Source organism: Carnobacterium inhibens subsp. inhibens DSM 13024, assembly GCF_000746825.1.
GTDB lineage: Bacteria > Bacillota > Bacilli > Lactobacillales > Carnobacteriaceae > Carnobacterium_B > Carnobacterium_B inhibens.
Genome location: NZ_JQIV01000006.1, coordinates 1,728,825 through 1,844,167, shown reverse-complemented (window position 1 = coordinate 1,844,167; position 115,343 = coordinate 1,728,825). Strand labels below are relative to the sequence as shown.

The following is a 115,343-nucleotide window of genomic DNA, read 5'->3' as shown; positions in this document are numbered from 1 at the left end:
AATTTATCACCTCTTTATTACTAAATACGTCACCCTTTTCTAAAAAACTAGATTTTCATTTTCAGTCCAATAAAAAACGAAATTTTTCACTTAATTAAATCATCCATTGTTAAAATATAACCCATAAAGTATAGTCAACCGTCTTTACTTTCGGTATGATAGAGAAAAGCAAGGTTTCAAGGAGGAGTAAACATGGCATTAGGCGAGCGCCTAAAAGAAAGTAGGGTCAATAAAGGGTTTTCCCAAGGAGATGTGGCGGAATATTTAAATATTTCAAGACAATCGATTTCAAAATGGGAAAATAATAATAGTTATCCTGACTTAGACAATTTAGTAAAGTTAAGTACATATTATGAAGTTTCAATTGATGAATTGCTGAAAGAAAATCAAAACCTTAAGAAAAAAATTGAAATAAATGAACTTGAAATTGAAGAATCTAACAAAAAGATAGATTCTATTTGGAGGAATACTGAAAAAGATGAAGGACTCATACTTCTAATCCTTGCTTTTATGGGTTGCTTAATTGCTCCATTCGGTTTATTTGTAGCGCCAATTGTAATGAAACGAAATAAAAAAACAAATACACTGCATAAATTTGTTTACTTTGCGTGTGCTTGTAGTTTATTAGTTAATGCATTTGTTATTTATAGTATTACTGGGGACTATTTAGGCTGGGGAACTACAACTGTTGAGTATCTTGGCGAATAAACTCTATGTAAAAACTAGTAACATAAGCACTCTAAATAAAAAAGAGATCGAGACAAATTAAACTGTCTCGATCTTTTTTTAGCCATATCACAGTATCTATAAATACTTGCCAACAATTTGTTACTTTAACAAACATCCTTTTACACCGATGCAAATTACCATCTTTACCTTTTCACTTTAATAGTAAAAGTTAAAACCAACAACAATATATACTTTTCACAAACCAGGTCACAGAAAAACGGAACCGCAAGTGATTTGCTGAACAATATCAAGTATAATATAAATTTGAACGAATGTAAAAACAATCACTAGTTAAAAGGAGATACTCCAATGAAAAGAAGTTTACTTGCTACGGTAAAGATTTTCTATATAAGTGTCGTTTTAATATTTTTGATTTATTTACTAGCTATTTTTACAAGTCTTAGTTTTAACAAAACAATTCATTATTCTTCTGTTGGTTTGACTGTCCTTGCAATAATACTTTCTGGAGCTTTCGTTAGCGGTGATAGACAACGCTGTAATTATTATTCAAATCCGGTAAACACAACAAAATCTATTTTTTATAGTTGGAAAATATTAATTTTCGCCCTACCCTTTTATTTAGTTTTGCTCGTTGACTATCTTTCTTAATTGCTTCTGGTAGTAACCTCATAGCTTTGTTCATGATTCAGTTATCCATGCTGCGTTAATTTATAACGCTGCAATTTATTCATTCTCATTTTCAAGCTTTTCATTACTAGTAAAGGATTTTTTTGTCCCGTCACTATAAGTATAGTTAACTTCTATTTTTATTTCATCGCCCGTTCTAAAATGACTACTATCAATAATAAAACCTGTGTTCTCTTCGATCTTATCAGTATCCCTAAAGAAATCAACATTTTGCGCAAACGAATAGATTAGTTTACTTTCTTTATCATAAATACCAAAATTAATACTCTTTATGTTTTCATCCTGAAATTTCAAATAATAGTTGTCTTCAATATATATTTGGCCTTTAGTACTGATGATATTAAAATTTTTCACGGAAACTTCTCCATTAGATATGGGAATGGAAAATACTTCTAATTGTTCTTTTTTTTGAGTACAAGACGCTAGAAATAAAAGTACAGTTAACATAAAAACACCTTTTTTATGTCTGTTATTCAAAAATATACCTCCCTTTTTTATAAGAAGCAATTGTCTGCTCCTAATTTTTATTCTGAGCTGTAATGTACTAAAAATGAAGACCATTACATTTAATCATTAGTTGTTCCTGGCTATAACTATTATCAACTATTTTTACTAACTTTTATAGAACCTAGTCGTTTACACAATAGCAACTATTTGTTGCACGAGTAGTTTTATTGATTTTATCCCCTAATGTAAACCAATGCGTGCTAAACGCAACCACTGGCTTATAGCCAAAGGTGCTTACTTTCAGGTACGATAAAGAAAAATAAGATACGAGGAGGAAAAGTTGTGGCATTAGGAGAACGTTTAAAAGAAAGCAGAATCAATAAAGGTTTTTCCCAAGGAAATGTGGCGGAATATTTAAGCATTTCCAGACAGTCAATTTCAAAATGGGAAAATGGCAATAGCTATCCTGATTTGGATAATCTAGTAAAACTGAGTGTTTACTATGAAGTATCCATAGACGAATTGCTGAAAGAAAACCAAGTGCTTAAAAAAAAAATCGAAACAAATGAACTTAAGATCCAAGAAAATTATCGAAAATTAGATTTTATTCGTGGAACAAGTGAAAACGATGAAGGTTTAATGTTATTGGTTCTTTCTATTCTCAGTTTCTTAATCGCACCTTTAGGTTTAATTGTCTCCCCTCTTCTCATCATTAGAAATAAAAAAACAAACACACTATATAAGGTAGTCTACATAGCGTGTATTTGTTGTATAGCATTTAATTTGTTCATTGGATACGGTATTTTAAGCGATATTTTCGGCTGGGGGACGGTTACTGTTGAGTACCTTGGCGAGTAATGACTAATACGTTATCGAAATACTGCTTCCTGCCAACTTAGCTCTTAAGTTTATAGAGGTCTCTGCAAGTAATATTGTTCGCTTTAAATAATAAGTGGCTTGTGTAGAACTATCTACTTTCAATAATAAACTTTTAAAGCTTCCAGTGAAGGCTGTTGCTGAAGCAGAGTGTGCTCGTGTAATTTTATTATTACTTACATCAATTTTGTAACTAGCTTTCCATTGTAATGCTTTTTCTTTTGTAATTTTATATGTACCACTCTTAACAGCACTTGCCATAATAAAAAATTGAGGCTCTTCTTCAATGGTAATGGTATAGGTCTCTCCTAGATCATTCTCAACTTCAAACTGCTGTAGTCCACCTTGATTTAAATCATAGAAAACACTACTCTCTGGTGATGGAAAAGATTCTTCAGCTTGTACCTTTGTTGCAGTAAAAAAACTAAAAAAAGCAAGACTACTTAAAAGAAAGATTAATTTTTTCAAATGAATTCCTCCAACTATTTTTTTAGTAACATATAAAATATAGCAGATAAAGTTGTATTAATAACTATTTATTTCATTTAAAAGAATATTTAGTAACTATTACCGTCACAAATTAGTTATAAAAAATAATATGAATTGAAGGGATATAGAAATGAGAGAGAACCTTACATTAAAAAAAATTATCATGTTATTTATCATCTCATTTGCAGTGCTTTTTATAGAGATCTATTTCTTTACAAACAGCAATGGTCTATCAGGTGCAATAATCAGAACAATCGCTATGCAGTCTTTAGTTTTTGTTCCTATATTTATTTTAAAGATAGTAAAAAAATATAATAATTATTAAGGTGTAATCAATGAGTAGTTATACATAAAAAGATTCTACTCCCTACGACACTTGAATTTTCAGAGTAATCTGAATTAACGACATTTGTAATTTTATTGCACATCAAACCTAATAAAAGTTGTTGAATTTATATTGAATAGACATTGCAGCTCATTTAAAAGTCTTTTCTTCTAATAAAAGCGACACATGATTTTGTTTATCATACCTCGAAATCATGCATTAGATCCCTATACAAAAAAGAACCCTATTAGAACAGTATTCTTGATACCTGATTTTATCCAATTTCATGTATCGTGCTTATCTTAATTTTAAAATAAGCACGATAAAAGAAAGTCAGACATAGAATGATGAGTTTGATATAATCTAAACAATACAATTCAACTATTAAAAGAAAGGTTGTTTTTTATCAAAAAGAAATAGTATTTTTTACTGTTAGCATTTTATTATTGATATTATTAATCTTACCGAAAGTTATAAAGCCTGATAAAACATTACAGGTTTGAAGCCAAATGAGTGAATCAAGCTATGAATTTTCTGAAGAAATAAAAGATAAAGAAAAAATAGCAGAATTTGAAAATTGGTTTGATAAAATTAATTTTACAGAGGAAATAGACAAGCCAGATGGGTATGCAGATATCATATTGCAAATACGTCATTACAAAGAAGGCACATCTACACATCCTATTAGTATATGGTTGGATGGAAATGAATCGACCGTAATAAATGGGATAGGCTCAGAAGATAGAGTAGGTAAAATATCTAGTTCTCAATTAGATGATTTGCGAGATATCATAGATTTAAAATGATTAGATTGTCTATTTTCAGCTGCCATTGGTCTCGTTATCGTTGGTTGGAGTTGGTCTAAAATGGGCGGTATTGCCGATTATTGGGTTGTTCAAGGAAAAAAAGAAGCAATTCTTTCTTAAAATATATAAATATTCTTCTCTTTCTTTCCAAACTTATCTTATGTTTGATAAGAGTCTACTCTTGTCAGACAGTTACCAAGTATTTATTTTATTAAATTTATGCTGTTGTTTATAACTATCTGTTAAGTAATTTAGAAATAAGATAAAAAAGAAGTATCAAAATAATAAAATTAATTTGAAAGGAGTTTGTTTTCGTGAAAAATTATTTCTTTGGAGTTTGTGCGTTAATTTTGTTTTTTATAGCGGGATGCTCCAATACTTCTCAAGAAGAAGCAGAACAAACAATTATCGATCAAAATAGTACTATTATGGGAACGGCTAAAATTATCTCTACAGAAAAAAAAGATGGCGAGTATTATATTGATTGGTTAAATGAAAAAGATGGTTCTAAAGGTATAAGTAAAGTTTCTGCAGACGGTGAAATTACAGTTATCGAAGCAGAAGTTCAGTAACTAAAAATTAGAAACGATAATGAATCTTACATAGATAAAACAATTTTAAGAATGTATGTTTAAAATATTGTGATAAATTTAATGTTGTTTAGATAAAGAAAAGAGGCGGTATTCTTGTTCGCAATGCAACCATTTTACGCTATCGTAGTTGGAATCGTTTATATTGGAAGTATTTATTTATTGGTCAGAAAAGAAAAGAAATATATTTCTTTTAGCATTACTATTTTTTCATCTCTTTTACAACTCTCATTTCTCTTTCTTTGGTTTGAAAAATTGGTTTTTTTAATGACTACCCAAAATGTAGGGTTTCAGGCATATGAGAAATTTTCCACATTTGTTACTACTTCCTATTTTGTGTTGTTTATACCTCAATTAGTTATTTTTGCATGGTATGGAATAAAAAAAATAGGAGCACAAGATCAATTTCCCTTATTGAAAGTAATCTTCATAATTTTTTATGTAGGTGCATTAGCTGGAATTTTAATACTGGGACAGCCTATTTTTGAAATTTTATATTATGGATTTGCTCCTTGAGATAGGTATAAGTAAAAAAAAGCACTTAAAAATTAAATATAATTCAACAAAATTTTGATAGACTTTTAAGCAATTTCAGATATTTATTTGAGATATAATTTAAATAGGCAATTAGGAAAAGAGAAATGGAGGGGTTATAATTGCTTAAGAAAAACACAAAGTTTTTTTCAACATTAAGTATCATTTTTGTATCAACTTATATTGTTCTATTCTCATCAAATAGCTTAACCATAATAGGGGCATATAATATATGGTTTGCATTTTCAATATGTGTTTTTCTATCCGCTGGGGGGCTTATTTTATCTATTTTATCAATTATTGCAAAGAGAAAACATATTGCTCTTTACTTTGTAGTATTATTCTCGTTTCTATTAATTCTTTTTACAATTTTCTTATATCTTCTACCTGAAGCCGGGATACCGCCTGCTATACCACTGTTTTCCGATTAAGTATTGAATATATTTGTAGAACAAAAAAGACTAACAACTTGTACCTGAGTTGATGATTACTCTTTTTTTACTTTTAGTTTTTGGCTTATTTAAATGTATCTCAATCCTACATTTCACCATATTGATTCAAGCTCTCTTTAGTAGAATTGGTTAACATCAGTGAGGTTATTACATCGTTTTTTTGCACTATACTATCCACTAATTAAGTCGCTTTTGATACTTACTTAAACAACTTACAATTTTGCTAGTTATACTTCAGTAAGTTACAGATAAAGATATTCCTATAAAAAAATAATTTACGCATCTAACCACTTTTATGTGTTTACTAAAAGTTATAATTTGTTATACTTTTGTTTATGCAAAATATATATGGACACAGCAATTATCAGTTTATATTTTTTTGTTTTCAAGTTTGGTTTTTAGGAGGGTCTTTGTGAATTATTTTTTTGAATGGATTGAACGAAGAAGTAAAGAAAAGGGAAAAGAATCACGAGCTGCTTTCGGTACAGTAGCTGGGCAGATAGGCTTATTATCTAATTTCCTATTATTTGGAATGAAATTGTTAATTGGCTTATTTTCAGGAAGTGTTTCTATTATAGCGGATGCGATGAACAACTTGTCGGATTCAGCTTCTTCGGTTTTAACATTGATTGGCTTTCGGATAGCTGCTAAGCCAGCAGATAAAGAACATCCCTATGGTCATCAGCGTTCAGAATACATCACAGGCATGATCATTTCTTTAATCATTCTGTTTGTCGGTGGTCAATTTTTAAGAACATCGATTGAACGTATTTTGCAGCCAGAAAGTTTACAAACCTCTCCCTTGATGTTTATTATTTTAGTGTCATCAATAGGTATCAAAGTTGTTCAAGGTTACTTTTACCAGGAAACCGCGCGACATATCGGATCAAAAACATTGTTAGCTAGCGCAAAAGACAGCTTTAATGATGTTTACACAACAGTTGCTGTATTAGTCTCGGCTGCAGTTGAACACCTAACAGGCTGGCAGATTGATGGTTATACAGGACTGCTAATTGCTTTTTATATTATCTTTAGTGGTATTCAAATGCTCAGCGAATTTATTAATGATTTACTTGGAAAACGTCCAAGCGAGGAAGAACTCACAAAAATGATTGCTTATCTAGATAATCACCAATCCATCATTGGCTACCACGACTTGTTGATCCATAGTTATGGTCCTGAGAAAACATTTGCAACTATCCATATTGAGATTGATGACAGTTGGAGTCTTACTCAAGCCCATGTAGTGATCAATGCCATTGAAAAAGAATTCAAAGCAGAACTGGGAATTAACTTAGTCTGCCATTTGGATCCCATTGATATCCATAGTGAAGAACAAACAAATGTATACAGACTCGTCAAACAATTATTGAAATCCTACAACTTAAATCTGCAATTCCATGATTTTCGTATTGAAAAAAAAGGGACTCGCCCGATTATTCAATTCGACGTGGTCGTCCCAGAAGACATTAAACTAACAAATGAACAGCTTCTAGACAAAATCGAAAAAGATATTAACAAACATATAGGGTTATATGAGATTGACCTTATTTTCGATAGGAACTATTTATTGAAAAAGTAGATGATACAAATAAAGGAGAGAAATGAAAAATATGGTTAATTTCATTTTAAAAATTACATTATTAGCAATCCTATTTTGCACAAACACATTTTCAACTATTATAAATTTAATTTCAAAAGAGTTTGGAACAGATGAGAAATAACGAGATTCTAAATAAAACAACCTGACGATTAATAATATCATCAGGTTGTTTTATTTTTAGCAATGTATATGCTTTTTATATCTTGAAACATTGGATTAGCTATGCCATTTTTCGACCTATTAATTCCTGTCTAACAGTTGAGAAATGATCTCAGAACTGCCTGGCATAAATAGCACTAACGAAATGAAAATAAAGACAATACCAAGAATAAACAACATCACTACAATCTTAACCGAACGTGAAACATCATTCTTAGCCGCACCTGCTCCAATAAGAGCTATACCTGCAAAGAGTATGAGAAAATACCAAAAGCCCATTTTGATTCCTGCTTTCTTTAAATTATTTGCCATCATAGATTATGCTTATTTATTATTACGTTTAAACGTGAAATAAATTTGGATTAAAAAGACTACTCCTGAATAAAAGGATAAGACGAGCAGCATATTATCTGTTGCTAGGTTAAATTGATCGTATAAAACTCCCGAAAAAAAGTTAGCTGAAACCATAAGCAATAGTAGGCCTAGCGAAAGGATCAAATCGATTACCCTTAGCATTAAAGAAGACTCTTTTCTAAAACCGATTACTTTTACTAGATTTAAGGTTATTAAAATACTTGCTATGACGAATACGCCTGAAAACATCCACCAGTATGAATCAAAAAAATGTGTCATCATTACATTATCCTCCTCTTTATCTTTTATATGTTTACAATTCCTATTGAACCAATATACTGAGTTCATTGCAACAGAAAACCTTAATATATAAGCAATCTTAAACAATATTTAAGATAATACAACGGTCGTTCTATAATAGTCGGCCAAGGCGAGAATCTTTTGTATCGATTGAAAATTTTATAGATTTTTTAAAACAAGATTGACAAATTGTCTTCACTTCATCTATACTAATGACAATCTCATAACAACTTACAATGAAAGAGCATAGTAACATTTGGTCCCTGTTCAATAGAAAGCCTGTGGTTGATGAAAATAGGCACAAACCAATTTGTGAAGTACACTCCGGAGTAACTTGATTAACCTCAAGCGTATTACTACGTTAACAGTAAATGAGTGGCAGCGTGTTTTGCGTTAAAAACAGACTGCAATTTGGGTGGTAACACGGAAAATTTCGTCCCGATAAAAAGATAGCTTCTTTTTATCGGGCTTTTTTTATGCAAAAAATACAGTTTATAAGGAGCGAGAAAAATGAATATTATTGATGAATTAGAATGGCGCGATGCCATTAATCAACAAACAGATGAAACAGGTTTAAAAAAATTGATTGACCAAAAAGAAGTAGGTCTATACTGTGGAGTTGATCCAACTGGAGATAGCATGCATATTGGCCATTTGATTCCTTTTATGATTTTAAAAAGATTTCAGTTAGCTGGCCACCGTCCCGTCATCGTTATTGGTGGAGCAACTGGTTCAATTGGTGACCCAAGTGGGAAATCTGAAGAACGTGTTTTACAGACTAGCGAACAAGTTCAAAATAATGTCGATAAATTAACACATCAAATGGAAAAACTATTTGATGCTGGTAAAAATGAAAAATCTATTCGTATGGTTAACAATTTGGATTGGACAAAAGAAATATCTTTATTAGATTTCTTGCGTAATATCGGAAAAAGTTTTAACGTAAATACTATGTTGTCTAAAGACATCGTTGCCAGTCGTTTGGAAACGGGTATTTCATTTACTGAATTTACTTATCAAATTTTGCAATCTATCGATTTCTTACACTTGTACCAACATGAAGATGTTCAATTACAAATTGGTGGCGCAGATCAATGGGGCAATATTACAGCTGGTTTAGAATACATCCGTAAACAAGAAGGTTCTGACGCTGAAGCTTATGGGCTGACCATCCCGTTGATGTTAAAAGCGGATGGAACTAAATTTGGGAAAACTGCTGGTGGTGCTATCTGGTTAGATGCAGAGAAAACCACTCCTTATGAATTTTACCAATTCTGGTTAAATCAAGACGACCGTGATGTGGTCAAATACTTGAAGTATTTTACTTTCTTAACAAAAGAAGAAATTGAGGCTTTAGCTGAAAAGATAGCAATAGAGCCGCACAAACGCGAAGCACAAAAAACATTAGCCAGCGAAATGACTCTATTCGTTCATGGCGAACAAGCTTTGAAAGATGCTGAAAAGATTACTGCAGCTCTATTTTCCGGGGACGTAAAAAGTTTGACCGCTAATCAAATCGAAGAAGGTTTTAAAAATATGCCTACTTTTGAAGCTTCAAAAGAAGAGCGAAACATTGTTGAATGGTTAGTTGATGTAGTCGGCATCGAACCTTCTAGACGCCAAGCTCGTGAAGACATCAAAAATGGTGCTTTATCCATGAATGGTGAAAAAATTACCGATGTTGAAACTATTGTGACACCTGAAAACTCATTTGACGAACGCTTTATCCTTATTCGTAAAGGCAAGAAAAAATATTTCTTAATCAAGTTAGTTTAGAAGAAAAGAGTTTTGTTTGCTGAAAGTGGCAAATAAAACTCTTTTTTCATCTTCTTCACTAGTTGCAGTAAGCGTTATTATTTTACTATCTTTATTTGTAATGCTAAAATTCACCTTATAAATACAAATAAAAGGAGCGATTTTATGCGTGCAGTAACATGGCAAGGAAATGAAAAAATGGAAGTCCGAAATGTTCCAGATCCAACGATTCAAGAACCTACTGATATGATTGTCCGCATTACAGCAACAGCGATTTGCGGATCTGATTTACATTTGTATCATAATGGAAAACCTGTAATGGAAGAAGATTATGTAGTGGGTCATGAACCAATGGGAATTGTTGAAGAAGTTGGTCCTGGTGTTAAAAAGGTCAAAAAAGGCGATCGAGTCGTTATTCCGTTTAACATTGGATGTGGCGAATGTCATTTTTGTACTCACGAAATGGAAAGCCAATGCGACAACTCTAACCCAAATCCTGCTTTTGATAATGGCGGCTTGTTTGGATTTGGTAAGATGCATGGGAATTATCCTGGAGGCCAAGCAGAGTTCTTACGCGTGCCGTTCGCTGATTTTACTTCTTTCGTAGTCCCAGAAAATGACTTGCCAGATGAAAAAGTTCTTTTCTTATCTGATATTGTCCCTACTGCTTACTGGAGTGTAGAAAGCAGCGGTGTTAAAGAAGGCGATACTGTTATTATTCTTGGTTCTGGTCCAGTAGGTCTTTTCGCTCAAAAATTCGCTAAGATGAAAGGTGCTAAACGTGTTATCGCGGTTGATAATGTGAAACACCGTTTAGACCATGCACACAAAACAAATAATGTCGAAACCGTTAATTTTAAAGATGTTACGGAAGTTGGGAAATTCCTTTATGATACGACTAATGGTGGAGCAGATGTAGTCATTGACTGCGTAGGTATGGATGGTGTAGCTCCTGCTAAAGAGAAAGCTAAAACTCTTCTCAGCGTCCAAAGCGGAACCATTAGCCCACTTGTTACAGCTTCTGAAAGTGTTAAAAAGTTCGGAACGGTTCAAGTTACGGGAGTCTACATGACACCATCTGCTAGTTTCCCTATCAATGATTTCTTTAATCGAAATGTTATTTTAAAAACAGGGCAAGCTCCTGTTATTCACCTAATGCCAAAATTGTATGATATGATCGAAAAAAATCTCTTCGATCCAACAGATATCATTACGCATACGATGCCGCTTGAGCAAGCAGCACAAGCTTATGATATTTTTGACAAAAAAGCAGATCAAAATATTAAAGTTATCTTAAAACCAGGTATGGTATAGAAATAAGAGGCTGGGGACAATTGTCCCCAGCCTCTTATTTTGTATTCTAGTCCTCTTTCTACCCCACGTATTCAAAGTGAAAAGAACTTTCATTTAGGATTATTGATTAAATGAGCAGCAAATACACTTCCGTTTGACTAATAAACCAGAGTTATAGATTTTTTAAAGCTTCATCAATCGGTGAATCTCCATTTAAAAGATCAAACTCTTTATTAAAAGTCGTTTCGTTATCTAAACTAGCAACAGCCACTTCTGCTACGTCTTCACGAGAAATAGCTCCGCCTGGCAAGTTTTCAGCAACTTCAATTTTCCCTGTAGCAGGATCATTTTTCAATGCTCCTGGTCGCAAAATAGTATACGTCAATCCGCTTTGTTTCAAACAACGATCTGCATAATATTTGGCAATGTTGTAAGGTTTCATTTCTTCATTATCCCAAGCTGCACGATCATCTGAATTCATTGCACTAACAATAATAAAACGATTTACGCCAACTTCTTTTGCTGCATCCATTACTTTTACTGCTCCATCTAAGTCAATCGACATTGTTTTGTCATAACCTGTTTTTCCGCCTGAACCAGCAGAGAAAATGACAGCATCCATACCTTCAAGAGCATTTTGAATCGCTTCAATTGGTCCTTCTAAATCTGTTAAGCATGCTTCCACACCATTCATATCTAGTGCATTGGCTTGTTCTGGTTTTCGAACCATCGCCCGTACTGAGTGTTTGTCGCTTTCGTGCAGTTTATCTACGATCATTTTACCGATTTGTCCATTTGCACCTACTACTAATACTTTCATCATTTCTTGCTCCTTTCGTTTCAGTTTACTTATTAAGTGTAACAAAGAAACTTACGGATACAAACTATTTGCATTTACTCAAAAGAACTAATAAAACACAACTTTTTTTTCAGCGACAAAAAAAAAGACCCTTTACAGGATCTTTTAAAATTTGCTTAACGGTCACCATTAAAAATTGAATTTTTAACGATCACGTAATCCACTTTGCGAATCGATTCTACATCGTTTCCACCCGCATATGAGATAGAAGATTGTAGATCTTGTTTCATTTCCAATAATGTCTCAGCGATGTCACCTTTGTATTCTACAAGGATCTTTTTGCCTTCGACATTTTTGTGTTCGCCTTTTTGGTATTCAGAAGCACTACCAAAATATTCTTTGTACATTTTACCGTCTTTTTCGATCGTTTTTCCTGGAGATTGGTCATGTCCTGAGAACAATGAACCCATCATCACCATAGATGCTCCAAAACGGATCGATTTAGCGATATCTCCATGATCACGAACTCCGCCATCAGCAATCAATGGTTTTCTTGCAGCCTTAGCACACAAACGCAAAGCTGCTAATTGCCAGCCACCAGTACCAAATCCGGTTTTTAATTTTGTGATACATACTTTTCCTGGTCCAATACCCACTTTAGTTGCATCCGCTCCAGCGTTCTCTAACTCGCGAACAGCTTCCGGAGTACCAACATTTCCTGCAATCAAAAATGTTCCTGGTAAGAATTTTTTGATATGGTGAATCATGTTGATCACTAGATCAGAATGCCCATGAGCAATATCGATTGTAATATATTCTGGTACTAAGTTTTCTTTTACTAGTGTTTCAATAAAGTCATATTCTGCGTCTTTTACACCAACACTGATTGAAGAGTATAAGCCTTTTTCTGTCATACGTTGAATAAAAGGTATTCTATCTTCTTCATCAAAACGGTGCATAACATAGAAAAAATTATTTTCGGCTAACCAAACAGCTAATGTTTCATCAATAACCGTCTGCATATTGGCAGGTACAACCGGTAAATTAAATCTTCTACCGCCAAATTCAATTGTTGTATCACATTCAGTTCTACTTTTTACGATACTTTTATTAGGGATTAGTTGGACATCTTCATAGTCAAAAACTTTCATCTTTTCCTTAACCTCTTTCTGTTATGGCTCTAATTTTTAGGCTATTTTCGATTGTTTATATAAGGAGTCAAAAACACGAACATTATTTCTTTATGATTTATTCATATTTCGTCCCTAAGACAATTTACACTATATTAAGTCGTTTGTCAAAGTTATTAGATTCTTTTTTAATAAATATTCAGAAAACAGAAAAATTTCTTTAATTGGATAAAACTAACTTAATCCAACAAAATAGGCTGACAAATTAACTTAAATTTGTCAGCCTATAACACTTATTTTTTAACTGTTTTAACTTCTCTATTTCTTCTTAACGTAAACTGATTCGGGACAGGATCATATCCTCCCTTAATGAAAGGATGGCACCTTAAAATACGAGCTGTTCCCATTATAGTTCCTTTGAGGGCCCCATGTTTTTCAATAGCCTCAATAGCATAATGCGAACAAGTTGGATAATACCGACAACTTGGCTGAAACAGAGGAGAAATGCCTTTTTGATAGCCTTTAATACTAGCAATAATTACTTTTTTCATGGTCTACCTCCTACCGACTTACAGTATAGCTATCGGTCTGGATTTTGTAAAGTAATCTTGTTCGTTTATTCGATTGCTTTACGAAATTCAATAAAATGAATCGCATTAGTTGTCAATAAAGAATAAAAAGACCATTCTTCATTTAAATACTCATCTTTGATATCCAGTGCTGGACTAAGAGATTGAACAATGTGATCCATCATTTCATGATCAATGCCATACTTGCTATTCAAGTTCCACCATTTAGAGTACAACCCTCCATTATTCCGATCGAACTTCAATGTACGAATCTGATAATTTCCTGGTTTGATTCCTCTAAGATGAATATGCAATTCTTTGCTTCTATTTTTTACAAATAGTTCATCGATTGAATAACGTGGACTAAATTGTCGCTCATTAAAAATAATGAGTTGGTAGCCATCTTCGTTTTCAGTCATAATATAATCCATTCCTCGAGCAATGACCTTTCCTCTTAACTTTTCTTTAAAGCGCATTGTATAAAAAGTAGGTCTTTTTTCATTAAAGAAATGAAACAAATCTAAACTGTCAATTAAATTATTAGAACAATCTTGTAAACGTTCATGAATTTCACTATTGATCCAGAAACCAATTCCTGCTACTTCACTCTCTAATTCTAAGATTTTTTTTAGAATCAACGCTCCCCTAAAAAAATTCCCATTGATATGGTGAGTATTTCCAGATAAGATATTCCAATTAATAAGGAACATCGGTCTGTCCATTTGGTTTTGTTCTATAAAAGATTTAATTTTACGCGTTTTATTGGTAATGTAACGATGACTCTTAGAAAATTCTTCCACATTGATATCATTAAAATTAATAACTTCATTTTGATCTGCTTCATACCCGATAAATTCAATTTTATCTGCGTGTTTGATTTGCCATTGTTGGTTTTCTGGAAGCTCAACTTTTTGTTCATCAAATGGGAAAAAAGTTCCGACTTTCATTTTCTCAGATTTATTTTTGATTACTTGCCAAACTCTTAAATAGACTCGCTCTAACTCTGCTGCCTCTATCGAGCACTCTTCTTTACTATAAAATAGTATTTGCCATTTTTCTACAAAATCACGTCCAAAGACTTGAAGAGCATGTTGAATGAATTGATCGAGTTTCTTAATAGAATACTCTTCATTTTGACAAATTTGCTTGTATTCTAACTTCAAGAATATATAGATACCTTGTTCTTTTAAAAATTGTAAAACAATGTCAGAATTAGCGTATATAGGCGAACTAATAGAGACATCTACTGCATCCGATTCAGTTAAGGATATGGTATCTTCAAAGAGTTTTTGAATACCTACAAAGTCTACGCGCATTTGTTGCTTGGCTAAAATCAATTGCCGTTTTACATTTTCATTTAACAGTTCCTTTAATTCACCAATAAATATGATGTGTTTTTCATGTTTTAGTTCTTGATTATCCTCACTGTTCAACACAATTCTGCGTTCTTCAAGGTGTTCCTCGTCTATAGTGTAGCTTTGATCAATTCCTTCATCTAAATAACTGGCTAGTCGGTCTAAAATAGCTGGAGAATCCAGAACCGTATGTGCTTCAACTTTATTTATTATCGCTTCATGCTGTTCCAACTGTTCATGTTGGTGTTCTTTTCGATATTGAGCTGGGGTTTGAGTATAAATTGATTTAAAAACAACTGTATAGTTTTTGGCGGTTGAAAAACCGTTTTTCATAGCTATTTGAAACAAGTTGTCTGACGTATACAACAAATCGTCCAAACTATGCTTTAACCGGACTTGATTTAAATAATTTAAAAACCCCATACCTGTCATTTGTTTGAAATAGCGTGATAAATAGGAAGAAGATAAGTTTTCATGTTCTGCTAATTCAGACAACGTTAGAGGTTCTGCGTATCGCTGTTCAATTAATTGAATGATTCGTGCAATTCGTTCATCACTGGTATCTACGCCTTTCCAATGGGGCGCTTCTTTTTTGAAAAAACGAGTCATCAGCAACATAATTTGATACAAATTGCTTCGGATTTCTAATGTATTGCCTTCTTCTTTTCTAGAATCTGCAATCATGATTTCAGCTACCCAACGTCTGAGTTGTGCTATCATACCTTCACGTCCAGGATCTAATTCTTTAGAAAAACAAACAAAATTATAATGAAAGTATTCTTTATAATGAGTCACAAAAAATTGACTGGAAATACTAAACGTGATGATGCAATTATCTTCACTTCCCATAACCGAATAATTGTTTGTACGATTCACAACTAAAATATCGCTCTCTTCCATTTCAAAATTGCGTCCTCCAAATGAAATAGTCGCAGATCCTCTGATAACAAATAAAATTCTTGTACCATAGTACCGTTGAGGAGCGGAGTAACGAACATTCTCCATTTTGATGTCATAGTCTGCTGTACTTTCCCTTTTCATCTTCTCTACTTCTCCTTTTTCGTACTATCCCTATTTAAGTTCTAAACGAATGCCAAATTCCATATTCTTTAATAGTTTATATTTTATTCATTTCACGAGACGGTAGGAAATAGTTTTGCTTTAGCAACTTCCCTTCTACTTTCTTTACTAGTGTATATGGGTATCCTACTTTTATCAATTGTAATTAATAGACAATTTAACTCATTCTTTTACTAAACGAACTTTTATAGTATACTACAATTAATATCTGATTAGAATCAGAGGAGGTGAAAAGATGTTAATTACTGGTTGGAACGTGATAACAAACAAAGAAACAGCTTTTTTATATGTTATCCGTGCCGAATTTTCCGCTGTTTAGTTGAAATTGGTGAAGTGTGCCCTTTTTTAACTAAATTTAGAATGGAAAAACCAGAAAAGCATCTTTTCACAACACGTTGAGCTTCTTAAGGAGGCTTTTTATACGCAGTTGTTTTGAAAGAGAGGTCTTTTCCTCTCTTTTTTGCTGTTTCCGGTAGACGGAGGAACTAAAATGAGTATTTTTAATATGAAAAACGTAACGCAAACTTATGGTGCTGATACTATCTTTAGTGATTTAAGCTTAGATATCAACACTCCTAAAAAAATTGGCTTGATTGGACAAAATGGCGAAGGAAAAACGACTCTGCTTAAGCTTATAGCTGGTATTGAACAGCCAAGCACTGGTGCAATTTCTTGGCAAAAAAACTTAACAATCGGATTACTTGCTCAACTTCCTAAACAAGATGATCACCTGTTAGTTTATAAAATTTTAGCAAAAAGTTTTTCAGACGTTTTTCTTTTGGAAAATAAAATGGAACAAATCAGTTTACAAATGTCAGATCCTACTGCAAATTTAGAAAAACTTTTAAATCAATATGGCCAATTGCAACAGGATTTTGAAGAATTAGGCGGATACGAAGTAGATGCTTCTATTCGTCGGGTAGCAAGCGGCTTGCAGCTCGATTCTCTTCTTGAAAAAGAATGGGTCAATTTGAGCGGTGGAGAACGGACAAAAGTCGGATTAGCAAAAATTTTATTGGAACAACCCAACTTACTTTTGCTTGATGAACCAACGAACCATCTAGATATTCTAGCTATCGAATGGTTAACTCATTTTGTGAACACCTATGATGGGACTGTTATCATCGTTTCGCATGACCGCTATTTTTTAGATGAGGTTGCACAAGAAATCATTGAGATTGAACAAGGAGAGCTGCATTACTATCCTGGCAATTACTCTAACTATGTTAAAGAACGAGAAAACCGGATACTAAATGAGTTTCAAAGCTATCAAGATCAACAGAAAAAAATTAAAAAAATGAAAGAAGCGATTAAACGCTTAAAAGAGTGGGCCAATCGTTCTAATCCTCCAAGTGATGCAATGCACCGTCGTGCAAAAAATATGGAAAAAGCTTTAGCTAGAATTGAATTAGTAAAAAAACCACTGCTTGAGCAAAATAAAATAGCTGTTCAACTAACTACCAAACAGCGATCTAGTAAAGATATTTTCAAACTGACCGGAGTTAGTAAACACTATGAAGAGAAAGTATTATTTGAAAATCTTGCTCTGCATGTTCATTATCAAGATCGAATTGCCATTGTTGGCGCAAACGGAACTGGGAAAAGCACTTTATTAAACCTACTGTTAGGAAAAATCGAACCTGATACGGGAATAGTTGAAGCAGGTTCTTCCATTTCAATTGGCTATCTTTCCCAACATGCTTTTGAAATGGATACAAACGTTAAAGTGATAGAAGAGTTTCGCGATAAAATTCACGTTTCAGAAGGTGAAGCTCGTCATATTTTAGCTGAATTTTTATTTTATGGTCAAGATGTCTTTAAAAAAATAAATCAGCTGTCTGGTGGAGAAAAAATGCGTCTTCGATGGGCGCAGCTCGTTCACTTAAATCACAATGTTCTTATTTTGGATGAGCCTACGAATCACTTAGATATTGATTCAAAAGAAATGATTGAAGAAGCATTAAGCCTATTCAAAGGAACCATTATTACGGTTTCACATGACCGCTACTTTTTAGATAAGTTTTTTGATAAAACCTATCTTTTACAAAATAGGCAACTTATAGAATATTTCGGGAATTATTCTTATGCCCGCTCAAAAGCTGACCAATTTTTTAGATACCCCCATAGTTAAAGTTCTGGAAAATAGACTACAAGAATACACGCTCACTTACGGATTACTATTCCATAAGTGAGCGTGTATTTTTAATCCATAAACTATCATTAAAATTTGCAGAATATGCGAACATGGCTCCTATATCAAAAACTACTAATACACTTTTGTAATGGCTATACTAGTTCAAAGCTTATTTTACTCACTCCAGTTTCGTGGACTCCATAAGGTTCCATCCAATTCGCCTTCCATCTGACGAATCCTTTCAACTTGCTCGTTGATTAAATCTCTGACAGCTTTTAATAGCGCTTTTTGCTTATAATCCCGACTCGTTTGAATGACTCGTTCAAGTTCTTGAAGCAACCACTCTTTTTGTTCCAATTCATTCGCCTACCTTCGTTCTTTTAATTAGCCTAATTCATTTGATCTAAGACTATTTTCAATTCGTCGATTGTGTCTCGACTTTCTTCAATAAACTCTATCGTTTGCTCTAAAATAAATTGGTCTCCTTCATTTAACTTGCTTAAATCTGTCGATTTTAGTTCTTGTAGGAACCACTTTTCTCGTGCTTCTAGACTGTCGTCTTTTTCTTGAGTCAAATATTGTTGATAGCGAATCAATAGAGTCATCTTTTGGTCTTCCGTCAAATAACTGAATTGAAAAATCGGCAATGTTTTAAGGAATGTCATTTTTGTCTTAAGAGCTAGGGCTTGATAAGGTTTGGTTAATTCATCAATACTGAAGCCTTCACGCCCTCCAGGTTGATATTCTTCTTTTTTTACACCAATCGTTACTATTAAGCCAAATTCTTTTCCTGTTAAAGCTTTCCCATTTTTCCCATAAGCAAATCCATCTGTTAGTACATCATCTTGCCACTTTTTTAATAGTGCTGGAGAACTATACCAATAGAAGGGAAACTGAAAGATAATACGATCGTGTTCCTTTAGCAGTGCCTGTTCTTTTTCTACATCTATCTTGAAATCCGGGTAAAGAGATTCCAAATGATGAACCGTTATGTCCTTATTATCAGGAATTGAACTCAATAAATATTGTTGGCTTCCTGATTCCATTATGTCGGGATGAGATATAATCACTAAAGTTTTCACTATTTACCTCCATCTTTTATATTGATGTGTCTTTGATCAAATTAGTCTTTAAAGTATTCTAGCATGTCTTCTTTCACCACAGATAGTAAAGGCAGCTTCTGAACGGGAACCAGTTCTATGTCTAAAGTGGTCAATAAATTTTCTAAGCAACTAGCAATTTTAACATAACGATTAGCATTTACGACAATCTTGGGTGGTTTACCATTCTGTGCCAAGATCAATTGAATGATGATACGCTGAATTTTTTCAGCTTCTATTGGGTTAACAAATTCACTGCAGATCACTTCACTATTTTTTGTATCTGCTACAATTAACAAACTGGGAAATATAGGACGTCCACCGTTTGGAGGAACAACCGGTACTCCAATAAAATCAATGTCTAATTCCCATATCGTATGTTTCATTTTTTGATTGTTTACTCGTTTCATTTCAAAGTCAGTTAATTTGATTGAGGCATATTCCACTTCATTATCTAATACTCCTTCTAAAATAGCTTCAGGTACAACATAAAAGCCATCTTCGTAAGAACCGTCTCTCTTATAAGTGCGCATTAAAATTTCATAGGTTTCTTGTTCTTTTTCATAAAATTGTAAAGATGCTCGAAAATCAGTTGCTGTTTCAATTAACTTTTCAAATACAGCTATCAGGAAAGACACATCTTTTTCATTTATCGCAAATGGATAATAGCCTGGTTTATAATCAGTAAATACCGGCCAAGCTTTTTTGCCTCTAAATGTTACACCGCTAGCTTTTATCTTTTCATACTCTTCTTTTGGAATTTCTTTGCGGTCCTCAAAATTTAAAGAAATACATTTGTGCGTTTGAAGCATTTCTATTGCTGAATTAAACTCACTAAACTCAGCCTGTTTACGCATTTCAAAATAATAAGACAGTTCTTCTAAATTTCGATAAATCAAAAAGCCAAAATTTTGTTCCGCTTTTCCTAGTATTGAAATAAAAACAGGGTCTTTATGGTCTGGCAATTGAATGCCTATAATATCATTGTCCCAATAATCTTCCCAAAAGTTTGCTTGATAAAGTTTCTTTACAAGTGAATACAACTGTACTTGATTATTCATTCTATGTTCTCCTTCATCTTTAATTTCTTTTTTCACTTTTTAGTACGATAGAGGATACAATTTATTCACATTTGTCTTATATACTAACAGTATACCAAAACAATATACAACCAACCTTTTATTTTTTCACTTTTACTCCTCCAAAGTAAATTTTGAATATCCTTTCCTCTTCCATTTTTGAATGGAAGAGTTTTTTTGTACCCTCTATTCAATTGTTATATTTGTCCTCTATCTTAAAAACGGTTACAATAGTAGTGAAACCATTTTTAAATTACTTTAGGGGGTCTGGAAAATAATGAAAAAAATTATCAATGATCCATCAAATATATTAGATGAAATGTTAAATGGCTTAGTCTTTGCTTATGAAGATTTAGTTGAACGCTTGCCAGAAACATCTGTCATCCATCGTAAAGGCGAAAAAACTGGAAAAGTTGGATTAGTAAGTGGTGGTGGAAGTGGACATGAACCATCTCATGCAGGGTTCGTTGGAAAAGGAATGCTATCAGCCGCCGTTTGTGGTGAAGTATTTACATCCCCTACTCCTGATCAAATTTTAGAAGGTATCAAAGCTAGCGATGAAGGTAAAGGTGTCTTTTTAATCATTAAAAATTATTCTGGAGACGTTATGAACTTTGATATGGCTAAAGAATTAGCGGAAATGGAAGATATTGAAGTTGATTATATTGTAGTAGATGACGATATAGCCGTTGAAGACAGTACGTATACTGCTGGAAAACGTGGTATTGCTGGTACTGTTTTGGTTCATAAAATTTTAGGTGCTGCTGCCGAAAAAGGCTTGTCACTAAAAGAAATTAAAGAATTAGCAGATAAACTTATCCCAGAGGTCAAATCATTGGGTGTAGCTTTAAACCCTGCTACTGTACCAGAAGTTGGTAAACCAGGATTTGAATTAATGGATGACGAAATTGAATTTGGCGTAGGTATCCATGGTGAACCTGGTTACAGTAGAGAAAAACTTCAACCTTCTGCTGCCTTAGCTAAAGAACTTGTAAACCAGTTGAAAAAAGAATTCCAATGGCAAAAAGGAGATTCATTTGCAGTTCTAGTGAATGGTATGGGTGGTACTCCATTGATGGAACAATTTATTTTTATGAATGATGTAAAACAATTATTAGCAGACGAAGGAATAACTTTATCGTTCAGAAAAGTCGGCGATTATATGACTTCCATCGATATGGAAGGTCTATCTTTAACTTTAGTTAAGCTAGAAGACTCTAGCTGGTTAGAGTACTTAAACGCCCCTGTAACAACTATTGCTTGGTAAAGAAAGGATGACAAAAATTTATGTTAACTACAGAAACGACAAAAAAATGGCTAGAACTTTTTATTGAACAAATTTTAGAAAATAAAGCTTATCTTAGTGATTTAGATACAGCTATTGGTGATGGAGATCACGGGAACAACCTTGCCCGTGGAGCTAATGCATTAACGGAAGCTTTAGAAGCCAAAAATCCAGAAACATTAACAGACTTATTAAAAACAACTGGGATGACTTTAGTCAGTAAAGTAGGAGGTGCTTCTGGCCCTCTACTTGGTTCTGCATTTATCAGCATGGCTAAAGCTAGTCAAGACAGTGATGATTTAGGAACAGTTTTAGAAGCCGGATTAGAAGGTATTCAAAAACGTGGTAAGGCTGTAGCTGGCGAGAAAACAATGGTCGATGAATGGATTCCAGTTATCGAAGCTGTAAAAGCTAAGAATCTAACTGCCGCTTTGATTGAAGAATCCGTTGAAAAAACAAAGGACATGAAAGCAACTAAAGGACGTGCCTCTTATTTAGGCGAACGTTCTATAGGGCATGCCGATCCAGGCGCTATGTCTAGCAGCTATCTATTTAAAACGATGATGGAAGCAGGTGTGTATGATGAGTAAAGAATATGGTGTATTGCTGGTTTCTCACGTATCAGAAATTGCAGACGGTTTAGCTAAATTGATTAGTGAAGTGGCTAAAGATGTTACAGTCAAAAGCTCTGGCGGAACTCCTGAAGGTGGAATTGGAACTAGTTTTGACAGAATTGAAGAAGCTTTATCTTCATTTGAAGAAGAAACAGTTCTAGCTTTCTATGATTTAGGTAGTGCTAAAATGAATTTAGAATTAGCTATTGAAACTTCTGATAAGACAGTCCATTTATACGATACTGCTTTGATTGAGAGTGCTTATACAGCAGCTGCTCTATTGCAAGCAGAAGCTCCATTTGATGCTATTGAAGAACAATTAGCATCATTAAAAATTAAATAGATTTTAATACAAATAACTCGCTTTTTTTATTAAAAGCGGGTTATTTTTGTTGAAAAGACAACACAATTAACGCTTTCATGTAATTTTCATGAAAATCTAACTTACGCAATAGCTATAGTTTCTGATACACTCCTAAGAGATACATTGAAAAGGAGTTTTTTACTATCAAAGAAATTAAAGAAAACAGATTGCCCCACAATGCTAAAGAAGGAATGTTATACGGTCTTATTATTTGTACGATAACTGTTATTATTATGAGCACAGTAAACATTGGACTAGAATTTGGTAAGCTTGATACAGAAGTATTCCTGATTATTCTCAAGTCTTTTCCTATTATCTTGATCATTGCCATGTTGCTAGAAGTACTCGTTATTGGGCGTATTGCAGAAAAATTAGTGCACACTTTTTCCGATGATACCGATGGATTTAATGCAAAAATATTATTCACCATCTTTTTTACTGTTATTGGGATGTCATTGATTATGACAGTAATTGGCGGTATGCTTGGTAAGGGTATTAGCCTAGATTCATTTGGATCATTATCACATTGGCCTAGAAATTTTTCAATTGCTTTGTTCTGTGAGCTTTTGATTGCTCAACCGCCTGCACGATTTGTTATGAAAAAATTACATTTACGCCAAGAGGATAAATTAGATTACGATTTTGATTAAAATCTGGTAATCTAATCACTTTATTTAATGGTTTATTGAACAAAAAACAGAGGATTCCGTTTAAAATGGAGTCCTCTGTTTTTTATTTAGCTAGATCTGAAAGTTTTGCTTCAGCAAAATTTAGTGCCTTAATCATTTTTCTTTGAAGGTCTATATTTAAATGCTTTGGTCGCTTCAACAGCTGATTGCCAGCCTGCATATAAATCTTCTCGAACAGATTCTTCCATGTCGGGCTCATATGTTGCTTCTTTTTCCCAAGTCCTTTTAACGTTAGTTTCATCTTTCCAAAATCCAGTTGCTAATCCTGCCAAGTAAGCAGCTCCTAAGTTTGCTGTTTCAGTTTCGTTTTGGCGTTCGATCCGTTTGTTCAAAATATCAGCTTGAAATTGCATCAAAAAGTCATTCTGAGCTGCTCCACCGTCTACACGTAAAACTTCTATTGGAATACCTGATTCATCATTCATCGTGTCTACAACAGTTTTTATTTGGTAAGCCAGTGATTCTAAAGTTGCACGCACAAAATGTTCTTTAGTCGTTCCTCGCGTTAACCCTACAACAGATCCTCTCGCGTCTTGATCCCAATAAGGCGCAGCTAAACCAGTAAAAGCAGGGACAACATATACATTGTCTGTTGAATTTACTTTTTTAGCGTACTCTTCAGATTCAGGAGTTGTTCTAAACATTCTTAGACCATCTCTTAACCATTGAAGTGCTGATCCGGCTACAAAAATACTACCTTCAAGTGTATAAGTAACTTCTCCATTAATACCATAAGCAATAGAGGTTAGTAACCCTTTATCTGATTTAATGGGTTCTGTACCCGTATTCATAATAATAAATGCGCCCGTACCATATGTTGCTTTGACCATACCTTTTTCATGCCCTTCATGCCCTAGTAAAGCAGCTTGTTGGTCAATAGCCATACCCGCGATTGGGACTTCTCCACCATAAAAATGTTCTGGTACTGTATTTCCATAAACTTCAGAAGATGATTTCACTTCTGGTAACATTTCTTTTGGAATATCCAATAAAGCCAAAATATCTTCATCCCATTTAAGATCATAAATATTAAATAACATGGTACGACTTGCATTTGAATAGTCTGTTACGTGAGCTTTTCCACCTGTTAATTTCCACACTATCCAAGTATCAATCGTTCCACATACTAATTCACCTTTACTAGCCCGTTCTCTTGCTCCATCTACATGATCTAAGATCCATTTAATTTTAGTTGCTGAGAAATAAGAATCCACAACTAAGCCGGTTTTATTATGGATAGATTCTTCATGACCATCTTCTCTTAATTGTTGTGCGAGTGCATTTGTTTGTTTTGACTGCCAGCCAATTGCTTGATAGATAGGCCTGCTTGTCTCTTTATCCCAAACTACAACTGTTTCGCGTTGATTCGTAATCCCAATACTGTCAATATCTACTGGTTTCACTCCAGATTCAATCAAAACACCTGCGATGACAGATAAAACGGATAACCAAATCTCATTGGCGTCTTGCTCTACCCAACCTGGTTTAGGAAAGTTTTGAGTGATTTCTTTTTGTGAACTCCATTTTTGGTTCCCTTTTTTATCAAATAAAATAGCTTTTGTCAGATCCGTTCCTTGGCTAATCGACATGATATATTTTTTACTCATATGCTGCCTCCTAAATAATAATAACAGCGCTTTTAGACTGCCTTAATTTTTTTTATTTGTCCTTAATGGATGGAATGAAAAAGAACACCCCAAATAAAGGATGCACTTTTTCATTCTATTCCTAAGATAAGTATTAATCAAAAAATACGTATCTTATTTATTTTCTCTGATAGGTTTGTGTTTGAAAATACGTGTAGCTTCAACAGCTGATTGCCAACCTGCGTATAAGTCTTCGCGCTCTTCTTCTCCCATATTCGGAGTGAATGAGGCATCTTTTTCCCAGTATTTTTTGATCTCATCTTGGTCCTTCCAAAATCCTGTTGCTAATCCAGCAAGGTAAGCTGCACCTAATGCTGTTGTTTCGCTAATTTTAGAACGTTCAATTTGAGTATCTAAGATATCTGCTTGAAATTGCATCAAGAAGTCATTTTGAGATGCTCCTCCATCAACACGTAATGTTTTAATTGGAATACCAGATTCTTTATTCATTGTATCTACAACGTCTTTCGTTTGGTAAGCCAATGATTCAAGTGTTGCTCTTATAAAGTGTTCTTTAGTTGTTCCACGTGTTAACCCAAAGACAGCTCCGCGAGCATCTTGATCCCAATATGGTGCACCTAAACCCGTAAATGCAGGTACTACATAAACATTTTCTGTTGAATCTACTTTTTTAGCATATTCTTCAGATTCAGGAGCTGTTCTAAACATTCTCATTCCATCTCTTAACCATTGAAGTGCTGATCCAGCTACAAAAATACTTCCTTCTAATGCGTAAGTGATCTCGCCATTCAAGCCATAAGCAATCGATGTAAGCAAACCGTTTTCTGACTTAATAGGTTCTTTACCTGTGTTCATAATGATAAAAGCGCCAGTGCCGTAAGTGTTTTTAACCATTCCTTTTTCATATCCTACTTGTCCGAATAAAGCAGCTTGTTGATCACCTGCCATGCCGGCAATTGGAATTTGCCCACCATAGAAATGCTCAGGAATCGTTTTACCATATACTTCAGAAGATGATTTGACTTCTGGCAGCATTTCTTTTGGAATATCTAGCAACGCTAAAATGTCTTCGTCCCATTTAAGATCGTAAATATTAAACAACATTGTACGACTTGCATTTGAATAATCGGTTACATGTGCTTTTCCACCTGTTAATCTCCAAACTAACCAAGTATCAATCGTTCCAAATAATAATTCACCTTTTTTAGCACGTTCTCTTGATCCTTCAACATGGTCTAAAATCCATTTGACCTTAGTTGCTGAGAAATAAGAGTCAATAACTAAACCAGTTTTATCTTTAATTAATTTAGTGTGCCCATCTTCTTTAAGTTGATTAGCAATGCCGTTTGTTTGTTTTGATTGCCATACGATTGCACGGTAAATTGGTCTACCTGTTTCTTTGTCCCAAACAACAGTTGTTTCACGTTGGTTAGTGATCCCGATACTATCAATATCAGATGGTTTTAAACCTGATTCAATTAAAACACCTGCAATGACAGATAAAACTGAAATCCAAATTTCATTAGCATCATGTTCTACCCAGCCTGGCTTAGGAAAATGTTGCGTAAACTCTTTTTGAGAACTCCATTTAGAGTTTCCTGCTTTATCAAATATGATTGCTCTAGAACTAGTAGTACCTTGGTCAATTGACATAATATATTCTTTAGTCATTTTATTCCCTCCAATAGTATAATACTCTTTCATGCGTTTGTATTCTAAATGTAACGCTAAAAAAAACCGTTGTAAAGCGTTTTCCAATGTCGTTTTCTAAAAAATGTAAGCGATTTTTAATTTTCAGTCGTAGTTTTTTCACAATCTGACTTCAGAATTATCTTTCTAAAAATAACCTGTATATCTTTTATATTCTTATCCAAACTAGTTTATTTTTAGAATCTGATAGTTTTGATGCTAAAAACCGACTTTTTTTAACCATTTATTATGCAACTGATGAAATAATAAGCCTTTATAACTATGTGAAAACTTGTTCTAATTTTATCATTTAGTTTAAAAATGGCGAGTTTTTTATTCTCATTTTCTTTTAATAAAGACTAACAACTAACAGATTACTTCACCTGTTAATTGTTAGTCTTTACGCTCAATTATTCTGCTTCTATCCAAGCCCATTTGTAACTATCTGGTCCAAAAACACGTTTATAATAATCTTTAACGTTTGGATTCAATAAATAAGAATCTGCTGATTGGTATAGTGGTGCAAGTGCGGCATCTTCCCCTAAAGCCACTGTTTCAATTTCTACTAATGTTTCCCATCGTGCTTCATCATCGTAAGTTGCTTTTGCTTTGTCTACTAAAGCATCAACATCCGGATTTGAATAATTCATACGATTGATATCTGTGTCAAAGCGTTCCACATAATTGATGGGATCTGCAAAATCTGCTATCCATGAATTAATGGCCATATCATAGTTTCCAGCACGTACTGTATCTAATTTCATACTAAATGGCATGCTTCTTAATTTAACTGTCAGGCCCGGTAAATTCTTTTGTAACTGGTCTTGTAAATACTCAGCTAATCGTTTTGAATCCTCTGTATCTGATGTAATCAGTTCTAATTCAAGGCTGTCCGTTCCCAACTCTGATAATCCAGTTTCCCAAGCATCTTGAGCTTTTTCAACATCATATGTCAACAAATTCCCAGCATCTTCACGATAATCTGCACCAGTTACAGGATTACTTGCTAAACCGGCTGGAACAAATCCATCAATCGATTCTGAACCATCTTGTAAAACGCTATTTACATAGCCATCTTTATCGACTGCTGACGCAATAGCTAAGCGAATATTAGCATTGCTCAACTCTGTTTTTTCGTTATTATTCAAGTTATTCATTTCAATATAGAAAGTTGTCGCATTTAATGAAGAATGAAAATTAGCGTCTTCACTATATTGAGCGACAAAACTTCCTGATAGAAAAGCAATATCTGTATCACCATTTTCAAATAAATTTAGCTCTGTAGTCACTTCTTTGATAACATCTACTGTTACAGTATCTAGAACAACAGCCTCAGCATCCCAATAATCTTCATTTTTTTCAAAAGTCCATCCTACACTGCTCGCTTGGTTCCAATCTTCTAATATAAATGGTCCATTATAAACTAGATTTTCATTTGAGCTTCCATATTTATCACCTTGTTCTTGGGCAAATGTTCTATTTTGTGGAAAGAAAAATGGCAATGTCAGCAACTGATCAAAATAAGGGGTTGGCTGCATTAGTGTGATTTCTAACTCCGTATCACTGATTGCTTTAATTCCTAAATCAGTTGGTTCCATTTCTTCATTAATAATTTCAGTAGCATTTTTGACCAACCCATCAAACATATATGCATATCCACTTGCCGTTTCAGGTGCAACTACCTTTTGCCAGGCATAAACAAAATCATCCGCAGTGACCGGTTCTCCATTAGACCAAACAGCATCGTCACGGAGCTTGAATGTGTAAGTTTTTCCATCTTCGCTTACAGTAGGTTCTTGGGCTGCCGCACCTAAAACAGGTTCAGAATCTGGTCCTAAAACATATAACCCTTCGAAAACATTGTTCATGACCGTAAAACTCGTTAAATCAGTTGCTAATGCTGTATCCATAGAAGGAATTTCTGAAGCAGCAGTCAAGTGTAGTTCTTGTTTATCAGCTAATTTTTTTTCACTAGTTGCTGAAGTACTTGTAGTTGAAGAATCTTGCGAATCTGCACCTCCACAAGCTGCTAGTAATACAGTTAAACTAATTATTCCCAAACCTTTTATATGATTTTTCATTTTATTTCACCCTTTCATACTCTTTTCATATTTTATGATTAGTTGAAAAAACGTCTGACAGCACATAATTCTTTTTGATAGTTTGTTCCTTCAAGCTTCGTGATCATAACTTTTGATCCAGGAGTTTGGGAATGGATCATTTGATCTTCTCCTAAATAAATTCCTACATGATGAACTTCTCCATAGCCTTCTTGGTAAGCAAAAAACAACAAATCTCCAGGCTTTGCTTCTTCATACGAATGAGCTTCTCCTTCAAAAACTTGTTCTTGAGCATCCCTGCTCAACCAGATATTGAACGTCCGAAACAATGTATAAACAAAGCCTGAACAATCAAATCCAGCAGCACTTGTTCCTGCCCAAACATACCTCAAGTCTAAAAATGATTTTGCGTTATTGATCAATTGATCTACAGCATTTAATGGTAAATCACTTAGTAAATGAGCATCTCTTTTTCCGATTATCCCGATACCAGCTGGTGTAAGAACTTTATATTCATCAGTTGTTTCTTCTAGTACAGATAAAATGGTTCCAATAGAAAGATCCATTTGAGAAGATTGGTTATCCTTTATAATATTGATTTTTGCTATTGGCTGCTTAACAGCGATTTGATCTAATTCCTCTGACCAACCATCTGGTATGGAAGCAAGATCCTTATTGAAGATCCATCCCGGATATCCCTTGGGTTCATTTTTATAGGCTTGTTTTATGACCGTTACTTGTGCATACTCTCCACTAGTTTCTAAAACCTCTACAATATCCCCGTAAAGTAATTCAGAGTCTACTAAGCGATCCTTATACAAGCTCATAGCTTCTTCATCTGTTAAGGTATAAAAGTGCTCTTTTCTATCTTGTTCTCGTATTTTTTCTTGAACTGGGTGTTCAAGGTTTTTTGACCATAAAAAAGTTGTCGTGACATTAACCATTTTTTTCATGTATGTATCTCTCTCCTTATTGCTAATTTTTTAACACTAATCAGCAAGAAAGATGATGATTAGTCAGTAGTAGTTAACCATTTAAATGCTAACTTCCCGATTTCTTGCATCCACTCTATTGCTTTAGCTTCTTCTTTTACACTTTTATTTAATGAAGCAATATAAATTATCCGGCCTTGGTAGCGAAATAACGCCATATCATGACGAATTTCATTATCTTCACCAGTTTTATTTAACATTTCTAAGATTGGGATTTCTCTCTCATCTAAGTAACCTGGTAAACCCGTCCTAAATTGCTGTAATAAAAAAGGCTTTTCTATTTGATTTTTCCAACTTGGATGATTCTCTCCCAGTTCAATGATTTCTTTTAAAACTTCTGTCGCTCCTAATGGCGAAACTTCATTGACTAACCCTGATTCATAGTCCATCAAGTAGCGTCTCAGAGCTATTCCTTTATGCCAATGTTTTGTTTGTATCCATGCTTGTAAATCTTCTAAACCAACATAACCAATCAACTGATTAGTAGCTTCATTGTCTGAAACAGCAATCATAAGTTGTAGAAGGTCTTCAATACTCCATTCTTCTATAGATGTTAAAATATGCATTATTCCTGATCCATTTGCCCGATTTAGTTTAGATACAGTTACTTTAGTCTTTAGATGAAGTTTTCCTTGAATAGCTTTCTCGTAATAATAAAGGTATATCGGAAGCTTAATGATACTTGCAGAAGGAAATAAATCATTTTCATTTTTACTAAATAAGTTATTTGTACCATCGTGAATATAAAGCCCACTTTCGATATAAGGTACAAATTTAGTTGCTAACTCTTGAATTTCCTTATCCCAGTCCATTTTTACCCTCATTTCTTTTATTGATATCAACCAACACACATTAAAAACTCATTATTTTATTACCTGAAATTAATTATATAGAAATGAATGATTTACCACAACATAACTATAACGCTTACATGTTAGGTTGTTTTTTTATCATAATAAAAAACAGCCGAGAGTGGGACAATAAGCACTTAGACCCGGGTCTGCTTTTTGGAGCACGTTTTAGAATAAACATTCGTATATAAAGAAGAGGCTAGGATTTTTATCCCGGCCTCGTTTCATTTATCTTTAGATATAGTACAAGTTTTCTGATGGGTAGAATGGATCACAAGTAATATCTAATCCTAATTTGCGAAGTGTTTGGTCATCATCTTTATTTAACATAACTGTTGAGTGTGCTTGAACATCTTTTAATTCAGCTAGCTTGTTATAAGCCAATTGAGCTGTGGGGTTAGTAACTGCACTAATAGCAAGTGCAATAAGAACTTCACTTGAGTTCAATGCACTGATTTTACTATGAAGATCCGTTACTTTTAGTTTTTGAATGGTTTCTAAAATGTTGGGAGATAATAAATGGATTTCATCTGAAATATGAGCCAATACCTTAATAGAATTTAAGATAGCTGCAGAACAAGAATCCATCAATGGTGTCGTTCTTCCAGTAACAATCTGTCCGTCTGCTAATTCGAATGCAATCACAGCTGGCATATCCGTTGTTTCTGAATGTTCTCTTATCTTTTCAGCATATCTACGAGCTGGTGCAACTGGAACTCTATCTTCTTTCTTCAATCCAACTTCTTCCATGATCAATTTCATATGATTAAGGATCTCTTCATCGATCAATCCTTTTTTAAAGTCACCTTCAGTTGAAAAACATCTACGAATAATTTCTTGCTTAGATGCATCTTTTACAGCCTCGTCATCAATAATACCAAAACCAACACGGTTAACGCCCATGTCTGTTGGAGATTGGTATACTGATTCTTTTCCAGTAATTTTTTCAATGATTTTTTTTATAACTGGGAAAGTTTCAAGATCACGATTGTAATTGACGGCTACTTGATTGTATTTTTCAAAATGGAAACTATCGATCATATTGACATCTTTTAAATCGACAGTGGCTGCTTCATAAGCGATATTAAGTGGGTGTTTTAACGGAACATTCCAAACTGGAAAAGTTTCAAATTTTGAATATCCAGCTGCTTTTCCTTGGTGTCGTTCATGATAAAGCTGGCTTAAACAAGTTGCCAGTTTTCCACTTCCAGGACCTGGTGCTGTAACGACAACAATTGGTTTAGTTGTTGGAATATACTCATTCTTTGCAAATCCTTCTTCTCCTACAATGTTTTCAATATCTGAAGGGTATCCTTCAATTGCAGCATGTGTAAAAACTTTTATATCTCTTCTTTCTAGTTTATTAATGAAGAGTTTTGTAGAGGGTTGTCCATTGTAGCGGGTAATTACGACACTATTCACTTCTAAACCATACCCTCTTAATTCATCAATTAAGCGTAAAACATCCATATCATATGTGATACCATAATCGCCACGAATTTTATTTCGTTCGATATCTCCAGCATACACACAGATAATAATTTCAGCCTGATTTCTTAATTTTTGTAATAATTTTATTTTTGCATCCTCATCAAATCCGGGCAATACACGTTTGGCGTGTTTATCACCAATAAGTTTCCCACCAAATTCAAGGTACAACTTATCGTAATCATTTACTCGTTCTAGTATATATTTTGATTGCTCTTCAATATACTTTTGCGGATCAAATCCTGCTTTTTTCATGTACTTTCCTCCTGTATGATTGCTGAATGTTAGGCGTCAGTTTTCTAAAACAAAAAAAAGTTAGACGATTTTTTCGTACTAACAATTTCTTTTCTCACTACTATTAAGAATGAATAAGTTCAATTATAATTTATATAAATTTAATGCCCTATTTTTACATCCTTTTCAATTATAGTGCTTTATTTTTTATAATCAATGTATTTTACCTATGTATTTTTAAATTATGTAAAAAAAATATTGGCATGAACTTCAGCGTTAACTATCCGAAGAACAACCCAATATTATTTAGATATCTAAACTTATTAAAAGACTAAAAATCACTCACGCCAAGCTATTGCTAATCCTTTTAAGAAGTTTCTAGCGTATCGATCGCCGCATTGTTTGTAGTTTCGATGGCCTTCTTTTCTAAGAACTGCACTTAACTCACTTTTTGATATTTCGACTCCAGCATTACCTAAAACGCCCAACATATCTTCACTTGTAAGCGATAGTGCAATTTTGATTTTCTTGAGCAACAGATTGTTTACATTAGTATTATTTAATGTCATAACTACTTTTGGTTCCGAATCTTCAGCGTCTGATTCTTTTTTACCTCTCTTGAAGGTGATTAAACCGTTTAAAAAAGATTCCAGCGTTTGGTTGGAACACTCTTTTTTATATTCATTATTTTTGAATTCCTCTTCTTTTACTTCACTAGGGCTTTCTTTTGTTTTTTTATCCAGCATCTTCTTGATGTCTTCTTTTGTTAAGTCCATACCACCTAATTTGAAAATTTCTACCATGTCATTATCTTTAATATCTAATGCGTATCTTAACCTTACTAATCGATCGTTATTGTTCATTTTATTAACCCTCCAAAACCAAATATTTATCTAGTACTAGTATATAGCTTTACTTCAATGATTGCACCTTTTGAAATAGATAAACCAACCGCACTTTCTGTTATGTAAATAATAGGTTGCTAAATGTAAACCAATGATTGAGTTACTTTATTACTTATCTATTATGGATGGATAGCACTCTCTCTTATCTATTTGGTAATCGGCTGTTGTAATTCTAATTATTTACTGCTAGAATAAGTCAAAGCAAAGTCCTTTTAAATTAATCCAGAGAGATTAAAAAGGGTAACAAGTCAAATTATGATACGATACCTGAGGTCCTTTTGCGAATACACCATTCAAAAGGGCATTTTTTGTGCCCAAAAATAGGAGGAATCGTAGATGTCAAGCAAGAAAATTATTCAAGTAGATGAAAAGGTACCTGTAAAATTACTCATTCCGTTAAGTTTGCAGCATACATTTGCTATGTTTGGAGCTTCAGTACTAGTGCCCATCATCTTTGGTATTGACCCTAGTATTGTTTTGTTAATGAACGGAATTTCTACGTTATTATTTATTCTTATCACTAAAGGAAAAGCCCCTGCTTATCTTGGTTCAAGTTTTGCCTTCATTGGACCTGCCAGTATTATTATTGCAAATCAAGGATTTGCTTATGCTCAAGGAGGTTTTGTCGTCTTAGGGATCATGGGTTGTCTTTTAGCTCTTTTCATTCGTCGTGTAGGTACGAAGTGGATCGATATTGTCCTTCCACCAGCAGCAATGGGAGCAGTTGTAGCATTGATTGGACTAGAGCTAGCAAGTAATACTGTTCAAGGCGGCTCAATAGGCGCAAACTTGATGACCGAAACGGCCTCATCGCAAGACTTTATTGTCTTTTTCATTACATTAGGTGTAGCAATTTTAGGTTCAGTTTTATTTAAAGGATTTTTATCTACTATCCCAATTTTAATCTCAATCGTTGTCGGATATATCTCTGCTGCAGCTTTTGGAATGGTCGACTTTACACCTTTAACGGAAACGTCATTGTTTACCATGCCCCATTTTCAATGGGCAAAATTCGATGTGAATGCAATACTAACGATGCTTCCGGTTCTTCTTGTCTTAACTTCTGAACACATCGGGCATCAGGTCGTCACTTCAAATGTTGTTGGCCATGATCTGATAAAAAATCCTGGATTACATCGCTCTTTATTCGCCGACAATTTGGGCACTGCTTTATCTGGTCTGATTGGCGGGGTGCCTACAACAACTTATGGAGAAAATATTGGAGTAATGGCTATCACGCGCGTATACAGCGTTCGAGTAATCGCTGGAGCAGCTATCTTTTCGATCTGCATGGCTTTCATCGGACCTTTAGCAGCGTTTATCTCGACGATTCCAGGAAATGTGATTGGTGGAGTAACCTTCTTGCTTTACGGAATGATTGGGACAAGTGGATTGCGCTTATTAGTGGAATCTAAAGTAGATTATAGCAAATCAAAAAATTTGATTTTAACTTCTATCGTTCTTGTTGCTGGTTTAAGTGGATTAACGGTTAATTTTGCGGGAATCGAATTAAAAGGGATGATTCTTGCGAGTGTAGTCGGAATTATTCTAAGTGTCGCCTTTTATTTATTTGAAAAAGCCGGCTTAATGAACGAATCAGACGAAGTTTAAACTAGGAATATAAAAAGCTGAGTACTATTTCTTCTATAGTTTTATAGAAGAAATAGTACTCAGCTTTTTTATTAAGTAATTTATTTGTAGTTTTTTAACTTGTCATTTAGTTTTCGATAAACTACTTTCATATCAGGTTCTGTACAAGCCTCAATGGCTTCTTCCAATTCCATCCATTTGATAGCACTGTTTTCATCTTCTTTGACCGTGGTTTTCTCTTCTTCATTCGCTTCAATTAAATAAGTTACATTTAAATGCAGATGGGTTGCAATAGGAATTCCCTTTTTTAGATGACCCGGAACACCTAAAATTTCTACTGAATAAATGTTTTCTGTTACAGGACTGATAGTCGTCAATCCTGTTTCTTCTTTTGTTTCTTTTAAAGCTACTTGTAATAAATCTGGATCGCCATCCGCATGGCCACCAACCCATGACCAAGATTGGTAAATATTGTGGTAAGCCATTAGCACTTTTGTACGTTTGGGATTTACTACCCAAGCTGAAGCTGTAAAATGCGCAAATTCATTTTCGCGTGCCAGTAAATTGTCAAAAGTATCCATATACTTTAGGATAACTTCTTGTTCTTTAGTTTCTTGAGTAGTATAAGGTATGTAATGGCTGATTTGTTCTCTTAAGTTCATCTAAGCTTCTCCTTTAATAAATTCTATATATAACATTGAACCATTCGACTATTTACTGATTTCAATTTCTATAATTAAATAAGTCCTTTTAAGTCTACTTTTGTTTAAAGTACGCCTAGTAATTATACCACATATGTTAATTGCATTTAAACTATGTACGTCCCCGAAACATATGTTAATCAACTTAATTCTTTGTTTATAATACTATTAACTCATGATACACAAACTCCTTTTGAGTACAAATGAGTTTAAATCTACGTTTTCACTAACGGAGTATGAAATAGAATATTTTTGAAACAGAGATATAAGAGACATTGATTAATTAAAAGAAGTACACTTTTTCAATAACTCGTTATATTCATCTAGTATATTATTCTATTTTACTTCTAACCGTTCAGAAAGGTATAATAAGGATATAGTGTGTAAATAGTTATGCCTATTTTTATAAAGCAATTTATTAGGAGAGATCATATTGGAAAACACAGTAGGAACAGTAGTACGCGGTCTTCGCGGTCCAATCATCAATAAAGGTGACGATATTGAACAAATTGTAGTGGAGACTGTCTTAAATGCAGCTAAGAATAAAGATTTTTCTTTTGAAGATCGAGATATTGTTACTATAACCGAATCAATTGTAGCACGCGCACAAGGAAACTACGCATCAATTGATGCTATTGCTGAAGATATCAAAGCAAAATTCGGTGATGAAACAATTGGCGTCATTTTCCCAATATTAAGTCGTAATCGCTTTGCAAATATTTTACGTGGTATTGCAAAAGGTGCAAATAGTATCATCTTAATGTTGAGTTATCCTTCTGATGAAGTAGGGAATCAACTTGTTGAGATTGATGAATTGGATGTCAAAGGTGTAAATCCATGGACAGATGTTTTAACTGAAGCTGAATTCCGTGAGCATTTCGGTTATAAAAAACACCGATTTACTGGAATCGATTATATCGATTACTATAGAGAGTTGATTGAAGCTGAAGGCGCAACTTGCGAAGTCATTTTCTCAAACAATCCCAAAACTATTTTAACGTATACTAAACATGTCCTAACGAGTGATATACATTCACGCTTTAGAACAAAACGTATTTTATCAGCTAATGGAGCTGAAACAGTATACGGCCTTGATGATATTTTAACGGCATCAATCAATGGTAGCGGCTTTAATGAAACTTATGGCCTGCTTGGATCAAATAAAGCAACAGAAGATACCCTAAAACTCTTTCCAAACAATTGCCAACCAATTGTTGATGGTATTCAAGCCAAATTAAAAGAACTGACAGGTAAAACAATTGAAGTCATGGTATATGGCGATGGGGCATTCAAAGACCCAGTTGGTAAAATTTGGGAACTTGCAGATCCAGTTGTTTCACCTGCATACACCGTAGGACTTGAAGGCACTCCAAATGAAGTGAAATTAAAATATTTAGCCGACAATAACTTCTCTCATCTTCGTGGAGAAGATCTAAAACAATCTATTTCTGAATACATCCTGAATAAAAAGGAAGATTTAGTTGGCACGATGGAAGCGCAAGGTACTACTCCACGTAGATTAACAGACTTAATCGGTTCGTTATCTGATTTAACCTCTGGTAGCGGAGATAAAGGAACACCTATCGTTTTTATTCAAGGTTACTTCGACAACTATACAAAATAAGTTTAATACAAAAAAGACAAATTTCAAAATAAGTCATTCCCTAAAAATCTAATTTTTAGGTTTTTTTTGTATATAAATATGATTAATAGCTTCAAAGCATTTAATTCAGATTTTTATTTGACTTGCATAAACTACCTTCTGTATAATAAGAATCGCGCGATTTTTTTTGCGACTATTATATTTAGAGGAGATTTACAAATTGGATAAAGATAAATTAGGTAAAACAGTTACCTTTAAAGAAATCACTGCAAACCCTGCTCCACTTGGGCTTTTGGGTTTCGGAATGACTACTGTATTGTTAAATCTTCATAACGCTGGATTTTTCCCAATGGATTCAATGATTTTTGCAATGGGCATCTTTTATGGCGGGTTTGCACAAGTTATTGCAGGAATTATGGAATGGAAGAAGAATAATACATTTGGTGCTACAGCATTCACATCTTATGGATTCTTTTGGCTATCATTGATTGCAATAAACATTTTACCTACTATGGGTTTAGGCGAAGCGCCTTCTAGTCAATCTATGGGAGCTTACTTATTCATGTGGGCTATCTTTACATTTGCTATGTTTATTGGAACTCTTAGAATCAATAAAGCTTTACAAGTTGTATTTGGATCATTAGCACTTCTATTCCTTTTATTATCTTTAGGTCATTTTACAGGCTCTGCACTTATTTTAACCATTGCTGGTTACGAAGGAATCATTTGTGGATTCTCAGCAATTTATGCTGCAATGGCACAAGTTTTGAATGAACTTTATGGAAAAGTTATTATGCCAATTGGCGAAGTGAAATAATAAAAATTATTAAAGGCACACCGTCCAGTAATAAATGGATGTTGTGCCTTTTTATATGAGTTTATTATTCTGGTTACCGTTAGTTACAGTTAAATACGCTCAGGGAGAACTACAAAGGGGGCTCTTCACTAATAATAAAATCAAGAATCAGCTTATTGACACGTTCGGGTTCTTCATGGTGTACCCAGTGAGTAGCTTCTCCCAGCAATACTCCTCGACCATCATCACAAAATTCGAGACTTTTACGGGCCAATTCAGGACCTAAAAATTGATCTTTAGCTCCCCAGACCAAGAAAGTTGGCACAGTCACTCGTGAAGGAACATCCGAACTAGTATAGTTGGATATTAGAGCACGGTACCAATTGATCATTGAACGCATAGCACGTGGTTGAGACCACGCAGTACGATATTTTTGTAAATCTTTTTCACTAAAGGTTCCTTTTCGGCTGCTGCTCACTAATGCCTTCTCTACAGCTTTCCAATTAGACATACTAAATATCTTTTCCGGTATTCCTCGTAATTGGAAGAAAGCAATATATGAACTTTTTAGAATTTGTAAGGGGTGTTGCAAGAGTTGTTTGCTCATAGCTAGTTCATGTGGAGCATTAAGAATAATTAACTTATGCAATAACTCAGGATATTCTCTTGCTACTCTCCAAGCCACGATTCCACCCCAGTCATGTCCTACTAAAATAACTTTTTCTTTACCGGACACTTTGATCAGGCCAGCAATATCTGCAGCTAAATAATCTATTCGGTAATCACTTACTTTTTTAGGTTTATCGCTAAGATTATAGCCTCTTTGATCTGGAGCCCATACTCTAAATCCTTTATTTGCCAGTTCAGACATCTGATTACTCCAACCATACCAAAATTCGGGAAACCCATGTAGCAACAGTACTAACGGTCCCTCTTCAGGTCCTTGTTGAACAACATGCAGCTTGATCCCATTCGTCTCAATATACTTATGCTCTTGCATTCCCATACCTTAAAACCTCCTATGTGAAGCTAGTCTTAACACCTTACATATTTACGTTTAAAGCCGATTCTTCCTTTTTCTACTTGTTTTTGAATACTCTCATAAGCATTTAAAGTACTGTCTTTTTTGTTTTCACGTTTGACTTCCACTGTACCTACTTCCATTGCTGTCTCAATTGCCTTTTCATGTAAAGGAGAAAATGAAATCCCTACAGTGGATAGAAAATTATTCATGGACGCTTTCGTTCGTTCCGGCGCATCATGAATCGTCTTTTTCACATGATCAAGCATGCCAGAGATCTTGCCCTCAGAAAATTCATTGTCTGAACGATTTCCTAAAAGCCAACAATAACAACTCCAGCCCGCAGACATCCTCAATTCTTGACCACTTGCGATCCATTTATCCGCAACATCTTGTGCAATATCTGACTCAGATAATGTCACAGCTACCACAAAATCAGATAACATATAAAAATAAGCTGCATCCATCCAACGATCAAAATCCAACTCCGTCATAACTTTTGGATCCGAAATGACACCTGCAAAATACATGGCATCGTAATTACCTGTAGCATAAAGCTCTTCTGCTAAAGGTTGATTTTTTTTTATCTTCTTTGACATAGGTTTCATTTCACCTGTTGTTACACCAAAAAGCGGCTCCTGTGCGCCATTAGATAGATATATTTTCTTCATTCTTGGCTTACTTAAGTCTTCAAGCTCTTGCATAACTGTTTCAAAATTCATAATTGTTTGTATCTCCTTACATAATTTAGTAAAAACTTAGTGTCAGGATTTGAATGAATAATCTAAAACTCATCACGAGCATTACGCAACTCTTTAAAGTCTTCCATCTTCTCTGCTTGCAGAAAGAGATTGATTTTTTTCTCCCTGCCAATCGTTGTGGGTAAAGTTGGTTTTCCTTTTGCACGCATTTCATTGACTTGGTCTAAGGCTTCAGAAAAGAACGTGTTAGATGGCTGCATAGAATGCGCAAAGCGTAAATTGGTTTGCGTGTATTCATGAGCGGCATATACTTGTACCTCATCGTCTAATTGTTTGAATTTCTGTAAGGCATCATATTGAGCTTGATAATCTTTTGTAAATACTCGGCCACAGCCTGCTGAGAATAAGGCATCCCCGCAAAAGAGAGCTTTTTCCATTAAGAAACTAACATGTCCGTGAGTGTGTCCGCCTGTTTTTAATACTTGGACATTTTGACCTAGCAACTTAAAGGAGTCCCCATCCACTACGATATGGTCAGCTATGTCCCCCGTTTCTTTTGGGCCATAAATTAAAGCATCTGGGTATTTTGCTGAAATTTGTTGAACTCCTCCGATATGGTCGTCGTGATTATGCGTTAAAAGGATGGAGTTTAACTGTAGCTGCTTTTCTTCTAAGTAGTCCATGACTTGTTCAGCTTCTCCTGGATCGACTACCACTGCTTCTGTGCCTTCTTCAATAATCCAAATATAATTATCAGAAAAAGCTTTTATTGGATGAATGTTCATAACTATGTCTCCTCACCTTGAATGACTGACGTCAAATCAAATATATTTTTAAGTTCTTTCATAAACGCTTAAAGTGCATACTGAATATATTTCACTCTATTATTTCCATAAGACATTAAAAGTTATTTTCCTATACATCAATTTACAAAAATTAAATTTTCTCATTTATGTATCTTACTCATTCTTTTTTTAGTTTCTTTAAGCTCATTCTAACAAACAACTTTTAATAGTGCGAAAAAATTGCATAGATATAGAAATTTAGAATAACTAATCGTTCTACTTCTTCTAAAAAATTATTTATTTATAGTACGATTCTCTGTAATATTGTAGTATCCATAACAATATTTTATAGCATAAATAAAGGTAAGAACACCTCATCTCCAGTTTTTCTTAGAACGAGATATAATCGGCACTCATACTTCTACTACATTCATACTAGATATTTCAATTATCTCACATTAAAAAGACAATTGAATATCACAAGTATGTTAGTATGCTGATTGAAAGATTATGTTGCTGTGGAATTAAAATGTAGAGTTAACATCGACACTGAAAGCTAACACAAAGAGCACGTCTTTCTAATATCATAGTTTATCTTGCTCTTCTATCATAGGTCCTTTTTTATTAGTAATTTATAGTTTTATTTTGAGCTTCGATGATGATAGCGAATTGATTAGTTTACCGATATCCTTAGTACTACCACTATTCGCTATTTTTTCTACAACAACCGTTACATTTTCTATGAATTGAGATGATAGTTTAGACTCCATTACATTTTTAACCCATTCAATATCTTTAATACTTTTTTCTCCAGTATATACTTTTTCAAACACATAAATAGAACCTTCCCCAATTGCAGCAACAATTGCGCCTGCAATAATAGCATTTAGTACACTCGCTGCTATGTTGATTCCCGGAATAGCTTTCAATGAGTTAATTGCAACTTTCGCAGCTACACTAACTGTTCCGACTTCAACAATAGCATTTAATAATTCTTTAGAGTCTTCATCTTTGCTAATTTCGTACAGATGGGCAAGAGCTTTTACTTGGGCAACTTCAATCGGACCCAATATTAATGCATCAGCGAATGGAATAGGTACAGCACCTACCGTTACTGCAGTTGTAGTTGAAAATCCAACAACACCTTGAGCTAGAGCCTTTTTCCGTTTTAATTTAAATTTGTATACGTCGTTCTCGCCAGCTTTTATTCCTTCTGGCATCAATTCATTTGTCACATCAATTAGCTCTGTAATTCCTTCAGGCGCTGCAAATGCTGTGTCATTAAGTACATAGGTGGATGCAACAACAGGGACAGTATGTTTCAGATTTTTTGAATATTTCTTTTGTTTCGCAAAAGCATTATCCACCATTTCTTTATTCTGCACCCTCTCTGGAACAGAATAAGATTTCGTAATGACTACGACAATCGGAACAGTCTTCCACATTGCAGTTGCTCTAGAAAGGTCTTTGATGGTCTTTGGAAACAACTTACTCGATGTTCCCTCAATACAAAACCAAATCACATTAATTTTGGTATCTTCTTCTCCATCTTTAATGCTCTCCTTTGACCATTTTTTTACTGCATTGATCGCTTTAAATTGTTTAACCAATGATGGTTCAAAGCCAACCGTATCGATAATTCTAAAAGGTACTTCTTCACTTTCATATATTTCCAGCTTTTCCGTTGTACCAGAAGAACCATATCCAGTCTTCGCTATTTCATCTCCAAGAACTGAATTTATCAAAGTTGATTTTCCTACTCCTGAATTTCCAATTACTAATACATTTCCTCTTTCCATATTAATATTTCCCCCCTATCTAATATAAGAGCTAATTCACTCTACTATACTGCTTGTAATTCTTGCGAATCTTGATCTTTCTATATTCCCGTAACATTTAAAATAATTATACCACTCTCAAAAGTAATATACTTTAGGCTAATAGAACTCTATATATTAAAAACGTGTCTGAAAAAATATTACTTATTCCAATAAATTCGAATACTATTTTGTTTTAAAACTATTAGACTTAAAAGTTGCTATTTCATTGAATACCATTGATATATTATTGAGCGCGGACAATAGAAACTAAAAAAACAACTGATTCAAACAAGTATCAACCGCAAGACCAATACTGCCTTTCATAAACAGCCATTCAAAAGTTGCAAAACAAAAATAAAACTATACTTATAGAATTAAATACCATCATCTCAGACTAAGTTCATTCTACTCAAGCTAGGATGATGGTTTATTATTCTCTGTATAGTTTCATTACTAGAATTATGTATTTAATTTAAAAGAATTCAATAACAACATCATTGAATCCATTAGAATCCAAAAAAGAAGTTAACAATACTTTTATTCTTTTGTCTGCTTCTTCCAAAAATCCTTGACTAACTTTTTCTTCTTCAAGATTTTTTTTATTACTATTTATTTCGTCAAAAACTATCTGAGTAGGATAATCTGAAAATATATCACCCTTAACATCTTCTACTTTCGTTTTATCAGTGTCAACAACATTATCAAGTATTTGAGATTTTGGGACTCTTACTAATAATTGCTTGGATACTTCATCATACGATATTTCAAGTTTTGAAAAATTTGTCCCAGCTTTTAAATATCCGGAATATTCAATTAGCTTTATCGCCTCTGCATAATTAATATCAGTTATACCAAGCACGGATACACTCTTATCTGTGCGACTTACTATTACATTGCTATATTCATACTTTAATGTTGTCCACTCTGACAACTCCACTAATTTGTCTTGCATTAATGCTGTTTCAGAAGTTTTATTAGCAGAGGTTTCAATTAATTTAGTTTGAAAAAATATAAAAAAACCAAATACTCCAATGATTGATATAAAAACTATAGTCTTTACTTTTAGCTTTTTCATATTAATGTTCTCCTCACATACTGTTCCGTTCATATATCAAGTCAGATTTTTTATCTCTTGGCTTACAAATTAAAAAAATACACAATACAAATCCTTATCGTCATCAAGTATTCCGTCTCCTCTCTCAATAATTTTAACGTACTAAGGTGCTCAAAATTTGTGAGTATTACAGTTCGATTAACATTTTTCTAATCAGATTAATTACCAATATTTTATCATGATATTTTAGAAAAATATATACTTAACGGTTTAAATTACCCTGGATTATATTTCATTATTACTTATGATACAGTTCACCGAGATTTATCTAAATGAGGTTACGCTATATTAATCTACTTTCTACAACAGCAATATTTCTTTGCAGATCAATAACATCCTTCAGCGTCTCAGCCTGAAGAAATAAATTGATATTTTTCCTTATTGTTGTTTCCACTGAAGTAAGTCAATGTAGACCCTAAATTTCTTTATATAATCTATCGATCCATCGGGTTCCTTGTGTAAATTATCTCAGTGCTCTGCCCTTACTCAGCTCATTACTAAGTACTCACTCTATTCCGTTGAACAGTCATTCCATTTTTCCTATTGATTGATGAACACAGTTACGTAACTTTGATGTGGAATTTTGATAAGTAATTTCTCATAAGAAGCTTTTTCTGATATTATATTCTTATAACGATTTAATGGAGGAAAATTAATCATGATGGAATTCAAACAAAATATTCGTGGAAATGTAGCTTTAGGTATAAATCCACTTGGTTGCAAACAAGAAGTATTGAATCAAATCGACTATGTAAAAGGCAAAGGAACTTATGAAGGCCCAAAAAAGGTATTGATCATTGGCGCATCATCAAGCTACGGTTTAGCCACTCGGATTAATTTAGCTTTCGGTGCTGGAGCAGATACAATTGGCGTTTCTTTTGAAAAGGGGCCAAAGAACGAAAAGAACTTAGGAACAGCCGGCTGGTACAATAATATTGCTTTTCGCGAAGCCGCTGAAAAAGAAGGTCTGATTGCTAAAAACTTTGTTCAAGACGCTTTCAGCCACGAAAGCAAGCAAGAAGTCATCGATTATATAAAGAACGAATTTGGCGGTAAAGTAGACTTAGTCGTTTACAGTCTGGCAAGTGGTCGAAGAACAGATCCTACTACTGGAGAAACATATACTTCTTCGATTAAAGCCATTGGAGAGCCCGTAGTTGGACCTAATATTAATATGCAAAACCAGACTTACTATACTGAAACTCTGGAACCTGCAACTGAACAGGAAATCGCTAATACTGTAAAGGTAATGGGCGGAGAAGACTGGGAACTATGGATGCAAGCACTAAAAGAAGCAGACGTATTAGCTGATGGCGTCTTAACAACTAATTATTCTTATTTAGGAACAGAGCTTAACCATTCTTACTATGGTGGTGGTACACTTGGCCTGGCTAAAGCAGATTGTGATGAAAAGACAAACAATATTAATGAGTTACTAGCTGACATAAACGGCAAAGCTCAGATTGTAGTCGCTACTGCAGTTACCACTAAAGCAAGTTCAGTTATTCCTTTTTTCCCTGTTTATTGTATCGGTCTTTATAAAGTGATGGCAGATAAAGGCACCCATGAAACACCAATTATGCATCAAGACCGCATTTATAGAGAAATGATTTATGGCAACAAGCCTGAATACGATGAAGTGGGCCGTCTTAGACCTGATAACTGGGAACTTGACAGCGATACTCAGGCTAAAACGAAGGAACTTATCCTAAAATTAAATGAAGAAAATTTCAATTCTAATCTGACAGCTTACGACATCTTTTATAAAGAATTTTCAAATTTAAGTGGCTTTATGGTTGATGGCTATGTTGAACAAGACGTTACGATAGAAGAATTAAAAGCACTACACTATTAAGCAATTGTGACTCTATAAATAAACAAAGAACCCCTCGCATTTTACTGTGAGGGGTTCTTTGTTTGGATGGATTACAAGAGTCTTTTTGACTTCAGATCGTTGGCCATATAAATTTTGTACAGTTTAGTGTAGACAATCCAATCTAAGTCTATTTTAAATAATCAAATAAGTTTTTTCCGTTTATTTCAAATTCATCATGGGTTGATTTTACGTAATTGACGTGATGATACAATGAGAAATATAAGAGACCAAGAAAGAGGTATAAGCTACTTGCTACAAGCCAAATATCAACGCTAGTATATAGCAATACGCCGGCACCAACTATACTACCTAATAGAAAGAAGCTGAGATTCAGTAGTTGGAAACGGGCCTTCCGTAACTCGGATTTTCGTCCTGCTAAACTTCTACCTAAAGCCAAACCAGCATCAGTTAGGTTTCCAGACATATGTGTCGTACGAACAATCATACCTTTATAATAGACAAACATACCATTTTGCAGACCTAAAATTAGGGTTGTCTCTAGCAAATACCACCAATGATTCTTAAGCATAATGCTTCCCACTAAAATCGCTAAACCGGATAAGAGTTGAATATAACCATACCGACGTTTCAATTTAAAGACCTGTTCTGGAAATAGGAATCCACTCAACATCGTTCCTAAGAAAAAGGCTAGTATAACGATTATCAAACGAATAAAACCCTCGAAATCCCCTTTTACTAAATGAATCATACTGTTTGATAAACTCCCCGTATGATGGGAGCTAGTAGCTGAAAATAAAATAATCGTTACAACGTTCATAAATCCTGCAGTTGCAGTTAAGAGGAAAATCCAACTCGTTAACTGAATCTTTAGTGCTTTTTTTCTCAATACAAACCCTACTATCATAAACATTTTTATCTATTACATACCTCAAGTGTAATTTAAATCTACCTATAATAAATTATTTTTGCAAGGTATTTATAGAGAATCCTAGTATTAGTAATAATTTATTGTTGTCTTGTTTATTATAATACAGTGCTGATTATTTATTTCTTTTTAATCAAAATAGATTGTTAAAACCCTAAAGTAATAAAATATGATACAAACTATTCTTTAATTGATTGAGACTCTGCTGCCAGACCTTTTTGAACACCTGGTCGTTCTGCAATGCGCTGAGACCATTCTAAGAGATGGGTATATTCATCTAGATTCAAAAATTCATATGATCCTTCATATAATTTTCCTAAAGCTAAACGGCCGTACCAAGACCATATAGCAATATCTGCGATGGTATAGGCATCGCCAGCTATATAAGGTCGGTTTGCTAAGGTTTTATCTAGTAAATCTAACTGACGCTTCGTTTCCATCGTGAAGCGATCAATCGGGTATTTCATAGGCTCAGGAGCATAAGCGAAAAAGTGGCCAAATCCTCCACCAACATAAGGACCTGCTCCCATTTGCCAGAATAACCAATTAAGAGTTTCAGTCCGACCGTGAATAGTTGTCGGAATGAGTTGGTTAAATTTCTCCGCTAAGTAAAGAAGAATAGAACCTGATTCAAAAATATCCAAACGAGGACTTTGACTTTGATCAACAAGAGCTGGAATTTTAGAATTAGGATTGATCTCAACAAAATCTGAACCAAATTGGTCCCCTTCGCCAATATTGATAGTATATAAGTCATAATCTGCGCCTTCCGCACCCAACTCTTTCAGCTCTTCGAACATAATTGTAACTTTAATGCCATTCGGTGTTCCTAATGAATAGAGTTGAAACGGAGCATCTCCAACTGGTAATTTTTGTTCGAAACGACTCCCAGCTGTGGGACGATTGCCACCTTTTTTTGAATTCTCTTCTTCCCACTGCCACACTTTTGGTAATTCATATGCTGTCATCTTACCACTCCTCATAAAATTTATTCGTAACTTCATCATACTACTCATGCACCAATATGCCCAAATTTTAGCCTTTGCATTTACTTATACTAAAATTCTTATTGATGCATTAAAACAGCTACAATGAACATAACTAAACATACTCTATCTATAAATCTGTCTTTTCTCCATTAACACTAAACTCAATTATTTCCGCAATTTTATAATCATCTCTGTGTTCAATCACGTAAGCAACTTCATAAAGTTCTCCATCTACGTCTAGCTCGTGCTGTACAAAGGTAGTTAAATTTCCCTCATCTAAACTAGATCTACTGCTAGAATGTTCGATTTTTTCCCCCACGATGTTTTTTTCAATAATCTCAGTAGTTAATTTACTATAAGCCTCTGACAAAATAGCATAATTCCCATTATCACCATGCACTTTTGCATCCCAAATCTCTAACCAATCAAAATATAACTCTTCAGGATCTTCTCCGTATTCTTCAGCTATCTCGTATACAGTCTCCCGATCACCTGAGAAATCATCTATAGCATTTAATCTAGTTATAATGATATCGTACCACTCCAGGTCTTCTTCGGTAAGATGTCTTAATCTAGTTACTTCTGGATAAAAAGTTGTTGTCATTTCATCGGCTACAATACTTTTTTCTTCAGTTTCTTCAACTGCCTCTACAGCCTCATCTGTTGTATTCTCTGAGCTTTCTTCCATGTCAGTTGCTGCAGAACAAGCACCTAGCACCAACCCTAACGATACAATTAATATCAATTTATTAACAAAAAATCCCATTCTCTTTCTCCCCCTAAAATAGTAAATCAAAAATATCATACTTAATAATTACAATTGACTGTTAGTTTATCACTAAACTTAATTATATTTCTAGGGTATCTGCAAAACTCTGTTCACAAGTATAATTTACTTTAATTATTCTCAATATTTATACCGTATATATGCATTATTGTACTAAAATCCTAAATGATTTATATCAATAACAGCAGAAAAAGTCGGAGATAAGCCATCATTTAACAATGGATTATCTCCGTCTTTATTAGTTTTCATTACAGTGTAAAAATCGTGAATGCTAAATAACTACTCATCCGTTGCACTGCTATGATAGTTAATTTCAGTTAATAATCTCCCCTTTATTCTTAGCTAATCTTTCATCCCATTCCTGTCGTTCTGAATGAGTCAGTTTTTCCCAATCTGTTACTTCTCCCAAAACTTTTAGAGGGTTTTGGGAGCGATAAGAACGTGTTAGGTTACCAGGGAATTTCTTGTCAGTTACATTAGGGTCGTTTTCAAATTCACCGGTAGGTTCTATGATATAAACACGTTCTATTCCTTCACCTTTTGATAATGCTGCAGCAAGTCCCGCACCATTGATATTTGCTGTGAAATAGATGTGGTTCATTTTAAGATCTTTTTCGTAATTTGATTTCTTACCCGCTGTTAGCAAATCGCCAACTTGCAAATCTGCCTTTGACCCATGATAAAAAGGACCAGCGTCAGTCGGTCTACCTTGACATGAATGAAACAATTCACTATTTTTTCTAGCATTTGTAGTATCATTCATTGCTTCATAACATTTAGCGATAGTTAAATATAAAGTTGGATAAGCACTCTTAACATCATCATCATTAATTTTTAGAGCCAGGGCCAATGATTTTTCCATCCATTTTAACTTATCGTCGACATTATTTTGTCTTAATCCTAAATGATAAGCTGCAATAAATCTTTCATAGTCGTCACTTGTTTGGTTCCATGCTTCAATAAAAGCTTCGATGGCATCATCCAAATTTCCACTTTCTTCTAGAGCCATCCCTTTCATACAGAGCTGGATAATAGGATTACTTGGGTCAAATTTCATCCTCATTTTATTTTTCCTCCTATTTAACTAACTAAATTTTTATTTTTACTTATGATATGGTTCTCTCAACACCTTTAACAAACTTTGTTTATTTCGTTAATTCATTTAGTTTACCAACTATTTCTTTGTAGAATATATTTTTGTCAATGAATGCTCCTATTATCAGATTAAACTCTGTTCTTTTTGCCTATCGAGGTAATAGAAAGCACTATAGAAAATAACATGGGCGTGCCTATATGACCTATTCATGCTAGAATAAAATAAGAAACTATTGGAGGATGATATTATTATGAAACAAGAACTTATTGAGATTTGCCTGCGTGTTAGAGATATTGAAGCTACTTTAGACTTTTATACTAATCTATTTGATTTTGAAATTGCCAGTCGCAGAGAATTCCCTGAAGATAAATTTGATTTAGTTTATCTGAATTCTCCTGGTTCTTCTGTACAAATTGAACTCACTTACAATTACGATGCTGAGCCATACAATGTAGGAGACGGCTTCAGTCATTTAGGTGTGACTGTTAGTGACTTAGAAAAAATGCATGAAGTTTGTAAATCTTCTGCTTACCAAACAGGTGATTTAAGAGGACTTTCAGGCGGCACACCCTCTTATTTCTTTGTGACGGACCCTGATGGCTATCGGATTGAAGTAAAGCGCGCAAAATAATTTTTCGAATCTTTTAAAAGTAAGCATGTTGGTTATTGCCAATGTGCTTACTTTTTTTAATTCCTTCTTATCATTATCCGCATTTAACTGATTAACAAACATTCTAAACCATTTCGTTTAGATAATTTTCAATACTTCAATCGCGTAGATCCCTAATATTATCTTGCATATATAAATCACTCTTTATCACCACTCAAGATTTATTGTTAATTCATTACTATTTAAAAACCTCATTTACTTATGATACGGTTCTCCGTGTTATACCTAAGTGAGGTTTTTACTATAATTGATATAATTCTATTTTTTTAATGAGCTACTTTTTACAGTTTTCCTTCACTGCTTTTATCATGTACCCAACGATTTTGAAATATTTTTGGATAAAACGAATGGACTTGGGTGTGTGGAAGGAGCCAACAGCGTTTGAGTCTGCTGTTGGCTCCCTTAATCATATATTGGTTTAGTTTATTTATAATGTGTTGATTAAGTGTTATATAAATCAGAGTTAAACAGAAAGACAGTAAATTAAAATAGGCTATCTTCATTTAGAACTCTTTTATACTCGACCAATATTTCCTTCTCATAAATATCTTCAACATGCTTCTTATGTTGAACTTCGTTCCTAATGTTTTGGACACTTCTAAAACCTAAATCAATTAGCCCAGGATAATTTACAGTCATTAAAAAAACACCTATAAACTGGGGTGAACCAGGTCCACTTTTAATTGTAGCGTGTGCTACATCTACAGCAGAAAAGGATGCTGCAGATATTAATAATAGCCTTGCCAACTCTCTATTATTTGCAATAGGCAAACTTTCTTTGATTTCTTTACCGTAGAAAAAGTGCTGCTTATAAAACCAATAGGATCTTATCAAAGTTTCATAAATTAAAATTGGAATTAATTGCGCTGTGAAAGCTCGAACATCATATCCTTGTTTAAACATCCATTCAGATACCTGAGCTATTGTCATGTCTTGCTTTCTTTCGCTTACCTTGATATGTCCAAATTGTAATTTTTGTAGAGCAGACCATCCTGGTACGGGCAAACCACTACCCCTACCTTTTGAAGTGCTACTGCCAGCTATATCACTCATAGTGTGACCAAACCAATTTTCTGTCGCCTTGATAATTTGTTCTATCGGATTACTACCTAAGTCTTTATTAATGTTATCTGTGACGACTCTCTGAATATCACCTTTAACATCTCTAAATGTAGTCTTTCCAGTTATCTGGTCAATAATACCCACTAACAAACCTAATAGGCTAGGCTCATGTGCTAAAGACAATAGGTGATGGTTATCTGGTCTCAATCCAACATTTAAATTACCACCACGAACTTTATTTGTAGCGGCGTCATAATTAACTGGATGGAGCTTTTCTAACCATTTTGTACTATCTGCTGTCTCCCATTTTCGAGTTGTTTTTTGACCATCTTTAGCGACGGTTACAATACCTTCACTTACATCAGCAATTTTTTTTCTTATTCTATTTTTTGCTTCTTCAGTAGTTGCTCTTTTTTCCTGATTTTTCAGATCAGTAATTCTTTCAATTTTACCATATGCCTTTACCATTTTACTAAAGCCATCATCTACAATTTTTTGAAGTCCTGTAGCATCTGTGCCTGTTTTAATAGTTCCAATAAAAATAGCATCAATTAAACCTGCTATAACCCCTGCTGACGCTGCAAACGCATAATCCTCTTTATCTAATGTTAATAGCTCAAATTTTTCTACCATTTGCTGTGAAATTTCTACAAACTCAACATCCGAAAACATAGAAACAAATGGATGAGATAAATCTATATCATGATCTTTTGCATAAGCATCATTGATTGCAACTGCTTCCTGCCAGTCGAATGATAGTTCAGGAGTTTCAATTAATGTAAGCTTCTCAAGTATAGGTTCATTAACATTAGTTAAATCATTAAATTTTGCTAGTAAATCATTATTATTCGCACTAGTTGGTTCATTTAGAGATAGTTCTAATTCTTGCAAAAGAGCCTTTTGAGCAGATAATGAGTCATCCATAGAAATATTCAACTTATTTAAATTTTTTTTTGCGTGTTCAATTTCATTATTGGCGTTATTGCGTAATTTAATATCAACTGAAAGCATTTCTGCAGCACTATCCATAGCTTTGAGGTATTCTCGATCTTTTCGATTTAACAATTTATTTATCCTCACTAAATAGCGATTTTAGAGAATTGAAACCTTTTTTGGCCATTACTTTTCCTTGAACCACGGTAGAAGCCGCCGTTTCATTGTATTTAATGCTTTCCAAAATAGCACTTGCATTTTTAAGTTTTTCTATATCTTCTACAGTGACTTCCTTGTTTATCCAGCGTTTACCCGATTCATCTTCATAATAGACCTCATTAATAATTTTAATATATTGTACTTTATTAATGTCCGATTCAACTAACTCTTCAAACTTTTCAATATTTAATTCTTCTGGTAGAGCAGTTAAACAGCTCTCTAACTCCATAAAACCTTGCTCTTTTTCAATAATTTTACCTGACTCTGAAATATTTTTTGCACGATTACTCATAATTTGCAATTTATTTGCTATTTCAAAAATTTGATCATTCTTTTGTTGAAGCAGCTCTCCACTTTTAGTAACAATTGCTTTGGTTAATTGTTGATGCTCAATAATTTTTTCAGTTAGTCCGTTTATGCTGCCCATTAAATAATTCAAGTCATCTAAAATGTATACATTACCCGCTCTTAACATAGTTATCCTATTGGTTAATGCCTCTTGTTTGAAGCTATACTTCTCTAATTCACTAGTTCCCGCAAAATATTTTACTCCCTTGTATGCCCCATATGCCCCCGCTGCTACAGTGGCTACTCCTAAAAGTACACCACCAGTGGTTCCAAAAGCAAGAGCCCATAATCCACCTGATACTCCCGCACCCATGCCGGAAACTGCACCAGTAATCGCTAGAGCTCCTAATGAAATACCTGCTCCAGTAGCTAAAGCTACCAACTCTGTTGTCATAGCTTTAATCTGATTGTTATCTAACTTTTCTGTATAAATTCTCTCATTAAGTATTATTCTTCTTACAGTAAATTCTACTTGCTTTTTATCTACATTCAATTTATCAAAAATTAAAACTAACGAGTCAGATTCGTTCCATTTATCTAATATATCTTTATTCATTGAAACAAGATCCATTCCTAAAGATTGAAAAATAATAGGTGCCGAAATATTGTCAACTTCTAATTCATTCCGTAAATATTTAATGAGTATGTCAATATCTTCAGCATTATCTTGGAATCGATATTTTCTTAATTCATCGGCAATTTGCTTTGACACCTTCACTTTGGTCATTAATGACAGTAATTCTTTGTATTCTTCTGCATCAATAATATTGTCATCCATTCTTAGATAAGCAATAATCACTCTAAAATATAATGTAATGATTTCAGGTCTTAGGTTTTCTAATTGAACAACTTGATTCTTAGACTCAAGACTATCAACTTGCGTTAACATACCTTCTAAAATTGTAGCTATCGTTTCAAATGGAAAACTCATGGTTAAAGTTTCTGAAGTAACATTAATACAACTATCATCTTCATAATAAATTTGCAGACTTTTAGTCTCTGTTAATTTATTATTTTGGTCTAACTCTTTTTCCAGTTCGTATTTAACTCCTTTCATCCCTACAAAAGGAATAACAGATTCTTCATTAAAATTTGATTTTAAGTACAGATGGGTACCTGTGAATACCGCTCCTGCTTTCCCACTCGACATAACAGATGTGTCAATCAATCCTATAATTACAGTCGGATCGACACCTTTTGCTATTGTTTTTGCTGCAGCAACTAATTTTTTAGTATTCTCAAACGGAGAAATACTGATGCCTTGTTGCGGTGACTGAGCTAAGGCTTTCTTTATGTAGGCTTCAGAAGATAACTTTTCAACTACAGCACTTTCTGAATTGGTATCGTTTACAAATCCATTACTATCTGAAATTTTATATCCACACTCGGGACAAAATTTCGCATTTTCATTAAGCTTATTACCACATTCTGGACAAAATTTCATTTTTTTCTCCTAATCTAAATGTATTGTTAATATTTATAAAATGTCACATATTTTGTATAAACAGAAAACTAGTATATAGTGTTCTGACTTATGTATTTTCAATCTACTCAGCAAGCTATCTATTGTTCATTCTAAAATTAGTGGGTTAAAATATTCATCACTTGGTAACATTTAAGATTTAGAACAGATACCCTGGTAGATTAACTTTCTAACTGTACATTACAATTTATCCTCATATATGAAAACCAAATTAACTACTTCTAACAATTTAATACATCCTTCTTTAATAAAGATATTATAACATCAATTTTTAAAATTATTTGTCTTTTTTATATTTTCTAATTTGTCAAATTAAGCTAGACAGAATAGCTTCACTCATGTAGCTCAAATATACTTCCAATGGTGGTTGATACTTCAATAATTTTCTTGGAATATTATTTCTCTTGTCTGCAACGGAGGAAACAAACGAATGGCCGACTTGATTAAAGTCCATTTCTTTTGGCAAGCCATCTTTCCGAAGCAAACCAGTCGAATTATCGTTTAAAGCGCATTGTGATGGTGTGGAATAAGTTTCTTAGAATGACTTGAAACCAGTGATTCATAGCTAGTTCAATATCACTGGCCTTGCATCCATTGGGTCTCAAAATAATAATGACTTTCGACAAGCGTTCCACTAATGTGATGATAACACTTTTATGCTGGATACCTACAATGGTGTCGCCTTCTATATGGCACCATCTACCATCACCATTCGCTTATTAGAATTAATGATACGTGCAAACTAGTCATAGATTCTTGTGGATTTCACTTGAAATCACGCAATGTATCACTTTTTTCCAAAATTTCAGTTAAGGTTATACAAGTCAGCTGAGTCTCATTTTGTAAAAAGTTAAGATATCTGGCACTTCAGTGTAAACTTTTTCAACTGCTATAAAAGAGGTTGATTCTTCCTCTACATGGCTAATGCTAAATTCTTCCGTCTCTAATCGAGATACATTGTAGTTAAACCTTCTCAGACTTACCTCTATATCGTCTGATAATCGTTTAGATACTGACTTGAATAACCTTGTTCACTGGTGCTATTGTAACGTTCTCGGAAATAATTTCTCGGGCTATTTCTTCAGTACCAACCAATATGCATCTTCCTATATTCAAGTAATATATGTTATAATTATCCAAAGGAGGGTTTCAGAATATTTAAAATACATTCAAACCTATCTAATTAGAATGAAGTCTATCAAGAACTTGCAACTATAATTGGTAAGGAAAGAAAATACTTTAAAATTATATGATCTTTATACGTGATTATATATTAATTCCCTTATAAAGCTTTAATCAAAGGCAGGCTTAAAGAAAAAAAAGAATATGATGGAGGAATTAAAATGTATTGTAGAAGCTGTAGATCCGAAGTGAATGAAAATTCTGAATATTGTATGAATTGTGGAAAAAAACCTTTAAACGGTATTGATTTTTGCCATAATTGTGGAACTGAAACGACTGAAGGACAAAAATTTTGTTTAGAGTGTGGAGTGAATCTTAAAAATCTAAAGAAAGCGTCTACTGAGAAAGAAAGTAATTACCACTGCAGACATTGCGGGAACGAAGTTAATGGAAATGCAGAAATTTGTGTTAACTGTGGGAGAAGGCCTTTAACTGGAAATGAATTCTGTCAAAATTGTGGGAATAAAACAACCGATGGCCAAGAAATATGTACTAACTGCGGGGTTCGTTTACAAAGTATAAATTATTCTAACAAGACTTCAAGTTTTAGTTCTAATAGCGATGAAGTTAATGGTTATTATCAAACGGAGTTTCAAAAAATAAAATCTAGTAATGAAGCATACAAAGGGAAATGGAATTGGGCCGCTTTCTTCTTTGGACCATTATGGGCAATGTACAAGGGTATGTGGGGATTAGGCTTAATTGGATTCGCTATTGGAGTGATTCTTTCTCAAACTGTAGTTATACCATTTATTGTTTCGATATTTTTTGCCTCTAGAGGAAACTATTCATACTACAGATTAAAAGAATACGGTGAAGTTTCACCAAATTTTAAAGAGTTATTTTAATTCATATCGATAATAAAATAATTCCTACAGAGTGAGAGTAGTATACTTCAATTAATATTGGAATATTTAATTAAATGCACAGCTGAAAATATTTATTAATTATTAGAGAGTTACATAAAAAAAATAGAACATATTCATCATCTAAATGAATGTGTTCTATTTTTTTAGGTAATATACGTAAAAATATTAACTATTATTTTACTATCCACTTAAAACAAAAATCCTCTTAAGCTTTTGGCTAAAAAATAATAGTCTTTTTATACATAGATAATTCCACACAAACTACATATTTTCATCATCATTTATGGTATGGTTCTTCTCCTTGATGCATCTAAATGAGGTTTTTAATAATTGCCTTTGTTTAATAATATTTATATGAACTTAACGGAGCTGTCTAGTTAAGTGGAGATTGTCCATACTCAATTCATTCTATTAACACATGCAAAAAAAAAACCAATAATAGGGTACATAAATAGCCTTATTATTGGGATGTTATTTTTGCTTGACACTTCTTACTTGTTGGTAGGGAGTGGGGCTTTTTATTTAAATTATTCTAACGTGGATAGATCAATTTCCGCTATATAAGGGTTGCTATCTAATGAGAATAGTTCATCTAATTCCAATTCTAGCGGCTTAGTTGTATCAGATATACCAACCGTGCTCTGAGCACCTTCGATTACCCCACTAGGTCTTACTTCTTTTTGTCCAACTCCTAAATCTACACCCTCAACCATAATTGCATCATCAGTTTCAACATCATCTTGAAACCCTTTTAACATGAATGTCATGAACGGGGAAGTTGAATCTTCCGAATTATTGACCCAGTCGTATTCAATGATTAAAGCACTATCTCCTTCATAATCTACACCAAGGCTATATTTTTGAATGGTTAATGTGTATTCTCCTAATTCTATAGGTTCTCCTAAGACAATCTCTTTTCCAGCAGACTCCTCAACTATTTCCTCTACCTCTTCATCAACTTCATCTGTAAGTTCTATTGAACTAAGTATGTTTTCAAATTCATTGCTATAATCTTCGTCTGAATTTGATGCCTTTGTCATAAATAAGCTAATTATTCCATCATAATAATCAAAAATAACTACAGAAGTTTCATACTCTTCGTTGGATACTTCATTATTCAAATTGTACTGGTATGCTGTTTTACCTCCTACGGTTATTTCTGTCTCCGAAATTATATTGAATGATTCAAGATTAGAAGTAAAGCCCTCTACGAAACTCGCTCTTGATACACTATTGGAAATAGTTCCATCTGTCTCCGAATAACTAACCATTAGCATACCATCTTCAGGGTAATAGTATTTCAGGTTATCATCAGATACTTCTTCCGTCCAACTTTCAGGAATTGAATACTCCAAACTATTTATAGAATAGACTTTATAATTTTCATCCACGCTGTTTGTTTCAGTTGTTGATACTTCTTCCGTTGCAACAGCATTTGAACTGCTATTTTGACTATCACTATCAACCTTATCGGTAGAGCAAGCACCCAACACACTTGCAACACTCAAAACCAACAAAAAAACTTTCTTCATTAATCGTTCCTCCTTTTTCTATACGAACTTCATATAGTAACCGCTCTCAAAATAGATTTAAATTGTTTAGGCTTTAATAAAGACATTATAACATCTATTTTTTACTATTATTTGCCTTTTTTATATTTCTCAATACAACTTAATTACAATTGAATATTTTTTCATTATTTGTAATTTTATTACTTAATAAAATTACAGCAGTAGCTTGGGAAAACGATATCATCTATTAGTCCCCATAGAAAGAATTGCATCTTTTTAGGTATTATAGAGTCCACATTCTTATTAACATAGCGGTTGTCTTTTGATTGAAACATATTTCATCCTTCTTTCATTTGTTATTTTAGGCAAAAATAATAGGCCGAGATCCCTGTTTAGGATCTTGGCCTTATTAGTTATCGATACTTCATAACTATAATATATATTTCAAAATACAGAATAAACTCTCTACATAGGTTGTAGAGGCTCTATTCATACTACTCCCTAAAAAATACATTAACTATTTTAAGGTACCTCTTCTTAACTCAGCTGGTGCAGTCCCCAAATCAGGTGGAGAGGGTGAGGTAATGGGTCATGCCTATGCGGTTCAGGTCCTGTACGTTTACTAAATAATCTTTGTTAGTGGTACTAACGCTTGTACTGATGGTATTGCTATTAGCCCGGAGATACTTAATAGCCGTATCCATCGCTTCTTCCGCTTAAGGATTGTAGCCAAGACCGGTTCGTTCAAAACTACTGGAGCCAGAAATCATTGGTGTTTTCAGCTTGAAAACGCCCATCATGCCACTTTTTCCACGCGATATTGTGAAAATGTGTCCTGGTTTATCCGTTCCTTCTGGTATAAGGGTGCCACCTTCCTGTTCAGGAACGTACTCTTCAGAAAAGGTCTCTTTATCAATATATAGAATCAACATAAGAAAATACTCTCTATTAATTTCTTTATTCCTGCTCATCCAAATATCTTTTTACCATCATATCAAAGTGATTTTTTTGACGATTCTTTTCAAAGATTTTTTCAAATATATTATAATATTTCTCATAGATTTGATATGGTTGTTCGACAAATAAATCTTCTTTTATTCTATGTGATCCATCATGTGCAAATTTAATTAGTGAGTCCGCTATTATTTGTTCGTCAGGGTCAAATTCTAGCATTAAATCGTCTAACTTAGTATTACCTAAAAACGTGAAGTATTCTTCTAAAATTCTTCTCATTATGTTAGGCACTGATGATGTTGGAAAATCTTTATACTCATATAGTTCTTTCCATAGCAAATCGTATGAAGATGTAACCGGGTTTTTCTCACATTTCATAATAGATGTGATGCTCTTATTTTTTCTTAGCAAATAAAAATTCGTTAAATTAATATCACTCTTATATGAAATTTCTTTATGAAAATATGTATTATGTGTAGATAAAATTATTTGAGAAATATTTAATGACGCTTTATCCTTAATTAACTTTTTCAGTAGCGAAGACACCACATATAATATAGAACTATCTAAACTTGAAATGGGATCATCTATTACAATAAGTTTATTTTTCTCATTATTCTTAGTTATTGAATGATAAAAATACAGGAATGTAATAAATGTTTTTTCCCCTTCGCTTAGAGTGTTTAAAACAGGTTCACCACTTTCTCGTATTAATTGATAGTAGGAATTGTCGACGGGATTAATTGTAAAATTGTGAAATCCAAACAATCTTAATTGTTTATTCAGATCTTCAGCAGTGAATCCTATACCTTCAATTTTTGTTTTTATTTCATTTATTCTTTTATTAATGTTATCAATATATTCAGTTTTTGTATTAATTCCTCGTTCTAAACCATTACATTTATTTCTGATTTTTCTTATACCACTATCATACTTACTTGTCTCAAAATTAACTTCTTTAATGAAATACATTTTCGCTTGATATTTAAGTTGCTCTCTATAATTTTTTCTATCTCGAAATTTCTCATTTTGATCATTAACAGAAAGATTAGACTCCATTATTAAGTCATTGATCTTTGAAATTGAATTTTGAAATAACGATAAATTTATTACGTTTGAAGGATTTAGCTCTTTCTCACTAATTTTCTTTTCATTTTCCGCATTCACGATATCAATTTCATTAGCTATAATTATAAGTTTTTGGTCATCTATAAATTCATGATTCTTTATTTCATTTATAGTGCTTATAATTCTTTTGTAGAAATCTTTATATTCTCTAATTGACTTATCTAATTTTTCAATACTATATTTGTAGTTATCATCAAAATAATTAGCTAATCCTTCTAATATATTCTCTGTTAAATCTTGTTGACATAATGGACATTTCTCAAGGTTATTTTTCTCAATAACATCTTTTCCGGTTGATACCCATCCATCTATATGTAAAGAACTAATCAATTCACCAAAGTCTACATCATTTGTTCCAACAATAGATTCTTGAAAGATTCCTAAAGATGGTTTTTCCGTGTCATTAATAACATCTATTTCATTTACTTCAGAAATATTTTCATTGAAAACTATATCAACATCTGAAATTAACTTACTCTTTTCAATTAATTCAGTGTCATCTGTAATTTCAGATTTATAAGCAAGGAATTCTTTAAAAAATACTGATTTGCTATTTTTCGCTCCTAATGAAACTTTGTCATATACTGAATGTAATACTCCTTCTGTATTTTTTCGGTACATATGCCATATATATTCTATGTACTCTTCATTTTTATCATTTAACTCTTCTTTAGCAATAACAAGATTATTCTCTAAACTTTCTTTCTGACTAAAATTTTTTTCTAATATATATTCCAAAGATTCAAGCTGCTCTTCATATTGGTTAGCGTCCTCACCTAATGAAAATATCCCAGGTATTTTTTTATCTACTATAACTTCTTCAAGATATTTCTGATTATATACAAATACTTTTGATGGTAAACTTCCTTTATTAGAACAATTTTTAAATCTAACATTATCCATATTACTAATATAATTTGATATAGTTGTTTTTCCCGTGCCATTATTTCCATAAATAAAATTAATTTCATTCAGATTTTCTAATTCTGCTCCTTCATCATTAAAACTGGCAACATTTGATAATTTTATATTTGTAAGCATCTTTATCTCCTATCCTCTTGTAAAGTATACACTGTACTACCAAAAAATCTCCATACCCTTATTTATAGTAGGATATAGAGATTGTAAGTTATCATCATTCGTTTGCAACCCGGATACCATCCCAGTGTTCAGCTTGTTTAATGACTAACTGAATGACTTCGTTGTAGTTACCTGGATATTTATATTTTTTAAGCAATCTTTTAATAGTACGGTGGACATTCGCACGTCCAGATTCTCTCATCATCCAGTCAGAGGTCATTTCTTCTGAAATGGATTCAGCTAATTCTTTTGTTATCTGAATCAGTTGATTATCCGTATAGAAATCTTGGACATTTGCAGGGTTACTTATGGCATGATAGAAAGCCATTTCTGCCCGAGTTAAACCCAAGCTTTTATGCTCTTCTTCTAATGCCAGTGCTTCTTTAGCTAATTTAATTAGCTCTTCTCTTGTATTTCGTAAATTTGTAGCTTTGTATTCATCATAATCTTCATTCACAGTATCCGCTAACCCGACAAATCGATCTAATGTCTCCGCATTATCTACTAAACTTTCTCGATACTTTTTCATAATTCGACGTAGCCGTTCAGAAAATTCATCGCCTTTAACCACATCTGTACGTAAAATAGAACGTATCTCATCACTTAACAATTTATTTAACAACTCAACAGATAAATTTTTCTGTTCCAACTTCTCAATTTTTTCTAAGAAGTTAGGATCAAAAAGACTAAAACCGCGTTCAAAGTCTTGGAAGAGGTTTATCACTCCTTTACTTTGAATCGATTGATGTAATAGCTCACTAATCTGTTCATTAATTTCTTTTTTTGATAATTTCGATGAGGTGCTAGTAATTCGATTGTGACTGATACGAATTGCTTCGATATAAGCTGCTTCTCTTTGTTCTTTATCTGTTGTGACAGATGAACAAAGGGTATGAGCTTGCTTTAATTGGTAGGATTGATCTTTAAAATCTTTTTGCATCTCTACATTCACACTTAGAATATGATTAATACCTTCACGGATTAAGTCTGCCATGTCAGCATCTATTGTTTCTTTTGAAAATATTCTAGAGTAATTAAAGTTATTAAAGAAAACATTTCGACAGACCTCTAGCTTTTCTTGAAACTTAGGATAAGCAGAATCTCGTATATTCGCATTATCAATGGCCTCTTGGTCAGTTTTGGTATAGTTACTCATTGCTTCTTTCAGAGCTTTTCCAATACCAATATAATCAACAATCAATCCGCCTTCTTTCTCCTCAAAGACTCTGTTTACTCGAGCAATTGCCTGCATCAAGTTATGACTTTTCATTGGTTTATAAATATACATCGTAGATAAACTAGGTACGTCAAAACCGGTTAACCACATATCAACCACAATAGCAATTTTCATTGGATCACCATTGTCTTTAAATTTACGAGCTAACTCTCCTCGATCAGTTTTTGAGCCTATTACTTCTTTCCATTCTTCCGGATCATTATTATTGCTAGTCATAACGACTTCAACTTTATCCTGCCACTCTGGACGTAATTCAATCATTCGTTGGTATAGTTTCATACCGATACGGCGATTATAGGCAACAACCATCGCTTTTCCTGTTAATAAATCAGCTCGGTTTTCCTCATAATGTTTGATAATGTCTTTTACTAAAGTATCAATAGCTTGATCGGAACCTAACAATATTTCTAAACGACTAAGTTCTTGTTTGCTTTTCTCAATTTCTGATTCTTCAGCTAGATTAGCGAGTTCATTATACTTAGCATCAATTTGTTTTAACACTTCATCGTTAAGATTTAAATTAATGACTCGATTTTCATAATAAATTGGTTTTGTAGCACCATCTTCTACTGATTGAGACATATCATACACGTCGATATAGCTTCCAAAGACTTCTTGAGTATCTTTATCATTCTCAGTTAAGGGTGTTCCTGTAAACCCAATATAGGTCGCTTCTGGTAAGGATTCTCGAACGATACGTGCCATACCATGTTGAATTTTTCCAACTCGAGACACCTTTTCTCTTAAGCCATATTGAGAGCGGTGAGCTTCATCCGTCATCACAATAACATCTTTCCTGTTCGTCAACGGTTCCTCAGACTCCGCAAACTTCTGCATCGTTGAAAAGAAGATACCGTTTGATTTTCGATCATTGAGTAATTCTTTTAAATGGCTTCGAGAATTTGCTTGTATGGGTGTTTGTCTTAAAAATTCTTGAACACGTGAAAATTGCCCGTAAAGCTGATCATCCAAATCGTTTCGGTCTGTTAGTACTACAAATGTTGGTTGATCAAGAGTGCGTGTCATTAACTGTGTATAAAACACCATAGAAAGTGATTTCCCAGATCCTTGTGTATGCCAAAATACACCCCCACGGCCATTCCCATCTTTCATCGCTTGAAAGGTTGATTGTACTGCTTTATGAACCGCAAAATATTGGTGATACTGTCCCATTATTTTGATTGTATTACCTTCTCTATGTTCAAAAAGAATAAAGTTTTTAAGAATGTCTAACAATCGATCTTTTTTTAAAATACCAGTCAATAACGTACTATAATCTGCATATTTTGTACTCTCATAATTCCCATCCGTTGTCTTCCATTCTTTATACCAGGATTCATTAGAAGTGATGGTTCCTACTTTTGTATGGGTAAAGTCTGAAATAATATTGAATGCATTATAGACAAAGAGTTCTTCAATATCGTGTTGATAATTTTTGATTTGTCGATAAGCGCTTGATATATCTGCTTGGGTAGTTGTGGCAGACTTTAATTCAATCACAATAATAGGAAGCCCATTTAGAAAAATGACAATGTCGGGGCGTTTTTGTTCTTTACCAATCATTGTATATTGGTTGGTAACCATGAAATCATTCTTATCAATATTTTTATAATCCACTAAATGAACTCGAGTCGTTTTTTGTTTACCTTGTTCATAATGACTGACTTCTACACCCTTTTGTAGATAGTCAAAAAAACGTTCATTTCGACTTTCTAACAAACCCGCATCGATATGTAGGATGTGATAAAGCGCTTGTTCAATAACATCCAAAGACACATCCGGATTAATCTGAGCTAAACTATCTTTCAATACTTCCTTTGCAATAGGCCTCTTATAGCTTGAACGAACGATTTCTTGTTGCGGTATAAATTGATAACCTAAATCCTGAATTTCCTTGAGAAAGACATTCTCTAGTCCTTCTTCTAAAAACTTAACTTCTGCCATTGACTCACCTCCTAAATGAAATTGACATTAGGTACCTTCTATTTTGTTGCAATTGCTTCTTCTATTCGAAGTTCTTCTGACATTAATTTAGGGATTAGTGTGTCACGGGTTTCTACTAATTTATTGCTCTCTCTACGTAGATTAATAGAATATAATCTCATATTTTTTAAAGCTTTTAATGTTTTATCCGTTTCAATATTTATAGGCAACATTACTTCAAGATTATTTATATAGTCTTTATTAGCATGTGGTATAGCTGAACCAGTATTTTGGTTTCTAACGAAATCTTGATTAATAAGTAAATACCAATAGATGTATTCGTTGACCATATCATTATCATTTTTAAGCCAACTAAAGGTAGAACCAAGGATTCCATTGTATCCATAATAAATATTCCCCGAGTTTGCTCCATCCATTAACATGAAAACATCAAGGTCATCTATTAGAATACCATCATTACTAGACGCAAATGTAACTTCATTGCTATCTATATATTTTTTTACAAGATATGGTATATAATCTTCTTGCGGCAGATCACTAATATTTTTCGGCTTTTTTCCCTTTACAAATTTAAATAATTCTCCAAACTTCTGAAATTCAAATTTATTCTCTTTAATTAAATCATTTTTCATAAACTCTTTTTCAAAGATAAGCTTTGCTTGTTCTTCAAGGTTTGCAATGATAGCATTATTATTTTCGATTTTATTGTCGAAAGATGATAGGATATTTGCTATTAGCTTCTGCTCTGATAATGGTGGCAGTAAAATTTCAAATTCAGAGAACTCCGTTTTATTGATTATAGGTACTGCCGTTGAAGTTTTGCTTAGATAATTCAGTTTCTTCCCCGCTATTAACATTGAATAATATAAAAACATATAATCTACATTATCATATGGAATTATGCTATTAATTTGTTGATTAGTGACTGTTTCTTTCTTTGTGATCACTACTTTACCTAATTGGGATCCTATACAACTAATAGAGATAGAATTTTTTGGTAGTACCTTATTTTGTACAATTTTTACTCCGACAGAAGATAATTTTCTCTTAGTCTCCCCAACAAATCTTTGCTCCATATCATCAGAAGGTGTGAGAAACAAAAAGTCATTTCCATAATTCTCTTTATTTTTAGTTCCAGGCGTCATCCCAGTAACGATTTTTCCCAAACTACCAATGGTTACCATTTTCCATTCATTATACATCAAAACCAATCCCACCTACTTGTTCTCTAATTTCATCTTCTAATTTGTGAGATTCGCTTATTAAGTCTCCAAGTTCCGCTGTTAAAATTTCCATCTTTTCTTCAAATGAGATACCATCATCTTTCACTTCTTCCATTCCAACATATCTTCCAGGTGTTAATACAAAGTTATTTTGTTCAATTTCTTCTAGACTAGCTTCGTGAACGTATCCTAACTTTTGTACGTTTTCACCTTTCTTAAAACTATGATATGCATTAGCTATATTATCGATATCTTCTATTGATAATTCTCGGTGCGCTCGTGAAATCATATTTCCTAGACTGCGGGCATCAATGAAAAGTGTCTTTCCTTTTCGTTTTTTATTTTTATTGATAATCCAAAGCGACACAGCGATTCCCGTCGAGTAGAATAATTTTCCTGGCATTGAAATAACCGCTTCTACTAAATCATCTTTAATAATATTCGCACGAATTTCCCCTTCTCTACCACCTGAAGATAATGAACCATTCGCTAGAACGAGACCTAATTTCCCATTGGGGGCCAAGTGATAAATCATATGTTGCATCCAGGCAAAGTTGGCATTTCCTTCCGGTGGTGTACCATATTGCCAACGAACATCTTCAGCTAATTTATCGCCTCCCCAATCGCTCATATTAAATGGCGGATTAGCTAAAACATAATCTGCACGCATGCTTTGATGTTGATTATTATAGAAAGTATCTGCTGCACCTTGTCCTAAGTCACCTTCTATACCATGGATCGCTAGGTTCATTTGCGCAAGCTTCCATGTGTTTGCATTTGCTTCTTGTCCATAAATCGACAGTTCATTTATACGACCTTGATGATTTTCGACAAACTTAGCTGATTGGACAAACATCCCACCCGCTCCACAGCATGGGTCATAAACTCGTCCTTCATACGGTTCTAGAATTCCCACTAAAGTTTTTACAATACTTGAAGGTGTATAGAACTCTCCAGCATTCTTACCTTCTAAACTTGCAAATTGCGCAATAGCATATTCATAAGTACGACCTAAAATATCTTTTGAATCTCCATGTTCTTTTAACTTTAAGTTGTTAAATAAATCTACGACTTCTCCTAAACGACGTTTATCTAATTCAGGGCGTGCATAATTTTTTGGTAAAATACCTCTCAACCGATCATTATCTTCCTCAATTGAGATCATTGCTTGATCAATGACCTGTCCAATTTCTGGCTCTGTCGCATGCTTGGCTATGTAGTCCCAACGTGCTTTTTCAGGAACGAAGAATATATTTTCAGCGAGATATTCGTCTCGATCTTCCTCAAAACCGTCGCCTTCTTCGAGCAATTCTTGATATCGTTCTTCAAAGCTATCAGATATATATTTCAAAAAAATTAATCCTAAAACAATATTCTTATATTCTGAAGCATCAATATTTCCTCGTAATTTGTCTGCTGCTTTAAAAATTTCTTTTTCAAAACCTAAATCCGCACTATTTATTACTTCAGCCAATGCAACCGCTCCCTTTTTATGATATATATCACTATTATATCATAGTTGTCTATGCCATCTAAATGCTAATATTAATATGATTTTATAGAAAATTTGATTAATACTCCTATTTATTATCCTCACTTGTAATACATATTTGAATCATGAATTAATGACCTCATTTATGATATGGTTCATTCCTAACAATTTTGAAGCCACGATAGATCTGTTCAATTAAAACTAATCGCATCAATTGATGAGGAAGCGTCATTTTTCCAAATGAGATGGGTGTATTGCTTCTTTTCATTACTGCATCACTTAAACCTAATGACCCACCTATCACAAAAACAATGGTACTTTTCCCTTGAACTCCCAGTTGTTCAATCTCTTTTGCAAATTCTTCTGAAGTTCGTTGTTTCCCTTCAATAGCTAATGCAAAAACAAATGCTTGATCTGGAATTTTCGCTAAAATCCGTTCGCCTTCTTTTTCTTTGACTTGTACCATTTCAGCTTCACTTAATTTCTCAGGTGCTTTTTCATCCGGCACTTCAATTAATTCCATTTTACAATAGGCTGATAATCGTTTAGCATATTCTGCAATTCCCATTTTTAAATATTTTTCTTTTAATTTACCCACAGTTATTATTTTGATGTTCAAAAGTTATCCTCCTATAATCACAGGTTATCCACAAAAGTTATCCACATGTCCACAACTTCATATCATTATCTAGTGGTAGAATGCTTGTTCGACACTACATATATTGCATCCTGCTCGCAATAACCGCATTTATGTTTTGAGTTATCAACAAGCAATAATTGGTCTAGCACCGGCATTTCAAAACCGCCATAAACTGCGTCATCTAAAGCTTCTTCTATATGTTCTTGGCACGCTAAAATTTTATCCATCCACAACACCTTCCTGATTTTGTGGATAACTTTTTTTGTCTCCACATACCTATTTATATTATTTTACAGCACTTATCCACAATGTTCAAAACTTTTTATTTTTACTTGTCCACAAAAAACCAAAAAAATCCTTTCTAAATTGGTTTATTTAGAAAGGATTTTTTATTATTTCATTTATATTCTTATAAACTCGTTTCAGCAGCAGTCATTGTGACTGTAGCTTTTTGTAATTCACCATTGCGATAAAATTCAATTTCAATTTCTTTACCTAGCTCTGAAGCATAGATTTCTTTACGTAAGGAAATGGAGTCTGTAACTTCTACACCGTTGAATTTTACAATAACATCGTATTGTTCTAATCCTCCTATTTCAGCAGCAGATCCTGATTGAACTTCCGCAACTACAATACCAGAAGAAATTTCTTCAGGTAATTTCAAGACTGTTTCTTGTTGTTGTTCAGATATTTCACTTAAATCCAATAAGCTAATTCCCAATACCGGACGAACAACTTCACCATTTGCTTCCAATTGATTAATGATGCTAACAACGTCATTGCTTGGAATAGCAAATCCCATTCCTTCGACAGTATCACTAGAGATTTTCATTGAATTGATTCCAATTACTTGACCAGCTATATTGATCAAAGCACCACCAGAATTACCTGGATTGATAGCTGCGTCGGTTTGAAGAGCTGTAACTTCCCAATCTACTACGCCATCGCCTGTAATATCCGTCTCAACACTTCTATTTTTAGCAGAAATGATCCCTTGGGTTACTGAAGAAGCAAAGTTTGTACCTAAAGGAGAACCTATCGCAATTGAAGGTTCACCAACTTTTAAGGCATCAGAATCACCAAAAGTAGCAACAGTTGTTACTTTTTCAGATGGAATAGATAATACCGCTAAATCTGTCCAAATATCTGTTCCAATTAACTCAGCTTCAACTTTTGTTCCATCTTTTAAAATAACTTCAATGGCATCGGAACCATCGATAACATGATTATTAGTTACAACATAAGCCGTATCATTATCTTTTTTATAGATAACTCCACTACCTTCTCCAGCTGTTTCTAAACTGCCTTCTTCTTGCATGCTTTCATCGGTTTCAAATGCACCACCGAATCCATTACTTGATTGAGATTGCATATTTACAACTGAAACGACTGCATCTTCTACTTTGGCTACAGCTTCTGTAACGTCAGAAGTCACATCCACACTCACATTAGTTGTAACGACTTCACCGGTATCTTTATCAACCATACCTGTACTTGTATTGGTATTGATACCATCATCAGTAGCTGCCAAGTATCCTCCACCTAAAGCTGCTACAACTAAACCACCGACCAGCCCTCCAATAATGCCACTTTTCCATGAACTTTTTTTCTTGCTTTTTTCAGGAGAAGATTCAGTATTTGTTATTCTGCTATCTTTTTGATTTTTTAATGGTTGTTCTTCTTTTTCATGTAACGGCAAATTTGGTTGATCGTGTTTGTTCTCATCACTCATTGCATTCACCCCTCATAATAATTTCTCGTTTTCTTTGATATGTCTAGCATACTCATTACATTTGAATTTTATATGAAACTTCTTGGATATTTTTATTAAATTACTAATTAATTTTACCATTAATTCTTTATTACAGGTAATAATAGCCCCAATGACTAAATAAGCCTCTCTTAGACTTTAGCAAGAGAGGTTTATTTTTCTTATTTAAATAACAAATAATGAAGTAGGTTCAACAGGATCCGTATCAAAAACTATAAACTTATCTTCTACCCCTGTTTCTTTTTCCTTTAAAATATTTACAGCTGTCAAATGAGCCAGTTCTTTTAAATTATTATCTTTACTTAAATGACCTAGATAAACTCTTTTAGTAGCATCTCCTATAATTTCTGACAATGCTAATGCACCATCTTCGTTTGAAAGATGTCCTTTATCTCCCAAAATACGTTGTTTTAAATGCCATGGATAATTGCCCATCCGTAACATTTCAAGATCATGATTGCTCTCAAATAAATACGCATCTGCATTCGACACGATCCCTCTCATACGGTCACTAACATAACCTGTATCAGTCAACATCACAAAATTCTTATTATCTTTATGAAAACTATAAAATTGAGGAGCAACTGCATCATGCGAAACACCGAAGCTTTCTACATCTATGTCTCCAATAGTCATTGTTTTTCCCATTTCGAATAAATACTTTTGTTCTGTCTTAATCGTACCAATAATAGGTGACATAGCTTCCCAGGTTTCCGCATTTGCATAAACGTCTAAATGGTATTTTCGAGCCAACACACCAACTCCATGTACATGATCTCGGTGTTCATGTGTCACTAAGATTCCATCTAAGTCTGCTACATTTCGATTTATCTTTTTTAATAATTCAGTTATTTTTTTTCCGCTTAGTCCGCTATCGACTAATAATTTTTTCTTTTCGGATTCTATATAGGTTACATTTCCAGAACTTCCACTGGCAAGAATACTAACCTTTAAATCATTACTTTCATTGGATAACATTTAAAAATCCTCCTCTATCACCTTTATCATTTTACATCAAACTTATATAAATTCAAGTTTTCAAAACGTAAAAAAAGACCCAAAGAAAGGTGAATGACAAGACGTTGCTTGCTCCCTTTACTTTAAGTCTAACTATAAAAGTTAATTTTTCAGTTATTTTCATACTAGATTTAATTTGAACTTTCGCTTACTTCCGATTCTTGCACTTTGGATGTGTCAGACGTATTTGACCGAATAATACTGCCACTAAGAGCATCAACTCGTTTAAATTCTGTATTCCCACTATTGATGATCTGAATATACCACACAGGTGCATACATGCTTAATTTTTGTAAAGAAAGAGTTTTAGAGTAAGTTAATACTGGTTTTTTCACTGTAGCATTTGCTGGTATCTCATCATTTTGATACAAAATCTCAACAGCATTTTTATCTGTGATCAGAGTACGGCTTTCACCTTGAACTGTAACTGGCCCAGCATACGTTTGGTCATAAGAGATCACTTCTTTTTTATTATTTAAATGAAATATGATTTCTGACGTTCCATCTGCAATAGGAATATTATTTGCTATTTGAGCAAATGTTATTTGTTGGTTTGTAGCATTGTAGTTAAAATAACGGTATTCGGCACCAAATAACACTTGTTCACTCAATACAAATTCTGTTAACAATTCAATATCTTCCTTAGTTAGTTCCGTTTCTTCTGATAAAGCAAGCGGCTTAGAAAGCAAACTGCTATAAAGTGAGCCATCTTCTTCAATTACTCCAGAGTGATTACTTAATTGATCTACATTGTCTTCTAACAATGTATGAGTTTCAGCTTGAACATAAGGCACTTTATTTTCATTTTCTGAAAATTTCGGTAACTTAATATTCTCATTTTCCATTTCTTTAGAAAAATCAATTACTTGATTTGAGCTACTAGAGTAATAATTTTTATTCTTATCAATATAGGTAACAATCAAGAACGTATTTAAAAAGAGAAACGTAATAATGAAAATAATTTGAATTCGTTTAAAATCCATTTTATTGACCTCCTTCATTTAGAAGTAGGTTTTTAGCAAGTTCCCAAGTTCCATTAATTTTAATATACCAATTAGGTTCTAAATTGATTACACGGTCTGATTCCTTGTTATTAGTCCAAGTATAGCCAATTTTAATATCATCAATTTCTTCACTGTCATAGCCATACGCTTCTAAAGATTCTAAAATACTTACTCCACTTGGCAATGTCTTTTGTTCTTCTACATCCGAAATTGGCGTTTGAGCAATGACTAAAGGAACTTGTAATCGAGACAATCCATCTTCAACAACTGTGATGTGCGTTGTTCCATAATCAAAAAGCTCACTAAATACTGGTAGTCCTTCAATATAACGACGATAGATTACTTCTCTTGTTGAGTCATTATAATCAAAATAATGAACCGTTGAAGACCAATTTTCATATTGGATCAATTCATTGTAACTTTCTCTAAGTGTGTCTGTAATGGACAACTTATTTTCTGAATTCCGATTTCTATAATACGTTAAAATATCTGTGTTTTCATTGATTTGCAGTTCGCTCACATAATCATTATAACTAACAATATTTTCCGAGTTATCACTATCTTCTCTTACTTCTGAAGTATCATCAAATAATTGTTCAATGAACAATTGATTTGTTTGCCTTTCTACTAAGTAACTTAAGTAAGGCAATTCAACTTCATTTAGCGATGTATAGACTTGTTTTCCTTCGTCTAAAACAGCTGTCGCTGCATAATACTTCTCTTTTTCATCATTTAGTAACTCATTTACCTTCTTCTGATCAATTCCTTCTATTGTTTCGCTGTAAAATAATTTTGACTGCGTATTATAGAAATAAATTTGATCCACATCGTCTTCCGAAAAATATAGACGATTGAAGGAACGATCATAATATTCACCTGCAAGATTATCAAACACATCTGAAAAAATACCGAAAGAAATTTTTTGTGTAAAAACCATTTCAACCGCATTTGTTTGGTTTAATTTGTCTTGGTACTCTTCATTGCTTAATTCAACAGGTTCTTCTACAGAATGAATCTTCCAGTTGGCAAGCTCCTTAGTTAAAGAGCTCACAACGTCTGATTGAAAAAAAACATTTGTTTCGCCATAAGAATGGAGAACAATTTGAGTAGGTCCAAATACTTGCGGCAATTTTCGCGCAACAGATACTGATGATGTGGTCCCTTGATTAGTATTTATCTCTTCATTAAATTGACTAGGTCTAGTCCAAATAATAAAAGTTAAAAAGAGACTCAAACAAATGAGAGCACCCAGAACGATTTTTAAAAATAATTCTTTTTTCATTCCCAATCATCCTCCTCATACGGAAGATAAGGCAATGAAATATAAAAAGTAGTTCCTTTTCCTTCCGTGCTTTCTACCCAAATCTTACCTTTATGCTGTTGAACGACTTCTTTAGATATAGCCAGACCTAATCCAGTCCCGCCCATAGAACGAGCCCGAGCTTTATCTACTCTAAAGAAACGGTCAAAGACGTTTGTTAGATCTCGTTTTGGAATACCCAGACCTTCATCACTTATACTTAAAACGACACTATCATTCGTTTCAACCAATCCACACTTAATGGTTCCACCATCAGGAGAATATTTGATAGCATTATTCATAATATTATCTAACACTTGAATCATTTTATCCGCATCAACTTCTACCCATAGTTGTCTTTCTGTAAACTCTCTCTTAATAGAAAATGCCTTACTTTGTTTATCTGAAGATTGTATCATCATTTCAAAACGTTTAATGACATGATCAAACAATTCGTTTACATTAAGATATTCCAAATCTAAAACGGCTCTCCCAGAATCCATACGTGATAAGTCTAATAGATCTTTGATCATACGAATCATACGGTCTGTTTCTTCTTGTGTTACTTGTAAAAACTGAGGAGCTATCTCTGGATCTTTCCAAGCTCCATCCAATAAGGCTTCTAAATAACTTCTCATACTTGTCAAAGGCGTTCTCAATTCATGTGACACATTAGATACAAATTCTTTACGCTCATTTTCAATTTTTTCTTGCTTAGTCACATCATGTAACACACACACGATTCCACTAATAAAGCCCGTTTCTCTTTGTATCAATGTGAATTCACCACGTAAAGTGACAGGTACTTCATCAGTAGAAAAATCAAACTGCATTTCATCTTCATTTTCTAGTAATTTTCGCAAAGTATATTCTTGATCTATTTTTAATACCTTTAAAATAGAAACGCCTAAAGCCATTTCCTGGGAAATATTCAACATTTCCATTGCTTTATCATTAATAATGACGATGATTCCTCTACGGTCTGTTGCAATAACGCCATCAGTCATATGCGTTAACACACTATTTAAACGTCTACGTTCAGATTCAGTTGTTTCTTGAGCTTCTTCAACTTTAGTAGATAAATCATTGATCGCCATTGACAAAATACCCAACTCATCTTTACTGTAGACTTTTACTTGCCCAGAATAATCTCCATCAGCCATTTGAATAGTTTGTTGTGTCATTTCCGTAATTGGTTTGGTTATTGCCCGGGAAATAAATAGGGATAAAATAACCGTTAAGGCAACTGCTATTAATGAAGAATTAAGAAAAATAACCGTTATTTCACTTATTTGTTCATAAACACTCTCTATATTAGTCGTTAAAGCTACTACACCTAATATTTCATTTGATCCGTCACCTGATATAATAGGAGAAACCAACTTCCAGATTCGGTCATTGGTTGTTTGATCTTTGTATTGACTTGTAACTGTATTTCCTAATAGTAACGCTTGGTGGACATCATTATCATTGGTTTTACTGCCCACACTATTTTGTTGCGTACTGTCGCTTGTTCCTAATAAATAGTGTTGATCATCGATTACTTGAACTTCTAAGACTCCATTTCCCGAAAAGTCTTTAATCAAATTCCCTATTTCTTCACTATCTTCTGTTGTTTCATCATCGATCAGAATAGGTTGAATAGTGTTCTCTAGAAATCCTACTTGAAGTCTTTTTTCTTCTTGGAAATTAGTTACCAGCTGTGTTTCTAATTGCCTAACAAAATATGTTCCAATCAATTCCAATGCTACTAAAAGCAAAATGATAAAAACAAAGATGATTTTAAAATCAATTGATTGAAAAAAAGTAATTTTTTTCTTCATGAAACACTACTCCTGTTCAGGATTTCTTAAATAGTAGCCCACTCCACGTCTTGTGACAAGCCAAGTTGGATGACTTGGATTATCTTCTATTTTTTCTCTCAGTCTTCTAACCGTTACATCCACTGTTCTCACATCACCGAAATAATCATAACCCCATACCGTTTGCAATAAATGTTCTCTAGTCATCACTTGACCTAAATGCTTAGCTAAATAATGCAGCAATTCAAATTCACGGTGAGTTAATTCAATCGTTTCTCCTCTTTTAGAAACAATATATGCATCAGGATGAATCGTTAATGCACCAACTTCAATATCGTTTGTTTCTACTTCTTCAACGACAGGAGTTTTAGCATTGTCATGACGTCTTAAGTTTGCTTTAACACGCGCAGTAAGTTCTCTATTTGAAAAAGGTTTGGTCACATAATCATCAGCCCCAAGTTCTAATCCAAGAACTTTGTCGATTTCTGAATCTTTTGCTGTCACCATAATAATAGGCATGTCGTGACTTTTACGTACTTCGCGACAGACTTCTAGCCCGTCTTTTTTAGGAAGCATCAAATCTAAGATAATCAGATCAGGCAATACTTCCTCAACTTTTTCTAAAGCTTCTTCTCCATCATACGCAGTAAATACTTCATAACCTTCTTTTGTTAAATTAAATTTTACAATATCCGAAATTGGTTTTTCATCATCAACTACTAATATTTTTTTCAAAATAAAACCTCCTTGGACTTACTATTTTTTTAATGATTTTTTTAGTTTTTAATGGCTTTACTTTTTATAATTACTTATAGAATGATAAACTGTTCTACTTTCCATTATACCGAACATACAATAAGAGTGCAAAAACAAAATCAAGAGCTCATTCAGAGCTCTTGATTTTGAGTAAATATAATAACTGTTTAATAGCCTTCAATCGTCAACGCAATTGTTTTTCCAGCTTCGGCTTGTATCTCATTGTTCGGTTTAAAAACATAATGGTAATTCTCGTTTTCTCCATTTATCACAACAACAGGTATAAACAAACGGCATCCTCGACTTAAAAGGTACTCTCTATCAAATTTTACTAGAGGTTCACCTTGCTTTATCATCATGCCCTTTTTTAAGTTTGTTTCAAAACCTTCCCCGTTTAGCGTTACAGTATCCAAACCAACATGAACTAACACTTCTAAACCATCATCTGTTCGTATTTCGAATGCATGAGATGCACCCGCTACTTGAAATAACTTTCCGCTAATAGGCGCATAAACTACATCAGATGTTGGAATCATAGCAAAACCTTCTCCAATCATTTTTTCAGAAAATACCAAATCAGGCACTTCTTCTATAGGTATCATGCTACCATCTGTTACAGCAACCAATAGCGCTTTATTCTTCCCTGTTAGCTCGCTTTGTGTTTCTTGTTTTGAAGATAAGCTCATTCCATTAATCCTCCAATGTCTTACTCTTTTATTAACCACTACTGTCTTCTAGTTATTGTTTTATCTTTAATTGTAACGGATTCTTTTCATTTTGACCATCCCTTATAAAAAAAACCATCAATCAAAGGTGTTATTTATTCTTTTAACAACAAATAATTTTTCAATTTAAATTTTCTCATTAATGCGATTTCATTTTATTTGGATATTCCTATCTTTAATGGTATTCTATAGAAAATAAAGGTAAATTAATCGCTCACCAATTTAGATGAGTGTACGATTTGTCTACTTTCTTATTAAGTTAAACTGTTTTAAAATCTATCTTAATGAAAGGAGCGTAAAAGCTAAATGTCAGTCGAATTTATCATAGCAATTGGTGTTGTTGTCTTAGCCTTGGTTGCTTTAGTTATTGTAGGAATTCTCATCGGTAAAAAAGTTGGAAAACTAATGAAAGAAATTAATTCAACTCAAACCACTGTTCAAGATCATATCAATCATTTTACAAAAGAAGCAGATGCTATAACAAGTAAAATAGATCATATGACTACTAGAGTAGATGGTATGACCAAAGATATCGCTGTTAAACAATCTTATATTTCTAGCTTTACTCAGACAACAAGTGAATTTGGAGAATCGATCAATGACTTAAAACAAAATGGCACAAAAGTCGTTTCATCTCTTTTCTCTAGCTCACGTAGAAAAGTTACGGTTACTCCTCCTCGCATAACTAAAGTAGGAAAAACTGCTTTGAAGATGTATCAAACTAGAAAAAAGAGGACAAAAAAACGTTTTTCATTTAATTAACTAAACTAATTTAGAAAAGGGGAACTTTATTATGGCTAACAGTTTTACTAAAACTTTATTTGTAGGAGCTGCTGCTGCAGTTACTGCTTTATTATTCGCTCCTAAATCAGGAAAAGAATTACGTGAAGATATCAAAGCACAAGCATATGATTTAAAAGATCAAGCAATGGATCAAGTAAACAGTTTTGCTGAAGAAGTAAAACAAAGTTACAAAGAAGTTGAAGAAGAAATCAGCTACACTGATCCTGAATTAGCTTCTACTATTGAAGACATTGAAACAGATTTAAATCTTCACTCTGAACCTGTTGATACTTCAGAATTTAACGGAACTGTAGAAGTTCCTTCATCACCTACCGTTGAAGATTTAACTGATACCCCAGATCTATCTGTTGAAGATAGACGTGGACAATTATAGACTTAAATAGAACTCAAAGTAAAAATCCTTACTAAAATACCACTCTCCTAATACTTTAGGGGAGTGGTATTTGCTTTATCCTTATTTATATACTAATGCTAAATCAATCCTCTAAATAATTAGTTTATTTTTTTCTTTGACAGTAGATTCTTAACGGTTTGTCCAATATCTTCACTGTGGCAAATAACTGAAATAACAGACACACCGTCTGCGCCTGAAGAACGAACGGCATTAGCATTTTCTTCTGTAATTCCACCTATTCCTACAATTGGAAAGTTAGCAAATTGTTTTCGTATAGCTTTTAAAAAATACAACCCAGCAGGAGGCTTCGCATCTTTTTTAGATTGCGTTTTATATAGTGGACCAATTCCGACGTAATCTGCTCCGTTAAGTATCGCTTGTTCCATTTCTCTAGAATTGTGTACAGAAACACCCACTATTTTTCCTTTTGCTTTTTCACGAAATATAGGAAGCGCTAGATCTTCTTGGCCGATATGAAAACCATCCGCATTTAATTTAAATGCAAGCTCTACATCATCATTGACGATAAACGGTACTTGGTAAGCTTGACACATTTTTTGACAAGCACGAGCAAACTCTTCATACGCTTTACCTGTTAAAGACCCTTCACCCTTTTCACGTAATTGAAAACAAGTAATCCCTGCTTGTAAAGCTTCTTCAAGGGTTTCCAAAGGATCTTTTCTACAGTTCACTGTACCCATTATAAAATAAACGTTCAAAATATTACAGTTCATTTACTGCTACCTCACAGGTTCTTTTTTGATCGTTATAAGCAAAATGATTTGTTGGTCCATGACCATTTCCAATATGAAGAGGGGTAGAAATAGCTAGATGGATGAATTTTTTTGCTTCAATAATCGATTCATGTATGGACAGTCCTTTTGCAATATTTGCTGTAAGAGCTGCAGAAAATGTACAACCTGTCCCATGTGTATCTTTTGTTTGTATACGAGGGGTACTTATTGAAAAAGAATGCTGACGAGTGTATACTCTATCCGTTGCCTGTTCTCCATCTAAATGACCTCCTTTTATAATCACGCATTCAACCCCCATTTGAAGGATTTGCTGTGCAGCTTCTTCAATATCTTTAACATTTTTAATCCGTTTGCCTGTTAAAAGTTCTGCCTCAGGGATATTTGGTGTGCAAATTGTTGTATAAGGAAACAGCTTTTCGATTAACGTTTTTACTGCTTCATCTTGTAAAAGACTTGCTCCGCCTTTTGCAATCATCACTGGATCAACGATTAGTGGAATTTGGTATTGTTGTACGATTTTAGCCACAACTTCAATAATTTCAGCTGAAAATAACATTCCTGTTTTAATTGCTTTTACAGAAAAATCATCTAGTATTGTTTGTAATTGTTGCTGTACAAAAATTGGCGATACTTCAAAAATACCGTGTACTCCTAGTGTATTTTGATCAGTTAATGCTGTTATTGCTGTTGTTCCAAATACACCCAGTTCTTGAAATGTTTTTATATCCGCTTGAATTCCAGCACCGCCACCTGAATCTGATCCAGCTATTGTTAGTGCAGTCATCTCTCAACCTCCGATAATTTTTGTAATGTGTTCATAAATTGTAAAGCAAACGTACCCACTTCATTTGTACTTTGTTCAGCAGCTTGCTTGTAATCTTTTAACGTCGCTGCTAAACTTTGCATTGGATTCATACCGCTGCTCGCAAGCGACGCTGCACAGATAGCACTTAATAAACACCCAGTACCTGTGATGTGTGTCGCTATTTTCTTGCCTCCTGAAACATGAATTCCCTCATGCCCATCTGTTATAAAATCTGATTCACCCGTTACAATGACAAGGCACGTATACTGCAAAGCAACTCGTTTTGCGATTTTAGCAATATCTATTTCACCTGTGCCGCTATCTACACCTTTTGGTTGCCAAACCTCACCGGCAATTGCCGCTAGCTCACCTGCATTGCACCGAATTAAATCAAACTGAATTTTCTTCAGAAGGTGCTTAACCAATTGTTTGCGATAACTTGTAGAACCAACACCTACTGGATCCAACACAATAGGAATAGATAATTCATTTGCTTTTTTGCCTGCAAGCAGCATAGCTTCTGCTGTACGGTCATTCACTGTTCCAATGTTAATAAGCAATGCTTGAGAAATCGATACTATTTCAGATACCTCTTTAACTTCATCAGCCATAATAGGCGAAGCACCGACTGCAAGTAACCCATTCGCTGTGAAATTAGCAACTACGTAATTCGTCATGCAATGCACTAAAGGAGCTTTTTTTTTAATTTGTATTAACATATTTCATTCCTCTTTCCTCTACTTTTTTGTCTGCCATTTCTTTTCACCATTCTTCAAAAATCTAACTCTCAGTCCTCCTTTATTTTGGACGCAAGCAAAAAAAGCCTCTACAAAAAGCGTAGAGGCTAAAAAAAGTGTATGAAAAAAACACTAATCGCTCCCTACGTCAGTATTAACTAACAGGTTCAAAGGGTCAGGTTTTAACCTTCTCAACACAAGCGTGTCCCCCCGCAATTAAAAGTTTTACAAAAGAAAAGCTCCCCATAGAAATGGAGAGCTCAGTACGTATAATTTAACAGATATGTACCTAGTGCTCCCTACGTCAGTGTTAACTAACAGGTTCAAAGGGTCAGGTTTTACCTTCTCAACACAAATGTGTCCCCCTGCAAAACATTTAATTACTTATAAGCTTACTATATACAAACTATTTAATCAATTCTCTTAAGTAATTAGACATTAAGAGTACAAAAAAATAACTAATGAATAAACTTTTTCAGTCTATTCATTAGTTAGCAACAATTCGATCTTTTTCTTTTAATTTAATTATTCTTCTTTATTCACCCACACAGATACAGAACCAGCTTCTACAAGAAAATGACCATTACCTTCTTCATCAATCGTTATTTTATTTGTACAATTACCTAGATAATCTTCATAAACGCATCCGCTTTTGTCTTCTCCTACAAACATATCCTTAAAGCCAGCTTCACTATTTGAGATGACTACAGCACACCCTTTTGGATACTCTTCATTTCCTGATCGAGTCCAACCAATACAATTTCTGTGATCAAAATAATCTGTTTGATTTCCATAAGCATAATTCTTTTTAAGGTACAATAATTTATCGATTACTTCACGTTGAGGTTCAATCGGATCATCCCCTTTGATACCGTAATAATCACCGTAAAAGAGCACTGGATAGCCTTCTTGTCTTAGTAAGATAACTCCATAAGCTGCAGGCTTAAACCATGGCTCAATAAAGGATTCCAGCGATTGATTTGGTTGAGAATCATGATTATCTACAAAAGTTACAGCTTGCATGGGATTATTTTGGATTAACGTTTGATCAAATAATTGTGTCAAATCAAATTCGTTACCCATTTTTGAAGCTTGTTCTAATTGGTGATGCAATCCTACGTCAAATAGATCCATTTTATAGCCTTGGCTCTCTAAATAATTCTTTAAACTAGAGTAATTTTGGTCCCAATACTCTCCCACAATAAAAAATTGTTTGCCAAAATTAGATTCAATACTTTCGCGTAATTCATAAATAAAATTTTCGTTAATATGTTTGACAGCATCTAACCTAAAACCATCTACTCCAGTTTCTGCAATAAACCAATTAGCCCATTTTTTTGTTTCTTCAACAACTTCTGGATGACTATAATCAATATCAGCATACATGAGGTAATCGTAATTGCCATACTCGTTATCTACTGTTTCGTCATCGGCCCAGCCTTTATTTTGACCTTCAATACGATAAATAGCTTTTTTCTCGTTTTCTTGATTGTAATCCGTTCCTGAAAAATGGTACCAATGCCATTGGAAATCAGAGTATTTCCCTTTTCTACCTGGAAAAGTAAACTCTGTCCATCCTTCAATTTCATAGGGTTCACTGATTGTTTGATTGCGATCATCAGGATCCACTTCAATCGCTTTAAATCGTTCAACTCCATCTGCGCCTGCTTTATGATTTAAAACAACATCTGCATAAACTTGGATTTCGTATTTATGCAGCTCATCAATTGCTGCTATTAATTCTTCTTTTGTACCATACTTTGTGCGGATAGTACCTTTTTGATCAAACTCACCTAAATCGTATAAATCATATATTCCGTATCCATTGTCTTGTGTTCCTGTACCTTTAAAACATGGTGGAATCCATACACTGGTTATTCCAATTTCACTTAAATGTTTTGCATCTTCCTTTAAACGTTTCCAATGGTTACCATCATCTTCTATATACCACTCAAAATATTGCATCATTAGTCCATTTTTAAGCATGTTTTTACTTCCTTCCCCATTTACTTCATTCGTTTTTATTTAATCACTTTTTGTACATTTAAAATTCACTATAATTTTAGCAATCTTACCATTTTTTATTTGGAAAGAATAATAAAAAGGTTACCTTTTTTCATAAGACACTTTAATCGACAACTAATTCTGAAACAAGTATAGTGGTATTATCAAATAAAGGAGGGATTTAAATGAAAACATTGGATAGTATTGCGTTAGCATTGCTAATTGTAGGTGGTTTAAACTGGTTGTTGGTTGGACTCTTTGAATTTGATCTTGTTGCTACGCTTTTTGGAGGACAAACATCGCTATTATCAAAAATTGTTTATATCATCGTTGGCTTGTGTGCACTTTATTCCTTGAAGTTTTTCCCATTATTAACGTCAAATCGCAGAGACAGAGACTAATTCGCCTCTTGAAATTTAAACTAGCTACACAAAAAGGACTCAACATTAATTTGTTGAGTCCCTTTTTTTCTTTTCTATCCCAGAGCTACATCTAAGATCATCATGATTGTAAAACCAATCATCAACCACATAGATGCTAAATCTTTATTTCCATTTTCTTGTGAACCAGGTATAACTTCTTCAGCAACAACAAAGATCATAGCTCCTGCTGCAAAACTTAAAGCATATGGAAGCAATGGTTCCATTACTGTAACAGCTAATACCCCTACTATAGCCGCTATCGGTTCAACAGCTCCCGAAAGTTGACCATAGTAAAAACTTTTCGCTCTAGACATACCATCACGTCTTAAGGGCATAGCAACCGCAGTTCCTTCTGGAAAATTCTGGATTCCCATACCAATTGCTAAAGCAACAGCTCCAGCGATAGAGGCTTCTGGATTCCCAGTTGCAACGGATCCAAATGCAACACCTACTGCTAAACCCTCAGGTATATTATGCATCGTAATCGCTAAAACTAATAATGTACTGCGTTTTCTTTTTTGAGGATTCACCCCTTCAGCTTCTGCTGGAGGCATATTAGGATTTAAATGGGGCAAAACATTATCTGCACTCCATAAAAAAATTCCCCCTAGCATAAAACCAATTGCAGCAGGTATCCAAGCAGGTATCGGTCCGCTTTCAGCCATTGACAGAGCTGGCGATAATAGTGACCAAAAACTTGCCGCTATCATTACTCCTCCAGCAAAACCTAGCATTCCATCCATTAACTTTTGATTAACATTTTTGGTAGTGAATACTAAAGTGGCTCCTAAAGCAGTCATTCCCCAGGTAAAGAGCGTCGCAATTATCGTTTGTACAAGTGGGCTTAAAGAACTAAAAAATTCAACCAATTACTTCACTCCTCTTAATAGAATAGTAACTATCTTATTCTTCTATTTCAGTATAATAGTCTTTCCATTTTTTCACAAATACTTGAATACGGATTCAGCTAAAAAGAATAATTACTCGCTTTACTCTTTTCATTTTGATAGACGTTTCCATTGTTTACGCTTAGCCAAATAAGAAACGGACTAATCTATTTATATGAATGATAAAAATATTTTCATTTATTTTTTACATTACTCATCAATAAAATAGTACAAAAAAAATACCTTACTCAAATAAGGTATTTTACAAGTATTTATATATGGGCTGTGGGGGGTTCGAACCCTCGACCCGCTGATTAAGAGTCAGCTGCTCTACCAACTGAGCTAACAACCCTTTTTGTGAATTTCACTTACAAAATACATTTTACCACATTTTTTTGTTTTTATGCAGAAAAAATAAATTTTATTTAAAAAAATTAACCAAACAAACGTAACGATTTGCTTGGTTAATCGATTTTTTATTAAACTTGTGCCCAAACACTTTCTAATATGTTTGTTTGTTCACGGTCAGGTCCAACTGAGAAAGTTGAAATACGGACACCTACTAATTCAGAAATGCGGTGTACATAATTTCTTGCATTTTCAGGAAGCTCTGCTAAAGTACGGCATTCTGTAATATCTTCGCTCCAACCTGGTAGTTCTTCATAGATTGGTGTACATTCAGCTAGTTCTTTTAAACTTGCTGGGTAGTGTAAAATTTCTTCTCCATTACGTTCATAAGCAGTACAAATTTTAACCGTTTCTAATCCACTTAAAACGTCGATTGAGTTTAAAGAAAGATTAGTAATACCAGATACACGTTTTGAATGACGCATCACTACTGTATCAAACCAACCAATACGACGTGGACGACCTGTTGTTGTACCATATTCACGACCAATATCGCGAATTCGTTGCCCAACTTCGTCAAATAATTCAGTTGGGAATGGACCATCTCCCACACGTGAAGTATAAGCTTTACATACACCGACTACTTTATCAATTTTTGAAGGACCAACACCACTACCGATTGTCACTCCACCAGCCACTGGGTTAGAAGATGTAACGAAAGGATACGTACCTTGATCAATATCCAACATAACACCTTGAGCACCTTCAAATAATACGCGTTTGCCATCATCTAAAGCATCATTTAAGACAACTGAAGTATCACAAACATATTGTTTAAGCTCTTGACCGTATTGGTAATATTCTTCAAAAATATCTTCAAATTCAATTGCAGTAGAATCAAACATTTTTACAAAACTACGATTTTTTTCTTCTAAGTTAATACGTAAACGTTCTTCAAAAATCTCTTTATCTAATAAGTCAGCAATTCGGATTCCGACACGTGCTGCTTTGTCCATATAAGCTGGACCAATACCTTTGATTGTCGTTCCGATTTTTTGATCGCCTTTAGAATCTTCTTGTAATTGATCTAGTTGAATATGATAAGGCAAAATAACATGTGCACGATCAGATATACGTAGATTGTCAGTTGTTATGCCTCTTTCATGCAAGTAAGCTAACTCTTTAACAAGTGCTTTAGGATTTACAACAACACCATTTCCAATAACACTAATTTTATCTTTATAGAAAATACCTGATGGAATTAAGTGTAATTTGAAAGTTACACCATCAAATTGAATGGTGTGTCCAGCATTGTCGCCGCCTTGATAACGTGCAATGACTTCTGCATTTTCACTTAAAAAATCTGTAATCTTTCCTTTTCCTTCATCGCCCCATTGTGTACCAACTACTACTACTGAAGACATATGAACACCTCATTAATTTTTTTTTAACCCAAATACTTATTAATACTATCAGTAATATATGATTGTTTCAACCTAAAAACGAATATTTAATTTTTTTTTAACTAAAAAACACGAAATAAACGAACAATATTTTTTTTATCAACAAAAAAAAAGACAAAATGCGAACAATAATTCGCATTAGTCTTTTTTAACGTTGAGCCATATCATCAGGGTAATAGCTCAATGATGAAAATTTATTGTATTCTTTTATAAATAGTAATTTAACCGTGCCTCTTGCACCACTTCTGTTCTTTTCAATAATAACTTCTATCACATTATCTTCTCCAGCAGATTCGTGGTCATCGTCATCTTCTCCATCTTCACGATCATAATAATCATCTCTGTACAAGAAGGCTACTATGTCCGCATCTTGCTCGATTGATCCAGATTCACGAATATCACTTAATACTGGACGTTTATCTTGACGTTGTTCAACACCACGAGATAATTGAGACAATGCAATAACGGGTACTTTTAATTCTTTTGCTAATTTTTTTAACTGACGAGAAATTTCAGAAACTTCTTGTTGTCTGCTTTCGCGACCCGTTCCTTCAATCAACTGTAGATAATCAATTAACACTAAACCTAGATTTCCTTTTTCTTGCTTTAATCGACGACATTTCGCACGAATTTCAGCGATTCTGATTCCAGGAGTATCATCTATATAAATATTGGCTTTGGATAAACTACCCATGGCTACGATCAGACTTTGCCATTCTTCTTCTGATAATGTCCCTGTTCTTAAATGACCGGCATCAATACTGCCCTCTGCGCAAAGCATACGATTGACAAGCGATTCAGCACCCATTTCTAAACTAAAAATAGCAACTGTTTCATCCGTCTTTGTTCCAATATTTTGAGCAATATTTAAAGCAAATGCCGTTTTCCCTACAGCGGGACGCGCAGCTAAAATAATTAATTCTTCTTTTTGTAGTCCAGCTGTCATTTTATCTAATGCCTGATAACCTGTAGGCAAACCAGTAATTTCTTCATTATTTTGATACAGCTGATCTATTTGTGCAATAGAGCTGTTCAACACGTCTGAAATAGCTAAAAAACCGCTCCTGTTGCGTCTTTCAGATACTTCTAGAATACTACGCTCTGCCTCGTCTAAAATCGATGCCAGCTCGTCTCCTTCTTCATATCCTTTAGTAACGATGTCTGTTGCTGTATGGATCAGATTTCGTAAAATAGCTTTTTGTTCTACTATCTTTGCGTAATACTCCATATTAGCAGCTGTTGGGACAGCGACAGCTAATTCTGCTAAGTAAGCCATTCCGCCAATATCTTCTAGCTGATTTTTAGATTCTAGTGCATTGGTTACTGTAACGATATCGATAGCTTCATTATGGTTATTTAATTCTAACATTGATTGAAATATCAATTGATGTCCGCGACGATAAAAATCCTTCGACTCAATAAATTCTAAAGCGCCAACAACCGTCTCAGGATCTAGAAATATTGAACCTAAAACAGCTTGTTCAGCTTCTATACTCTGTGGCGGTAAGCGATCTTGAAAAGCTTCTTGTACCAATAAATTCTCTCCCCTTCATTATCAACACTCTTTTTAGTTTGGATTTTTTTGTTGGATTCAATTCTATTATTTTACCTTAAAACAACCCCAAACACAATCTACCAAAAAGAACTCTCGTTCCCTTTTTTATTTTAAACAAAAAACATTTGGCTCTTAAAATGTTTTTAAGCCAAATGTTTTGTTTCATTCATTTAATTTTCTGGTAAAACTCTGACAGTAATTGTTGCAACTACTTCAGGATGAATTTTCACGTCGATTTTCATTGAAGCTAAACTTCTGATTGGAACGGGTAATTCTATTTTACGTTTATCAAGTTTTATGTTTAACTGCTTTTGTGCTGCAGCAGCGATTTGTTTTGTTGTAACTGAACCAAACAAACGACCATCTTCAGCAGCTTTTGTTTTAATCTCGATTGCATTTTCATCTTTTTCGAGAAATTCTTTTACCTTTTTAGCTTCTTGTAGAATCTCTTCTTCTTTTTTTTCATCCGCTTTTATTTTACCATTCAATTCACTAATACTAGCTGAAGTAGCTTCTTTAGCTAAATTATTTTTTAGTAAAAAGTTATGTGCGTACCCATCAGCAACGTTTTTTACCTCGCCTTTTTTTCCTTTACCTTTTACATCTGCTAAAAATATAACTTTCATAATTTTATTCCTCCTTAGTTTGGTTTAAAATAACCTCACGCAATTGTTCTTTTGCTTCTTTTATCGTAATATTTTCTAATTGCGTAGCTGCATTAGATAAATGTCCGCCACCACCTAGTTGTTCCATAATGACCTGTACATTGATTTCACCTAAACTACGAGCACTAATACCAATACGGTTGTCAGTACGCTTAGTGATAACAAATGCAGCGTCTATATTGGACATTGAAAGCATCGTGTCAGCTGTTTGTGCTGCTACTACTGTATCATATATACTCTCTTCTTCTCCAATAGCAACGGCTATATTTTTAGTAATAAACTCAATAGTCTCAATCAAGTGGCTACGAAGAAGATAGGTTTCTTTATCTTCTTTTAGAAGACGTTGAATCATTACAGCATCAGCTCCGCAAGATCTCAAATAACTTGCAGCATCAAATGTACGTGATCCAGTTCTAAGAGAAAAACTATTGGTATCGACTATAATTCCACCTAACAAAGCAGTCGCTTCAATTTTATTGATTGGATCTGCTTCTTCAGATTGGTATTCAAATAGTTCTGTAATCAATTCGGCTGAAGACGACGCATAAGGTTCAATATAAACCAGCGCTGGATTCTCTGGAAAAGCTTCTCCACGACGATGATGGTCAATGACTACTACTTTATTCGTACGTGTAATCAAGTCTGGCGCGATTCCCATAGATGGACGATGAAAATCAACCAACACCACTAAACTATTAGCCGTAATCATTTGTTCTGCAACAGACGGTGTTATAATGTAGCGGCTAATTTGATTATCCTCTTCAACTTCTTTCATTAATTTAGAGATATCTTTACTAAACTCTTTCGGTTCTACAATAACCCATGCTTCTTTGTTATTCATTTCAGCAATTCTTCTGATTCCTAAAGAGGCACCAATTGCATCTAAGTCAGGATACTTATGTCCCATAATAAAAATTTGATCCGAATGCTTCATTAGTTCTTGGAGAGCTTGACTAATCATCCTAGAACGAACACGCGTTCTTTTTTCCATAGGATTCGTTTTACCACCATAATAACGAGGTTCAGTATCGTATCCTTTAACAACAACTTGGTCTCCGCCTCGCCCTAAAGCCAAATCTAAATTACTTTGAGATAACTTAGACAATTCACTTAAATCATCAGATCCATAGGCTAGTCCAATACTTAATGTTAACGGGAAGTTTTGTTTTGAAGTTCTTTCTCTAATTTGATCAATAATGCTGAATTTTTCTTCTTCCATTTTTTCTAAAGACCCATAATGCATCATAACGATAAAGCGATCCTCAGTAATACGTTTTAAGTACACATGATGAGATTTTGCCCAATTAGATAATTGTGTTGTAATAAAGTTATCTAAATTAGATATATTTCTATCTGTCATCCCTTGAGTAATTTCATCATGGTTATCAACAAAGATATTTCCGATAACAATTTTTTCATCTTCGTATTTAGATTGAATGTTAGCGTATTCTGTAATATCCATAAGATACACAACTTTTATATCTTTTTGGACAATAATTTGAAAAACTTTATTTCCCCATTTAGCAGTTTTCAAACCTGAATCTTGACTTTCTTTAACAATTCTAGCTAATTCGCTATCAACATCTTTTATTTGTTTTCCTAAGACTTCTTGATAACCTAAGTGAGATTGAAGATAGGGATTGATCCACTGCAACTGCAGATTTTCATTAAACAATAGAATACCAATTGGCATTTTTATTAAGGCTTCTTGTTCTCCACGCTTAATTCGAAAAGCTAAATCAGAAATGTATTTTCTATTTTCAATCGATAACTTTTTAATTAAATTATACAACAAGACTAAAACAACAATAAAAATGACCAATAAAGCTAAACCAATTCCAAAGCTAGCTATAAATCCCAGAATAATTGTAGCTAATTGCAATACCATTATAACAGCTATAATCGTTTGTATTTTTTTATTATTCAAGAATTCTGGGAGTTTTTCTTGAGATAGTTTCTTATTCATAATATGCCCCTTTTTCCATCTCTTTCCTAAGTAAAGTTCATTCTCTATTTTACCACTTGTTCTCTTAGTAGACAACTTGTTTCACATGAAACAATAGCGACAAAATGTTTCACGTGAAACTTTCCCATTCTCTATTTATAAATTAAAAAATAAAAAAACCGAGAACAATACTACAAGTATTTCCCGACTTTTCTCTACTTATTTGTTTTATTTTTAAATCACCTAAAAACTGCATAAATTAATTATCTCAATAAAAAAGAGAATCGTAAAATTACGATTCTCTTTGTCTTTTTATTGTTCGTCAGTTACGAAAGGTAATAATCCCATAATACGAGCACGTTTGATTGCTTTAGTTAATTTACGTTGGTTTTTAGCGTATGTTCCAGTAACACGACGCGGTAAAATTCTACCTCTTTCAGAGATAAAGCGTTTCAAAAGATCAACATCTTTATAGTCCACATGTTCAATATGGTTTGCTGCAAAGAAGTCAACTTTACGGCGTTTCTTTCCGCCTCTATGTTGTTGAGCCATTTCATTTCCTCCTTTATTTCCCATTCCTTTTAGAATGGTAAATCGTCATCTGAAATATCAATTGGTTGTCCGCTCTTCTCAAATGGATCAGAGTTTCCAAAATTTTGATATTGTTGGTTACGGGGAGCTTCTTGTGAGTTACCTTGTGTATTATTGTAAGAACTTTGTTGAGAACCATACGATCCAGAGTTTGAATCACTTTGATCTTTACGTTGTTCACTCTTAGATTTTGATTCTAATAATGAGAACGTTTCAACAACTACTTCTGTAACATACACACGTTGCCCTTGTTGATTATCATAAGAACGAGTTTGAATACGGCCTTCTACACCTACTAATGCACCTTTTCTAGTGAAATTTGCAAATGATTCAGCACTTTTCCTCCAAATTACACAGTTAATAAAATCTGCATCTCGTTCACCTTTTTGGTTTGTAAACTGTCTGTTTACAGCCAATGAAAAAGTTGCTACCGCTGTGCCATTTGAAGTGTATCTTAAATCAGCATCTTTTGTTAATCTTCCAACTAAAACAACATTGTTAATCACATTGTCCACTCCTTCCGATAAAAATGTTTCATGTGAAACATTTTTGCTTAGTCTTCTTCTCTAATTGTCATATGACGCAGAATATCAGAACTGATTTTAGATAAACGGTCGAATTCGTTGATTGCAGCTGCATCATTAGCAGTAAGTTTTACGATATGGTAGATTCCTTCGTGGAAATCTTTGATTTCGTAAGCAAAACGACGTTTCGACCAGTCTTTAGATTCAGTGATTTCAGCACCATTATCTTTTAAAATAGTGTCAAAGCGTTCAACTAAAGCTGTTTTTTCAGCTTCATCGATGTTTGGACGGATAATGTATAAAATTTCATATTTTGCTGCTTTACTCATCTTGACTGTCACCTCCTTATGGACTTTGGCTCTTTTTACAGAGCAAGGAGAGTATTCTATTAATGTTGCAGTAGATTACTCACGTCCGTTTAGTATAGCACAGCCTATTGCAAAAATCAATAGTGTAAACTTATCTGATTCAAAAAAATTATTTTTAGCTTTTTAAGCAACACTCCAAAAAAAGAGAGAGACTAAAAGTCATCTCTCCTTCTCACTATTATTCTTCTGTTAAATCGTCATTTTCTTCTGTTAGATCTGTTTCTTGAATCACATCACTTGTTTCATCAATCTCTACAGATGTACCTTCAATACTATTTTCTAATAGCTCTGAATCCTCTTTTTCATCTTCTGGCTCTACTTTAGCCATTGTCGAAACTTTCACATCATCTGCTACTCGAATCACGCGAACACCTAGTGTTGCACGGCCTGTTTGTGACACTGCAGAGACATTAAAACGAATAATAACACCTGTATTTGTAATCAACATGATATCTTCTTCGCCTTTCACAGTCGTCAGACCAGCTAAGTTTCCATTTTTACTTGTAATATTAGCTGTTTTTATTCCTTTACCACCACGGCCTTTAATCGCATATTCACTAGCCTTAGTTCGTTTTCCATATCCTTTTTCTGTAATAATCAGTACTTCAGAGTCTTCTGTTAACAAATCTACTCCAATGACATAATCATCTTCTCTCAAACGAATACCACGAACACCACTAGCCGTTCTTCCCATATTTCGAACATCATCTTCATGGAAGCTTACAGCATAACCTAAATGTGTTCCAATAATGATATTTTGATTGCCGTCTGTTACAGAAACCGACATCAATTCGTCATCTTCTTTTAAGACGATCGCTTTCAGACCATTGCTGCGGATATTAGAAAATGCTTTTACACTCGTACGTTTAACTGTTCCAAGACGAGTCGTAAAGAAGAGATACATTTCTTCTTCTGCCTCTCCTCGGACATTTATAACAGCTTGTACGGTTTCGCCAGAATCAATTCCTAATAAATTGATAACAGGAATTCCCTTAGCTGTACGTCCATATTCTGGAATTTCGTAACCTTTTGAACGGTAAACTTTTCCATTATTTGTAAAAAACAGCAACGTATCATGAGTAGAACAAGATACTAAGGTTTCTATGAAATCATCATTATGAACACCCATACCTTGTACACCACGTCCACCGCGTCGTTGTGATTTAAATTCGGAACTTGGAAGACGTTTGATATACCCTTTATTGGTTAATGTAATAACCACGTCTTCTTCTTCGATCAAGTCTTCATCTTCAAGACTTAGTACTTCTCCTACCAATAATTCAGTACGACGAGCATCTCCGAATTTTTCTTGAACTTCAAGAAGTTCCGTTTCAATGATCATGTGTACGCGTTCGGGTTTGGCTAAGATATCTGCCATATCTAAGATCAAAGCCATTAATTCATTGTATTCTGATTCGATTTTATCTCTTTCTAAACCAGTTAATCGAACCATTCGCATATCTAAAATAGCTTGTGCTTGTTTATCTGATAAACCGTACGTTTCAATTAAAGTTGTTTTAGCAATGTCTCCAGTTTTTGAACCACGTATAATGCGAATAATTTCGTCAATGTGATCTAACGCTATTCTTAAACCTTCTAAAATATGAGCTCGTGCTTCAGCTTTACGCTTGTCATAAGCTGTTCTTCTGCGAATAACCACTTCTTGGTGTTTTAAGTATTCTTCAAGAATGGATTTTAAACTTAATACTTTTGGAACACCGTTTACGATTGCTAACATATTAAAACCAAATGACGTTTGCAGTGAAGTTAATTTATACAAATTATTTAATACGACACTTGCACTTACATCACGTCTAACATCGATCACGACACGCATACCATCACGATCGGATTCATCTGCTAAATCGGTGATACCTTCGATTCTCTTATCTCTTGCTAAATCAGCAATCCGTTCCACTAATCTGGCTTTATTTACCATATAAGGCAATTCGTGCACGATAATACGTTCTTTGCCATTTTTTAATATTTCAATTTCAACTTTAGCTCGAACCATGATCGAACCTTTACCAGTTTCATAGGCTTTTCTGATACCAGATTTACCCATCACTAGTCCCCCGGTTGGAAAATCAGGTCCCGGTATAGCTTCCATTAAATCTGCTGTTGTTGCATCAGGATTTTTCATCAAAATGTGTAATGCTGAGATAACTTCAGTTAGATTATGTGGCGGAATATTAGTAGCCATACCAACAGCGATTCCTGTCACTCCATTTACAAGTAAATTAGGGAAACGAGCTGGTAATACGTCTGGTTCGCGTTCTGATCCATCGTAGTTATCGTGGTAATCGATCGTATCTTTATTGATATCGCGCAGCATTTCTAAAGCCATTTTCGTCATACGAGCTTCAGTATACCGCATTGCTGCAGCTCCATCGCCATCCACTGATCCAAAGTTTCCATGACCATCCACTAACGGATAGCGGTAACTCCAATCTTGAGCCATACGAACCATTGATTCATAAATTGCACTATCTCCATGAGGATGGTATTTACCCATAACATCCCCAACGATACGTGCTGATTTTTTATGCGCTTTATCAGGCGTTACGCCTAATTCACTCATCCCATACAAAATACGGCGATGCACTGGTTTTAAACCATCTCGTACATCCGGCAATGCGCGTGCTACAATAACACTCATTGCATAATCAAGGAATGATTCACGCATTTCATGGCTTAGTTCAACATTTTTTATATTTTCTTTAAATTCTTCAGCCATTTTTTATTGTCCTCCTATTTGGATTAAATATCTAAATTCTGCACATAACGCGCATTGTCTTCGATAAATTGACGTCTTGGTTCAACACGGTCACCCATTAACATATCACAACTTTTATCTGCTTCAATAGCATCATCAACAGTAACTTGCAGCATCCGTCTATTTTCTGGATTCATAGTTGTTTCCCATAATTGTTCAGCATCCATTTCTCCAAGACCTTTGTATCGTTGAATAACAGGTTTTGGTGAAAGAGGAATTTCTTTCAAATAATCATCTAATTCTTCATCTGAATCTAAATACGCCATTTTTTTACCTTGACGCACTTGATACAAAGGAGGCTGAGCGATGTAAACATAACCCGCTTCAACTATTGGACGCATGTATCGATAAAATAATGTCAACAATAAGGTACGAATATGTGCTCCATCGACATCGGCATCTGTCATAATAACCAATTTATGGTAACGAGCTTTAGAAACATCAAAATCACTACCGAATCCAGTTCCCATTGCTGTAAATAACGAACGGATTTCTTCATTCGCTAAAATTCTATCTAATGTTGCTTTTTCTACATTTAATATTTTTCCACGAATCGGTAAAATCGCTTGAAATAGTCTTGAGCGTCCTTGCTTAGCAGAACCACCGGCAGAATCTCCCTCAACGATAAATAATTCGCTGATAGAAGGATCTTTGCTTGAACAGTCAGCTAGTTTACCAGGAAGGTTGCTTATCTCTAGTCCACTCTTTTTACGTGTTACTTCACGAGCTCTTTTAGCAGCTAAACGGGCTCTAGCAGCTAGTAAGCCTTTTTCAACAATTTGACGCGCTACTTGCGGGTTCTCCATTAAAAATTTTTCAAAATGCGCAGAAAATAAGCGGTCCGTAATCGTACGTGCTTCAGAGTTCCCTAATTTGGTCTTCGTTTGTCCTTCAAATTGAGGATCTGGATGTTTAATAGATAAGACGATCGTTAATCCCTCACGCACATCTTCTCCAGTTAGATTTTCTTCGTTTTCTTTAATTATTTTATTCTTTTTAGCATAGTCATTTATCACACGAGTCAATGCTGTCTTAAAACCGAATTCATGTGTTCCACCTTCATAAGTATGGATATTGTTGGCAAAACTCATTAAATTATTATGGTAACCGTCTGTATGTTGCATAGCTACTTCGATTGTGATTCCTTGTTGTTCACCTTCTAGAAAAATAGGTTCATCATATAAAACAACTTTATTTTCGTTCAGAAATTCGACGTAACTCTTAATACCACCTTCATAGTGGTACTCTAAAAATTGTTTTTTATCTTCGCGCTTATCTTCTATTGTGATTTTTAAGCCTTTATTTAAGAAAGCTAATTCGCGTACACGTGTAGCTAATTTGTCAAAATTAAATTCAACTGTTTCTTTAAAGATCTCAGGATCCGGCACAAAATGGACAGTTGTTCCATGTTTATCCGTTTCACCGATTACTTCTACGTCATGGACAACTTTTCCTTGAGCGTATTGTTGGTGATAAATCTTTTCATCTTTATAAACATAGACATCTAGCGTAGTCGAAAGCGCATTAACAACTGAAGATCCAACACCATGTAGACCACCGGAAACTTTGTATCCTCCGCCACCGAATTTACCCCCTGCATGCAGAATCGTAAATACCGTTTCTAATGCTGGACGACCTGTTTTAGCTTGGATATCGACAGGGATTCCACGTCCATTATCCATAACAATAATACTTTCATCTTTTTCAATACTTAAATTAATCTCATCAGCAAAGCCCGCTAATGCTTCATCAATTGAGTTATCTACGATTTCCCACACTAAATGATGAAGTCCTTCACTACTTGTTGCGCCAATGTACATACCTGGACGTTTACGAACAGCTTCTAGCCCTTCTAGAACTTGTATTTGACTCGCATCATATTCTTTTGCTAAATCTTTTTTGCTTTTTATTTCTTCAGACACACTCATTCACTCTCCATTTCTACTTGGCCGTTATTGATCAGAAAAACTTTTGGCGTATCCAACATATTCTTCTTTATTCCATCTAAACTAGTCGTTGTTAAAAACGTTTGGACTTTATTTTGAATAGCTTTCAATAAATGTGTTTGACGTTCATCATCCAATTCTGATAAAACATCGTCTAGTAATAATACTGGGTATTCACCAGTCATTTCTTTCATCAAATCGATTTCTGCCAATTTAACACTTAATGCCGTTGTTCTTTGCTGGCCTTGAGAACCATAGGTTTGGACATCTTTATCATTCACTTTAAATTTCAAGTCATCTCTATGAGGACCAAATATAGTGGTTCGTTGTTCTAACTCTCTTTGACGACCTTGTTCAAATGCTTTCATCAAATCTGAATAAAGCTGTTCTTTACTCAATTCATTTGTGATTTTCAAACTACATGAATAATCAATTTCAAGTATTTCCTTTTGTTTAGAAATTTCATGGTGAACAGGTTTAGCCCAGTTTTCTAATTTTTTTACAAACGAAAAACGTTCTAACAAGATAGCTGCACCGTATTCAGCTAATTGTTCCGTCAAAATATCTAAAAAAGTTAAATCTTTTTCTTTCTTCATGCTTAGTTGTTTGAGATAGCTATTTCGTTGCTTTAAAAGATGTTGGTATTGTACAAGATGGTGTAAATAAATAGGGCTCATCTGCCCCATTTCCATATCTAAAAATTTTCTTCTAACAGAAGGTGATCCTTTTACCAAAGATAGATCCTCTGGAGCAAATAAAATAACATTTAAATTGCCAATGTATTCACTCAGTTTCTTTTGTTCCAAATGATTAAACTTTGCTTTTTTTCCTTTTTTAGAAATAGAGATTTCAAGTGGAAAAGTAGTATTTTTTTTTTGTATTCTTCCACTTACCCGTGCAAAATCTTGTTCCCATCGTATCGTTTCTTTATCATTGCCTGTTCTATGGCTTCTAGCCATGGCTAATACATAAATAGCTTCCATCAAACTTGTTTTTCCTTGAGCATTTTCTCCTAAGAAAACGTTAATTCCTTCAGAAAAGACAACTTCAGCCTGCTCATAATTACGATAATTGGAAAGATGGATTTCTTTCAATAACATTATTTTTCGTCCTCTTTTAATTCAGCTGGACTTTCTGCTTGGATAAAATAAGTTCCTTCATCAGGTATTTCAACAACAGAACCAGGATAGATTTTTTTTCCTCTACGATTTTCAACTTCGTTATCTAGAAGAATTGTATGTTCAGACAAATACCATTTAGCCATACCGCCACTGCTGATAATATTTACATGTTTCAAAAATTGGCCTAATGTAATAAATTCACGATCGATTTTAATTGTTTTTTTCATGTTTTCACCTACTTCTCAATAAAATAAGCGTGGAAATAATCCACGCATAACGTTGCCGCTTATTAATCTTATTATACTCTTTTTTCGTCAATAATACAATTGAATCTAAAAATAACCCTACTATCATCGATTTTAGCTGAAAGATAAAAAAAGACCTTAAATGTTCCATAATTGCTTAAAACGAAAAAAACATGGTTATCTGGACAATAATATAAAAAAACTACTTTCCAAAATATTTGGAAAGTAGTTTTTTGCTTAATCAATCTTAAAAAGTTCGAACTGGAGTGATCAATTGAATAAAATCTTGAGCATTTTCACTAGGAACTAAAATAAATGGTCGTACTGGAGAAGTGAATTTTATTTTTATATCTGTTTGACCAAAAGTTCTCAATGCATCTTTCATATAATCTGGGTTAAATGAAAGTTCAATAGGTTCTCCCTCAACAGATTGGTAATCTAATTCTTCTTTTACATTTCCCACATCAGGAGAATTTCCTGAAATTTCAACTAAATTAGGATTAATCGTTATTTTTACAACGTTATTCTTTCCTTCATGTGAAAGTAATGATGCTCGCTCAATAGATCCTAATAGTGAACTTGCGTTAAAACTAATTTCAGTAGAGGAATTATCTGGAATCAGACGTTTTGTGTCAGGATAATATCCTTCTAGTAAACGAGAATAAAAATACATGTTTTCGGCTTTAAATAAAACTTGATTTTCAGTGATCATCATTTCAATCGTATCAGAGGTTTCATCTAGTGTGCGGGATAACTCTATCAAACTTTTACCAGGAATAATAATGTTGTATTTTTTATTCGCTTGTTCTTCATTCATTTCTAAAGGAATGACACGTTGACTTAAACGATGACTATCTGTGGCAACGGCTAAGAACTTTCCATTCTCAATAATAATGTTTACTCCTGTTAATATTGGACGACTTTCATGAGTTGAAATGGCAATAACAGTTTGACCGATCACTTGCTTAAATAAATTTACGGGCAAAGTAAATGATTCTGATGTATCAATAATAGGCAAATGTGGGTAGTTATTAGGATCTAAACCATTGATTGTAAATGAAGCTGTTGCAGAAGTGATCAACGCTTGGAAATGATCCAATATTTCAATTGTCATTGTTTCTTCAGGAAGTTTTTTTACGATTTCGCTAAAAAAGCGTGCTTGTAAAACAATTCCACCTGTTTTTTCAATGGTCAAGAGATTATCTTCTTCTGATACGGGAATAAACGCTTCAATTGAGATATCAGAATCGCTACCTGTTAGTGTTAATCCTTCATCATTCGCAATGATTTTTAGTCCTGTCAAAATAGGGATAGTTGTTCTAGAAGAAATGGCACGTTGTACATCAGATAAGCTTTTTAAAAAAGCACTTCTTTTTATTGTAAATTTCATTAAATTTACCTCCAAGTATAGTTTAATTTATTTAATAAGTTCTTTAGTAATAGTAGTAGGGCTTGTTGATACTGTGGAAAACTATGACAATCAGCTTATCTAAAAGGTTTTACACATGTGGATAAGTTGTTGATAAAAAAAGGATAAGTCTACTAGTTATGCACATGTGTAAAATAAAAAAAACTGCTATTCAGATATTAAATCAGCTTAATTTTTTCTTAATATCGGCTAATTCTTGTTTTAATTGATCATCAGTTGATAAAGCATGGACGATTTTCTCATAAGCATGAATAACAGTAGTGTGGTCTTTTCCACCAAATTCAGCACCAATTTTTGGTAATGAATTTGAAGTCAATTCTCGTGATAAATACATAGCAATTTGTCTTGGTAATACAATCGATTTGATCCGCTTTTTACCTTTAAGATCTGCAATAGATAATTGATAATACTTACTGACCGCATTTTGAATGTCCAATATGGTAAGTGTTGATGGTTTTGCTGAAGGCAACATACTTTTTAATGCATCTGCAGCTAAACTAGTTGTAATATCTCTGCTTTCTATTGCTGCATAAGCCTGTACGCGAACCAGTGCACCTTCTAATTCTCTGATATTTGAATCAATTTGGCCAGCGATATAACTTAAGGTATCGCCCGGAATTTCTAAACGTTCAGCATTTGCTTTCTTTCTTAAAATTGCAATTCTTGTCTCCAAATCTGGTGGGGTTATGTCTACTGATAGGCCCCAAGCAAATCTTGAGACTAAACGTTCTTGTAATTTAGGAATTTCATTAGGCAAACGATCACTGGTAAGTACGATTTGTTTACGATCATCATACAAAGCATTAAAGGTATGGAAGAATTCTTCTTGAGTACCTTCCTTATCTGCAAAAAATTGAATATCATCTACTAAAAGTAAATCAACACTGCGGTATTCATTCCTAAATTTTTCTTGTGTTTTGTTTTGGATAGAATTAATAAAATCATTTGCAAATGTTTCACTACTAACATATTTGACGCGTGCATCAGGGTTTAGCAGCAACATTTGATGGCCAATCGCATGCATTAAATGGGTTTTACCAAGACCGACTCCTCCATAGAAAAATAAAGGATTATAAATTGTTCCTGGTTCTTCTGCAACGACTAATGCCGCAGCATGTGCCATTTGATTTCCTTTGCCGATAACGAATGTATCAAAAGTATATTTTGTATTTAATTGTATATCCCTTTTAAATAAAGTTTTTTTAGGAACTTCATTACGAAGAACATTATTTCCATTGGCAGGTGTGTCTTGCTCATTTTTAATAACAAACAATGGAGAAATTTCACGACTAGAGTATTCATATATATTTTCAACAATTCGTGTAGCTAAATTATTTTCCCAATATTCTTTATGTAAAGAAGAAGGGACTTCAATAATAATGTTGTTATCTGTGATACGTATCGGGCTGGCACTCTCTATCCACGTATCGTAGCTAACTTTGGAAAGCGATTCTTTGAATTTTTCTTTTAAAAAATTCCATAATGTTTGTAAATCGTCCAAAAGAGAACCTCCTTATAAAATGTGTCTATGTTATTTTAGCATCTTTATAAAAAGTTTTCCACAAGTAGTTTTTTTAAAGAAAAATTTATACACGGCCTGTAAATAAAGTTATACACAGGTCGAAAACGTCAGTGGATAACTTTATTTATAGACAAAAAATTACGCTGGATTGTGGATAAGCGATAGACTGTAAAAGTTGATTTAATGAGATTTTCAAAACTTATACACAATTTTTAATGCTCGGGGGATAAAGATTTTGCACAGCATGTTCTTATGTGGATAAGTAGGTGATAAGTATGGGATAAGAAAAAAATAAAAAAAGTCGTGCCCAGCTATGTGGATAAAGTTACCCACTTGTGGATATCTTTAATTTGGATGAAAAAATACATCTGAGATCTTAGCAAGCCTTAATAAAAGATAAGAAAATAAAGAATTAAAAAAAGAATTTGCAAAAGAATGTTTCTTATTAAGTAAAAATATGCTATCATACTTGAGTGAATGAATAAAAATAGGGGAATTATGCTTGACAAGACTATTTTTTCTTCGTTATAATAATCTAGACTGTCTTTGGATAATTTTAAAATAGTAATGTGAGAGATAGTTTTTACAGGAGGTGTATCACGTATGAAAAGAACTTACCAACCTAAAAAACGTAAACGTCAAAAAGTACATGGTTTCCGTAAACGCATGAGTACTAAAAATGGACGTAATGTATTACAAAGTAGACGCCGTAAAGGTAGAAAAGTATTGTCTGCATAGATCACTGAACGTTTCAGTGGTCTTTTTTTTTAGGATTTGAATAAAATTACTCAGTAGTTGGTATGTATAAATAGCCAATTAAGGAGTAATTTTATTGCTTATTCGATGAAATAGGAGTGAATTTTACTAATTTAAAGAGATGAGAGGTTATTTTAATGCGAAAAGCCTATCGTGTCAAAAAAGAAACAGAATTTCAAAAAGTTTTTCATCATGGCAAATCATCAGCAAATCGTCAATTTGTCATTTATGTGATCGATAAAAAAGATCAATCCCATTTTCGGGTAGGAATTTCTGTCGGCAAAAAAATAGGAAATGCTGTTATGCGTAATAATGTTAAGAGAAGAATCAGACAAAGTTTAACAGAATTAAAACCGCAATTAAAAGCAGAAAAAGATTTTATTGTTATCGCTCGCCCACCAGTAGCAGATATGACAATGAAGGAAACGAAAAAAAGCTTGCTACATGTATTGAAGCTTGCTAAATTATTAAGATAGAATGTACTTATTTAGAGTGGAGGCTAGGCCGTGAATAAACGTAAGCGATTACTTCTTTTGTTAGGAACAGTTTTATTAGCAGTAGTGTTAGTGGGTTGTGGTACTTCACCCATTACAGAACAAAGCACAGGAATTTGGGATAGATACATTATTTTAAATTTTTCTCGTGTGATTATTTGGTTTTCTAATTTATTTGGTGGAAGTTATGGAATAGGGATCATTATTTTCACATTGATCATTCGATTGATTCTTTTACCTATTATGCACCGCCAAACAAAAAGTACTCAAAAAATGGCAGAGTTACAACCGCAATTAAAAGAATTGCAAACAAAGTATGCTTCTAAAGATACAGATACACAAAACAAATTAAAAGAAGAGACTTCTAAATTATATGCAGAAGCAGGAGTCAATCCTGTAGCAGGTTGCTTGCCTTTATTGATCCAAATGCCAGTGTTAATTGCCATGTATCAAGCAATCAGTCGTACAGATGTATTGAAAACTGGAAACTTCTTATGGATGAACCTGGGAGAACCAGATCATTATTTTATCTTACCAATCTTGGCTGCTGCATTAACATATGGAACGACTAAGTTATCTAGTATGAGCCAAGCAGAGTCAAATCCAACGACAACATCTATGATGTATATCATGCCAGCATTGATTTTATTTATGGGGATCACATTGCCAAGTGCATTGTCACTATACTGGGTTGTAGGTAATGCTTTTTCTGTTGGACAAACGTTATTGTTAAATAATCCTTTCAAAATCAAAAAAGAACGTGAAGAAAAAATAAGAGTTGAACGAGAACGCCAACGAGCTCTTGAAAAAGCGTTGAAACCTAAGAAAAAGAAAAAAAAGTAAATTAAAATAAAAATGTGCAGAATGGAGGTAGGCAAATGAATAAGTATACAGTTAGAGCTGAAACGGTAGATAAAGCTACTCAAAAAGCGTTGAAAGAATTGGGAATCAGTAAAGAAGAAGCTTCTATTAAAGTGGTCGATCAAGGTAGAAAAGGTGTTTTTGGAATTGGTAAGAAAGAAGCTATTGTAACAGTCACAAAAATTGTAGCTGACAACAATGGTAAAGAATTCTTTGGAGAATCGGTTATTAAAGAAGAAATAAAAAACAAACCAACAGATTCAACTCAAGAAATCAAACCTTTAACAGAAGAAACTTCTAATTTAATAGAAAATAATCTTTTGGAAGATGAAACTCTTTCTAAAGAAACTGACAGCGAACAGGATGATGAAGAGGCTATTAAAATGGTATCGGAATATCTTCAAGAAATTGCACAGAAAATGGGTATTTCCAGTACTGTTACTGTTGAAAAAACGAAAGAACAAGTAGTCTTTCATATTGAAACAGAAAAAGCAGGTCTCATTATAGGCAAAAATGGTAAAGTATTGAATGCTTTGCAATCATTAGCTCAAGTTTTACTTCATCGTCATGCTAAAACAAAGTTTGTTGCAATCGTGAATGTTGGCGATTATCGTGAACGTAGAGAAATGGCATTAAGAGAGTTAGCTGAGCGAACTGCTCTGAAAGTCCGTCGTACAAAGCAACCTGTGTTCTTAGAACCTATGCCTGCTTCTGAAAGAAAGCAAATTCATTTTTATTTAAGCAAAGACGAATCTGTGGTCACTCACTCAGAAGGTAATGAACCGCACCGCTACTTAGTGGTTGAATTAAAATAGAAGTGTTTATTAGAATTGAGTCTGCTTTTTGGAGCACGTTTTAGAATAAACATTCGTATATAAAGAAGTGGCTGGGATTTTTGTCTCAGCCTCTTTTTTTTGTAAAATAATTAAAGAATCAAAAATTTTTACTAAGCCAAAAGTCTAATAGGCTGACGGAAAGTAATCCTGTATAGTATGTAGTAAATAATTAAAGATAAGTAGGTGCGTAAAATGGTTAAAATTATGATTATTGAAGATGACTTGGTAATTGCTTCAAGTTTACAAGAAGAGTTGACGAAATGGCAATACGATGCGTTTCATGTAACAGATTTTAATGCTGTTATGGATACTTTTACACATGAAACACCTCAATTAGTCTTAATCGATATTAAGCTGCCATATTTTAATGGTTATTACTGGTGTACAGAAATTCGCAAAGTCTCGCAAGTACCGATTATTTTTATTTCTTCTCAAAGTGAACGAATGGATATTGTGATGGCTATTCAAATGGGAGCAGATGACTTTATTAGTAAACCATTTGATTTAACAGTAGCGTTAGCTAAAATACAAGCTCTATTGCGCAGAACGTATGATTTTACGGGCAATGATGCTTATTTAAGCTATCAACAAGTCTATCTAAAAACGAGTGAACTAAAGATTCAATATATGGATCAGGAAGTTGAACTGACCAAAAACGAAATGAAAATTTTAGAAGTCTTATTTATACAAAAAGGGGCTTTTGTTTCGCGCGAGGCGATTATGATGAAATTATGGGAAAATGATTCGTTTATTGATGATAATACATTAGCAGTCAATATCAATCGTTTGCGAAAAAAACTAGCTGAATTGGACTTGACTTCATTTATTATCACAAAAAAAGGTTATGGGTATGGCCTGCAAAAGGATGATGACTCTATTGAAATCAACTAATAAAGTGATAGATATTCTCAAGGCGTTTATAAAAGCTAACTATTCGTTCTTTTTAGCATATGTACTTAACCTAAGTGTGTTTAGCTTTATTTATGTATTAGGACAATTGCCATTGTACTTTTTAGTATTTAGTATTGAACTTTCGCTATTTATAGGCGGGTGTTTCTTCTTGTTTAAATTTTCAAGGTACTATAAACGATTTCGTTTGTTGGAGCGATTAGATAAAGACCCAATCGATACATTGAAGCAATTGTCCTCTAATCGTGATTCGAGTGAAGATTTTTTTCATCTTAAAATTGAAAAGTTAATAGAAGAAATACAACAAGTCAAAAAAAAGAGTCAGCAACGCAATACGTCTCAGATAGACTATTTTACCTTGTGGCTGCATCAGATCAAAACACCCATTTCAGCTATCAGCTTATTGATGCAACGGGACAATAAATCAAAATTTACCCATCAAATGGAACAAGAGTTGCTGCAGATTGAAAACTATACACATATGGCATTGAATTATTTGAAAATAGAGCAAAGCGGTTCTGATTTAGACTTTGTACAAGTTTCGCTTGACCGAGTGATCAAAGAAACGGTTAAGAAGTTTTCGATTTTATTTATTTACAATCGTATCCAATTAGATTATCAAGAAACCAACAAAAGTATTTTATCCGATGAGAAATGGTTGAGGGTATTAGTTGAACAAATTCTTTCTAATAGTCTGAAATACACTCCTGAAGGCGGTAAGATAAAAATTTATATGAGCCCAACTAAGGAAGACCAACTCATTATTGAAGATACCGGTATTGGCATTCGCTCTGAAGATTTGCCGCGTATTTTTGAACGTGGGTATTCTGGCTTTAATGGAAGAATTCACGAAAAATCAACAGGGTTGGGCTTATTTCTTAGTCAGGAAATTACAAAACGCCTTGGTCATGAGATGTCAATCAAGTCAATTGTAGGAAAAGGCACTAAAGTAATAATCGATTTAGCCCGAACTTCACTAATAAAAGATTATTAATACTGAATCTTACGAAAGTGTAAGGTTTAATCACCATCTGTAAGAAAAGATAAAAGCAAGCATTGTTCATTTTTATTAAACTAGTAATAGAAATAGAGAAATGAACAGGAGGAAATAATTATGACATTATTAGAAGTGAGTCATTTAAAAAAGACGTATACAGGAAGGTTCTCAACGCAAGAAGTGCAGGCTTTAAAAGACGTGAATTTTTCAGTAGAAAAAGGAGAATTTGTCTCCATTATGGGAGAGTCAGGTTCTGGTAAAACAAGTTTATTAAATATTTTAGCAACCCTTGATACTGCAACTGATGGTGAGGTTTTGCTGGAAGGAAAAGATTTAACAGGCATCAAGGACAGCGATATTTCCAATTTCCGTAGAGATTATTTAGGCTTTGTATTCCAAGACTTCAACTTATTGGATAACTTTTCAATCAAAGACAATATTTTATTGCCACTGGTATTATCAAATACACCGATTACTGAAATGGAAAATCGGTTAATGCCGATTGTCAAAAAACTGAATATTGATGGACTGATCAATAATTATCCTTATGAAGTGTCTGGAGGACAAAAACAACGCGCAGCTGTAGCTCGTGCCTTGATCACTAATCCGAAATTGCTTCTTGCTGATGAGCCAACTGGAGCATTAGATTCAAAATCCAGCCAAAGCCTGTTAGAAACTTTTGAAACCATCAATAACGCTGGACAAACCATTATCATGGTTACTCATAGTACAAGAGCTGCTGCTTATTCGAATCGGGTCTTGTTCATTCAAGATGGTGAAGTGTACCATGAAATTTACCGTGGAGAACAAACGCCAGATCAGTTCATGGACAAAATTTCTCAAGCATTAATCGTACTAGCTAATAGAGGTGAACAACATGAATAAAGGTTTTTTTTCTAAGTTAGCTCTACGAAACATTAAATCTAATAAGCAAATTTATCTACCTTATATTTTTGCTTCTATTGCTACAGTAGCGATGTTTTATATGATGGTTGCTTTAATGGGGAATAAGTTTGTACAAACGAGAAACGCATCCTTACCGATGTTGTTTACTATTGGAGCAGTAGTCATTGGGGTGTTCTCCTTTCTGTTTATTTTGTATACCAATAGTTTCTTGATAAAACGACGGAAAAAAGAAATTGGGTTGTACGCGATACTAGGAATGAAGAAGAAACATGTTTCTAGGATATTGACGATTGAATCAGTCGTAACAAGCTTTTCTAGCATCCTTTTAGGATTGATTATTGGACATTTATTGGGGGAACTTGCTTTTCTTGTTTTAAATTATGCTTTGAAATTTGGCGTAAAAATGTCTTTTCCTTTCACATTGAATGCTGTAATGATCACGATTGGATTATTTGTTCTCATCTTTTTGGTGACGTTGATCTATAATATCACTCAAGTAACGTTTTCTAACCCAATTCAATTGATCAAAGGAAAACAAACAGGAGAACGGGAACCCAAAAGTTCTATTACCCTTTTTATTCTATCTTTATTATTGATTGGATCAGGTTATTATCTGTCTGTAACGATTAATGACCCATTGAATGCAATGATTTACTTTTTACTTGCAGTCCTTTTGGTTATTGTAGGTACGTATTTCTTATTCATTTCCGGATCAATATTTATCCTAAAAGCATTGAAGAAAAATAAGAAATTATATTACCGTCCAAGCCCATTTATTTCAATTTCTGGTATGCTTTATCGAATGAAACAAAACGCCACTGGATTAGCTAATATTACTATCTTAGCAACGATGGTCATCGTTGTAGTATCGACTACATTAGCTGTCTTTATTGGAATACAAGGAACTTTAGATCGCTTATATCCTTATGAAAATAAAATAACTTATTTTACAGATGTCAATAAAGAAGAAGAATTGCAAGAGATACAAAAAGAAACAGAAAAATTAGGTTTAGAAGTAACCGGTACAGAAAGTTACTCCTCTTATTCTTTAGCTACACAATTAGAGGATAATGAATTGATTGTTGGTGATAAAGTTAATTATTCTGCAAAAGAAACATTTTTTGTCAATATACTGGTACAAGAAGATTATGAACAAATGACAAACCAATCAATTGATTTAGACTCTGATGAAATGTTGGTTTACAACTTAAAAAATAGCGATGACTTGACTACATTGCTCATAGGAGATACAACTTATCAGATTGAGTCAATAAATAAAAGTCCTATCAAAATTGATGAAGAGGTGAAATCACCTGAGTTTATTATCGTCCAATCAAATGAGGTTCGTCAGTCTATTATTGATTACGAAGATCAGTTATCAGAAAATGAATATCCTTTTACTACGGAAGCGATGATTTCTTGGAATACGACTGGGACCCAAGAACAGAAAAAAAGCTATTCTAAGAAACTAGATGAAATACTAAACAGTAAAGACGGGTCATTTTATGAGTCAAAAGAACTCTTCAGTGATGAATTATATAATATGAATGGCGGCTTTTTATTCTTAGGCATTTTCCTTGGATTGTTGTTTGTCTTTGGAGCAGCTTTAATCACATACTTTAAACAAGTTTCAGAAGGCTATGACGATCGAGAAAAATTCCAGATCATGCAGAAAGTGGGATTAGATAAACAAATGATACGTAAAACGACTCGTTTACAAATTATTTGGATGTTCCTATTGCCTTTAGTAGTTGCGGTGATTCATGTTGCCTTTGCCTTTCCACTTATTCAAAAATTGTTAATTCTTTTTAATGTAGTAAATACATCATTAGTCTTTTGGTGTTTTGCAGGGGTAATTGTTGGCTATAGTCTGATTTATGGCATCATTTATCAAGTAACTTCAAAAGTTTACTATAGTATTGTTAAATAGAGAAAGTAAGGACTGACATAAGAATTTTTTTCTTTTATGTCAGCCTTTTTTTGTGCTTAAAAAGCGATTATGTTTATAAAAATCAGTTAGCAGAAAAAAGGAAGATAAAACGCTTGCATTTTCCAAAAGAAAACGGTACATTGTACTTGTATATACAAGTTGCACTTATAACTTTTTCTTAGGAGGAAAAAAAATGGCAGATTACAAGCAAGATGCAAAACAGCTATTGGAAGACGTCGGAGGCCCTAATAATATTTCTGCAGTCAGTCACTGTGCTACCCGCATGCGTTTCGTATTAAATGATCCTGCAAAAGCAGACAGCAAAAAAATAGAAGAAATTCCAGCAGTTAAAGGTACGTTTACTCAAGCCGGACAGTATCAAGTTATTATTGGTAATGATGTTGCCACATTTTATAATGAATTTTCTAAAATTTCCGGCAAAGAAGGCGTATCGAAAGACGAAGTAAAAGCAGCAAGTAAACAAAATCAAAATCCTGTACAACGTGCTATGTCCGTTTTAGCAGAGATCTTCTCACCTATTATTCCAGCAATTATTGTCGGAGGGTTGATTTTAGGATTCCGAAATATTTTGGAAGCCATTCCAATGGAATCTCTTGGTCAAGCGATGGTAGATGGTGTAGCGCAAGTCAACAGTGCTGGAGAACCAGTTTACAATACAATCGTTAATGTCAGTCAGTTTTGGAGTGGAGTCAACTCGTTCTTATGGCTGATCGGAGAAGCTATTTTCCACTTCTTACCAGTAGGTATCACGTGGAGTGTTGCTAAAAAAATGGGAACCACTCAAATTTTAGGAATCGTTCTAGGGATCACACTAGTGTCACCTCAATTATTGAATGCATATGCAGTTGCCGGAACGGCAGCAGCAGACATTCCAGTTTGGGATTTTGGTTATTTCACAATTGACATGATCGGGTACCAAGCACAAGTTATTCCTGCTATGTTAGCCGGATTTGTATTAGCTTATTTAGAATTAGGATTGCGTAAAATAGTTCCGCAAGCTATTTCAATGATTTTTGTACCATTCTTTGCTTTAGTTCCAACGGTTTTGATTGCTCACACGGTTTTAGGACCAATTGGTTGGGTTATAGGAAACTGGGTTTCAAGTGTCGTTTATGCAGGATTAGGAAGCTCATTTAGCTGGTTGTTTGGTGCCTTGTTTGGGTTCTTATATTCACCATTGGTTATTACAGGTTTGCACCATATGACGAATGCGATCGATTTACAGCTGATTGCTGACTTCCAAGGAACAAACTTATGGCCAATGATCGCTTTATCAAATATTGCTCAAGGTTCAGCTGTATTAGCGATTATTTTCTTACATCGTGGTAATGAAAAAGAAGAACAAGTTTCTATTCCAGCAGCTATCTCTTGTTATTTAGGTGTAACAGAACCCGCTATGTTCGGAATCAATATTAAATACATTTACCCATTTGTTGCGGCTATGATCGGTTCAGGTCTTGCTGGGTTAGTATCTACTACTTTCAACGTGACAGCAAATTCAATCGGTGTTGGTGGAATTCCAGGATTCTTATCTATCCAAAACCAATATTGGCCAATCTTCTTCCTTTGTATGGCGATTGCAATAGTGGTACCGTTTGTCTTAACAATTGTATTCCGTAAATATAACATCTTGAATAAATCTGACCAAGTTACTATTACAGAACCTGAATTAGGGAAATAATTTTTTAGAAAGTAGGAATAAAAATGAGTACCTTTCATGAGAAAGTCGTGTATCAAATTTACCCAAAATCTTTTAAGGATTCTAATGGAGATGGAGTAGGAGATTTAAGAGGAATTATTGAAAAGATTCCTTATCTAGCAGAATTAGGTGTTGATGTGTTATGGATCAACCCCTTCTTCATTTCTCCGCAAAAAGATAATGGCTATGATATCGCTAATTATGTAGAAATTGATCCATTATTTGGAACGATGGAAGATTTTGAGGAACTCATCGCTGTAACTAAAGAGCATAAGTTGGAAATTATGTTGGATATGGTTTTGAACCATACTTCTATTGAACATGAGTGGTTCCAACGGGCGCTCAAAGGTGAAAAGAAATACCAAGATTATTATATCTTACGTGAACCAAAAGCAGATGGAAGCCACCCGACAAACTGGGTCTCAAAATTTGGAGGCCCAGCTTGGGCTCCTTTTGCTGATACGGGAAAAGAGTACTTGCATTTATATGATGTATCCCAAGCAGATTTAAATTGGCGTAATCCGGAAGTAAGAGAAGAAGTTTTTAACGTTGTCAATTTTTGGTTAGAAAAAGGAGTAAAAGGATTCCGGTTTGATGTGATTAATGTTATTGGTAAAGAGGAACTACTTTTAGATGCAGAAGATGGAGTAGGAAAATCGTTGTATACAGATCGGCCAATCGCACATGAATTTATTCATGAAATGAACCAAAAAACTTTTGGGAAATACTCGAATATGATGACAGTTGGGGAAATGTCTTCAACAACGATTGAAAATGGGACTGTTTATTCTAATCCTGACAAACAAGAGTTGTCTATGGTCTTTAGTTTCCATCACTTGAAAGTCGATTATTTAGATGGTGAAAAATGGAGCAAAACACCATTTGATTTTATGGAATTAAAAGAATTATTAAATGATTGGCAAGAAGGCATGTCTAAAGGTAATGGTTGGAATGCGCTATTCTGGAATAATCATGATCAGCCGCGTGCCATCAGCCGCTTTGGAGATCCTGTGAATCACTTTGAAGCTTCTGCTAAGCTGTTAGCTCAGACGATTCATTTACTTCGAGGTACCCCTTATATTTATCAAGGGGAAGAAATTGGGATGACAAATCCAGAATTTCAAGACATCACAGATTATGTAGATGTGGAAACACATAATGCTTATAAAGAACTACAAGCAAAAGATCTGCCACATGAAGAAATTATGGAGATCATTAAAAGTAAATCTCGTGACAATAGCCGCACACCAATGCAATGGACAAACGAAAAAAATGCCGGTTTTACTACGGGACAACCCTGGATAAAATTAACTGAAAATTACCATCAAATCAATGTAGAAAAAGAACGAGCAGAAGGAACCATCTTTGATTTTTATAAAAAGCTTATTCAATTAAGAAAAGAGTTGAAAGTAATCTCTGAAGGGGATTACCGTGGGATCATGATGGATCATCCAAGTGTTTATGGTTATGTAAGAGAATATGAGGGAGAACAACTGCTTGTATTTAATCATTTCTATTCAGATCATGTGACTTTGGAAATTCCAGAAGAATTTTTAAATAGATCTAGTCGTTATCTTATCGGCAATAAAGAAGAAAGAACCTTAACTGCTAACTTAGAATTAGGTCCGTATGAAACAATTGCTTTTTATTTTGAAGCTAATTAAAACAAAAAAGGAAACTGATAATTTATCAGTTTCCTTTTTTTGTTTAAAGAGAATTTCGACGTCTGGCAAAATCAACGAAACGAAAACGATCTAAACGATGACGAGATTCAGTATGTTGAAAAAGTGTTGTGTTTTCTAGATAAACATCGCTTCTTACAACCACGACATGGGTGTCATCTTTTAAATTCATCAGCTGCTTGTCTTCTTCTGTAATAGGATCTACCGTTATTTCTTTTTGAGCATACCCAATAGTCAGACCTAATGTATGTTCAATGTAATGATACAATGAATCTTCAGCTGCATCTGTTGGAATACTTGGAACAATAGAAGTGAGCAGATAATCTTTATCTACAATAACCACTTCGCCATTTACTTTTCGTAAACGTTCAAGATACAAAACTGGCGTATTCAAAGGAATAGTTAAATGATCCGCTAACTCTTGAGAGACAGGCTGCAAACCGTTATGCATCACAATAGTTTGGCTATTCATTTGTTGAGCTACTTGAAGCTCTTTATAGCTGGTTAAGCCTGAAACAGGAAAATCAAACCGTTTCACGTCTAAAACAACAGAACCTTTACCTTGGATTTTTTGAATATAGCCTTTTTCTAATAGCAGGTTTAAAGCTTTTCGTATTGTTTCACGGGAAACATTGTATTGTTTTACTAATTCATTTTCGCTAGGTAAAAGATCTCCAGAAATAAAGCGTTGGTTTAAAATAGCTGCTTCGAGATCTAAAAAAATTTCATTAAACTTACTCATATAGAATCCTCACATTCCCTATCCTTAACCTGTATTTTAACATAATAAAATAGGAAAAACTTACAAATAAAACAAAATAAAAGTTGTTTTTAAATCTAGCTAGTGTATTGTAGAATATAAAATTAAAAACAAAGATCAGGAGGCTTTTGATGAATTTAAGAACGTCAACATTGGAGAAAAGAATCAGCGTATCTGCTAAAAAAACGCCTGCCGATTTAGTCGTAAAAAATGGAATGATCGTAAACGTATTTACAGGAGAATTAATGAGCGGAGATATTGCAATCGTAGATGGGGTGATTGCTGGAATCGGTTCATATGAGGGAGCCAAAACAATTGATGCTCACAATAAAATAATCATACCAGGATTGATTGATGGACATGTTCATATTGAGAGTTCTTTATTAACCCCAAAAGAATTTTCAAAGATTGTATTGCAACATGGTGTAACAAGCGTAGTGACAGACCCACATGAAATTGCTAATGTAGCTGGAGTAAATGGCATTCAATTTATGATCGATGAAGCGACACGACTGCCAATGGATATTTATGTGATGCTGTCTTCTTGTGTACCAGCAACAAAATTTGAAAATAATGGGGCATTACTAAATGCTGAGGAGCTTAGCCCATTTTTATCTGCGCCTGAAGTATTAGGTCTAGCAGAAGTCATGGATTTTGCTTCTGTAAAAAATGGTGACAGCTTTATGATGGATAAAATTGCAATGGTTCAAGAATCTAATGGATTGATTGATGGACACGCTGCTGGGCTGACAAAGGAAGAATTAAATATTTATATGGCAGCTGGAATTCGTACGGATCACGAAAGCATCAATGCCAAAGAAGCAAAAGACCGGTTAGATATGGGTATGTACTTGATGATTAGAGAAGGTACAGTTGCAAAAGACTTAATGGCGCTATTACCGGCTGTGACGGCAAAAAATTCACGCAGATGCCTATTTGTCACAGATGATAAATTAATTGATGATTTATTGGAAGAAGGAAGTATCGACCATATCATACGACTGGCTATTCAAAATGGTTTAGACCCGATAACCGCTATACAAATGGGAACATTAAATACAGCTGAATGCTTTAATCTTAATCATTTAGGAGCAATTGCTCCAGGTTACCAAGCAGATTTTTTAATTTTAGATGATTTAGAAACTGTTTCTATCAAGCAAGTCTTTAAAAAAGGCGTTTGTATTTCAGATAATGGTAAATTAAATGAATCTTTATTTAAAAATGAGATTGGAAAAGGCCTTAAAGGCCCAGAATTAGCTAGAATAAATGTCCAAGAGCTAACAGTAGAAGCGTTGTTGATACCTTTAACGGATTCTATATGCAATGTGATCGAAATCATTCCTAATAGTTTGGTGACGAACCATTTAAAAGAAGAAGTAACCATTGAAGAAGGGTGTTTTGTTCCTTCTATCCAAAAAGATCAATTGAAAATTGCTGTGATTGAACGACACAACGGAATGAATCATATAGGATTGGGATTAGTAAAAGGGTTCCGTTTAAAGAAAGGTGCGATAGCGACAACTGTTGCCCATGACTCACACAACATAGTTGTAGTGGGAACTTCTGATCAAGAGATGCTTAAAGCTGTTAAACAAGTAATTGAGACCAATGGAGGGTTAGCTGTTGTAGAAGGCGAAGAGGTATTAGCGTCACTCGCTTTGCCCGTAGCAGGATTAATGACAGAAATGGAGTATCCAGTTGTTAATGAGCAGCTAAAAGCTTTAAATCAAGCAGTGTCTACTATAGGAGAGAGTATAAATTTTAATCCATTTTTGACTTTATCCTTTTTGACCCTTCCAGTTATTCCAAAATTAAAGATTACAGACTTAGGTTTATTTGATTTTGAACGTTCTGCGCACATTCCGATTCAAGTAATTGAAGAAAAATAACAAAAAAATCCACCTAAGAGATAAAACCTCTTAGGTGGATTTTTAACTATTCGAAATTGGGGGTTAAGAATAAGTTAAATTTAATTTAGCGTGATTAATTTAAAATTTGAACTTCCATTGTTTGTCTACCAAAAGCTAATGCTTGGTTTAAATCTGTTATATGCACGTCGATACGGTTGCCGTTGATAGCACTACCTGTGTCTCCAGCAATAAAAGTACCGTATCCTGGAACATAAACCGTTGATCCTAAAGGAATAACACTTGGGTCAACAGCAATAACATTTGGATTTTCATTCAAGTTGATTCCAGTTGCCGTTGTGTCTGATAATTCAGGTTGGTTTGTAGAATAAGCTGTTGCTTCAACTGTAACTGTCTTACCAGATTGAGCAGAAGTTGTTTCTGCTTCTGTTGTTTCTGTTACAGCAGGTTCAGTTGTTACTACTTCTTCTACAACTTCAGGTTCTTCAGCTGGAGTTTCTTTTACTACAGGAGTTTCTTCTTCAACAGTAGGTTCTACTTCTACAACTTCAGAATCGCTAACATCATAGCTTTTAGTTTCTTCAGTTGTTTCGATAGTAACAGTTGAATGGTCCGCAGATAAAGAAATAGTATTGCCGCTATAAATAGTATTAGCATTGTTAATATCATTAACATCTACTAAGTCAGTAATAGATAAATCAGTTGCTAATGCTACAGATGATAATGTATCACCCCATTGGATAGTGTATTCAGTGCTTCCATCTTCAGTACTTTTAATGTCTTGTTTGATTTCACTTACTGTACGAGCTTCCCAAGTACTAGAAGTATATTCTGCTGCGGAAGCTTCAGTTGGATTTGTAACAGCCATGACACCTGTTAAAGCTAAAGTTGCGCTTGCTACAAAAAATTTCGATTTAAAGTTTTTCATTTTTTTTTGATCTCCTTTGTTTTGTAAAAATAGTTTTTCGCCTACATAAGATATAAAGAAGTTGGCTGTGGATTCTGAGCGACAATGTTAGATATGAGCTCTAAGCTCTATAAGAAATGAAGGAGTCGTTCCTTCAACAATTGCTATCCTACCACGGTAAAAAAAAAAGAGAAGTGCTTTTCGTCATTCGTCATGGTTTCTTATTACTTCTGTATTATTTGAAGAGTTTCTTTACTAAAAGAATACAAAAAGTGGATTTTAACGTAAAATATGACTTAATTTGTCATTTTAGTCTCCCTTTTGATTCATTTAAGAATAAGAGACATTAGCCCTTTAGGTTCTTTTTCTTTAATGGTAAAATGCTTACAATGGCTTGATTTCGGCAATTGGAGGGATGAAATGTCAAAAGAAAGTTATGATAAAGTCAATGCGATCAAATGGATTGGAATTATTACAATGACAATGGATCATATAGGTTATTACCTGTTCCCTCAACTTATTTGGTTGCGTATTATAGGAAGAATCGCGTTCCCGTGTTTTCTCTATACAACTGTTCAAGGTACTGAACATACCAGAAACTTTAAAAAATATGTGTTCCAATTGATCGGTACGGGTGTGCTCACTATTCCAATTAGCCTGTATTCTGGAACAACCTTTAACGTATTGTTTACGCTAGCTTTAGTTGCGCTTTCTGTTAAAGATAAACGCTTTTTTGGTATAGCATTGTTATTGAGTTACTTTTGTGAATATGGAATTTATGGCTTTTTATTAGGTTGGTCTATTTATTGTATGGTATCTGTGAACAAGAAAATAGGTGCCTTATTCTTTTTGGTTCTGCATTTATTCATAGGTTCATCTTTACAAATTTTTGCGCTTTTAGCACTTTTTCTACTATTAATAGAGAACTATAGCTGTAGTAAAAAGATACCCAAAGTTTTTGGCTATCTGTATTACCCTTTGCATCAAGTAATCTTATTAATTATTAAAGCTACTATATAAAGGAGGAATGATAGTTATGAACGCACAACAAATGTGGAGTGAGCTTATCTCAATTCACCCTGAATACCAGAACACAACTTATAATGCTTGGAGTTATGGAGTAGAAGCAAACGAGTTGGCGCGGTTAACTTTTGAAAAAATAAAAACGGCTACAGCTTCTGCGTTTGAAGAATATGCTTTAGAAAATGAAGCTCTGCCTGAAGAAGGTGAGTTAAATATTATATTAAATGCGGATGAAGAAGCAGTCTGTATCACAAAAACAACTAAAGTATCAGTTGTTCCTTTTCAAGACGTATCCAAAGAACATGCATTCAAAGAAGGAGAAGGAGACCGTTCTTTAGAATACTGGAGAAACGTACATAAAACTTTTTTTGAAAATGGCTATAAGAAAAGCGGATTGATGTTTCATGATAATATCCCTGTCGTATGTGAAGAATTTGAAGTAATTTATAAACAAAAGCTTCTTTAAAAGAGTGGTATACTAACTAGTAACAGGATGAAAGAGTATAGTTAAAAACAGAATAAGTTGAAAGGATGTATCATTATGATTATTAGAGAACGTGAAAATGATTTTGTCATGATTGAACAAATGCACCATGCTCAATTTGCTGGAGATGTTATGGCTAAATGGGAATCAGGGCTTTTCCAAGGAAGTCAGTTAAGAAAATCAGTGGATTATGCTATTCGTATGCATGACTATGGATGGGAAAATCTCGACAGAACTCCATTTTGGAATGATAAAAAACAAGTTCCATACTCCCTTTTTGATTTTCCAAAAGCACCGAAAGTTATTTTTTATACGTATGGTATTGATGCAGTTGAAAAAGTTGATCGATATGCAGCTTTGTTATGCAGCAGACATTACATTCAGTTCTTTTTAAAAGATTCTTCA

Annotated in this window: 102 protein-coding genes, 1 tRNA gene, 1 pseudogene, 2 riboswitches and 1 other annotated feature (1 of these 107 only partly in view); of the genes and pseudogenes, 37 read left to right on the top strand and 67 right to left on the bottom strand. The window is 33.9% G+C overall.

Annotation, left to right across the window (positions count from 1 at the left end; genetic code table 11):
• The first annotated feature begins 192 nt into the window (after positions 1–192).
• Together BR65_RS10020 and BR65_RS10015 are read left to right on the top strand one after the other, a co-directional pair.
• Entirely contained in the window at positions 193–708 is a 516-nt protein-coding gene (locus BR65_RS10020; RefSeq protein ID WP_023176587.1) for a helix-turn-helix domain-containing protein, read from the top strand.
• Between the two features lie 330 nt (positions 709–1,038).
• Positions 1,039–1,338 carry a DUF5316 family protein gene (locus BR65_RS10015; protein ID WP_023176585.1) on the top strand — a complete coding sequence of 100 codons (300 nt, stop codon included), beginning with the start codon at positions 1,039–1,041 and terminating at the stop codon, positions 1,336–1,338.
• Between the two features lie 75 nt (positions 1,339–1,413).
• On the opposite strand, the gene BR65_RS10010 is transcribed toward BR65_RS10015, so the two are convergent.
• Positions 1,414–1,854: a hypothetical protein gene (locus BR65_RS10010; protein WP_156098864.1), complete on the bottom strand. Its 441-nt coding sequence runs from the start codon at positions 1,852–1,854 to the stop codon at positions 1,414–1,416.
• A gap of 312 nt (positions 1,855–2,166) precedes the next feature.
• On the opposite strand from BR65_RS10010, the gene BR65_RS10005 reads away from it, so the two are divergent.
• Positions 2,167–2,682: a helix-turn-helix domain-containing protein gene (locus BR65_RS10005; RefSeq protein WP_023176582.1), complete on the top strand. Its 516-nt coding sequence runs from the start codon at positions 2,167–2,169 to the stop codon at positions 2,680–2,682.
• A 3-nt stretch (positions 2,683–2,685) separates the two neighbouring features.
• Here BR65_RS10005 and BR65_RS10000 read toward each other — a convergent pair whose 3' ends face one another.
• A complete protein-coding gene (locus tag BR65_RS10000; RefSeq protein ID WP_034538045.1) occupies positions 2,686–3,168 on the bottom strand; it encodes a DUF5626 family protein in 483 nt (160 codons plus the stop codon).
• An 855-nt stretch (positions 3,169–4,023) separates the two neighbouring features.
• Here BR65_RS10000 and BR65_RS09990 point away from each other — a divergent pair.
• From BR65_RS09990 to BR65_RS09970, 4 genes are all read left to right on the top strand, one after another.
• Positions 4,024–4,320, top strand: a complete 297-nt coding sequence (locus BR65_RS09990; RefSeq protein ID WP_023176576.1) for a hypothetical protein — start codon at positions 4,024–4,026, stop codon at positions 4,318–4,320.
• Between the two features lie 314 nt (positions 4,321–4,634).
• Positions 4,635–4,892: a hypothetical protein gene (locus tag BR65_RS09985; protein WP_023176575.1), complete on the top strand. Its 258-nt coding sequence runs from the start codon at positions 4,635–4,637 to the stop codon at positions 4,890–4,892.
• Positions 4,893–5,072: 180 nt separating this feature from the next.
• Complete coding sequence (locus tag BR65_RS09980; protein WP_156098863.1) at positions 5,073–5,426, top strand: hypothetical protein; 354 nt, start codon at positions 5,073–5,075, stop codon at positions 5,424–5,426.
• 882 nt (positions 5,427–6,308) lie between these two features.
• Positions 6,309–7,478: a cation diffusion facilitator family transporter gene (locus BR65_RS09970; RefSeq protein WP_034538044.1), complete on the top strand. Its 1,170-nt coding sequence runs from the start codon at positions 6,309–6,311 to the stop codon at positions 7,476–7,478.
• A gap of 261 nt (positions 7,479–7,739) precedes the next feature.
• On the opposite strand, the gene BR65_RS09965 is transcribed toward BR65_RS09970, so the two are convergent.
• Together BR65_RS09965 and BR65_RS09960 are read right to left on the bottom strand one after the other, a co-directional pair.
• Positions 7,740–7,973, bottom strand: a complete 234-nt coding sequence (locus BR65_RS09965) for a hypothetical protein (protein WP_023176566.1) — start codon at positions 7,971–7,973, stop codon at positions 7,740–7,742.
• A 9-nt stretch (positions 7,974–7,982) separates the two neighbouring features.
• A complete protein-coding gene (locus tag BR65_RS09960; RefSeq protein WP_023176564.1) occupies positions 7,983–8,294 on the bottom strand; it encodes a hypothetical protein in 312 nt (103 codons plus the stop codon).
• 245 nt (positions 8,295–8,539) lie between these two features.
• Positions 8,540–8,756 (top strand) — a binding site (T-box leader).
• Between the two features lie 66 nt (positions 8,757–8,822).
• Between BR65_RS09960 and tyrS the strand changes: the two genes are divergently transcribed.
• A complete protein-coding gene (gene tyrS, locus BR65_RS09955; RefSeq protein WP_034538043.1) occupies positions 8,823–10,088 on the top strand; it encodes a tyrosine--tRNA ligase in 1,266 nt (421 codons plus the stop codon).
• Positions 10,089–10,232: 144 nt separating this feature from the next.
• Positions 10,233–11,381, top strand: a complete 1,149-nt coding sequence (locus BR65_RS09950) for a zinc-dependent alcohol dehydrogenase (RefSeq protein WP_023176560.1) — start codon at positions 10,233–10,235, stop codon at positions 11,379–11,381.
• 151 nt (positions 11,382–11,532) lie between these two features.
• Here BR65_RS09950 and BR65_RS09945 read toward each other — a convergent pair whose 3' ends face one another.
• From BR65_RS09945 to BR65_RS09930, 4 genes are all read right to left on the bottom strand, one after another.
• Positions 11,533–12,183 (bottom strand): SDR family oxidoreductase, encoded by a 651-nt coding sequence (locus tag BR65_RS09945; RefSeq protein ID WP_236620726.1) that lies wholly within the window; start codon positions 12,181–12,183, stop codon positions 11,533–11,535.
• 152 nt (positions 12,184–12,335) lie between these two features.
• Positions 12,336–13,310, bottom strand: a complete 975-nt coding sequence (guaC, locus tag BR65_RS09940; protein WP_034538042.1) for a GMP reductase — start codon at positions 13,308–13,310, stop codon at positions 12,336–12,338.
• 272 nt (positions 13,311–13,582) lie between these two features.
• Entirely contained in the window at positions 13,583–13,840 is a 258-nt protein-coding gene (gene yidD / locus BR65_RS09935) for a membrane protein insertion efficiency factor YidD (RefSeq protein ID WP_034538041.1), read from the bottom strand.
• Between the two features lie 65 nt (positions 13,841–13,905).
• The gene (locus BR65_RS09930) at positions 13,906–16,254 is read right to left on the bottom strand and encodes a helix-turn-helix domain-containing protein (RefSeq protein WP_023176553.1); all 2,349 of its coding nucleotides are present in this window, start codon (positions 16,252–16,254) and stop codon (positions 13,906–13,908) included.
• A 529-nt stretch (positions 16,255–16,783) separates the two neighbouring features.
• On the opposite strand from BR65_RS09930, the gene abc-f reads away from it, so the two are divergent.
• On the top strand, positions 16,784–18,424 hold the full coding sequence (gene abc-f / locus BR65_RS09925; RefSeq protein ID WP_034538040.1) for a ribosomal protection-like ABC-F family protein: 1,641 nt from the start codon (positions 16,784–16,786) through the stop codon (positions 18,422–18,424).
• Between the two features lie 177 nt (positions 18,425–18,601).
• Here the strand turns inward: abc-f and BR65_RS09920 are convergent, their stop codons facing one another.
• The 3 genes from BR65_RS09920 to BR65_RS09910 are packed head-to-tail and all read right to left on the bottom strand — an operon-like array spanning position 18,602 to position 20,588.
• Positions 18,602–18,784, bottom strand: a complete 183-nt coding sequence (locus BR65_RS09920; protein WP_023176550.1) for a hypothetical protein — start codon at positions 18,782–18,784, stop codon at positions 18,602–18,604.
• 32 nt (positions 18,785–18,816) lie between these two features.
• Positions 18,817–19,509, bottom strand: coding sequence for an NAD(P)H-dependent oxidoreductase (locus BR65_RS09915; RefSeq protein WP_034538039.1), 693 nt, complete (start codon positions 19,507–19,509; stop codon positions 18,817–18,819).
• 41 nt (positions 19,510–19,550) lie between these two features.
• The gene (locus BR65_RS09910) at positions 19,551–20,588 is read right to left on the bottom strand and encodes a DUF7309 domain-containing protein (RefSeq protein WP_023176546.1); all 1,038 of its coding nucleotides are present in this window, start codon (positions 20,586–20,588) and stop codon (positions 19,551–19,553) included.
• A 295-nt stretch (positions 20,589–20,883) separates the two neighbouring features.
• On the opposite strand from BR65_RS09910, the gene dhaK reads away from it, so the two are divergent.
• The 4 genes from dhaK (at position 20,884) to BR65_RS09890 (ending at position 23,519) form a co-directional block, all read left to right on the top strand.
• A complete protein-coding gene (gene dhaK, locus BR65_RS09905; protein ID WP_034538038.1) occupies positions 20,884–21,873 on the top strand; it encodes a dihydroxyacetone kinase subunit DhaK in 990 nt (329 codons plus the stop codon).
• 20 nt (positions 21,874–21,893) lie between these two features.
• A complete protein-coding gene (dhaL, locus tag BR65_RS09900) occupies positions 21,894–22,481 on the top strand; it encodes a dihydroxyacetone kinase subunit DhaL (protein WP_023176543.1) in 588 nt (195 codons plus the stop codon).
• Entirely contained in the window at positions 22,474–22,848 is a 375-nt protein-coding gene (gene dhaM, locus BR65_RS09895) for a dihydroxyacetone kinase phosphoryl donor subunit DhaM (protein WP_023176541.1), read from the top strand. The genes dhaL and dhaM overlap by 8 nt, the downstream gene beginning before the upstream one ends.
• A 212-nt stretch (positions 22,849–23,060) precedes the next feature.
• Positions 23,061–23,519 (top strand): DUF2798 domain-containing protein, encoded by a 459-nt coding sequence (locus BR65_RS09890; RefSeq protein ID WP_081701935.1) that lies wholly within the window; start codon positions 23,061–23,063, stop codon positions 23,517–23,519.
• A gap of 128 nt (positions 23,520–23,647) precedes the next feature.
• Here the strand turns inward: BR65_RS09890 and glpK (BR65_RS09885) are convergent, their stop codons facing one another.
• The 7 genes from glpK (BR65_RS09885) to BR65_RS09855 form a co-directional block, all read right to left on the bottom strand.
• Complete coding sequence (gene glpK, locus BR65_RS09885; RefSeq protein ID WP_034538036.1) at positions 23,648–25,165, bottom strand: glycerol kinase GlpK; 1,518 nt, start codon at positions 25,163–25,165, stop codon at positions 23,648–23,650.
• Positions 25,166–25,318: 153 nt separating this feature from the next.
• The gene (glpK, locus tag BR65_RS09880; protein WP_034538035.1) at positions 25,319–26,836 is read right to left on the bottom strand and encodes a glycerol kinase GlpK; all 1,518 of its coding nucleotides are present in this window, start codon (positions 26,834–26,836) and stop codon (positions 25,319–25,321) included.
• A gap of 428 nt (positions 26,837–27,264) precedes the next feature.
• Positions 27,265–28,935, bottom strand: coding sequence for a peptide ABC transporter substrate-binding protein (locus BR65_RS09875; protein WP_034538034.1), 1,671 nt, complete (start codon positions 28,933–28,935; stop codon positions 27,265–27,267).
• A 38-nt stretch (positions 28,936–28,973) separates the two neighbouring features.
• Entirely contained in the window at positions 28,974–29,867 is an 894-nt protein-coding gene (locus tag BR65_RS09870; RefSeq protein WP_034538033.1) for a C40 family peptidase, read from the bottom strand.
• A gap of 59 nt (positions 29,868–29,926) precedes the next feature.
• On the bottom strand, positions 29,927–30,718 hold the full coding sequence (locus tag BR65_RS09865) for a serine hydrolase (protein ID WP_023176534.1): 792 nt from the start codon (positions 30,716–30,718) through the stop codon (positions 29,927–29,929).
• A 273-nt stretch (positions 30,719–30,991) separates the two neighbouring features.
• On the bottom strand, positions 30,992–32,500 hold the full coding sequence (locus BR65_RS09860; protein ID WP_034538032.1) for a DUF1846 domain-containing protein: 1,509 nt from the start codon (positions 32,498–32,500) through the stop codon (positions 30,992–30,994).
• Positions 32,501–32,817: 317 nt separating this feature from the next.
• The gene (locus tag BR65_RS09855) at positions 32,818–33,342 is read right to left on the bottom strand and encodes a YehS family protein (protein ID WP_023176532.1); all 525 of its coding nucleotides are present in this window, start codon (positions 33,340–33,342) and stop codon (positions 32,818–32,820) included.
• Positions 33,343–33,720: 378 nt separating this feature from the next.
• On the opposite strand from BR65_RS09855, the gene uraA reads away from it, so the two are divergent.
• A complete protein-coding gene (gene uraA / locus BR65_RS09850) occupies positions 33,721–34,995 on the top strand; it encodes a uracil permease (RefSeq protein ID WP_023176531.1) in 1,275 nt (424 codons plus the stop codon).
• Positions 34,996–35,075: 80 nt separating this feature from the next.
• Here uraA and BR65_RS09845 read toward each other — a convergent pair whose 3' ends face one another.
• A complete protein-coding gene (locus BR65_RS09845; protein WP_034538031.1) occupies positions 35,076–35,636 on the bottom strand; it encodes an NUDIX hydrolase in 561 nt (186 codons plus the stop codon).
• A 472-nt stretch (positions 35,637–36,108) separates the two neighbouring features.
• Between BR65_RS09845 and BR65_RS09840 the strand changes: the two genes are divergently transcribed.
• Both BR65_RS09840 and BR65_RS09835 read left to right on the top strand, forming a co-directional pair.
• Positions 36,109–37,299: a coenzyme F420-0:L-glutamate ligase gene (locus tag BR65_RS09840; protein ID WP_034538030.1), complete on the top strand. Its 1,191-nt coding sequence runs from the start codon at positions 36,109–36,111 to the stop codon at positions 37,297–37,299.
• 199 nt (positions 37,300–37,498) lie between these two features.
• Positions 37,499–38,095 carry an acetate uptake transporter gene (locus BR65_RS09835; protein ID WP_007724112.1) on the top strand — a complete coding sequence of 199 codons (597 nt, stop codon included), beginning with the start codon at positions 37,499–37,501 and terminating at the stop codon, positions 38,093–38,095.
• A 109-nt stretch (positions 38,096–38,204) separates the two neighbouring features.
• Here BR65_RS09835 and BR65_RS09830 read toward each other — a convergent pair whose 3' ends face one another.
• The 5 genes from BR65_RS09830 to BR65_RS09810 form a co-directional block, all read right to left on the bottom strand.
• Positions 38,205–39,080, bottom strand: coding sequence for an alpha/beta fold hydrolase (locus BR65_RS09830; RefSeq protein WP_034538029.1), 876 nt, complete (start codon positions 39,078–39,080; stop codon positions 38,205–38,207).
• 29 nt (positions 39,081–39,109) lie between these two features.
• Complete coding sequence (locus tag BR65_RS09825; RefSeq protein ID WP_034538028.1) at positions 39,110–39,817, bottom strand: DNA alkylation repair protein; 708 nt, start codon at positions 39,815–39,817, stop codon at positions 39,110–39,112.
• Between the two features lie 62 nt (positions 39,818–39,879).
• Positions 39,880–40,581 carry a hydroxyacylglutathione hydrolase gene (gene gloB, locus BR65_RS09820; RefSeq protein WP_007724101.1) on the bottom strand — a complete coding sequence of 234 codons (702 nt, stop codon included), beginning with the start codon at positions 40,579–40,581 and terminating at the stop codon, positions 39,880–39,882.
• 632 nt (positions 40,582–41,213) lie between these two features.
• On the bottom strand, positions 41,214–42,380 hold the full coding sequence (locus BR65_RS09815) for a GTPase (protein ID WP_034538027.1): 1,167 nt from the start codon (positions 42,378–42,380) through the stop codon (positions 41,214–41,216).
• A gap of 493 nt (positions 42,381–42,873) precedes the next feature.
• Positions 42,874–43,476 carry a DUF4230 domain-containing protein gene (locus BR65_RS09810; protein ID WP_007724097.1) on the bottom strand — a complete coding sequence of 201 codons (603 nt, stop codon included), beginning with the start codon at positions 43,474–43,476 and terminating at the stop codon, positions 42,874–42,876.
• 700 nt (positions 43,477–44,176) lie between these two features.
• Here BR65_RS09810 and fabV point away from each other — a divergent pair.
• Entirely contained in the window at positions 44,177–45,370 is a 1,194-nt protein-coding gene (fabV, locus tag BR65_RS09805; RefSeq protein ID WP_034538773.1) for an enoyl-ACP reductase FabV, read from the top strand.
• Between the two features lie 148 nt (positions 45,371–45,518).
• On the opposite strand, the gene BR65_RS09800 is transcribed toward fabV, so the two are convergent.
• The 4 genes from BR65_RS09800 to arr all read right to left on the bottom strand — a co-directional run bounded on the left by BR65_RS09800 (position 45,519) and on the right by arr (position 49,116).
• Positions 45,519–46,238 (bottom strand): YoaK family protein, encoded by a 720-nt coding sequence (locus tag BR65_RS09800; RefSeq protein WP_244877167.1) that lies wholly within the window; start codon positions 46,236–46,238, stop codon positions 45,519–45,521.
• Positions 46,239–46,456: 218 nt separating this feature from the next.
• Positions 46,457–47,245: a glutathione-dependent disulfide-bond oxidoreductase gene (gene yghU / locus BR65_RS09795; protein ID WP_023176522.1), complete on the bottom strand. Its 789-nt coding sequence runs from the start codon at positions 47,243–47,245 to the stop codon at positions 46,457–46,459.
• A gap of 148 nt (positions 47,246–47,393) precedes the next feature.
• The gene (locus BR65_RS09790) at positions 47,394–48,032 is read right to left on the bottom strand and encodes a hypothetical protein (RefSeq protein WP_034538025.1); all 639 of its coding nucleotides are present in this window, start codon (positions 48,030–48,032) and stop codon (positions 47,394–47,396) included.
• Between the two features lie 334 nt (positions 48,033–48,366).
• The gene (gene arr / locus BR65_RS09785; protein WP_034538024.1) at positions 48,367–49,116 is read right to left on the bottom strand and encodes an NAD(+)--rifampin ADP-ribosyltransferase; all 750 of its coding nucleotides are present in this window, start codon (positions 49,114–49,116) and stop codon (positions 48,367–48,369) included.
• Positions 49,117–49,399: 283 nt separating this feature from the next.
• On the opposite strand from arr, the gene gloA reads away from it, so the two are divergent.
• Positions 49,400–49,780 carry a lactoylglutathione lyase gene (gene gloA / locus BR65_RS09780; RefSeq protein ID WP_034538023.1) on the top strand — a complete coding sequence of 127 codons (381 nt, stop codon included), beginning with the start codon at positions 49,400–49,402 and terminating at the stop codon, positions 49,778–49,780.
• Positions 49,781–50,302: 522 nt separating this feature from the next.
• On the opposite strand, the gene BR65_RS09775 is transcribed toward gloA, so the two are convergent.
• From BR65_RS09775 to BR65_RS13990, 3 genes and pseudogenes are all read right to left on the bottom strand, one after another.
• Positions 50,303–51,946 carry a hypothetical protein gene (locus BR65_RS09775; RefSeq protein ID WP_051932739.1) on the bottom strand — a complete coding sequence of 548 codons (1,644 nt, stop codon included), beginning with the start codon at positions 51,944–51,946 and terminating at the stop codon, positions 50,303–50,305.
• Between the two features lies 1 nt (position 51,947).
• A complete protein-coding gene (locus BR65_RS09770) occupies positions 51,948–53,825 on the bottom strand; it encodes a zinc-ribbon domain-containing protein (protein ID WP_034538022.1) in 1,878 nt (625 codons plus the stop codon).
• A gap of 346 nt (positions 53,826–54,171) precedes the next feature.
• Positions 54,172–54,556: pseudogene (locus BR65_RS13990) on the bottom strand (transposase family protein); the annotation flags it as partial.
• Between the two features lie 651 nt (positions 54,557–55,207).
• On the opposite strand from BR65_RS13990, the gene BR65_RS09765 reads away from it, so the two are divergent.
• Complete coding sequence (locus BR65_RS09765; protein WP_034538021.1) at positions 55,208–55,894, top strand: double zinc ribbon domain-containing protein; 687 nt, start codon at positions 55,208–55,210, stop codon at positions 55,892–55,894.
• Positions 55,895–56,442: 548 nt separating this feature from the next.
• On the opposite strand, the gene BR65_RS09760 is transcribed toward BR65_RS09765, so the two are convergent.
• The 15 genes from BR65_RS09760 to BR65_RS09690 form a co-directional block, all read right to left on the bottom strand.
• Positions 56,443–57,447, bottom strand: coding sequence for a DUF5067 domain-containing protein (locus BR65_RS09760; protein WP_034538020.1), 1,005 nt, complete (start codon positions 57,445–57,447; stop codon positions 56,443–56,445).
• Positions 57,448–58,142: 695 nt separating this feature from the next.
• Positions 58,143–58,397: a hypothetical protein gene (locus BR65_RS09755; RefSeq protein WP_156098862.1), complete on the bottom strand. Its 255-nt coding sequence runs from the start codon at positions 58,395–58,397 to the stop codon at positions 58,143–58,145.
• Complete coding sequence (locus BR65_RS09750) at positions 58,384–60,549, bottom strand: AAA family ATPase (protein ID WP_034538018.1); 2,166 nt, start codon at positions 60,547–60,549, stop codon at positions 58,384–58,386. The genes BR65_RS09755 and BR65_RS09750 overlap by 14 nt, the downstream gene beginning before the upstream one ends.
• A 94-nt stretch (positions 60,550–60,643) precedes the next feature.
• On the bottom strand, positions 60,644–63,769 hold the full coding sequence (locus BR65_RS09745) for a type I restriction endonuclease subunit R (RefSeq protein WP_034538017.1): 3,126 nt from the start codon (positions 63,767–63,769) through the stop codon (positions 60,644–60,646).
• A gap of 38 nt (positions 63,770–63,807) precedes the next feature.
• Positions 63,808–64,971: a restriction endonuclease subunit S gene (locus BR65_RS13660; RefSeq protein WP_081901376.1), complete on the bottom strand. Its 1,164-nt coding sequence runs from the start codon at positions 64,969–64,971 to the stop codon at positions 63,808–63,810.
• Complete coding sequence (locus tag BR65_RS09735) at positions 64,964–66,466, bottom strand: type I restriction-modification system subunit M (RefSeq protein WP_034538016.1); 1,503 nt, start codon at positions 66,464–66,466, stop codon at positions 64,964–64,966. Before BR65_RS09735 ends, BR65_RS13660 begins: the two co-directional genes overlap by 8 nt.
• A gap of 157 nt (positions 66,467–66,623) precedes the next feature.
• Positions 66,624–67,103, bottom strand: a complete 480-nt coding sequence (gene rlmH / locus BR65_RS09730) for a 23S rRNA (pseudouridine(1915)-N(3))-methyltransferase RlmH (RefSeq protein WP_023176518.1) — start codon at positions 67,101–67,103, stop codon at positions 66,624–66,626.
• Between the two features lie 65 nt (positions 67,104–67,168).
• Positions 67,169–67,351, bottom strand: a complete 183-nt coding sequence (locus tag BR65_RS09725) for a CxxH/CxxC protein (protein WP_023176517.1) — start codon at positions 67,349–67,351, stop codon at positions 67,169–67,171.
• Positions 67,352–67,533: 182 nt separating this feature from the next.
• Positions 67,534–68,856 carry a S1C family serine protease gene (locus tag BR65_RS09720; RefSeq protein WP_034538015.1) on the bottom strand — a complete coding sequence of 441 codons (1,323 nt, stop codon included), beginning with the start codon at positions 68,854–68,856 and terminating at the stop codon, positions 67,534–67,536.
• 204 nt (positions 68,857–69,060) lie between these two features.
• Positions 69,061–69,873 carry an MBL fold metallo-hydrolase gene (locus tag BR65_RS09715; RefSeq protein WP_034538014.1) on the bottom strand — a complete coding sequence of 271 codons (813 nt, stop codon included), beginning with the start codon at positions 69,871–69,873 and terminating at the stop codon, positions 69,061–69,063.
• A 170-nt stretch (positions 69,874–70,043) separates the two neighbouring features.
• On the bottom strand, positions 70,044–70,895 hold the full coding sequence (locus tag BR65_RS09710) for a two-component system regulatory protein YycI (RefSeq protein WP_034538013.1): 852 nt from the start codon (positions 70,893–70,895) through the stop codon (positions 70,044–70,046).
• A gap of 1 nt (position 70,896) precedes the next feature.
• Positions 70,897–72,198: a YycH family regulatory protein gene (locus BR65_RS09705; protein ID WP_034538012.1), complete on the bottom strand. Its 1,302-nt coding sequence runs from the start codon at positions 72,196–72,198 to the stop codon at positions 70,897–70,899.
• Positions 72,195–74,039: a cell wall metabolism sensor histidine kinase WalK gene (gene walK / locus BR65_RS09700; RefSeq protein ID WP_023176512.1), complete on the bottom strand. Its 1,845-nt coding sequence runs from the start codon at positions 74,037–74,039 to the stop codon at positions 72,195–72,197. The genes BR65_RS09705 and walK overlap by 4 nt, the downstream gene beginning before the upstream one ends.
• Positions 74,040–74,045: 6 nt before the next feature.
• The gene (gene yycF, locus BR65_RS09695) at positions 74,046–74,753 is read right to left on the bottom strand and encodes a response regulator YycF (protein ID WP_023176511.1); all 708 of its coding nucleotides are present in this window, start codon (positions 74,751–74,753) and stop codon (positions 74,046–74,048) included.
• Positions 74,754–74,941: 188 nt separating this feature from the next.
• The gene (locus BR65_RS09690) at positions 74,942–75,460 is read right to left on the bottom strand and encodes a PTS sugar transporter subunit IIA (protein ID WP_023176510.1); all 519 of its coding nucleotides are present in this window, start codon (positions 75,458–75,460) and stop codon (positions 74,942–74,944) included.
• Between the two features lie 345 nt (positions 75,461–75,805).
• On the opposite strand from BR65_RS09690, the gene BR65_RS09685 reads away from it, so the two are divergent.
• Complete coding sequence (locus tag BR65_RS09685) at positions 75,806–76,261, top strand: DUF948 domain-containing protein (RefSeq protein ID WP_023176509.1); 456 nt, start codon at positions 75,806–75,808, stop codon at positions 76,259–76,261.
• A gap of 31 nt (positions 76,262–76,292) precedes the next feature.
• A complete protein-coding gene (locus BR65_RS09680; protein ID WP_023176508.1) occupies positions 76,293–76,676 on the top strand; it encodes a YtxH domain-containing protein in 384 nt (127 codons plus the stop codon).
• 119 nt (positions 76,677–76,795) lie between these two features.
• Here BR65_RS09680 and thiE read toward each other — a convergent pair whose 3' ends face one another.
• From thiE to BR65_RS09660, 4 genes are all read right to left on the bottom strand, one after another.
• On the bottom strand, positions 76,796–77,431 hold the full coding sequence (gene thiE, locus BR65_RS09675) for a thiamine phosphate synthase (RefSeq protein ID WP_034538010.1): 636 nt from the start codon (positions 77,429–77,431) through the stop codon (positions 76,796–76,798).
• On the bottom strand, positions 77,421–78,236 hold the full coding sequence (gene thiD / locus BR65_RS09670; RefSeq protein WP_034538009.1) for a bifunctional hydroxymethylpyrimidine kinase/phosphomethylpyrimidine kinase: 816 nt from the start codon (positions 78,234–78,236) through the stop codon (positions 77,421–77,423). The genes thiE and thiD overlap by 11 nt, the downstream gene beginning before the upstream one ends.
• The gene (thiM, locus tag BR65_RS09665) at positions 78,233–78,976 is read right to left on the bottom strand and encodes a hydroxyethylthiazole kinase (RefSeq protein WP_034538008.1); all 744 of its coding nucleotides are present in this window, start codon (positions 78,974–78,976) and stop codon (positions 78,233–78,235) included. The genes thiD and thiM overlap by 4 nt, the downstream gene beginning before the upstream one ends.
• Before the next feature lie 141 nt (positions 78,977–79,117).
• Positions 79,118–79,216, bottom strand: a riboswitch (TPP riboswitch).
• A gap of 57 nt (positions 79,217–79,273) precedes the next feature.
• Positions 79,274–79,371, bottom strand: a riboswitch (TPP riboswitch).
• Between the two features lie 148 nt (positions 79,372–79,519).
• Positions 79,520–80,980 (bottom strand): alpha-amylase, encoded by a 1,461-nt coding sequence (locus BR65_RS09660; RefSeq protein ID WP_023176504.1) that lies wholly within the window; start codon positions 80,978–80,980, stop codon positions 79,520–79,522.
• 203 nt (positions 80,981–81,183) lie between these two features.
• Between BR65_RS09660 and BR65_RS09655 the strand changes: the two genes are divergently transcribed.
• Complete coding sequence (locus BR65_RS09655; RefSeq protein WP_023176503.1) at positions 81,184–81,399, top strand: DUF378 domain-containing protein; 216 nt, start codon at positions 81,184–81,186, stop codon at positions 81,397–81,399.
• Positions 81,400–81,473: 74 nt separating this feature from the next.
• Here the strand turns inward: BR65_RS09655 and BR65_RS09650 are convergent, their stop codons facing one another.
• The 15 genes from BR65_RS09650 to dnaA form a co-directional block, all read right to left on the bottom strand.
• Complete coding sequence (locus BR65_RS09650) at positions 81,474–82,289, bottom strand: ZIP family metal transporter (protein ID WP_023176502.1); 816 nt, start codon at positions 82,287–82,289, stop codon at positions 81,474–81,476.
• Positions 82,290–82,586: 297 nt separating this feature from the next.
• A tRNA-Lys gene (locus BR65_RS09645) sits at positions 82,587–82,659 on the bottom strand.
• A 127-nt stretch (positions 82,660–82,786) separates the two neighbouring features.
• Positions 82,787–84,079, bottom strand: coding sequence for an adenylosuccinate synthase (locus BR65_RS09640; protein ID WP_023176501.1), 1,293 nt, complete (start codon positions 84,077–84,079; stop codon positions 82,787–82,789).
• A gap of 187 nt (positions 84,080–84,266) precedes the next feature.
• A complete protein-coding gene (dnaB, locus tag BR65_RS09635; RefSeq protein WP_023176500.1) occupies positions 84,267–85,652 on the bottom strand; it encodes a replicative DNA helicase in 1,386 nt (461 codons plus the stop codon).
• A 191-nt stretch (positions 85,653–85,843) separates the two neighbouring features.
• Positions 85,844–86,299, bottom strand: coding sequence for a 50S ribosomal protein L9 (gene rplI, locus BR65_RS09630; RefSeq protein WP_034538007.1), 456 nt, complete (start codon positions 86,297–86,299; stop codon positions 85,844–85,846).
• A gap of 4 nt (positions 86,300–86,303) precedes the next feature.
• Positions 86,304–88,304, bottom strand: coding sequence for a DHH family phosphoesterase (locus tag BR65_RS09625; protein ID WP_023176498.1), 2,001 nt, complete (start codon positions 88,302–88,304; stop codon positions 86,304–86,306).
• Between the two features lie 291 nt (positions 88,305–88,595).
• Complete coding sequence (gene rpsR, locus BR65_RS09620) at positions 88,596–88,835, bottom strand: 30S ribosomal protein S18 (RefSeq protein WP_034538006.1); 240 nt, start codon at positions 88,833–88,835, stop codon at positions 88,596–88,598.
• Between the two features lie 29 nt (positions 88,836–88,864).
• Positions 88,865–89,380, bottom strand: coding sequence for a single-stranded DNA-binding protein (ssb, locus tag BR65_RS09615; protein WP_023176497.1), 516 nt, complete (start codon positions 89,378–89,380; stop codon positions 88,865–88,867).
• Positions 89,381–89,427: 47 nt separating this feature from the next.
• Positions 89,428–89,727 (bottom strand): 30S ribosomal protein S6, encoded by a 300-nt coding sequence (gene rpsF, locus BR65_RS09610; protein ID WP_023176496.1) that lies wholly within the window; start codon positions 89,725–89,727, stop codon positions 89,428–89,430.
• A 217-nt stretch (positions 89,728–89,944) separates the two neighbouring features.
• On the bottom strand, positions 89,945–92,503 hold the full coding sequence (gyrA, locus tag BR65_RS09600) for a DNA gyrase subunit A (protein WP_034538004.1): 2,559 nt from the start codon (positions 92,501–92,503) through the stop codon (positions 89,945–89,947).
• 23 nt (positions 92,504–92,526) lie between these two features.
• Positions 92,527–94,464 (bottom strand): DNA topoisomerase (ATP-hydrolyzing) subunit B, encoded by a 1,938-nt coding sequence (gyrB, locus tag BR65_RS09595; protein ID WP_034538767.1) that lies wholly within the window; start codon positions 94,462–94,464, stop codon positions 92,527–92,529.
• A gap of 2 nt (positions 94,465–94,466) precedes the next feature.
• The gene (gene recF, locus BR65_RS09590; protein WP_023176492.1) at positions 94,467–95,588 is read right to left on the bottom strand and encodes a DNA replication/repair protein RecF; all 1,122 of its coding nucleotides are present in this window, start codon (positions 95,586–95,588) and stop codon (positions 94,467–94,469) included.
• Positions 95,588–95,836, bottom strand: a complete 249-nt coding sequence (yaaA, locus tag BR65_RS09585; RefSeq protein WP_034538003.1) for a S4 domain-containing protein YaaA — start codon at positions 95,834–95,836, stop codon at positions 95,588–95,590. The genes recF and yaaA overlap by 1 nt, the downstream gene beginning before the upstream one ends.
• Positions 95,837–96,101: 265 nt before the next feature.
• Positions 96,102–97,244, bottom strand: a complete 1,143-nt coding sequence (gene dnaN, locus BR65_RS09580; RefSeq protein WP_023176490.1) for a DNA polymerase III subunit beta — start codon at positions 97,242–97,244, stop codon at positions 96,102–96,104.
• A gap of 202 nt (positions 97,245–97,446) precedes the next feature.
• Entirely contained in the window at positions 97,447–98,784 is a 1,338-nt protein-coding gene (gene dnaA / locus BR65_RS09575; RefSeq protein WP_023176489.1) for a chromosomal replication initiator protein DnaA, read from the bottom strand.
• 624 nt (positions 98,785–99,408) lie between these two features.
• Between dnaA and rpmH the strand changes: the two genes are divergently transcribed.
• The 10 genes from rpmH (at position 99,409) to treC (ending at position 109,878) form a co-directional block, all read left to right on the top strand.
• Positions 99,409–99,543 carry a 50S ribosomal protein L34 gene (gene rpmH / locus BR65_RS09570; RefSeq protein ID WP_007725519.1) on the top strand — a complete coding sequence of 45 codons (135 nt, stop codon included), beginning with the start codon at positions 99,409–99,411 and terminating at the stop codon, positions 99,541–99,543.
• 155 nt (positions 99,544–99,698) lie between these two features.
• On the top strand, positions 99,699–100,037 hold the full coding sequence (gene rnpA / locus BR65_RS09565) for a ribonuclease P protein component (protein ID WP_023179688.1): 339 nt from the start codon (positions 99,699–99,701) through the stop codon (positions 100,035–100,037).
• A gap of 30 nt (positions 100,038–100,067) precedes the next feature.
• Positions 100,068–100,898 (top strand): YidC/Oxa1 family membrane protein insertase, encoded by an 831-nt coding sequence (locus BR65_RS09560; RefSeq protein WP_023179686.1) that lies wholly within the window; start codon positions 100,068–100,070, stop codon positions 100,896–100,898.
• A 35-nt stretch (positions 100,899–100,933) separates the two neighbouring features.
• The gene (gene jag, locus BR65_RS09555) at positions 100,934–101,731 is read left to right on the top strand and encodes an RNA-binding cell elongation regulator Jag/EloR (protein WP_034538002.1); all 798 of its coding nucleotides are present in this window, start codon (positions 100,934–100,936) and stop codon (positions 101,729–101,731) included.
• A 213-nt stretch (positions 101,732–101,944) separates the two neighbouring features.
• Positions 101,945–102,643: a response regulator transcription factor gene (locus tag BR65_RS09550; RefSeq protein ID WP_034538001.1), complete on the top strand. Its 699-nt coding sequence runs from the start codon at positions 101,945–101,947 to the stop codon at positions 102,641–102,643.
• Positions 102,630–103,655: a sensor histidine kinase gene (locus BR65_RS09545; protein WP_023179681.1), complete on the top strand. Its 1,026-nt coding sequence runs from the start codon at positions 102,630–102,632 to the stop codon at positions 103,653–103,655. Before BR65_RS09550 ends, BR65_RS09545 begins: the two co-directional genes overlap by 14 nt.
• Before the next feature lie 120 nt (positions 103,656–103,775).
• The gene (locus BR65_RS09540) at positions 103,776–104,543 is read left to right on the top strand and encodes an ABC transporter ATP-binding protein (protein ID WP_023179679.1); all 768 of its coding nucleotides are present in this window, start codon (positions 103,776–103,778) and stop codon (positions 104,541–104,543) included.
• Positions 104,536–106,494: an ABC transporter permease gene (locus tag BR65_RS09535; RefSeq protein ID WP_023179678.1), complete on the top strand. Its 1,959-nt coding sequence runs from the start codon at positions 104,536–104,538 to the stop codon at positions 106,492–106,494. Before BR65_RS09540 ends, BR65_RS09535 begins: the two co-directional genes overlap by 8 nt.
• A gap of 193 nt (positions 106,495–106,687) precedes the next feature.
• Positions 106,688–108,196, top strand: a complete 1,509-nt coding sequence (gene treP / locus BR65_RS09530; protein WP_034538000.1) for a PTS system trehalose-specific EIIBC component — start codon at positions 106,688–106,690, stop codon at positions 108,194–108,196.
• A 23-nt stretch (positions 108,197–108,219) separates the two neighbouring features.
• Positions 108,220–109,878 (top strand): alpha,alpha-phosphotrehalase, encoded by a 1,659-nt coding sequence (gene treC / locus BR65_RS09525; RefSeq protein ID WP_034537999.1) that lies wholly within the window; start codon positions 108,220–108,222, stop codon positions 109,876–109,878.
• Between the two features lie 43 nt (positions 109,879–109,921).
• Here treC and treR read toward each other — a convergent pair whose 3' ends face one another.
• A complete protein-coding gene (gene treR / locus BR65_RS09520; protein WP_023179674.1) occupies positions 109,922–110,638 on the bottom strand; it encodes a trehalose operon repressor in 717 nt (238 codons plus the stop codon).
• Positions 110,639–110,787: 149 nt separating this feature from the next.
• On the opposite strand from treR, the gene ade reads away from it, so the two are divergent.
• A complete protein-coding gene (ade, locus tag BR65_RS09515) occupies positions 110,788–112,545 on the top strand; it encodes an adenine deaminase (RefSeq protein ID WP_034537998.1) in 1,758 nt (585 codons plus the stop codon).
• A 94-nt stretch (positions 112,546–112,639) separates the two neighbouring features.
• Here ade and BR65_RS09510 read toward each other — a convergent pair whose 3' ends face one another.
• Positions 112,640–113,452: a 3D domain-containing protein gene (locus BR65_RS09510; RefSeq protein ID WP_023179670.1), complete on the bottom strand. Its 813-nt coding sequence runs from the start codon at positions 113,450–113,452 to the stop codon at positions 112,640–112,642.
• A 399-nt stretch (positions 113,453–113,851) separates the two neighbouring features.
• Between BR65_RS09510 and BR65_RS13490 the strand changes: the two genes are divergently transcribed.
• The 3 genes from BR65_RS13490 to BR65_RS09495 all read left to right on the top strand — a co-directional run.
• Positions 113,852–114,451: a TraX family protein gene (locus BR65_RS13490; RefSeq protein WP_051932738.1), complete on the top strand. Its 600-nt coding sequence runs from the start codon at positions 113,852–113,854 to the stop codon at positions 114,449–114,451.
• A gap of 16 nt (positions 114,452–114,467) precedes the next feature.
• Positions 114,468–114,920 (top strand): ASCH domain-containing protein, encoded by a 453-nt coding sequence (locus BR65_RS09500; protein ID WP_034537997.1) that lies wholly within the window; start codon positions 114,468–114,470, stop codon positions 114,918–114,920.
• 75 nt (positions 114,921–114,995) lie between these two features.
• Positions 114,996–115,343 carry the 5' end (the start) of a DUF3891 family protein gene (locus BR65_RS09495; protein ID WP_034537996.1) on the top strand. The gene runs 420 nt beyond the window's last position, so 348 of the gene's 768 nt are visible here — the first part of the coding sequence; the start codon lies at positions 114,996–114,998; the stop codon falls past the right edge of the window.

Bases quoted from the DNA above. Each gene is read 5' to 3' on its own strand.
- BR65_RS10020 (WP_023176587.1), top strand. From the start codon at position 193: ATGGCATTAGGCGAGCGCCTAAAAGAAAGTAGGGTCAATAAAGGGTTT.
- BR65_RS10015 (WP_023176585.1), top strand. From the start codon at position 1,039: ATGAAAAGAAGTTTACTTGCTACGGTAAAGATTTTCTATATAAGTGTC.
- BR65_RS09990 (WP_023176576.1), top strand. From the start codon at position 4,024: ATGAGTGAATCAAGCTATGAATTTTCTGAAGAAATAAAAGATAAAGAA.
- BR65_RS09965 (WP_023176566.1), bottom strand. From the start codon at position 7,973: ATGATGGCAAATAATTTAAAGAAAGCAGGAATCAAAATGGGCTTTTGG.
- BR65_RS09960 (WP_023176564.1), bottom strand. From the start codon at position 8,294: ATGATGACACATTTTTTTGATTCATACTGGTGGATGTTTTCAGGCGTA.
- tyrS (WP_034538043.1), top strand. From the start codon at position 8,823: ATGAATATTATTGATGAATTAGAATGGCGCGATGCCATTAATCAACAA.
- BR65_RS09950 (WP_023176560.1), top strand. From the start codon at position 10,233: ATGCGTGCAGTAACATGGCAAGGAAATGAAAAAATGGAAGTCCGAAAT.
- BR65_RS09945 (WP_236620726.1), bottom strand. From the start codon at position 12,183: ATGATGAAAGTATTAGTAGTAGGTGCAAATGGACAAATCGGTAAAATG.
- guaC (WP_034538042.1), bottom strand. From the start codon at position 13,310: ATGAAAGTTTTTGACTATGAAGATGTCCAACTAATCCCTAATAAAAGT.
- yidD (WP_034538041.1), bottom strand. From the start codon at position 13,840: ATGAAAAAAGTAATTATTGCTAGTATTAAAGGCTATCAAAAAGGCATT.
- BR65_RS09930 (WP_023176553.1), bottom strand. From the start codon at position 16,254: ATGAAAAGGGAAAGTACAGCAGACTATGACATCAAAATGGAGAATGTT.
- abc-f (WP_034538040.1), top strand. From the start codon at position 16,784: ATGAGTATTTTTAATATGAAAAACGTAACGCAAACTTATGGTGCTGAT.
- BR65_RS09910 (WP_023176546.1), bottom strand. From the start codon at position 20,588: ATGAATAATCAAGTACAGTTGTATTCACTTGTAAAGAAACTTTATCAA.
- dhaK (WP_034538038.1), top strand. From the start codon at position 20,884: ATGAAAAAAATTATCAATGATCCATCAAATATATTAGATGAAATGTTA.
- dhaL (WP_023176543.1), top strand. From the start codon at position 21,894: ATGTTAACTACAGAAACGACAAAAAAATGGCTAGAACTTTTTATTGAA.
- dhaM (WP_023176541.1), top strand. From the start codon at position 22,474: ATGAGTAAAGAATATGGTGTATTGCTGGTTTCTCACGTATCAGAAATT.
- BR65_RS09890 (WP_081701935.1), top strand. From the start codon at position 23,061: ATGTTATACGGTCTTATTATTTGTACGATAACTGTTATTATTATGAGC.
- glpK (WP_034538036.1), bottom strand. From the start codon at position 25,165: ATGAGTAAAAAATATATCATGTCGATTAGCCAAGGAACGGATCTGACA.
- glpK (WP_034538035.1), bottom strand. From the start codon at position 26,836: ATGACTAAAGAATATATTATGTCAATTGACCAAGGTACTACTAGTTCT.
- BR65_RS09875 (WP_034538034.1), bottom strand. From the start codon at position 28,935: ATGAAAAATCATATAAAAGGTTTGGGAATAATTAGTTTAACTGTATTA.
- BR65_RS09870 (WP_034538033.1), bottom strand. From the start codon at position 29,867: ATGAAAAAAATGGTTAATGTCACGACAACTTTTTTATGGTCAAAAAAC.
- BR65_RS09865 (WP_023176534.1), bottom strand. From the start codon at position 30,718: ATGGACTGGGATAAGGAAATTCAAGAGTTAGCAACTAAATTTGTACCT.
- BR65_RS09860 (WP_034538032.1), bottom strand. From the start codon at position 32,500: ATGAAAAAAGCAGGATTTGATCCGCAAAAGTATATTGAAGAGCAATCA.
- BR65_RS09855 (WP_023176532.1), bottom strand. From the start codon at position 33,342: ATGAACAATAACGATCGATTAGTAAGGTTAAGATACGCATTAGATATT.
- uraA (WP_023176531.1), top strand. From the start codon at position 33,721: ATGTCAAGCAAGAAAATTATTCAAGTAGATGAAAAGGTACCTGTAAAA.
- BR65_RS09845 (WP_034538031.1), bottom strand. From the start codon at position 35,636: ATGAACTTAAGAGAACAAATCAGCCATTACATACCTTATACTACTCAA.
- BR65_RS09830 (WP_034538029.1), bottom strand. From the start codon at position 39,080: ATGGGAATGCAAGAGCATAAGTATATTGAGACGAATGGGATCAAGCTG.
- BR65_RS09825 (WP_034538028.1), bottom strand. From the start codon at position 39,817: ATGAATTTTGAAACAGTTATGCAAGAGCTTGAAGACTTAAGTAAGCCA.
- gloB (WP_007724101.1), bottom strand. From the start codon at position 40,581: ATGAACATTCATCCAATAAAAGCTTTTTCTGATAATTATATTTGGATT.
- BR65_RS09815 (WP_034538027.1), bottom strand. From the start codon at position 42,380: ATGGAAAGAGGAAATGTATTAGTAATTGGAAATTCAGGAGTAGGAAAA.
- BR65_RS09810 (WP_007724097.1), bottom strand. From the start codon at position 43,476: ATGAAAAAGCTAAAAGTAAAGACTATAGTTTTTATATCAATCATTGGA.
- fabV (WP_034538773.1), top strand. From the start codon at position 44,177: ATGGAATTCAAACAAAATATTCGTGGAAATGTAGCTTTAGGTATAAAT.
- yghU (WP_023176522.1), bottom strand. From the start codon at position 47,245: ATGACAGCATATGAATTACCAAAAGTGTGGCAGTGGGAAGAAGAGAAT.
- BR65_RS09790 (WP_034538025.1), bottom strand. From the start codon at position 48,032: ATGGGATTTTTTGTTAATAAATTGATATTAATTGTATCGTTAGGGTTG.
- arr (WP_034538024.1), bottom strand. From the start codon at position 49,116: ATGAGGATGAAATTTGACCCAAGTAATCCTATTATCCAGCTCTGTATG.
- gloA (WP_034538023.1), top strand. From the start codon at position 49,400: ATGAAACAAGAACTTATTGAGATTTGCCTGCGTGTTAGAGATATTGAA.
- BR65_RS09770 (WP_034538022.1), bottom strand. From the start codon at position 53,825: ATGAAATTTTGTCCAGAATGTGGTAATAAGCTTAATGAAAATGCGAAA.
- BR65_RS09765 (WP_034538021.1), top strand. From the start codon at position 55,208: ATGTATTGTAGAAGCTGTAGATCCGAAGTGAATGAAAATTCTGAATAT.
- BR65_RS09760 (WP_034538020.1), bottom strand. From the start codon at position 57,447: ATGAAGAAAGTTTTTTTGTTGGTTTTGAGTGTTGCAAGTGTGTTGGGT.
- BR65_RS09755 (WP_156098862.1), bottom strand. From the start codon at position 58,397: ATGAGCAGGAATAAAGAAATTAATAGAGAGTATTTTCTTATGTTGATT.
- BR65_RS09750 (WP_034538018.1), bottom strand. From the start codon at position 60,549: ATGCTTACAAATATAAAATTATCAAATGTTGCCAGTTTTAATGATGAA.
- BR65_RS09745 (WP_034538017.1), bottom strand. From the start codon at position 63,769: ATGGCAGAAGTTAAGTTTTTAGAAGAAGGACTAGAGAATGTCTTTCTC.
- BR65_RS13660 (WP_081901376.1), bottom strand. From the start codon at position 64,971: ATGTATAATGAATGGAAAATGGTAACCATTGGTAGTTTGGGAAAAATC.
- BR65_RS09725 (WP_023176517.1), bottom strand. From the start codon at position 67,351: ATGGATAAAATTTTAGCGTGCCAAGAACATATAGAAGAAGCTTTAGAT.
- BR65_RS09720 (WP_034538015.1), bottom strand. From the start codon at position 68,856: ATGAGTGATGAGAACAAACACGATCAACCAAATTTGCCGTTACATGAA.
- BR65_RS09715 (WP_034538014.1), bottom strand. From the start codon at position 69,873: ATGTTATCCAATGAAAGTAATGATTTAAAGGTTAGTATTCTTGCCAGT.
- BR65_RS09710 (WP_034538013.1), bottom strand. From the start codon at position 70,895: ATGGATTTTAAACGAATTCAAATTATTTTCATTATTACGTTTCTCTTT.
- BR65_RS09705 (WP_034538012.1), bottom strand. From the start codon at position 72,198: ATGAAAAAAGAATTATTTTTAAAAATCGTTCTGGGTGCTCTCATTTGT.
- walK (WP_023176512.1), bottom strand. From the start codon at position 74,039: ATGAAGAAAAAAATTACTTTTTTTCAATCAATTGATTTTAAAATCATC.
- BR65_RS09690 (WP_023176510.1), bottom strand. From the start codon at position 75,460: ATGAGCTTATCTTCAAAACAAGAAACACAAAGCGAGCTAACAGGGAAG.
- BR65_RS09685 (WP_023176509.1), top strand. From the start codon at position 75,806: ATGTCAGTCGAATTTATCATAGCAATTGGTGTTGTTGTCTTAGCCTTG.
- BR65_RS09680 (WP_023176508.1), top strand. From the start codon at position 76,293: ATGGCTAACAGTTTTACTAAAACTTTATTTGTAGGAGCTGCTGCTGCA.
- thiE (WP_034538010.1), bottom strand. From the start codon at position 77,431: ATGAACTGTAATATTTTGAACGTTTATTTTATAATGGGTACAGTGAAC.
- thiD (WP_034538009.1), bottom strand. From the start codon at position 78,236: ATGACTGCACTAACAATAGCTGGATCAGATTCAGGTGGCGGTGCTGGA.
- thiM (WP_034538008.1), bottom strand. From the start codon at position 78,976: ATGTTAATACAAATTAAAAAAAAAGCTCCTTTAGTGCATTGCATGACG.
- BR65_RS09660 (WP_023176504.1), bottom strand. From the start codon at position 80,980: ATGCTTAAAAATGGACTAATGATGCAATATTTTGAGTGGTATATAGAA.
- BR65_RS09655 (WP_023176503.1), top strand. From the start codon at position 81,184: ATGAAAACATTGGATAGTATTGCGTTAGCATTGCTAATTGTAGGTGGT.
- BR65_RS09640 (WP_023176501.1), bottom strand. From the start codon at position 84,079: ATGTCTTCAGTAGTAGTAGTTGGTACACAATGGGGCGATGAAGGAAAA.
- rplI (WP_034538007.1), bottom strand. From the start codon at position 86,299: ATGAAAGTTATATTTTTAGCAGATGTAAAAGGTAAAGGAAAAAAAGGC.
- BR65_RS09625 (WP_023176498.1), bottom strand. From the start codon at position 88,304: ATGAATAAGAAACTATCTCAAGAAAAACTCCCAGAATTCTTGAATAAT.
- rpsR (WP_034538006.1), bottom strand. From the start codon at position 88,835: ATGGCTCAACAACATAGAGGCGGAAAGAAACGCCGTAAAGTTGACTTC.
- rpsF (WP_023176496.1), bottom strand. From the start codon at position 89,727: ATGAGTAAAGCAGCAAAATATGAAATTTTATACATTATCCGTCCAAAC.
- gyrA (WP_034538004.1), bottom strand. From the start codon at position 92,503: ATGGCTGAAGAATTTAAAGAAAATATAAAAAATGTTGAACTAAGCCAT.
- recF (WP_023176492.1), bottom strand. From the start codon at position 95,588: ATGTTATTGAAAGAAATCCATCTTTCCAATTATCGTAATTATGAGCAG.
- yaaA (WP_034538003.1), bottom strand. From the start codon at position 95,836: ATGAAAAAAACAATTAAAATCGATCGTGAATTTATTACATTAGGCCAA.
- dnaN (WP_023176490.1), bottom strand. From the start codon at position 97,244: ATGAAATTTACAATAAAAAGAAGTGCTTTTTTAAAAAGCTTATCTGAT.
- rpmH (WP_007725519.1), top strand. From the start codon at position 99,409: ATGAAAAGAACTTACCAACCTAAAAAACGTAAACGTCAAAAAGTACAT.
- rnpA (WP_023179688.1), top strand. From the start codon at position 99,699: ATGCGAAAAGCCTATCGTGTCAAAAAAGAAACAGAATTTCAAAAAGTT.
- jag (WP_034538002.1), top strand. From the start codon at position 100,934: ATGAATAAGTATACAGTTAGAGCTGAAACGGTAGATAAAGCTACTCAA.
- BR65_RS09550 (WP_034538001.1), top strand. From the start codon at position 101,945: ATGGTTAAAATTATGATTATTGAAGATGACTTGGTAATTGCTTCAAGT.
- BR65_RS09540 (WP_023179679.1), top strand. From the start codon at position 103,776: ATGACATTATTAGAAGTGAGTCATTTAAAAAAGACGTATACAGGAAGG.
- BR65_RS09535 (WP_023179678.1), top strand. From the start codon at position 104,536: ATGAATAAAGGTTTTTTTTCTAAGTTAGCTCTACGAAACATTAAATCT.
- treP (WP_034538000.1), top strand. From the start codon at position 106,688: ATGGCAGATTACAAGCAAGATGCAAAACAGCTATTGGAAGACGTCGGA.
- treC (WP_034537999.1), top strand. From the start codon at position 108,220: ATGAGTACCTTTCATGAGAAAGTCGTGTATCAAATTTACCCAAAATCT.
- treR (WP_023179674.1), bottom strand. From the start codon at position 110,638: ATGAGTAAGTTTAATGAAATTTTTTTAGATCTCGAAGCAGCTATTTTA.
- ade (WP_034537998.1), top strand. From the start codon at position 110,788: ATGAATTTAAGAACGTCAACATTGGAGAAAAGAATCAGCGTATCTGCT.
- BR65_RS09510 (WP_023179670.1), bottom strand. From the start codon at position 113,452: ATGAAAAACTTTAAATCGAAATTTTTTGTAGCAAGCGCAACTTTAGCT.
- BR65_RS13490 (WP_051932738.1), top strand. From the start codon at position 113,852: ATGTCAAAAGAAAGTTATGATAAAGTCAATGCGATCAAATGGATTGGA.
- BR65_RS09500 (WP_034537997.1), top strand. From the start codon at position 114,468: ATGAACGCACAACAAATGTGGAGTGAGCTTATCTCAATTCACCCTGAA.